General features: G+C 60.8%; 101 protein-coding genes, 2 tRNA genes and 1 riboswitch (2 of these 104 only partly in view). Of the genes, 37 read left to right on the top strand and 66 right to left on the bottom strand.

All coding sequences use genetic code 11. The features are described 5' to 3' along the window. Positions 1-894, bottom strand: partial view of a hypothetical protein gene (locus AB8B02_RS26335; RefSeq protein ID WP_439065571.1) — the 5' portion only. It extends 381 nt beyond the left edge of the window; the window shows 894 of its 1275 coding nt (coding positions 1-894); it begins with the start codon at positions 892-894; its stop codon lies beyond the left edge, outside the window. A gap of 626 nt (positions 895-1520) precedes the next feature. On the opposite strand from AB8B02_RS26335, the gene AB8B02_RS26330 reads away from it, so the two are divergent. Further along, on the top strand, positions 1521-2048 hold the full coding sequence (locus tag AB8B02_RS26330; RefSeq protein WP_439065570.1) for a DsrE family protein: 528 nt from the start codon (positions 1521-1523) through the stop codon (positions 2046-2048). Positions 2049-2111: 63 nt separating this feature from the next. Here the strand turns inward: AB8B02_RS26330 and AB8B02_RS26325 are convergent, their stop codons facing one another. The 14 genes from AB8B02_RS26325 to AB8B02_RS26260 all read right to left on the bottom strand — a co-directional run bounded on the left by AB8B02_RS26325 (position 2112) and on the right by AB8B02_RS26260 (position 22578). Then, entirely contained in the window at positions 2112-4841 is a 2730-nt protein-coding gene (locus tag AB8B02_RS26325) for an AMP-binding protein (protein WP_439065569.1), read from the bottom strand. Positions 4842-4953: 112 nt separating this feature from the next. Continuing rightward, positions 4954-7119: an oligosaccharide flippase family protein gene (locus AB8B02_RS26320; protein WP_439065568.1), complete on the bottom strand. Its 2166-nt coding sequence runs from the start codon at positions 7117-7119 to the stop codon at positions 4954-4956. Positions 7120-7126: 7 nt separating this feature from the next. Beyond that, positions 7127-9082: an AAA family ATPase gene (locus AB8B02_RS26315; RefSeq protein ID WP_439065567.1), complete on the bottom strand. Its 1956-nt coding sequence runs from the start codon at positions 9080-9082 to the stop codon at positions 7127-7129. A gap of 11 nt (positions 9083-9093) precedes the next feature. Further along, positions 9094-11079, bottom strand: coding sequence for an asparagine synthase (glutamine-hydrolyzing) (asnB, locus tag AB8B02_RS26310; RefSeq protein ID WP_439065566.1), 1986 nt, complete (start codon positions 11077-11079; stop codon positions 9094-9096). A 3-nt stretch (positions 11080-11082) separates the two neighbouring features. After that, positions 11083-12336, bottom strand: coding sequence for an O-antigen ligase family protein (locus AB8B02_RS26305; RefSeq protein WP_439065565.1), 1254 nt, complete (start codon positions 12334-12336; stop codon positions 11083-11085). After that, a complete protein-coding gene (locus AB8B02_RS26300) occupies positions 12333-13553 on the bottom strand; it encodes a glycosyltransferase (RefSeq protein ID WP_439065564.1) in 1221 nt (406 codons plus the stop codon). The genes AB8B02_RS26305 and AB8B02_RS26300 overlap by 4 nt, the downstream gene beginning before the upstream one ends. Before the next feature lie 369 nt (positions 13554-13922). Further along, positions 13923-14714 carry a helix-turn-helix transcriptional regulator gene (locus AB8B02_RS26295; RefSeq protein ID WP_439065563.1) on the bottom strand — a complete coding sequence of 264 codons (792 nt, stop codon included), beginning with the start codon at positions 14712-14714 and terminating at the stop codon, positions 13923-13925. A gap of 191 nt (positions 14715-14905) precedes the next feature. Further along, the gene (locus AB8B02_RS26290) at positions 14906-16180 is read right to left on the bottom strand and encodes a polysaccharide biosynthesis/export family protein (RefSeq protein ID WP_309941003.1); all 1275 of its coding nucleotides are present in this window, start codon (positions 16178-16180) and stop codon (positions 14906-14908) included. Next, entirely contained in the window at positions 16158-17327 is a 1170-nt protein-coding gene (locus AB8B02_RS26285; RefSeq protein WP_439065562.1) for a hypothetical protein, read from the bottom strand. The genes AB8B02_RS26290 and AB8B02_RS26285 overlap by 23 nt, the downstream gene beginning before the upstream one ends. A 119-nt stretch (positions 17328-17446) precedes the next feature. After that, positions 17447-18454, bottom strand: a complete 1008-nt coding sequence (locus AB8B02_RS26280; protein ID WP_439065561.1) for an SDR family NAD(P)-dependent oxidoreductase — start codon at positions 18452-18454, stop codon at positions 17447-17449. A 5-nt stretch (positions 18455-18459) separates the two neighbouring features. Next, positions 18460-19116, bottom strand: coding sequence for a sugar transferase (locus AB8B02_RS26275; protein WP_439065944.1), 657 nt, complete (start codon positions 19114-19116; stop codon positions 18460-18462). Between the two features lie 50 nt (positions 19117-19166). Beyond that, a complete protein-coding gene (locus AB8B02_RS26270) occupies positions 19167-20303 on the bottom strand; it encodes a DegT/DnrJ/EryC1/StrS family aminotransferase (RefSeq protein WP_089266610.1) in 1137 nt (378 codons plus the stop codon). Between the two features lie 76 nt (positions 20304-20379). Further along, entirely contained in the window at positions 20380-21102 is a 723-nt protein-coding gene (locus tag AB8B02_RS26265; RefSeq protein WP_089266608.1) for a sugar phosphate nucleotidyltransferase, read from the bottom strand. 558 nt (positions 21103-21660) lie between these two features. Continuing rightward, positions 21661-22578, bottom strand: a complete 918-nt coding sequence (locus AB8B02_RS26260; protein ID WP_439065560.1) for a LuxR C-terminal-related transcriptional regulator — start codon at positions 22576-22578, stop codon at positions 21661-21663. Positions 22579-23104: 526 nt separating this feature from the next. Between AB8B02_RS26260 and AB8B02_RS26255 the strand changes: the two genes are divergently transcribed. Then, complete coding sequence (locus AB8B02_RS26255) at positions 23105-23788, top strand: LuxR C-terminal-related transcriptional regulator (RefSeq protein ID WP_439065559.1); 684 nt, start codon at positions 23105-23107, stop codon at positions 23786-23788. A 128-nt stretch (positions 23789-23916) separates the two neighbouring features. Here AB8B02_RS26255 and AB8B02_RS26250 read toward each other — a convergent pair whose 3' ends face one another. The 12 genes from AB8B02_RS26250 to AB8B02_RS26195 all read right to left on the bottom strand — a co-directional run bounded on the left by AB8B02_RS26250 (position 23917) and on the right by AB8B02_RS26195 (position 34176). Beyond that, positions 23917-24135: a helix-turn-helix domain-containing protein gene (locus AB8B02_RS26250; RefSeq protein ID WP_256461314.1), complete on the bottom strand. Its 219-nt coding sequence runs from the start codon at positions 24133-24135 to the stop codon at positions 23917-23919. Between the two features lie 43 nt (positions 24136-24178). Further along, positions 24179-25090, bottom strand: coding sequence for a flagellin (locus AB8B02_RS26245; RefSeq protein WP_439065558.1), 912 nt, complete (start codon positions 25088-25090; stop codon positions 24179-24181). 14 nt (positions 25091-25104) lie between these two features. Further along, complete coding sequence (gene flgK, locus AB8B02_RS26240; RefSeq protein ID WP_439065557.1) at positions 25105-26874, bottom strand: flagellar hook-associated protein FlgK; 1770 nt, start codon at positions 26872-26874, stop codon at positions 25105-25107. A 27-nt stretch (positions 26875-26901) separates the two neighbouring features. Beyond that, complete coding sequence (locus AB8B02_RS26235; protein ID WP_439065556.1) at positions 26902-27360, bottom strand: flagellar protein FlgN; 459 nt, start codon at positions 27358-27360, stop codon at positions 26902-26904. A 4-nt stretch (positions 27361-27364) separates the two neighbouring features. Then, positions 27365-27649, bottom strand: a complete 285-nt coding sequence (locus AB8B02_RS26230) for a hypothetical protein (RefSeq protein ID WP_439065555.1) — start codon at positions 27647-27649, stop codon at positions 27365-27367. Continuing rightward, complete coding sequence (flgE, locus tag AB8B02_RS26225; RefSeq protein WP_439065554.1) at positions 27646-28914, bottom strand: flagellar hook protein FlgE; 1269 nt, start codon at positions 28912-28914, stop codon at positions 27646-27648. Before flgE ends, AB8B02_RS26230 begins: the two co-directional genes overlap by 4 nt. Before the next feature lie 21 nt (positions 28915-28935). Then, complete coding sequence (locus AB8B02_RS26220) at positions 28936-29598, bottom strand: flagellar hook assembly protein FlgD (RefSeq protein WP_439065553.1); 663 nt, start codon at positions 29596-29598, stop codon at positions 28936-28938. A gap of 346 nt (positions 29599-29944) precedes the next feature. After that, positions 29945-30211 (bottom strand): hypothetical protein, encoded by a 267-nt coding sequence (locus AB8B02_RS26215; protein WP_439065552.1) that lies wholly within the window; start codon positions 30209-30211, stop codon positions 29945-29947. Between the two features lie 193 nt (positions 30212-30404). Then, complete coding sequence (locus AB8B02_RS26210; RefSeq protein WP_439065551.1) at positions 30405-30800, bottom strand: flagellar protein FliS; 396 nt, start codon at positions 30798-30800, stop codon at positions 30405-30407. 2 nt (positions 30801-30802) lie between these two features. Beyond that, positions 30803-32488, bottom strand: a complete 1686-nt coding sequence (fliD, locus tag AB8B02_RS26205) for a flagellar filament capping protein FliD (protein WP_439065550.1) — start codon at positions 32486-32488, stop codon at positions 30803-30805. 64 nt (positions 32489-32552) lie between these two features. Next, positions 32553-33377: a flagellin gene (locus tag AB8B02_RS26200; protein ID WP_089266590.1), complete on the bottom strand. Its 825-nt coding sequence runs from the start codon at positions 33375-33377 to the stop codon at positions 32553-32555. Between the two features lie 136 nt (positions 33378-33513). Then, on the bottom strand, positions 33514-34176 hold the full coding sequence (locus tag AB8B02_RS26195; RefSeq protein WP_120287831.1) for an RNA polymerase sigma factor: 663 nt from the start codon (positions 34174-34176) through the stop codon (positions 33514-33516). Between the two features lie 303 nt (positions 34177-34479). On the opposite strand from AB8B02_RS26195, the gene AB8B02_RS26190 reads away from it, so the two are divergent. Then, a complete protein-coding gene (locus tag AB8B02_RS26190; protein WP_439065549.1) occupies positions 34480-36249 on the top strand; it encodes a hypothetical protein in 1770 nt (589 codons plus the stop codon). A 33-nt stretch (positions 36250-36282) separates the two neighbouring features. On the opposite strand, the gene AB8B02_RS26185 is transcribed toward AB8B02_RS26190, so the two are convergent. The 14 genes from AB8B02_RS26185 to AB8B02_RS26120 all read right to left on the bottom strand — a co-directional run bounded on the left by AB8B02_RS26185 (position 36283) and on the right by AB8B02_RS26120 (position 51879). Next, positions 36283-36810, bottom strand: coding sequence for a DUF5943 domain-containing protein (locus AB8B02_RS26185; RefSeq protein ID WP_320446282.1), 528 nt, complete (start codon positions 36808-36810; stop codon positions 36283-36285). 1 nt (position 36811) lies between these two features. Beyond that, complete coding sequence (locus AB8B02_RS26180; protein WP_439065548.1) at positions 36812-37789, bottom strand: dipeptidase; 978 nt, start codon at positions 37787-37789, stop codon at positions 36812-36814. 78 nt (positions 37790-37867) lie between these two features. After that, positions 37868-38587, bottom strand: a complete 720-nt coding sequence (locus AB8B02_RS26175; RefSeq protein ID WP_089266582.1) for an ABC transporter ATP-binding protein — start codon at positions 38585-38587, stop codon at positions 37868-37870. Beyond that, a complete protein-coding gene (locus tag AB8B02_RS26170) occupies positions 38584-39372 on the bottom strand; it encodes an ABC transporter ATP-binding protein (protein ID WP_439065547.1) in 789 nt (262 codons plus the stop codon). Before AB8B02_RS26170 ends, AB8B02_RS26175 begins: the two co-directional genes overlap by 4 nt. Then, positions 39369-40535, bottom strand: a complete 1167-nt coding sequence (locus AB8B02_RS26165) for a branched-chain amino acid ABC transporter permease (RefSeq protein ID WP_439065546.1) — start codon at positions 40533-40535, stop codon at positions 39369-39371. Before AB8B02_RS26165 ends, AB8B02_RS26170 begins: the two co-directional genes overlap by 4 nt. Continuing rightward, on the bottom strand, positions 40532-41443 hold the full coding sequence (locus AB8B02_RS26160) for a branched-chain amino acid ABC transporter permease (protein WP_068737795.1): 912 nt from the start codon (positions 41441-41443) through the stop codon (positions 40532-40534). Before AB8B02_RS26160 ends, AB8B02_RS26165 begins: the two co-directional genes overlap by 4 nt. 22 nt (positions 41444-41465) lie before the next feature. Further along, on the bottom strand, positions 41466-42650 hold the full coding sequence (locus AB8B02_RS26155) for a branched-chain amino acid ABC transporter substrate-binding protein (protein WP_120287824.1): 1185 nt from the start codon (positions 42648-42650) through the stop codon (positions 41466-41468). Positions 42651-42915: 265 nt separating this feature from the next. Then, the gene (gene purU, locus AB8B02_RS26150; RefSeq protein WP_184512758.1) at positions 42916-43767 is read right to left on the bottom strand and encodes a formyltetrahydrofolate deformylase; all 852 of its coding nucleotides are present in this window, start codon (positions 43765-43767) and stop codon (positions 42916-42918) included. Between the two features lie 297 nt (positions 43768-44064). Next, the gene (gene glyA / locus AB8B02_RS26145) at positions 44065-45354 is read right to left on the bottom strand and encodes a serine hydroxymethyltransferase (protein WP_184512757.1); all 1290 of its coding nucleotides are present in this window, start codon (positions 45352-45354) and stop codon (positions 44065-44067) included. Positions 45355-45363: 9 nt separating this feature from the next. Next, positions 45364-46737: an L-serine ammonia-lyase gene (locus AB8B02_RS26140; protein ID WP_439065545.1), complete on the bottom strand. Its 1374-nt coding sequence runs from the start codon at positions 46735-46737 to the stop codon at positions 45364-45366. A gap of 29 nt (positions 46738-46766) precedes the next feature. Beyond that, positions 46767-47336, bottom strand: a complete 570-nt coding sequence (locus AB8B02_RS26135) for a sarcosine oxidase subunit gamma (protein ID WP_439065544.1) — start codon at positions 47334-47336, stop codon at positions 46767-46769. Beyond that, positions 47329-50319, bottom strand: a complete 2991-nt coding sequence (locus AB8B02_RS26130; RefSeq protein ID WP_439065543.1) for a sarcosine oxidase subunit alpha — start codon at positions 50317-50319, stop codon at positions 47329-47331. Before AB8B02_RS26130 ends, AB8B02_RS26135 begins: the two co-directional genes overlap by 8 nt. After that, positions 50316-50609: a sarcosine oxidase subunit delta gene (locus AB8B02_RS26125; protein WP_068737808.1), complete on the bottom strand. Its 294-nt coding sequence runs from the start codon at positions 50607-50609 to the stop codon at positions 50316-50318. The genes AB8B02_RS26130 and AB8B02_RS26125 overlap by 4 nt, the downstream gene beginning before the upstream one ends. Before the next feature lie 16 nt (positions 50610-50625). Continuing rightward, positions 50626-51879: a sarcosine oxidase subunit beta family protein gene (locus AB8B02_RS26120; RefSeq protein ID WP_231078505.1), complete on the bottom strand. Its 1254-nt coding sequence runs from the start codon at positions 51877-51879 to the stop codon at positions 50626-50628. A 276-nt stretch (positions 51880-52155) separates the two neighbouring features. Between AB8B02_RS26120 and AB8B02_RS26115 the strand changes: the two genes are divergently transcribed. From AB8B02_RS26115 to AB8B02_RS26105, 3 genes are all read left to right on the top strand, one after another. Then, positions 52156-52671, top strand: a complete 516-nt coding sequence (locus tag AB8B02_RS26115; RefSeq protein WP_175369494.1) for a prolyl-tRNA synthetase associated domain-containing protein — start codon at positions 52156-52158, stop codon at positions 52669-52671. 191 nt (positions 52672-52862) lie between these two features. Then, positions 52863-53966 carry a GlxA family transcriptional regulator gene (locus AB8B02_RS26110; protein WP_115030417.1) on the top strand — a complete coding sequence of 368 codons (1104 nt, stop codon included), beginning with the start codon at positions 52863-52865 and terminating at the stop codon, positions 53964-53966. Between the two features lie 33 nt (positions 53967-53999). Further along, on the top strand, positions 54000-54491 hold the full coding sequence (locus tag AB8B02_RS26105) for a GNAT family N-acetyltransferase (protein WP_309943825.1): 492 nt from the start codon (positions 54000-54002) through the stop codon (positions 54489-54491). Positions 54492-54612: 121 nt separating this feature from the next. On the opposite strand, the gene AB8B02_RS26100 is transcribed toward AB8B02_RS26105, so the two are convergent. Both AB8B02_RS26100 and AB8B02_RS26095 read right to left on the bottom strand, forming a co-directional pair. Then, positions 54613-54702, bottom strand: a tRNA-Ser gene (locus tag AB8B02_RS26100). A gap of 301 nt (positions 54703-55003) precedes the next feature. Beyond that, the gene (locus AB8B02_RS26095) at positions 55004-56098 is read right to left on the bottom strand and encodes an ROK family protein (protein WP_439065542.1); all 1095 of its coding nucleotides are present in this window, start codon (positions 56096-56098) and stop codon (positions 55004-55006) included. Between the two features lie 245 nt (positions 56099-56343). Between AB8B02_RS26095 and AB8B02_RS26090 the strand changes: the two genes are divergently transcribed. Next, positions 56344-57684: a TadE/TadG family type IV pilus assembly protein gene (locus tag AB8B02_RS26090; protein ID WP_439065541.1), complete on the top strand. Its 1341-nt coding sequence runs from the start codon at positions 56344-56346 to the stop codon at positions 57682-57684. A 94-nt stretch (positions 57685-57778) separates the two neighbouring features. On the opposite strand, the gene AB8B02_RS26085 is transcribed toward AB8B02_RS26090, so the two are convergent. After that, on the bottom strand, positions 57779-58672 hold the full coding sequence (locus AB8B02_RS26085) for a LysR family transcriptional regulator (protein ID WP_439065540.1): 894 nt from the start codon (positions 58670-58672) through the stop codon (positions 57779-57781). A gap of 130 nt (positions 58673-58802) precedes the next feature. Here AB8B02_RS26085 and AB8B02_RS26080 point away from each other — a divergent pair, with 130 nt between their 5' ends. The 4 genes from AB8B02_RS26080 (at position 58803) to AB8B02_RS26065 (ending at position 62005) form a co-directional block, all read left to right on the top strand. Continuing rightward, positions 58803-59966, top strand: a complete 1164-nt coding sequence (locus AB8B02_RS26080) for a mandelate racemase/muconate lactonizing enzyme family protein (protein ID WP_439065539.1) — start codon at positions 58803-58805, stop codon at positions 59964-59966. Positions 59967-60433: 467 nt separating this feature from the next. After that, positions 60434-60928, top strand: coding sequence for a 50S ribosomal protein L21 (gene rplU, locus AB8B02_RS26075; RefSeq protein WP_068737819.1), 495 nt, complete (start codon positions 60434-60436; stop codon positions 60926-60928). 80 nt (positions 60929-61008) lie between these two features. Then, on the top strand, positions 61009-61281 hold the full coding sequence (rpmA, locus tag AB8B02_RS26070) for a 50S ribosomal protein L27 (protein WP_068737821.1): 273 nt from the start codon (positions 61009-61011) through the stop codon (positions 61279-61281). Between the two features lie 133 nt (positions 61282-61414). Beyond that, positions 61415-62005 (top strand): GNAT family N-acetyltransferase, encoded by a 591-nt coding sequence (locus AB8B02_RS26065; RefSeq protein WP_439065538.1) that lies wholly within the window; start codon positions 61415-61417, stop codon positions 62003-62005. Between the two features lie 168 nt (positions 62006-62173). On the opposite strand, the gene AB8B02_RS26060 is transcribed toward AB8B02_RS26065, so the two are convergent. Further along, positions 62174-63091, bottom strand: a complete 918-nt coding sequence (locus tag AB8B02_RS26060) for a DMT family transporter (protein WP_093758225.1) — start codon at positions 63089-63091, stop codon at positions 62174-62176. A gap of 164 nt (positions 63092-63255) precedes the next feature. Here AB8B02_RS26060 and obgE point away from each other — a divergent pair, with 164 nt between their 5' ends. The 3 genes from obgE (at position 63256) to AB8B02_RS26045 (ending at position 65845) form a co-directional block, all read left to right on the top strand. Next, positions 63256-64305, top strand: a complete 1050-nt coding sequence (gene obgE, locus AB8B02_RS26055) for a GTPase ObgE (protein ID WP_120287811.1) — start codon at positions 63256-63258, stop codon at positions 64303-64305. Between the two features lie 51 nt (positions 64306-64356). Next, on the top strand, positions 64357-65487 hold the full coding sequence (gene proB / locus AB8B02_RS26050; RefSeq protein ID WP_092140564.1) for a glutamate 5-kinase: 1131 nt from the start codon (positions 64357-64359) through the stop codon (positions 65485-65487). Positions 65488-65623: 136 nt separating this feature from the next. Further along, positions 65624-65845, top strand: coding sequence for a cysteine rich repeat-containing protein (locus AB8B02_RS26045; RefSeq protein WP_439065537.1), 222 nt, complete (start codon positions 65624-65626; stop codon positions 65843-65845). 68 nt (positions 65846-65913) lie between these two features. Here the strand turns inward: AB8B02_RS26045 and AB8B02_RS26040 are convergent, their stop codons facing one another. Continuing rightward, on the bottom strand, positions 65914-67599 hold the full coding sequence (locus tag AB8B02_RS26040; RefSeq protein WP_184520112.1) for an MFS transporter: 1686 nt from the start codon (positions 67597-67599) through the stop codon (positions 65914-65916). 163 nt (positions 67600-67762) lie between these two features. Between AB8B02_RS26040 and AB8B02_RS26035 the strand changes: the two genes are divergently transcribed. Then, the gene (locus AB8B02_RS26035) at positions 67763-69139 is read left to right on the top strand and encodes a hydrolase (protein ID WP_439065536.1); all 1377 of its coding nucleotides are present in this window, start codon (positions 67763-67765) and stop codon (positions 69137-69139) included. Positions 69140-69374: 235 nt separating this feature from the next. Here AB8B02_RS26035 and AB8B02_RS26030 read toward each other — a convergent pair whose 3' ends face one another. Continuing rightward, positions 69375-70205: a hypothetical protein gene (locus AB8B02_RS26030; RefSeq protein WP_439065535.1), complete on the bottom strand. Its 831-nt coding sequence runs from the start codon at positions 70203-70205 to the stop codon at positions 69375-69377. Between the two features lie 210 nt (positions 70206-70415). On the opposite strand from AB8B02_RS26030, the gene AB8B02_RS26025 reads away from it, so the two are divergent. From AB8B02_RS26025 to AB8B02_RS26010, 4 genes are all read left to right on the top strand, one after another. Continuing rightward, positions 70416-71801 (top strand): cytochrome P450, encoded by a 1386-nt coding sequence (locus AB8B02_RS26025; protein ID WP_439065534.1) that lies wholly within the window; start codon positions 70416-70418, stop codon positions 71799-71801. A gap of 137 nt (positions 71802-71938) precedes the next feature. Continuing rightward, positions 71939-73348, top strand: a complete 1410-nt coding sequence (locus tag AB8B02_RS26020) for an adenylate/guanylate cyclase domain-containing protein (RefSeq protein WP_089266543.1) — start codon at positions 71939-71941, stop codon at positions 73346-73348. A gap of 158 nt (positions 73349-73506) precedes the next feature. Beyond that, positions 73507-73986, top strand: coding sequence for a TerB family tellurite resistance protein (locus tag AB8B02_RS26015; RefSeq protein WP_093757953.1), 480 nt, complete (start codon positions 73507-73509; stop codon positions 73984-73986). 212 nt (positions 73987-74198) lie between these two features. Beyond that, the gene (locus AB8B02_RS26010; protein ID WP_089266539.1) at positions 74199-74978 is read left to right on the top strand and encodes an SDR family NAD(P)-dependent oxidoreductase; all 780 of its coding nucleotides are present in this window, start codon (positions 74199-74201) and stop codon (positions 74976-74978) included. Between the two features lie 111 nt (positions 74979-75089). On the opposite strand, the gene AB8B02_RS26005 is transcribed toward AB8B02_RS26010, so the two are convergent. Beyond that, positions 75090-75165: transfer RNA gene (locus AB8B02_RS26005), tRNA-Ala, on the bottom strand. A gap of 196 nt (positions 75166-75361) precedes the next feature. Here AB8B02_RS26005 and AB8B02_RS26000 point away from each other — a divergent pair. From AB8B02_RS26000 to folD, 3 genes are read left to right on the top strand one after another with little or no spacing between them, the layout of a single operon-like run. Further along, complete coding sequence (locus tag AB8B02_RS26000) at positions 75362-75652, top strand: YggT family protein (RefSeq protein WP_068737841.1); 291 nt, start codon at positions 75362-75364, stop codon at positions 75650-75652. Positions 75653-75667: 15 nt separating this feature from the next. Continuing rightward, a complete protein-coding gene (locus tag AB8B02_RS25995; RefSeq protein ID WP_089266538.1) occupies positions 75668-76015 on the top strand; it encodes a DUF167 domain-containing protein in 348 nt (115 codons plus the stop codon). After that, positions 76012-76896, top strand: a complete 885-nt coding sequence (gene folD / locus AB8B02_RS25990) for a bifunctional methylenetetrahydrofolate dehydrogenase/methenyltetrahydrofolate cyclohydrolase FolD (RefSeq protein ID WP_309941145.1) — start codon at positions 76012-76014, stop codon at positions 76894-76896. The genes AB8B02_RS25995 and folD overlap by 4 nt, the downstream gene beginning before the upstream one ends. Positions 76897-77018: 122 nt before the next feature. Here folD and AB8B02_RS25985 read toward each other — a convergent pair whose 3' ends face one another. The 3 genes from AB8B02_RS25985 to AB8B02_RS25975 form a co-directional block, all read right to left on the bottom strand. Continuing rightward, positions 77019-78500 (bottom strand): M20 family peptidase, encoded by a 1482-nt coding sequence (locus AB8B02_RS25985; protein ID WP_439065533.1) that lies wholly within the window; start codon positions 78498-78500, stop codon positions 77019-77021. Positions 78501-78531: 31 nt separating this feature from the next. Beyond that, on the bottom strand, positions 78532-79086 hold the full coding sequence (gene ppa / locus AB8B02_RS25980; protein ID WP_089266533.1) for an inorganic diphosphatase: 555 nt from the start codon (positions 79084-79086) through the stop codon (positions 78532-78534). Between the two features lie 103 nt (positions 79087-79189). Continuing rightward, positions 79190-79699 (bottom strand): GNAT family N-acetyltransferase, encoded by a 510-nt coding sequence (locus AB8B02_RS25975; protein ID WP_068737851.1) that lies wholly within the window; start codon positions 79697-79699, stop codon positions 79190-79192. A 280-nt stretch (positions 79700-79979) separates the two neighbouring features. On the opposite strand from AB8B02_RS25975, the gene AB8B02_RS25970 reads away from it, so the two are divergent. Beyond that, on the top strand, positions 79980-80864 hold the full coding sequence (locus AB8B02_RS25970) for an alpha/beta hydrolase family protein (protein ID WP_439065532.1): 885 nt from the start codon (positions 79980-79982) through the stop codon (positions 80862-80864). A 34-nt stretch (positions 80865-80898) separates the two neighbouring features. Beyond that, complete coding sequence (locus AB8B02_RS25965) at positions 80899-81309, top strand: thiol-disulfide oxidoreductase DCC family protein (RefSeq protein ID WP_244528098.1); 411 nt, start codon at positions 80899-80901, stop codon at positions 81307-81309. Positions 81310-81317: 8 nt separating this feature from the next. On the opposite strand, the gene AB8B02_RS25960 is transcribed toward AB8B02_RS25965, so the two are convergent. Beyond that, on the bottom strand, positions 81318-82571 hold the full coding sequence (locus AB8B02_RS25960; protein WP_439065531.1) for a flavin monoamine oxidase family protein: 1254 nt from the start codon (positions 82569-82571) through the stop codon (positions 81318-81320). A 93-nt stretch (positions 82572-82664) separates the two neighbouring features. On the opposite strand from AB8B02_RS25960, the gene maiA reads away from it, so the two are divergent. After that, positions 82665-83330: a maleylacetoacetate isomerase gene (gene maiA, locus AB8B02_RS25955; protein ID WP_175369476.1), complete on the top strand. Its 666-nt coding sequence runs from the start codon at positions 82665-82667 to the stop codon at positions 83328-83330. Between the two features lie 189 nt (positions 83331-83519). Here the strand turns inward: maiA and typA are convergent, their stop codons facing one another. Next, positions 83520-85343, bottom strand: a complete 1824-nt coding sequence (typA, locus tag AB8B02_RS25950) for a translational GTPase TypA (RefSeq protein WP_089266528.1) — start codon at positions 85341-85343, stop codon at positions 83520-83522. 232 nt (positions 85344-85575) lie between these two features. Beyond that, positions 85576-87129, bottom strand: a complete 1554-nt coding sequence (locus AB8B02_RS25945) for an alkaline phosphatase D family protein (RefSeq protein WP_439065530.1) — start codon at positions 87127-87129, stop codon at positions 85576-85578. A gap of 143 nt (positions 87130-87272) precedes the next feature. Beyond that, positions 87273-87464, top strand: a riboswitch (cobalamin riboswitch). Positions 87465-87570: 106 nt separating this feature from the next. Between AB8B02_RS25945 and AB8B02_RS25940 the strand changes: the two genes are divergently transcribed. Both AB8B02_RS25940 and AB8B02_RS25935 read left to right on the top strand, forming a co-directional pair. Beyond that, the gene (locus AB8B02_RS25940) at positions 87571-89847 is read left to right on the top strand and encodes a TonB-dependent receptor (RefSeq protein ID WP_439065529.1); all 2277 of its coding nucleotides are present in this window, start codon (positions 87571-87573) and stop codon (positions 89845-89847) included. Between the two features lie 2 nt (positions 89848-89849). Continuing rightward, on the top strand, positions 89850-91298 hold the full coding sequence (locus tag AB8B02_RS25935; protein WP_439065528.1) for a PepSY domain-containing protein: 1449 nt from the start codon (positions 89850-89852) through the stop codon (positions 91296-91298). Between the two features lie 60 nt (positions 91299-91358). On the opposite strand, the gene AB8B02_RS25930 is transcribed toward AB8B02_RS25935, so the two are convergent. Beyond that, on the bottom strand, positions 91359-92777 hold the full coding sequence (locus AB8B02_RS25930) for a TAXI family TRAP transporter solute-binding subunit (protein WP_439065527.1): 1419 nt from the start codon (positions 92775-92777) through the stop codon (positions 91359-91361). Between the two features lie 200 nt (positions 92778-92977). On the opposite strand from AB8B02_RS25930, the gene AB8B02_RS25925 reads away from it, so the two are divergent. Together AB8B02_RS25925 and AB8B02_RS25920 are read left to right on the top strand one after the other, a co-directional pair. Further along, positions 92978-93301 (top strand): 4a-hydroxytetrahydrobiopterin dehydratase, encoded by a 324-nt coding sequence (locus AB8B02_RS25925; RefSeq protein ID WP_256461208.1) that lies wholly within the window; start codon positions 92978-92980, stop codon positions 93299-93301. An 81-nt stretch (positions 93302-93382) separates the two neighbouring features. Further along, entirely contained in the window at positions 93383-93766 is a 384-nt protein-coding gene (locus AB8B02_RS25920; RefSeq protein WP_120287796.1) for a YkvA family protein, read from the top strand. 21 nt (positions 93767-93787) lie between these two features. Here the strand turns inward: AB8B02_RS25920 and AB8B02_RS25915 are convergent, their stop codons facing one another. Further along, the gene (locus AB8B02_RS25915; protein ID WP_439065526.1) at positions 93788-94762 is read right to left on the bottom strand and encodes an NADPH:quinone oxidoreductase family protein; all 975 of its coding nucleotides are present in this window, start codon (positions 94760-94762) and stop codon (positions 93788-93790) included. Positions 94763-94881: 119 nt separating this feature from the next. Here AB8B02_RS25915 and AB8B02_RS25910 point away from each other — a divergent pair, with 119 nt between their 5' ends. From AB8B02_RS25910 to AB8B02_RS25880, 7 genes are all read left to right on the top strand, one after another. Continuing rightward, complete coding sequence (locus AB8B02_RS25910; protein ID WP_439065525.1) at positions 94882-95721, top strand: SDR family oxidoreductase; 840 nt, start codon at positions 94882-94884, stop codon at positions 95719-95721. Between the two features lie 202 nt (positions 95722-95923). Continuing rightward, positions 95924-96541: an invasion associated locus B family protein gene (locus tag AB8B02_RS25905; RefSeq protein WP_176454685.1), complete on the top strand. Its 618-nt coding sequence runs from the start codon at positions 95924-95926 to the stop codon at positions 96539-96541. Positions 96542-96759: 218 nt separating this feature from the next. Further along, complete coding sequence (gene rlmN, locus AB8B02_RS25900) at positions 96760-97938, top strand: 23S rRNA (adenine(2503)-C(2))-methyltransferase RlmN (protein ID WP_439065943.1); 1179 nt, start codon at positions 96760-96762, stop codon at positions 97936-97938. Between the two features lie 2 nt (positions 97939-97940). After that, complete coding sequence (locus AB8B02_RS25895) at positions 97941-98417, top strand: hypothetical protein (protein ID WP_439065524.1); 477 nt, start codon at positions 97941-97943, stop codon at positions 98415-98417. A gap of 45 nt (positions 98418-98462) precedes the next feature. After that, positions 98463-99263, top strand: coding sequence for a phosphatase PAP2 family protein (locus tag AB8B02_RS25890; protein WP_439065523.1), 801 nt, complete (start codon positions 98463-98465; stop codon positions 99261-99263). Between the two features lie 84 nt (positions 99264-99347). Next, positions 99348-100685 carry an argininosuccinate synthase gene (gene argG, locus AB8B02_RS25885; RefSeq protein WP_439065522.1) on the top strand — a complete coding sequence of 446 codons (1338 nt, stop codon included), beginning with the start codon at positions 99348-99350 and terminating at the stop codon, positions 100683-100685. Between the two features lie 118 nt (positions 100686-100803). Continuing rightward, positions 100804-102561 carry an alkaline phosphatase gene (locus AB8B02_RS25880; protein ID WP_439065521.1) on the top strand — a complete coding sequence of 586 codons (1758 nt, stop codon included), beginning with the start codon at positions 100804-100806 and terminating at the stop codon, positions 102559-102561. 273 nt (positions 102562-102834) lie between these two features. Here AB8B02_RS25880 and AB8B02_RS25875 read toward each other — a convergent pair whose 3' ends face one another. The 3 genes from AB8B02_RS25875 to AB8B02_RS25865 all read right to left on the bottom strand — a co-directional run bounded on the left by AB8B02_RS25875 (position 102835) and on the right by AB8B02_RS25865 (position 105780). Next, positions 102835-104856: an OmpA family protein gene (locus tag AB8B02_RS25875; protein WP_439065520.1), complete on the bottom strand. Its 2022-nt coding sequence runs from the start codon at positions 104854-104856 to the stop codon at positions 102835-102837. Positions 104857-105054: 198 nt separating this feature from the next. After that, positions 105055-105294, bottom strand: a complete 240-nt coding sequence (locus tag AB8B02_RS25870; RefSeq protein ID WP_439065519.1) for a hypothetical protein — start codon at positions 105292-105294, stop codon at positions 105055-105057. Further along, positions 105295-105780 carry a pyridoxamine 5'-phosphate oxidase family protein gene (locus AB8B02_RS25865; RefSeq protein ID WP_439065518.1) on the bottom strand — a complete coding sequence of 162 codons (486 nt, stop codon included), beginning with the start codon at positions 105778-105780 and terminating at the stop codon, positions 105295-105297. It lies immediately after the preceding gene. 148 nt (positions 105781-105928) lie between these two features. On the opposite strand from AB8B02_RS25865, the gene AB8B02_RS25860 reads away from it, so the two are divergent. Next, positions 105929-106315 carry an MAPEG family protein gene (locus tag AB8B02_RS25860; protein WP_089266507.1) on the top strand — a complete coding sequence of 129 codons (387 nt, stop codon included), beginning with the start codon at positions 105929-105931 and terminating at the stop codon, positions 106313-106315. A 37-nt stretch (positions 106316-106352) separates the two neighbouring features. Here AB8B02_RS25860 and AB8B02_RS25855 read toward each other — a convergent pair whose 3' ends face one another. The 7 genes from AB8B02_RS25855 to AB8B02_RS25825 all read right to left on the bottom strand — a co-directional run. Beyond that, positions 106353-108326 (bottom strand): ABC transporter ATP-binding protein/permease, encoded by a 1974-nt coding sequence (locus AB8B02_RS25855; RefSeq protein WP_439065517.1) that lies wholly within the window; start codon positions 108324-108326, stop codon positions 106353-106355. 50 nt (positions 108327-108376) lie between these two features. Further along, positions 108377-110506 carry an ATP-binding protein gene (locus AB8B02_RS25850; protein WP_439065516.1) on the bottom strand — a complete coding sequence of 710 codons (2130 nt, stop codon included), beginning with the start codon at positions 110504-110506 and terminating at the stop codon, positions 108377-108379. Positions 110507-110604: 98 nt separating this feature from the next. Next, positions 110605-111378: an ABC transporter permease gene (locus AB8B02_RS25845; RefSeq protein ID WP_093757930.1), complete on the bottom strand. Its 774-nt coding sequence runs from the start codon at positions 111376-111378 to the stop codon at positions 110605-110607. Further along, positions 111375-112163 (bottom strand): ABC transporter ATP-binding protein, encoded by a 789-nt coding sequence (locus AB8B02_RS25840; protein WP_439065515.1) that lies wholly within the window; start codon positions 112161-112163, stop codon positions 111375-111377. Before AB8B02_RS25840 ends, AB8B02_RS25845 begins: the two co-directional genes overlap by 4 nt. A gap of 30 nt (positions 112164-112193) precedes the next feature. Beyond that, positions 112194-113210, bottom strand: a complete 1017-nt coding sequence (locus AB8B02_RS25835) for an ABC transporter substrate-binding protein (RefSeq protein ID WP_246297930.1) — start codon at positions 113208-113210, stop codon at positions 112194-112196. 644 nt (positions 113211-113854) lie between these two features. Beyond that, on the bottom strand, positions 113855-114904 hold the full coding sequence (locus AB8B02_RS25830; protein ID WP_439065514.1) for a serine hydrolase domain-containing protein: 1050 nt from the start codon (positions 114902-114904) through the stop codon (positions 113855-113857). Positions 114905-115260: 356 nt separating this feature from the next. Further along, positions 115261-115343, bottom strand: the 3' portion of a protein-coding gene (locus tag AB8B02_RS25825) for an AraC family transcriptional regulator N-terminal domain-containing protein (RefSeq protein ID WP_439065513.1). 817 nt of this gene lie beyond the right edge of the window; only the last 83 of its 900 coding nucleotides appear in the window; its start codon lies beyond the right edge, outside the window; it ends in the stop codon at positions 115261-115263.

Below are 115343 nucleotides of genomic sequence, written 5' to 3'. Positions count from 1 at the left end.
CAACACGGACGATCGTTCCGCATATGAAGCGACGGCCTGAGTGGAAGCCCACTGCGGCAAGGCGCTCTTTCCCTCGGTCGTCTTCGCACGGGGCTCCGCCGCGTCTTCGTTCCGGCCAGTAGGGGCGGGTTGGCGCGAAGCGAGAGTCTGAGAAGCACTCACGGCAGCAAGCTGCTGGTTTCGAGCCTCCAGTTGGTTCTTAACAAGAGCAAGCTCCTGTACAAGTGCGTCAGCACGCTCGCGCTCGCTGGCAAGAGCTCGCTTCTGCTCTGCTGCCGTGGTGTTGCTGGCCTCCGTCGCCCGAAGCACCTCAGCGTGTGCCGCCGCGAGACGGCTGGCATGCTCCTCGATCTGCTGACGCGCCGAGGAGAGCTCGCGGGCGACTGCCTCGGTCCGGCTGCGCTCCTTTGCAGATGCGCGCTCTTGTTCGACCTTCGCAGCCTCGACGATCCGCGCAGCCTCCGGCGTCGCGGCACGCGCCGCGTCGAGTTCGGTCCGGAGAGAGATCAATTCACGCTTGAGGGCTTCCGTCCCGTCTTGCTGCTGTTTGAGCTGCTGTTCGAGCGCCTGCTTTTGCTCGATCTCTGCCGCGGTGGCTTTTGCGGCGTCCGAAGCTGCGATCCGCACCGTATCGAGTTCCGCCCGAAGGGAAGCATGGTCATGGGCGGGCGCGTCTGCCTTCCACCGCTCCTGCTGTTCGAGCGCCTGCTCTTGCTCGATCTCTGCCTCGGTGGCTTGCACAGCTTTCGAAATTACGATCCGCGCCGCGTCGAGTTCGGTCCGAAGGAAGGCAAGCTCACGCATAAGGTCGATTGTTTTGTCTCGCTCGTGTTCGAGCGCTTGCGTTTGCCTGATCCCTACCTCGATGGCCTGGGCAGATTCCTTGCCTGCCACCCGCGCCGTCTCGAGTTCCGCCCGGAGGGTCGCAAGTTCACCCGCAAGGGCGTCTGCCCTAGCTCGCTCTTGATCAAGCGCCTGTCTTAGCGTGGTGCTGGTCGCTTCAGCCGTCGACTGGGCCGCATTGAGTTCTGCTCGGGGGGGCGCGACAAGCACAGGTGCAAGGGCTTCAGCCCTGTTCCGCTCCCGTGTTTGAGAAGATTCGGAGGCCTGCGCGCGGAATTGGCTTTCACCGCATAGCCCATCCTCCGCAGCCCCAATGAGGACCCACAGAATGCAAGCTCCTACTGCAGACGAGGCACGCGCAGCGGTTCTGCTTGTTGCGCGGGAGCCCTCAACAGCTTTGGATCGCGGTAGCCAATGCGATGCTACCTCAACTGCCTGTGACCACATCGTGACAACTCAACTGAGCTTTTATGTGTGTCCATTTTGATGACACAGCCTTCATCGGCCGTTTGTCGATGTAGCAATGGAAGTAGTCACAACGAGGTAGGCGCACCAATCGCGGCAATTAAGTAGATCACGCCTGCATTGTCTGAACCATTCTTGACCCGCCTGTTCGCGCGCGATTACGCTATCGCGCACACTTGAGCCCGCACTCCCAGCACACTCAAGGAAACAACATGAACAGATCACTCGTCGTCTTCGCCAGCATGGCCGCCGTTGGGAGTATCTTGATGCTGAGCACCCAAACCAGCGGCGCTGTAGAAATCAATACGTCTGCCAAGACTTCTGCCAAAATGAACGCCAACGCCAAGGTGACCACTGCCGCCATCCGAATGCAGCCCCATCGGCTCGTTGTACAGGTTGACGTCAATGACCCCGCGACAATCAATCTCGCTCTCAATAATGTCAGCAATGTAGCTCAGCACTACAGCGAGATCGGTCAAAAGGTGGGGATCGAAGTGGTCGTTTTTGGACCCGGACTGCATATGCTGCGAGATGACACTTCTCCCGTCAAAGCGCGCATCAAATCCATGAGCGAAACCATGCCACAGCTGACCTTTTCAGCATGCGGGAACACCCGCGAGAACATGGCAAAAGCTGAGGCGAAAGATATTCCTCTCATCCCGCTGGCCAAGGTCACCAAATCCGGAGTGGTACGGATCATGGAGCTGCAAGAGCGAGGCTGGAGCTACTTGCGACCTTGATCCAAAGGGGCCTTTGCGATCAGCATCGCCTCGTTCCAATCTGTTGGATCTGTTGGTCGAAGATCAGGAACAGGACGACGTGATCGCTCGTTCGATGACCGGTCGGTTGACGGTCAAATGCGGGTCGATCACGAGATCGAGATGGCCGCCAGCAATCGGAATTACCTCCAGTTTTGCAAACAGAGAGTCCCATCCGAGGTGTGCTGGTGACCCTCGCCGGTTGCAAAGGAATAGCGTTCCGGTAATTGGCAAGCGAGATTTGGCACTCGCCACCCAGCGGCCGAATTCCTGCATCCGGAGAATCTCCTCAAGCTCCAACTTGAGCATGAAGCGGGTGCCGGCCAAACGCGTCCAGATCCTCGCATCGAGAATTCGACAGAACTTCACCTCCCAGTGGAGTCGAGCAACACATTTTGCGATAGCGCGACACAGCATTCGGTACATCGTAACCCGGTGTGATCTAACTCGTTGCAGCGTACGTGACAGGGTCTCCCGATAGTCACTCCTGCGGGGGCCGATATTCGTATCCAGAATGCCCAAAAATTTCACCGACCGGCCTTCCGCAATCAGCCGGGCTGCCACTTCAAATGCGACGCCGCCACCCAGCGAATAGCCGATCAGACGTATGTCGCCGCGAGGATGAACGGCGTTAATCTGTTCCAGAGCCAACGTCGCCATGTGGTCGACCGAGCCGCATCCGGTCAGGGCAGACGTCAGATCCGGGTAGCGGATCGGGATCACATGAGCCGTCTTGCTCAGCTGCGCCCCGAACGCCGCCAGACTCGGACCGTAACCTATCGAGCCTGGCAACATCACCAGATGAGGCAGGAATTCCCCGGCGGCTTGTTGCCGCTGCGATCGGCCACCTGCAGCGACGATCTGAATCATATCGGCTGCGCTCATGTCCACCGTGAAAGCTTCCATGTTGAGCTCTTGGCCGACCAGCTCTTCCAGCTCCATCACGCATCGCAGAAGCTTGAGGGAATCGCCACCTGCCTCGTCCCAGCGGCTGGCAACGTCGGTCGTACCTAGGATCCGCGTCCATACCTGCGCCACTATTTTTTCGGCTTGCTTCACTTCACCCGCCCCTGGGGGCTGAGGTGAGGCTGGACCTCTTCGGCTCTCGGTATCCAGCACCTTGAGTTTCGCGACGTCTATCTTTCCGCCGGCGAGCCGCGGAAGCTCTGCGATTTCATGCAATCTGGTGGGATGCAATGCGGTCGGAAGCGTCTGCCTGATGACGTCCCGAACATCAGTCGTGAATGTTGCTTTGGCCTCGACACCTCGCGATGCAAAAATAACCAGCTCGCTTGAATCGGTGACGATGGCGACGGCGTCGCTCACATAGGGAATTCTGCGTACGACGACCTCGAGTTCAGCCGGTTCGACACGCCGTCCATTGATTTTGAGCTGACGCCCCTTTCGTCCCAGCATCTGCATCAATCCGTGCGCATCGACAGTAACAAGGTCGCCTGTCGGGAAGATGCGGCAACGGTCGTCATCTGGATCCGGTAATGCAGGGAGCACCTGACCGTTCTCCCAGTAACCAAGCAGCACATGCATGCTCTTGATGATCAGCTCTCCGACCTCGCCGGTGGGCACAGGCACTCCGTTGTCGTCGACGACGGCAAACGACATTCCGGGAAGCAAATAGCCAACCGGGGGTATGCTGAAATCACTTTCCTTGCAGTCGTCGGGAAGAAACCACTGCGTGCCGGTGGTTTCGGTCGACGAATAGCTGATCTGAATGAAGCAGGAGGGCTTCACGACCTTTCGGACGAGCGCGACATCCGTCCACAGCACCTTCTCGCCGCCGATACGGACAACCCGGAGCGACTCGAAATCACCGGTTTCGCTCGCGGTAATCACTGCCCGCAGAAGAGCGGGAACGATGTAGGTGATCGTTATCTGCTCCGATCGGATCTGACGCAACACGCCGCGAAGGCCAAGGGCCTCGACATCCGCCATATGCAATCTTGCGCCGGTCAGCAAGGCCGTGAGCATCTCTCTGGTGCCCGCAATGGTCGTAGGGCCGCTCAGAGGCATGAAGACGTCAGTGGCGTCTATGTGGCATGCATCCGCATATTGCTGGACGCGCTGGAGCAAGCTGCGCTGGCTATTCACAACACCCTTTGGCTGTCCGGTACTACCCGAGGTGTAGAGCACAAGGGCAGGTGCATCCACCGAGATCGGCTCAAGCGATGGGGCGTCATCGAAAAGTTCGTTCGCGTGCGTAATATCGATCCAACGCAGGCCGTCTTCGTCGATCCATTTGGTTGAGCTACTGTCCCCCTGGCCGATCAGTACAGAAATCTGTGCATTTGCAACGATGTGGGCAAGTCGCTGGTCCGGATCGCGCGGATTGAGCGGCACCAGGGGGCGCCCTGCGGCCATACATGCAAGCATGGCGATCGGATGCCAGATCGAGTGGCGCAACAACAGGCCGACGGCCCGCCCCTCGGGAGCCACCGCTGCAATCGCCTGGGCCAGCGTCAAAACTCTGATCAGAAAATCCGAATATGTGATTTGGCGGGTGTCATCGCTGATGGCTACGTTGTTCGGAAATCTCTTTGCCACCGCATCCAGATGCGTGATCGCGGGCACGCCGGCAAATTCGACGCCCATACGATTGAACGGGCGATCGACAGGCCCGCCCAGGTCGAGGGGCAATTCGGGAGGTTTCATCCAGAGGGCTTGTGCAGGCTCGCTTGAATCTCCGGAAAGTGCGCGCCCGCCAGCGAACGTTTTCGCGCGTTTCGCCAAGGATCCATCGGGAAATCTCTGAAGTTGCATGACGGTACTCACCGTTGCGGGATGGAGATCGTAGGCCACACGTCGGCTATTGACGTCCTTCGAGTGAATGATAGGGCTGCACCAATTTTCCGGCCTCTATCCAATTACCGCGCTATTCAGCGGCGGCGGGCCGACGAAACTCTACAAAGGCAAAGAGCAGGCCGGCCGTCATGTTCACGCGTTTGTAGATGTAGATCGCCATTGCCATGTTCCAGGCTACATTCGTCACGGCCGTCGCAACGGCGGCACCCATCACGCCAAAGAAAGCAATGCCGATCGCACAAGCGACGACGTTCATGACGGCTCCGATCGCCGTGATTGCGGCTGCTGCCCGCTCGTGCCCTGTCATGGTCAGAAGATTTTGCTGGGGACCAGTGGCAGCGGCAAAGATCTGTCCAACGACGAGAATTTGGGCGACCGGAGCTGTCGCAACGAATTCCTCGCCAAAGAAGCGGAGTAACGGTACCGTCAGCAACAAAAGTGGAAGTGCCAGCACGACTGTCCCCGCCAGCGACAGAACAGTCGCTCGGGCAAACAGACTCTGAAGCGCTGCCTCATTCCGATGCGCGTGAAGCTTCGAGACGTTTGGTGAAAAGAAAGTCCCTACTGCCATCCGGGGGAGAACAAGAAAAAGAGCTAAATTCAACCCCAGTGCAAAGATGCCGGCCTCGTGGGCATCGCCGGTCCAGCCGAGGATAATCACGCCGGCGCGGCTCATGAGAACCTCAACTCCAATCAGGATCATGACAGGACAGGCGAGATGCCACCAGTCGCGAGGTGCATAAGCCGGCACCGCCGAGCGTAGTTGTGGCGGCCAAAGCTTCCGCATGCTCAGTCCGACGATGGCCGCTGTGACGGCAGAGCTTGCCATCAAAGCGATCAAAACCGTTGTCGCATCGATTGGCGTGACGTTGAGTGCCACGGCAAGCAGAAGCAGCGCGACCATAAGGCCATCCCGAACGAAGCGTTCGGGCGCAATTGCCGAAATGACGCCACCCAGCGCGCGTACCGTAGCGGAACCGAGAACGTAAAGCGCGACCAATGGGACGGTCGCCATGCCAACCGCCAGACTGATAGTCAGCTCCCGATGAAGCGTCTCCGACAGGAATAGTGCGGTGGCGACTCCGCAGATCGCAATCAACATCCCAACCAACAATGATCGTCCGAATGCAAATTGAATGACCCCGCGCGCCAATGGCCACTTTCCGGTCGCGCTATAGGCCGGCACATATCGTAGCAGAACCGTGTTGAACCCGAGTCCCGCGATGTAAGAGAGAAGGGTCGTCCAGGCCAAGACGTATGAATAGATACCGTAACTCGTCGCTCCTATCGTACGGGCAATGACAAGTTGAGCCACGCACGTCAGCCCGGCGCCGCCAACATAGATAACGAACGCCCACAGACTTGCGCTGGCCATGCGCCGAGCGAGCTCGGGTTGAGCCGGAGCTGTGAAAGCTCCGATTGTCTCGGGCGTCGGCAGGGGTGGCGTGAACTTCTCGGCATAAGGTTCAAAACTTTCCTCCCCTGGGTCGGGTGACGAGCTGACCGCTCCGTTGGGCCTGAACTTACTCGAGACCTCTTCTTCGATACGGTCGAGAGCCCTGGACATCAGGCCGGGATCAAGCGAGTTGATGCAGATCACCCGTTGATGCTCGGCCGCGAGTAATGAGCCAACGTAGTCAGTAATCGGCTTTGCCTTGAGAAAGGTCGCTACGTCAGGCTCGAACCATTTCTCCATGTAGGTTTTTTGGTGTACTCGCTCATGGAGGCGCTTTTCCAACAGCTCCTTCGGAGCATCAAACCGGATCAGCAGATCGGATTGTGTCCTCATGCCGATTGCACGAGCGATCGTCTTCTCGTCTGCTCGGCTAAACAGGGCCAAGGTGCAAACGATCTGCACAAAGCCCTGGTCGAACAAGACGATGCGATCTGACTTGTGCGAATCTCTCCACACGCAGGAGAATCGGACGACGTATTGGCTAAGCCTGATCCTCCAAACGGGATTATTGGGTGGCATTAGTCGGAGCAACTCTTTCGCTAGACGCAACCCTCGGGCATTTGCGATAGGACGGCACAAGATTGCGATGGTGGCGAAGATCGCGAGAGTGACGCGCTGCAGCGCTGGAAGAAATCCACCAAAGTTCAGAAGATGATTGGATAGATGCGGCAACGTAAGTACGAGGTCGACCTCATACCCGCGGTCACGCAGGCGTTGAGCGAGTGCCCGACTAAAGGTTGTTTTGCCAGCGCCTGGTGGACCGAAGGTCTCGATAATCATGCTGCCCTCAATCGCTTCTCAACCAATTGCGGGGGTTCAGTTTGGGTGATCCGGAGCGTTTCAGCTCGATTGCGTCTCCGCGCCACGTTCGCCACGTGATTGCTCTCTTCGACCGCCGGCAGAGTGCGCCCCAAGTCCTCTTGACCAGCTGCTGTGCGCGCTCACCGAACTGGTCCTGCTGTAGCGGCTCGACACGAGTTAAGACCGACGAGAATCTCGTGTTCTGGGCAGGGTTGAGATGTTCTGTCCGAACAAGTTGATGCAGCGCAGTCTGCGCCGCCTCACGATCGGTGCTTCCAGAGTGAATGGCGAGCAAAACGTGGTCAGCCCAACTCGCCAGAAGTCTTGCTTCCGGGGCTTCCAGCAGCGAAGGTCCGTCGATGATCACGAAATCATAGGTGTCGCTCAGCTGTCGGAGCAACGAAGGAATCTTGGGGTCGGCGAGAATCCGAAGCCGATGTCCCCCAAACGATGTGGCGGGCAGGTAGTCAATTCCGGACTCATGGATATGTTCGATCGCGTCTGCAAGTGGACGGCCATACGCCAGTACACTGAGTAAGTTGGCGCTCTCGCCACTCGGTCGACGAGTGAATTGGCCAAAGTCAAGGAGTAGAGTGCGCCACCCGAGCCGGGCAGCGTAAAGACCAAGGCTCCATGCAAGTGTGGTCTTGCCTTCCCCACCGATGCTGGAGCTGACGAGGACAACACGCTGCGATCGTGGGGTTGCCGGGTCGGAGGCCAGTATGGATACCAGAATGGAGCGGATTGCTCTGGCATAGTGGCTCGCAGGCTCCTCCAAAACATAATGCGGCTGCTTGCCTGGCTCCAGTGGAATCGAAGGTATCAGTCCGGCGCATGGAATACGCAGAGCTTCAGCGGCGTCGGCTTCCGTGTGCAGGGTCCGATCGAAGTGATTCAATACGACTGCGAGAACACAAGCCAGCAGAGCGAAGATAATTGCCGCAGGAGGAATCATAAGTAGCGGGTGTAATGAGGTCGGTCGTTCTGGCGGTGTGGCCGTGGCGAGAATACTGACGTCTGATTGCGCGGTCAGACCTTTTGCGGTGAGCTCCTGCCGCCGCCGCAGAAGCGTTTCAAACTGTTGCGCCAGCGTGGTGACCTGCCACTCCAGCGCGGCGTCCCGTGAGGGAGAGGGCAGGCCAAGACGGGAGGCTTTTAGTTCCTCCTCCGCCTTTGCAAGGTCACGCTGAACTTTGGATGATTGTGTCGCAAGGGAGCTCAAAGCATACTCCACATCGCTTTGCTTCTGACGCGCGACCTCGTCGACATACGATTGTGCCACCGTATTGGCGATTTCCGCCGCTCGTTGCGGATTGGCGGCCATAGAAGTAACGGCGATGATTCTGGAGCGCCGCTCCTGACCAACCTTCAAGCTGCGCTTTAGAGCAGCGAGAGCCGACCCGTCATCGGGCTCGTGGTTCTTGCCAAGTAGCAGCTCCTTGGTTGCTGACCATGTACGACCAAAGAGCGTGCGCAAGCTTTGCATCCACGTTCGTGACCCCGTTTCAGCACCGTGCCTCGCATCTTCGAGAGCGCGGAGCGTTGGAAGGAGTCTCCGCAGATAGGCGTCGGAAAGCAGCACCGTGACATGTGTGTCGATGGTGGATTCCTCGGCGGCCGGTGTAGGTGCTGCGGATGCGCCACCGGCATTCAAGGCATCGACTGCGCCGGACTGTCGGACGTCAACAGCAAGTTGTGCCGTCGCCAGATAAGAAGGAGACATAAGAAGGCCGGCTACTCCAGCTAGCAAGGCGCCGACGACAATCATCCTGACGACAAGCCGCCTGTACTTCCGCACGCTATCCAGCACGCGATTCAAAGACTGGAGACCGTCATTTGAAGCCAGGGATTGTTCCGTCAGGCGCCGCCCAAGTTCGTCCTCTGCCATATCCGGCGAAAGAGCCTGCAGGGATCGAATACGTCTTCCTACTAACGCTTCCATAGCTCGCTCCTCTACTGTGCGGGCTCGAGGGTATCTGTCGATCGGCACGTACTCTGTTCAACCATCATTCCTAGCCATGATTGCAACATCAGGACGGCCCATAGCATTCGCGAGTGATCGCGATTGCCACTCAGATGATCCTGCCAGCAGCTCTGGACTCGTTGTACGTCCAGCAAATTCTGGCGGTTAAGGCGTGATTCGGAGAGCAGGTCTGCAGCCCATGAGCGCAGGGGGCCTTTCAACCAGGCGCCGACAGGCACGTCGAAGCCCTGCTTGGGTCGATCTATCAAGTGGCGCGGCAAGTAACGGCTGAGAACCTGCCGCAAGATCCACTTGCCCTGTCCGTCGCGCACCTTGGCCGTGTTCGGCAGCCGCCAGGAGAATTCCACGACGCGATGGTCGAGAATTGGACAGCGCGCTTCCAGGCCTGTCGCCATGCTGGCGCGATCGAGCTTCACCAGAATGTCGCCGGGGAGATAACCGATCATGTCCCGTACAATGAAGTCGGATAGAAGATCGTTCAGCGGCGGCACCTTAGCCGAATCGGTTACCTGCTCCGGGGTCAATTGCAGCTCGGAAAGCCGCATAACTTTCCGGTACATGTCGTCGGCGTCATTGCCTGCAAACAGTTGCGCAAGGCGGTTAATCCGGTCGCTTCCGATCATCCGTCGCAGGCGGCCTGGAAGAGGCAACGCGTCAGCGATGTCTTCCCGCAAACCGCGGGCGAGCAATGACACACCCATTGCCGCCGTTCGCCGAAGTGCTCGATTGGAGTTAAGAAGGGGAGCCAGACGGGCGGTCAAAAGATGCCTGGAATATCCAGCAAAACATTCGTCTCCGCCGTCACCGGAGAGGACAACAGTTACATCCCGGCGGGCGAGGCGAGATAGCAGCAGCGTCGGAATCTGCGATTCGTCGGCGAACGGCTCGTCCCAAATACGGGGCAGTTCGGGAATGACATCCATGGCCTCCGAGGGAGTGAGACGTAGCTCCGTGTGGTCCGTGCCGAGGTGACGAGCCACAGCCGCGGCACTGGCCGCTTCGTCGAAGGCGGGCTCGCCGAAACCGATAGTGAACGTGCGGACGGGCCGGGCGGATTGGGATTGCATCAGGGCGACGACAGTTGAACTGTCGATGCCACCGGACAGGAACAGCCCGATTGGCACGTCGGCAACCATGCGCTCACCGACAGCCTCGCGAAGCAGGCCATCAAGATGCGACACGAGCTCGCCATCGTCCGCGGAAACGGGGTTTCTTCGGCCGTGCTTTGCGATGTCGGTCAGCGACCACCAAGTGCGCGCCTTTGCCCGAAGCGCTGCAGCATCCCGAGATGCCAGAAGTTCATCGGCGCCGAAAGATAGAATGTTGCCGGGCGGAAGTTTGAAGACGTCTTTCCATATACAATGTTCATCCGGTAGCCAGCCGCGAGCGAGAAATTCAGCGACCCCGCGCGGATTGACCTCCGCAACGAAATCGGGGAACGCGTCGATCGCCTTCAACTCTGAAGCAAAGACAACGGCATTTCTCGTTCTGGCGACGTATAGGGGCTTCTTTCCCATTCGATCGCGGGCCAGATGGAGCGTACGGGTCTGCCGATCCCAGAGGCCGATTGCGAACATGCCGTTGCAGCGCGCCAGGGCAGCCTCGAATCCCCATCTCTCGATCATCGCGAGCAAGACCTCGGTATCGCTGCTGCCGATGAAGTTCTGGCCGAGGCGTTGAAGCTCCTGTCGCAACGACGGATGATTGTAGATCTCACCATTGAATGTGATGACGAATCGGCCGCTCTCGGAAAGCATCGGTTGTCGCCCCGCGTCGGTGAGGTCAACGATGGAGAGCCGGCGATGCCCGAATGCAATCCCGGCGTCACGATCGCACCATGAACCGTGGGCATCGGGTCCGCGATGGTGCAAACGATTCGTCATTCGGCCGATCGCATCCAGATCGGCGGATCGGGAAGCTTTTGGCATCTGAAGAATTCCGGCGATTCCACACATGATCTAGCTTCCGATACGCGTGTGCGGCGACGGCGGGCGCGCCGATCCAAGGATCAGGCTGAGAGCAAACGCGAACCACACGATGGGATGACGCAAGATGAAATGGCTGATGCTGAAAATGGCCAGCGCAGCGAACAATGCTGCCAGGGCATCGAGCTTCGCGCGGAACATGAGCATGAACGTGCCTGCGAAGAGGCCGCAAACGGCAATCACAGCGAGCAGGCCACCTTGCGTAAATATATCCAGCAGTGTGCTATGGGCTTCGAAAGGAGTTGGAAGCGCCTTGTTATTGGCGACGTTCGGCTTCTCGAGATGCGGGCCTGGCCCCAGCCCGAGCGATCCGGTTTCCAGCCCTCGACGGAGTGCATCTTCCCAGAGTTGCAGTCGCAGGGACGCGGTGCGCTTCGTTGCCTCGCCGCCACGGTCCTTGGCCAGACTGATTGCCAGACCTTCAAACTCATCGGCGGTCGCAACGGCATACGGTGCTAATGCGAGCGCCAGAGGGACGGCGGCGGCGATGACCAGAACCGCGACCACCGACCGGAAATTTAGTCTGTGCTGTGGCGAGGTCAGCCAACTGCGCAAACGCAGCAAAGAAAAGATCGCGGTGGCAATCACCATCGCAACAAGAAATGTATCGCTTTTGGTCAGGCGCCCGACGGCGAAGGTTAGCAGGCAACTGAATGATGCCGCGATGCGGCCAAACCCTTTGGCCGATAGGGCAAGGCTGAGAGACAGCGGCGTCAAAACGGCGCAATAGAGAGCGATCTGATTGGGATTCTCCGCCCAGCCTCGAAATCGATCCCAATACCATGGATCGACCGACGGCAGGCTGATGATGGACCAGCCCGCAGCGATCTGAAGGACCAGTGCGATGTTCCAGAAAGCGAGCAGGAACCATTGGGTTTGACGTAGGGCAGCGTTGGCTTCCATCGTTGCGACGATGAGGCAGGTCAAAGCTGCCACCAACAGATACGCGAAGGTGTCGTGCAACATCGTAGGAAGGTCCAGCTCCTCGCTCAGATAGGCCACGCATGTCCCTATGCTCAGGGCGAGTGCAAGACAGGCCCAAAACGCACCGATTCGGAGCAAAGCTGTCGCGTTGTAAATCTGGCCGGTAACGATGACTCGCAATGAGACGAAGGCTAGCCACAGGACAAGACAGACCTCGCCAACACCCAGCGGAATTCCGGGAAGGCGCAGCTGTGAAGCTGTCGTAAGCACGATGCCAAAAGAAAGAAGCGCATTGGCGATCATGATGATTTCCCGCTGTGCTGGCTAACCCTTCGATCTTCATGGGCGTCGCGAGACAAAGCAGCCGGATCTTCGCTTCGCCTCCCGGTGAAAATCAGCTTCCTGTAAAGATCGGCGTAGCGGTCAGCCACGACGTTCAGGTCGAACTCACGGCGCACGAGCGCGATCGAGCGCTGTCCCATGCTCTTTGCGCGGGCAGGATCCTGGAGAAGATCGAGAATGGCTGCGGCGAGCGCACGCGGGTCCCGGGGCGGCACCAAATGGCCATTGCAGTTCTCCACCACAACATCGCCGCAGCCTGGCATACGCGTGGCGACAATAGGCACACCCGCCAATCCTGCTTCCAGCAGAACACGGGGGATTCCTTCCCGATACTCCGTCGGGAAGGCAAAGACATTCGCGATTCCGAGAAGCGCAGGAACGTCGGATCGCGCACCGAGAGCGATTACGTGTGGTGCGTATCGATCAATCAAAGCCTGATCCACGGCAAAAGGACCTTCGCTCTCCCTTGGACCGACAAGCAAGAAACGAACGCGGTGCCGCGCTTCGCGGACAATCGCCGCCGCATCCAGAAGCGTGGGTATGCCCTTTTGTACGGTCAGTCGGCTCACAGTCATGACGACTTCGTCGTCACCGAGTCCGAGTTCTGTACGAAGTTGTGCGGTGGACGGCGCCTGAGCCCGCGCTGTGTCGAAAGCATCGACATCGATTCCCGAACTTCCGATCAGTACAGCGGGGCTGCTGCCAAGCAGACGATAGCGGCGGAAAAAGTCGCCATCCTCCTTGTTTTGAAATACCGTTGCCGAGGTCCAGCAGGCGGCCAACCGCTGCAGCGCTAGGTAAGCTGGCCTGAATGCAAGAGCTTTCAGCTGTGCCGAGGAGAATACCCAACCCATTCCGTTGATGGTGCGCACAATGGGGACTGCGCCTCTCACCGCAAGAGGAGCAAGCAGATTTGGTTTGGTATCGAACGTTTGAACAACGTCCGGTCGAATGCCACGCACAAGCTGTGAGAGCTGGCCGACAGCTAGGCGGTCAGCAACCCGTGCACCGAATCTATTGAAGTCATAGCGATGATACTCGATGCCGCTATTTGAGAACGGGAGTGCGGCGCCAGTACCGGCAGCGCTCACCCGAAAGCCACGACTGCGCAAAGCTGCCAGAAATGGGATCCGTAGGGCATGATCCTCGCCTCCCACACAAAGCACATGCAACGTCATGCTAATCCTTTCGGTCGCAATCGGAATGCAGCCCAGTCGATCCGGAGAATCGGCTACAGATGAATTTCGATGTCCTCGCGTATGAGCGGACGATGTGAGCTTACGAGGCGATCACAAAGTGTCTTCATTCGTTCGAATGACGGCCGCGTCGGAAGTATTCGGCGATCCTGAAGAATTGAGACATCGACACCAAGAGGATTACTCCGAAGCGCGTTTGGCATCATGCACGCAAGCTGAAGCGTCGTGTCGTCAGATCCAGAATCAGTTCAAACGTCGGAGCAAAGCAGGCCTGTCGGCGACCCGTTTCACTTGCCGCTGTGTTTGTGCCCGGATGAACAAGGAGGCTCGCCTGGGTGCCTATCGTCAGACTCAATTACCGGGAGAAGGCAGGACGGCGACACGCCCGAGTAATGCAACCAGCTCCGCCTGCCGCCGTGTCTGTGTCTTGACGAACAGGGAGGCCAGATGTGAGCGGATCGTCGTCCGGCTCAGCCGTCGGGCGCGAGCAATATCAAGCAAATTATGGCCGCGCGCCAATTCGACTGCAAGCTGGGTTTCCGCGGCTGTGAAGCCGAACAAACACCGGAGCGCTTGGGGCGTCGGCTCCGGATGAGCGTCGAGATCGAGCAGAATGATGGTGCTGGTTTCATCCGTCCAAACATTGGCCATCTGGCTTACAAGGCTGGTGACGCCCTCCTTGAAGGAAGTCGCGAGCCATGATGTCGAGCCAACGGGAATTTGGGCTCCCGCGCGGTTCACCAGCTGCTTGACGGCGCTGTAGAGCGTTTCAGGGCTGGTGGTGAGGTTGCATTCGCGTTCCAATATCGCACGTCCGATTGCACTCACGTCAAGCACACAGCCACGCTTGAGCAGAACTTGCCCGCAGCCAATACGCGCCAAAACCGCGTGTAGGACGTCACGTTGCTCGCCAAGGTCGGGCTTCTTGCCTGGGTCAGCGTCTGGCCGGATAGCGGGAGCACGATTCGAAATGTTGAAGATGGATTCCCTGCAGGGATGAAGCGATGCAATTGCGCCGGGCAATGTGGCACTCTGGTTCAAATTCAACATGTCGTCATTCCCTTCGCCTACTACTTCAATCGAATGACAAGGATTGATCGGAGGGAAAGCATTCCAATTTCGATGAGCCATGTAAATGTTCAAGTTGGGGTAATCCGACTGCACATTTGGCTGAGGCAGTCTACTATTCGTGGGGCCTCTAGCGGTCTGAATGACATGGAGGAAATGTCGGCTGAAAAAGCGATGCGCGCCTCAGCGCGCAGTTTTGTGCAGGCGTCCGGCCAGAGGTCGTAAGCGCGGTATCCTTTGTGGGTACCCCCGCTTGTGCCAATGGCTCAGTTAGATGCGCTGGCTACTCCCGAAGGGCGCAGCGCAACTTCGACCACATCTCCCGGCTCTACATCGAAATCAACTGATGCGACGATCCTGTTCCACTGCTGGCCGACCTTTCGTGCGATCGTTACCTCTGCTCGGAGATCGCTGGTTCCGACAGGTAGTGCTCCCGCACCGCCGACAGGCTGCAATTTTTGACTCAACGCCTGCAATTTAACCCGCAAGTCCGCCATGCGAACGGTTGAATCCTTCAACTCGCGCAACAGATTGATGGTTCGCAGATTGGCGACCCGCTCGATCTGGCGCACGAAGTCGTCGCGCTGACGTTGCAGCCGCATGACTTCGACCATCGTCTGAAGACGCCTTGTCGACGACAACAGAAGAGCGCGTCGGCTTTCCGTAACACGGGGGCTTGGCAATGATCCTGCGCCAAACAACTTGGCTACCCGATCCAGCTCATCCTCATCGGCCTGAACACCCTTTTCCTCACCGTCCTGCTGCTTCCTGAGGGTTACGAGCTGAGCCTCCGATTGTTTGACTGCATCCTCTAGAAAGCTTCGTTCCTTACGATAGTCGATTTGCGCGGTCTTTAGCGACGCCGACTCGGATTGCATGATCGACTCGATGACGGAGACCGGCAAAGATACTTCGCTGGGTATCTTCTGATCGAAGCTGTCATTGCCCTGGAGTTCCGCATTGGTGCGGATCACGTGGATATACTCTTTGATGTACTCGGTCGACAAAGATTGGTAATCGCGCAACAGATCCGCCGGATCGATAGCACCGACCTGACCGCGAGAACGCAACAGGCTAAAGCCACCGGCGACTGCAACGGCTTGGCGTACAGTCATGGACGCGCGATACACCAGCTGTCCGGGCGTGAGAACGTCGCCTGTGACGTAGATCGGTCGATATTCCACGACGCTCGTGATCACGTCCCCAGGCTTGATGACGAGCGCCTGCTCGCGCCCATCCGGTGAGCGCTGACGCAGAATCCTGGACTGCAGCAGCGTCTCCATGCGGGTCTGAAGTTCCGACGGGGTCAGACCTGCAACCGGCACCGTACCGACCCCGGGAAGAGCAATGGTGCCGTCAATCTGGATCTGAGCTCTATTGCGCTGTTCAGGCGCTCCACCGACCGACACCTCGACAGTATCGCCCGGCGCGAGGCTGTATTGAGCTCCGAGGCAAGCGTCGCTGCCCGCCAAGACAACGATTCCTGCCCAGAAGCCGATGGAGACATAGCCGAAAGTCTTACTGCGCCTGTTGCCCTTCATGACGATCTCCTTGCGCTAAGTCGTTTCCGCTGTCTCGATCAGCCCAGTCGATGCGGGAAACAAAATCAAATACCGGCCCGCCTCGTTGCCCCCAGTTGCTCGACCAGATGACTTGCGATCCATCAGGAGAAGGTGAGCCATGCGTTTCGCTCCAATAGTCATACGGAGCATTGCGCGTATGCGCGATACGTCGAAATTCGCCACTGCCATCGATTTTAAGTGCGATAACTTCCTGAGCGAACGGTGCCACTTTCTTGCCGCCGGCGGGAGCGAGCGCGGCGCCGGCATAACTCATGAAGACCCAGCCGGGACGGCGTATCGCTCGCATCGATGCATGCTGAGCTTCTCCATAGGGAGCGAGCGCCGTGACCTGTCCGTCTTGGAGTCTCCGTTTGATGACCTGATACTTGTCGGGCGCCGACTTACTGATGCCGACATAAACTTCATCACCGCCGGCATCGACGGTCATGTCGCCGTGGCCGGGCCGGTGATGCTCTGTCCAGCTCTGCAGGAGATCACCCTCAATGCTGAAGACAAATGCTTGATCTGTGAAGTCAATGAGAGACTGCTGGCAGAATATGTACTTGCCCAGCGGCGAGATTCCGCAATAGCTGTTTTTGCCGGGAATTCGCGCCAGCTCAATATCAGGAAATTTCCGGCGATCCGAAAGATCCATCGCAAATGCGACAAGCGTGCCCTGCTGGCCGATGGCGCGCACCACGATACGGTTGCCGTCCCATGAGGGATTGCCTTTGTACGGGCCGAATTGAAGCTCCCGATATACTTCCGTCTCAAGAATTACATCTTCGGCGTTGCTTCGCGGCGACCATCGCGAAATGCGGCGCCCGGCGACACAAATCATGAGCTCTGGATCTTGCGGATGCCATTCGCATTCACCCCCGCGCTGTCGCCGGAACAGTGGAGCATAGGTGTGCCCATCAAGAAAGCACAGTCCATTGCATCCGTTGACAATCAAAAGCAGGCTCTGGTCGGCGTTCCACGCCTGCGCACTCGAATAGCGATGGGTGCAATAGGAACGCTTGCAAACCATGCCGTTTCCCATCGGACTTTCAGGCGTGGTCACACGAACCAAGGTCGTACCTAGGGACGCATCGACGACTGGCGCGAGATAGCCAGGCAAATCCATGGCCGGCGCCGGGAGGAATTGGGCGTTTCCGAGCGATTCCGTTGAGGCGGGTCTTGAGGAAGCGAGCAAGACAAGGGCGCCACAGCACAGGAGAGCTCGGGCATAACTTAGCCGGGCCATCATGTGATGAAATCCCTTTGCCGCCGGACTTGCTTTCCCGATAGGCGATGACGCCACCAGTCAACTGTCCGCTCCAACCCTTCCCGCAGCGTGACCCGCGGTGACCATCCCGTTGCATGGACGAAGCGGGTGCAGTCAGCGAGCAACGCGCGCACTTCCGAATTTGTCGGTCGCAGACGCTTCTCATCCTGAAGCACAGGCTTTTCGCTGGAAGTAAGATCGACGATGACATCAATCAGGTCGCGGATCATGATCGCCCGCTGACTACCTGCGTTATATGGCTGGCCGTATTCGATGCCCTCGGCCAGTCCGGCAGCCATGAACGCGGCCGCGGTATCTGCAACGAATGTAAGGTCACGTACGGTTGTTGCATCTCCGATCATGATCGCGGGGCAGGAAGGATCTAGCGCTTGCCGTATGATGGCAGCGATGATCGCCCTTTCGCTCTGTCGTGGCCCAAACGTATTGAATGGCCTGAGGATGACGACTGGTACGCCGAACGATTTCGCAAAAGCCCCTGCCATCATGTCCGCGGCTATTTTGGAAGCGGAATACGGCGATTGTCCCTGCAGCGGATGAGTTTCATCGATCGGCATTGTTATGGCTGTGCCGTAGACCTCGCTGGTCGACGTGTGAATGACCCGCTCGGTGCCGCACTGCCGCGCGGCCTCGAGCACATTCAAGGTGCCGAGCACGTTTGTTTCGACATAGGATTGCGCAGCGACGTAGGAATAGGGGATCGCGATCAGTGCCGCGAGATGAAAGACGATTTCGTGGCCGGGTACGAGACGACCGACGAAAGCCGCATCGCGGATGTCGCCGCGAACCAGGTTGACTTTCTTTCGGGTCGAATCCGGAAGGTCATCCAGCCAACCATGGCTATCGAAGGAATTGTACTGGGCAAGAGCGGTAACGTTGGCCCCTGCCGAAACAAGCGCTTCGGTCAGGTGCGAGCCAATGAAACCGTCGGCTCCCGTGACGAGAATTCTGGCACCAAGGTAATTCATGGCCGTCAATGTCCGGTTTGTTGTTTAGATTCTTTCGATTGATTCTTCCGCGTGTATTCGGTCCACGATCCCACCGCGATTGCCCAGGCCGCACGAACAATCCAGCCGAGATCAGAAGCCAGTGTTCGGCGCGGGAAATAAGCGAGATCGATTTTCGCTTTGGTCGGGAACAGAACTTGTCGATAGAAATCCACAGCCGCAACGTCAGCGGGATAGAGCTTGCTTTCATGTCGAAACATGACCTGGCACGGACCAACAAGACCGGGCTTGTGGTCGAGAAGCTTCTCGAACCCACCGTGAAAGCAGTCGAAGAATGCAAGCGATTCAGGCCGCGGTCCCACGAGCGCCATGTCGCCACGCAAAACGTTCCAGAGTTGCGGTAACTCGTCCAGCTTGCTCGCGGCAAGGATGCGGCCAATCCTAGTCAGGCGGCCGTCTCCCTCCATTGTGAGCGGACATCCATACCGGTCGCAATCCGGCCTGAACTTGCGAAATTTGTACATACGGAATGGTCGTCCATTTTGCCCGAGACGAAGTTGCGAGAACAAAATCGGCCTTCCGCCTTCGATCCAGATAGCAAGTGCTACGATCAGGAAGAGAGGAGCGAGAGAGGCTGTCGCAGCACCGGCAAACAGAATATCAAGGGCGCGCCGCAAGCCCACCTGCGTAACAGGAGTTGACGCCAGGAGCTGGTTCGCTGCCCCGCGCATGGCTACGCGATTGCCCCTAATGGAAACTCCGTGCCAAGTGCGGCGGCAAGAGAATTCACTACCTGTTCCACGTCGGCCGGGTTCATCCGGGGGTGCAGCGGCAGCGTGAGCTCCCGTTGGGCAAACTCCTCGGTGCGCGGCAAGAATGTATCGGGATAGAGTTCTCTGTAGAATGTCAGGTGGTGGACGGCGGGATAGTGAATCGTAGTCTGTATGCCGCGCTTGCGTAGCCGATCGATCACAGGCTGCCGATCGGTTGCCGTCGGCAGGACGACCGGCATCAGATGGTGCGCCGATGGCCAAGGATTCGCGAAGGGTATCATCACCGCTGGGCAATGCTCCGCCATCAACTGACGATAGCACAGTGACAGGCGTCGCCTGGTGTCATTCCATTCCGGAAGTTTCTTGAGTTGGGCAAGGCCAACGGCAGCGCGCAAATCGTCCATACGATAGTTGAATCCGAGGATCGTAACGTCGTAGTCGGGACGACGACTGGTGAGGCGCTGTCGCGTGCTGCTTGTCATGCCATGGGACCGTGCTCGCTTGATGGTTTCCCTCAAAGCGCGGCTGCGGGCGATAATGGCGCCGCCCTCGGCGGTCGTCATGTTCTTGTTGCCGTAAAAGCTGAATGCTGCCGCCTCGCCATAGGTCCCAACTGCGGGCAGTCCGGGCGCATGAGCTGCATCCTCGATCAGGAGCAGGCCCTTGCGACGAGCGAAAGACTGCCAAGTGTCGCGATGCGCGAGGTAACCGGCGAAATGGACGAGAATAATCGCTTTTGTTCTCGATGTGCATTTGGCTTCAGCATCATCCAGCGACATCAACGGAATCTCGGCCGAATCGATATCGACGAAAACGGGGCGCGCTCCCACATAGAGAACGCTATTGGCCGTGGCGACGAAGGTCAGCGATGGAACGAGAACTTCGTCGCCCGGCCCAATGCCGAGCGCGTGCAGGATGAGGTGGAGGGCTGCCGTGCACGAGCCGACGGCGATTGAATCCTCGGCCTCATGAAGATGAGCAAACGCTTGTTCGAATTCCCGGACCCGGTCTCCCATCGTAACCCAGCCGCTCTCGATGACAGAGGCTAGGGCTGTTTGCTCGTCCGGACCCAGGACTGGCTCTGATACCAATAACATGTGTTCATCTCCAATCCCGGATTCGACGATACGTTTGAGATTGCACGAGCAGCAGCCGTGACATGCAGCGTCTTCGTCAGGCCGCGACGGTTGCCACGAATGCCGGGGGCGACTGCTCGTCCCATGCAATATCCTGAGCCTTGAGGAAGTCGTCCACCCGCCCGATGTCGAGCCACATGCCGTTGTGCTTGAATACGTTCACGGGTATTTCCTCTTCCAGCATCTGGGCCATCAGATCGTCGAAGCCGAATGGAACACCTGACGGAATGCGGTCCAGCACCGAGGGATCCATGCAGTAGATGCCCATACTCACCAGATGCGACAGTTCGGGCTTCTCACGGAATCCGGTGACGCAACCGCCCGTCTCGTCGATCACGCCAAAGTCCATCTTGGTAGGACGTGTGGCGGTGGCGATGGTGAGGGGACCTTGGTGTCGGCGATGACAGCTCACGAACTGACTGAGATTCAGGTCCGTGAGCACGTCGCCGTTGAGGACCAGAAACGGCGTGTCGAGTTGTTCTCGCAAAAGCGACAGCGGGCCCATCGTTCCAAGCGGTTCCACTTCCTGCGTGTAAACGATCTGCATGTTCCACTGATTGCCGTCGCCGCAAACACTGCGAATAAGGTGGCCCAGATATCCAGTCGTGATGAAGACTTCTCTGATGCCATTTCGCCTGAGCCATTTGAGCAGGAGCTCGAGGACGGGCCGCGATCCGATCGGCATAAGCGGTTTCGGCAAGATGGATGTATGCGGACGCAAGCGCATTCCCTTTCCGCCGCATTGAATGACAGCCTTCATATTATCCTCCTGTGTTACTGAAGCGCGCAATCGTTCATCATATCAACGCGACAGCCCGGCCTGGTGCTGATGGCCAAACCGGAATGCCATTGACGAGAAAACTAGACGCTGACTATCCGCGCGTCTTCGTGCGTTTGCATGAGATGTCGGAATGATAGTTGGATTGCACGCGAGCACTGTATTGCAGCGGCAAAGCTGCAGCTCGCAGTGGTGCATGATGGGACGAGACAGACCGAACCGGACTTCGGCTGCATCGCTGGCGCACGATATCGCGAGGCCCGATTGACATCGCTACGCTTGGAATGACGACAACAGCGCAACGAGCCGGCTTTTCAGAAAGCCTGTTAGAAACTGACGCCCGGCATCCCTCACGCGCGCGAGCGACATCGCACTAACCGTTGCCCAAGATCGGTGGAGTGATTTATTGAAGCGCGTCGCAAGAACACGCGCGATCGTCAGCGCCTCACGTATCCATGTTCGATCGTTCACCGGCGCGAGCGCCACGCTCCGACGACCACCGGTCGGCGCGACTTGCTCGCCTACGCCAACAATCGCTGACTATTTGCCGACTCGTGCCGCGCCACAGATCTTTCCGTTGATGCCCTTACGGATCAGACCGTCGATGCGCGAGACCTCAATATGATTTGGCTCGTGGTTGATCACACCCAGTGGCACTGGCGTCTCGTTTTTCTTGATCTCGGAGATCATCGCAACGGGATTTGAAAGCCGACCATTCGAATCGCCAGCTAAAGGCGGAGAGTTGCTGTTTGCCGGTTCTGCCAGTGATCCGTTGTTCATCCCCCAAATCGCTGCCTGTGTCCGATTCTGGACACGGAGCTTGCGAAGGATCGCCTTGACGTGGACTTTTACAGTTGCTTCGGCGATATGGATCGTCCGCGCGATGCTTTTGTTGGAGGCGCCTTCAATCAGGCAGTGCAAAATTGATTTTTCCCGCGGAGAAAGCTGCGGCGTGGTCATATCTTCTGTAGCGATAAGAATCGCCTGCGTCTTGTTTTGGTCACGCGACCCCGTCTCGCCTGGGTGACTGCCTTCGGGAGCAAGAACAGATGATAGAAATGCTGGAGGAAAGATCGTTTCACCCATCATTATCAGTTCGATGGACTTTATGAATACATCGCAGGTCATAACGTTGACAAAGTAGCCGTTGGCACCTGCCCGAAACGCAGAAGCCAGTTCGTCCATTCGATAATGATCGGCCACGATCGCAATGCGCCCGCCCGGATGGTAGTCCCTGAAAAGTTCGATTTGTTCAATCGCGGCGTCAAAATCATCGCCGGTGTGAGCAATAAGAAGCAGAGGCTGGTGTGCTTGCGGTTGACCCGGGAGCAAATCATCCACGCTTGATACTGAGGCTAGGATACGAAAATTTGCTGAGCGTAAAATCCTGGCAAGACCTTCTCTGAGTAAAGTATTTTTCCCAACGAGAATTGTAAAAAAAGATTGTTGCCTCCGCATCGCGACCCTCCCAACCATACGCAACTGATTTAAAAAAAACTGAGCGCTTGAAATTCAGCTCATTCTTGGTGATCTGTCGGCGGTTAAGCCCCGCTTCTTCGGCAGAAATTTTGGCATTGGAATATTTTCAGTCGGCAAGAAACTCTGTCTTTTTAGAAGCATTTCGTCGTCGAATTGAAGACGCCTCCCTTCTCGTTTGCGACGATTTTATGAATGTTAGATGCGAATTCTCGATCTCCCTATATACCTTTAGTTATAGGCGATGGGCCGGTACTGAGGGATGTCGTTCATAATAGTAAACGGGGGATTCACCGCAAACTTCGCAGAGGGAGTGCGTGCTTCGTCATACGGGACGTCTATCCTTGAGTGACAATTTCAGATACGTCCACCCAAAGTTGTTACGTGTTTTCTTTGTTGCGTTGCGATGTAGCGTAACGAATTTGAGCCTCCAGAAAATTAGGCTAAGAAGGGAATATCCGGGGTCGCGTGGAGTTTAAGTTTTGGGGGGCTAGGCTGAGGACCGCCCATGCGTTGCACCAGTGTCGTGATCGCAGACCGCCATCCTGTGGTTCTGCAAGGTTTGACGAGCGTGCTTGAAGCGCAAAACGGCTTCAAGATTGTCGCGTGCTGCAGCACTGGCCCGAGCTGTATCGAAGCGATTCGAAATTTAACGCCGGACATCGCCATTATAGACATCGAAATGCCGGGCCTAACCGGGCTGGAAATCGTTGCCATCGCCAACTCCGAGGGGCTTTCAACGCGGATCGTCTTTTTCACCGCTGTCGTTGAAGATCGCCAACTGGCTTTATCGGCCGCTGCTGGCGCCTACGGTGTCATCCTGAAGGACATGCCGCTCGAAACCCTGATGCAGTCCCTGCGTGAGATCGCGACTGGCCAAAGGCTATTGCCGCTTCCCGCGGTCAATCACGTTATACCTTCCGAACAGAAGAGTATCGCGATCACGGAGAGTGTTCTGGCGGTGCTGACAGAGCGCGAGCGTCAGATCATGCGCCTGGTCTCTGAAGGGTTGTCGAACAAGGAAATTGGGCGGCGGCTGAATATTGCTGACGGCACCATCAAGCAACATCTCCATCACATCTATCAGAAGCTTGAAATCAACAACCGGACAGTGCTTGCGGCGCTTGCCATATCGCACAACGAACGTGGGGGCTTTCTTGAGGATCGGGCTCTGTCGGTTCATTGTGATTGAGCGTCTGCAGTCGCTGCTGACCCGTGCACCACTTCCCGCTGATACGGGCACTGATTGGCGCACAAGCCTCGTCGGCGACATCCACCTCGCCGCCATCGCGGAGGCCGAAAGGACCCTGATGCGTGGCTTCACCACCCTGCCCGACATCGGTGGGCCTTCTTCAGCAAATCGCTGAGGAACCTGCATTGCCAGTCGCGCGGCGCCAAGCCCCGCGGCAATCCGGTCGCAGCGGAAAAGATGCGGGTGAAGTGGCTTTGATCGGCAAAGCCACAAGCCTGTGCAACATCGGCCAACGGCATATCGGTCTTCATCAGAAGATTTCGGGCCAACTCGACGCGCTGGGACAGGATAACTTAGAAAGACGCATTTAGGGTCGCGCTCGCGTCCAAATCATCGCAGATAGCTCGCCAGGTTCAGGCTCTGAACCTTGGCAATCGCGGCATAGGATGCCGTAAGCTGGGCCTGATAGGTCGACAGTTTGGCGGTGACCGCTGCAACGTCGACACTGGTGAGATCGCTGCCGAGCGTCTTGGCATAGGATTGATACTCGGTCTGGTAGGCACTGGCCCGCTCGATTGAGGCCGATGCGTTGGATATCCGCGTCTGCACCACACCAAGCTTGTCGATGGAATCGACCGCCAGATCGAGCGCCTCATTGAGCGTGTCGGTCGAAAGCGGCGAATTGCTCGCTACCAGATTCATGGCCCGCATGATCTGCTCGAAAGCGGTATTGTCCGCCGTGACGCCGTAAGAGACCGTCTGGTTGTCCGAGACGCGTACAGCGCCGAGCTGACTGTCGCCCTGATAATAGCTCGTGTCTGCGGTGGACGGCGACGATGCCGCGGCATAGGTCGCACTCGATATATCCACCGGCGCGGTTTTGGTGGCAGAACCGCCGAACAGATAGCCGCCATTATATTGCGTGTTGAGTAGTGACGCCATCTGCTCCAGCATGTTCTTGGCGCTCTCCGTGACGCTGGCCGCATCCGTGCTCGAAGCGCTCGATGCACCCGTCAGCAGAGTGCGGAACTGTGTCACCAGATCGGACACCGAATTGACGGCCGAGTACATCACCTGGATCTTGCTGTTGGTCTGTGTGGCGGCATCGATATAGGACTGCGCCCGGGTGACTGAGACCTGAAGATTGAGCACCTGCTGCGCCGATGACCCCAACCCGCCAAAATCCGACGAGATCAGCCCCGAAGCCTCCTGGATCTGCTGATTGGCCATGGTGCTTTGCGTGCGCAAAGCAGACGCGATCATCTGGTCGTTGATCGCAAAGGTGGCAACGCGCATCTGCATCAAGTCGGCTCCCGTCAGCTCGCGCTCTGCACGGCGGTCAGCAGCGATGAGAACATCTCGTTGATGACCTGCATGAGCTGCGACGCGGCCGTATACTGATTCTGCAATGTGCTGATCTTTGCGGTTTCTTCGTCGAGATTGACGCCCGACTGCGACGCCAGCGCATTGGCAAATGACGATTGTGCCGTCGACTTTGATGTATAGGTCGTGGCCGCGAGCGTTGCCTTCGACGCGACATTGGCGATGACCGTGGCCGCGTAGTCCGCAAACGAACCGGTCGATGACCCGAGCCCACCTGACGCGCCAAAGGTACGGGAATCCGTGAGTGCCGCGTAGATCGCATCGACCACGTCGGTCACGCCGGCGGTGATTACCTTGGTGCCCGTCGTCAGCGTTGCCGATGCATCGAGGATCGAGACGGCGAACAAACCTGAATTGGCCAGGATGTCGCTGCGCACGGCGATGTTGGATGCCCCGGTTCCGGTCACGAGGTCATTGAGGCCGAGATAGTCGGACAGGCCGATTCCGCTGCTGCCGACGGCGCTCGTCATCTCATTGATGGCGACCCCGTTGCTGCTGCTGGAACTGGCGATCACCACCTTCCCGCTGGCATTGATCGATGCGCTGAGGCCGGAAATGCCGTTGATGGCCGAGACCAGGTCGCCCACCGTCGCATAGGTCGACAGATCGAGATCGGCATAGGCCACCAGACTTCCCGACTGGTCGGCAACAGCAATGCGGACCGTACCGGTCGCATCCAGCGCAGTCGCCGCCGTGACCGTCGTGGTGCCGGTCAGCGTTGTTGGCGGCGGCAACGACGTGCCCTGATTGCTTGCGGCATTCAGGGTGTCTGCCAGCGTATTGGCAAGCTGGTCGAGCTGCGACTGCGCTGCGGGCAAGACGCTATCGCGCAGGCTGAGCAAAGAGCCGATTTCGCCAGATGTGATCTGCGTAGTGACATCGACGCCGTTGACGGAAATGCCGCTGAGCCCGCTGGACGAACCGGCCGAGTAGCTGGCATTGGCCGTCACGGATGATGCCGCCGTGAAGCTAAGCAGATGCGCACTGTTGTCCACGAGCGTCTGGCCTGACGCCGTATAAACCTGCATATCCCCCGTCGATGAAATGAAATAGCTGACATTCATCTTCGACGCGACGGTCTGCAGCGCGACATTGCGCTGATCCTCGAGATCGCCCGTCGATTGGCCAGCGGCCGCCGCCTGTTTGATCTGGGCGTTCAAACTGGCGATGGCCTGCAGGCTGGCATTGACCTGATCGACATCGGAGGAAATCGCGGCATCGGCAGTGCCGCGCAGTTGCTGAATTCCCGAGGACGTCTCGCGCAGTTGCGATGCGAGGCTATCAAGCGTACTCACCACATTGGCTTGCAGCGAGGCACTGCTGGTCGTGCCGGCGAGCGACGATATGGCGGATTCCAGCGATGCCAGCGTGTTCGCGATCGAAGTTCCGGTGTCTTCTGCACTGGTCGTGCTGCCATACAGTGCCTGCAGCCGGTTGAGATAGTCGTTGTTGGTGTTGGCTGCGCCGACTTCCGAGGTTGCGGAGATCAGGGACTTGAACAGCAATTTGTCGACGCTGCTGGTGATCCCGGTGATCGACACGCCGGTCCCGGCGCCGCCACTGGTGGTCGCGACCTGATTGGCGGTCTTGACCGTGTAGCCGGTGGTGTCAGCATTCGAAATATTCGACGAGGCGACGCTGATCTGGACCTGACTGGCCATCAGGCTACTGACGGCGATGCTGCGGGCTATCTCCAGCGACACGATGGCGACCTCATATTATGGCTTGGTTTAGATTCGCACGTTGCGTGCGTAGGATGCCGACTGCGCACTGATGCGACCATTGGCGCCGTAGGGCGCGCTGTCGGATATCTGCTCCCGAATCGCGGCCATCACGGCGTCGATGCGGCGCTGGCTGGCCTCGATCGCGGCGCGCAGGCGGGTAACATTCTCGTCCATCGCGACGCTGAGCTGTTCGAGCCGGGTGAGTACCCGCCCCTGCAACTGGCGATCGGAAGTGCCAAGCAACATGTTCTTGCGACCTACTTCCTTGACCCAGGCCTCGAACAGCTCCGAAAGCTCCAACTTGATCGCCGTGTACTGCGACTGCGAGGCCGGCAGCCCCATCGCCAGAGCGATATTCTCTTCGGCGACGACGTCGATCAGGCGTTCGATCAGCTCGACCAGATCCTCGAGGCGGGATCCGTCATCGGCGCTCGCGGGCTGCAGCGGCGGGCTTCGGGTCATCATATGGTCACTCCGTGATCGATGGATGGGGCGCGGCTGCCGTGGCGTGCCGCCCGAGCGAGGCTATCCGGGAATATGCCGTCGCCGCTTTGCTACGCGCGCCGGCGATGTTGAGTTTCTGCGCCAACGCGTCACGGCGCTGCTGCAAAGTGGTACGCAGCGTCCTGAGATCGCCTTGCAGCGCCAGGATCATGCGCCGATCGCCACGATCGATCCGCTGCGCGGCGGCCAGCAACCGGTCAAGTCGCCGCATTAGCGCGTCATCGTCTGCCTCGGCCACCATCGCGGTCATCTCATGCTCGAGATCAGGGTATCGAACATCTTGTTGACGGCGGTGATCACCTGCGACGCGGCCGAATAGGCCTGCTGCGCGGAGATCATGCTGCTGAACTGCTCGTTGGTATCGGTGGTGCTGGATTCCAGCTCACTGCCAAAAATGGTGCCGGCGCCGTTGGTGCCGGATTCCTGCAACGCAGCCGTTCCCGATTCTGCCGTTGCCGAATACAGCCCGTTGCTCTGGGCTTCCAACTGATCGGCAGCGGCAAATGTCGCCACCGGGATCTTGTAGATCGCAATGGTCTGACCGTTCGAGTAGGTGGCATTGACGATGCCGTTTTCGCCAACCGAGATGTTGCTCAGTTTACCGAATGCGAGACCGTCGGACTCGATGCGGGTGATGTTCACAGCAGGAGTAGATAGGCCGGAGGCATATTGCGTCAGCCCATCGGTGCCGCCTACGGTGCCGAGGTTGAGCGTAATGTTGCTGTCCGCCGCCCCTGTGGTCCAACCAGTGATCGCCAGCGTTGCCGGACTGGGATTGGTGCTGGCCAGCGAACCGTCGGTATTGAAAGAAACCGACACGGTGCTGGTCGGGGTTGCCGCGGTTGTCGTCGTCGAATCCGACGACAATGTCGGCTGGCCGAAGCTCGCACTCCAGGTATTGTCCGCAGTCTTAGCCCAGGTGACCTGGATCGAGCTCGACGTTCCCAGCGAATCGTAGACCGACATCGACGTGGTGAACGTATCGCCGACCGCGGCGTCCGCCGGCAAATTGGCCGAGAAGGTGGTGGTCGCCGTCGCGCTGCCGCTGGTCTGCGCCACACTCGTATCGATTGTCGTGAGATTTCCGCTGCTGGCGCTGCCAATCACATTGCCGGCCGCATCGGTGCGCCAACCCAGAAGATAGGCACCGTTATTGACGAGATAGCCGTCGGAATCCGTCGTAAACCCGCCGTTGCGCGTGTAGAGCGTCGAGCCGCCGGTCAGCGACGTCGTTACCGGAAAGAAGCCGTTGCCCTGGATCGCGATATTGGTAGAGGTCGATGTTGTCGTCAGCAGGCCCTGCGTCGTGATATTGGACTTCGAGAGCGTCGTCACGCCGCCGGACGAATAGGCCGATGCGCTGGACGAACCCGTCACCAGCGACTCGAACGATGCCGAGTTTGTCTTGTAGCCGACCGTCGATGAGTTTGCGATATTGTCGGAAATCATCGCCAGAGCCGAGCTCTGGGCGTTAAGAGCGGAGATGGCTGAAGACAGCGCGCCGGATAGACTCATAATCAGTACTCCAAAGTAAACTCAGGAAGTGACGCCGATGACGTTGCTGGTGCTCACGGACGTGCTCCCGATATTGAGCATCGGGGTGCCGGACGAGTTGTTGATCGAGGTCACCTTTCCGGTGACGGTCGTGTAGCCGTAGACAGACTGACCAGTGCTATCGGTGGCCGAGACGTTGAGCGTGTACTGGCCGCCGTCGGTCAGCTGGGTGCCGTCCGTCGCCGTGCCGTCCCAGGTGAAGCTGTTGGTGCCCGAGGTCGTCGTTCCACTGCCGGTCCACACCGTGTTGCCGGATGAATCCTTGACGCTCAGCGTGACATCGGAGGTGGCGGACTCGAGCGAATAGCCAAACGAGATCTGGCCATCTTTCAGCGTGCCGGTGTCGGTTTTCGCGGTAACAGTCTGGCCGATATAGTTCGACGAATTCAGTGTGAGCAGGCTGTTGAGCGACGACACCAGCGTGCCCATATTGCTGTTCAGCGTCTGCTGCTGATCGAAATTGGCGTAGGACGTGAGCTGATTGATGAAGTCGGTCGAATTGGTTGGGTCGAGCGGATTCTGGTTCTGCAACTCGGTCACCAGCAGGTTCAGAAATTGCTGCGACGTAATGGCAGAGGTCACCGACGAAGACGACGCCGTCGAGGCTGTCGTGGTCGTGGTTGACGTCGTTGCAGCTACAGTCATGGCGCGCTCCGGCGATATCCGCGCGCGCAGCGCTGCGGAATTGCGTCAGTGAGAAGAGTGCTCGTGAAGTCCGTTCCTTATTGAAACGGGTGGTCTCGGCCGTTCAGGCAAAGATTCTTTGCAGGCCGCTCCTGCCCGCGAGCCATCGCGCCCCGTTACAAGAAAGCGCTGTGCCGCGGGGGTTTTCTGAAATTTTTTGGCGCGAGCTATTGGCGCTCAGGCGCGGCAAAAATTGCCCGCTGGGACGGCCGAGGGAGGTTTTGTAGAAGGCCGAAACGGGAGGCAGTCGCGCACGGGATTGTCCGCGGCACTGGCGGGATTAGAGCGACCGTAACGGAAGCGTCAGCTACTTGCTGTCAGGCTTGCTTGCCGGCTTCGCGGGAACCACATCGGATTGCCGGGCCTTCTGCATGATCCGGTCTACCAGGCCATCCGGCGCGCGCACGACGCCCGACGGCAGGGCACGGCGCAGCAATTGCGCCTCGGCCATCGCCGCACGCGCCTGTTCCGACGTCCGCAGCAGTGCGAGCGCGGCGTCCCGCCGGTTATCTGGCCAGGTTGACACGTCTTCACCGTGCCGACCCAACAGGTCTTCAAACTCGGGAATGTCCATTCTGGAAACTCGCCCGGCACGCACCTGATCGTACGCTGCATGTCAGCCCTCGCTCGGACTGGCACGCCAGCGTCCTAAGGCAGACCGGGCCGCGAGGCAATGCTGCCCCGACTTTTCAACCACAAAAAGACATCGAACGATCCTAAACTCTGCAGGTGCAATGAATTCACCGTGCCCGCCGGTGTCGATCTGATCAGGCGGGCTTCGCGGCACTCCGGGCGACGACAATCCAGGCGTCACGAAGCTCGGTCAGGCTCGCAATGATCCGGCCATAGCACTGCGCCGCGTTCGGCTGCCCGAACGACCGCAGGCAGGCCATGATCAGCGTATGATAAGTGGTGTGCAGGCCCTCCGCGACCTCGCCTCCGCGATCGAAATTCAGGTTATGGCTCAGCCCGCGCAGGATGGCAGTCGCCCGGATCATCAGATCGTGGCTCTCCTCGAATTTCTTCTCCTCGGACGCCGTCACCGATTTCTGCAATGCCGTAATCGCCCCATCGATCATCATGACCACCGCCCGCAACGGCGGCACCGCGACCGCCGCCTGTCGATAGGCCTGGGCGGCCTGAAAATTCGCTTGATGATGCATGACTAATCACTCGACGCGTTGAGAAGGGCGGACAGATAATCCAAGGTGGAATTGGCCGACGAGATCGCCGACTGATATTTGGCGTATTGGGTGGTCAGCATTGTACGATAGATCGCGGCGCGCTCGTTGATGTCATCGATCTGCTGCTGCATCCGGTCGTCCTGGGATTGCAAATTGGTAATCAGATCCTGCAGTGAACCGCTGGTCTTGTTCGATGAGGCACTCGCGATCGCGTTGATCTGCGCCGCAATCCCGATGGTCGACGTGATGGTCACCGATGCCGATGACGTACTGCTGTAGCTGAAGGCCATGCCGGAATAGATCGTGCCGGCCTTTCCGATGATCGTTCGGCCAGACACGGTAAACAGCGAACTGTCTCCCCCCACCGAGACCGACAATGCACCGGAGCTATCGACCGCAATATCCATCACAAAGGACGATGGCGGCGATGAACTTGTATTGACAACCGCGAGCGCCGCCGACGAACTCGTGGTCTTGGTGGCGAGGAGCGCGATGACACCGTCAATATTGTCGGCCAGGGTTGTGGCGAGCGTGCTCGTATCGAGCACAAGATCGTTCGTGTCCGAGAACGACAGGCCGAGATCGCTCATCGACAGATCGCCCACGATGGAGTTCAGGACCTGCTCCATCTGCGTCGTGACGCTACGCATGGTGCCGTCGCCAAACAGCACCGCACTCGTGTCTGCGGTTCCACTCGACGACAGCGTCTGCTGCGTGGTTACGTAGTCGCGCACAGCGTTGTAGGACGTGACGAATTGCTGCAATGCAGTCTGGATCGAACTTGTATCGACATCGATGCTGATCTTGACTGTCGATCCCGATGGCGTGCTTTGCAGCAGACCAAAGGAGACGCCGCTCAGTACGTCGGTGATGTTATTGGTGTCGCGCGTCAGCGTAATGCCGTCGACGCTGAAAATTGCGGGTTGCGATTCCTGCAGCACGTCGGTGAACGCGCCGGAACTATCTGTCACGCCCAGGGTCGTGAGCACATCGTCACCCGACATGACACTGGTGATGATATCCGCATTGTCCTTGGTTGCAGACAGGATCATCTCGTACTGATTGCTCGAGATCTGGATGATCGAGGCCTGGACGTTCGTCGTGGACGTCTGTGCGTTGATCGTATCGACGAGATCCTCCAGCGTCATCCCGCTGGTGGCCGAGATATCGGCACTTGTGCCGCCTTCCAGGCCGATCGAGAAAGTGCCGGCCAGACCGAGATCGGCACTCTTGTCTGCAACTGCGGTGCCGATCACCTTGTGGGCTGTGGCGATCTGGGTCACCGTGAGCGTGTGATCGCCGGTCGCCGCGCCGTTGCTGATGGCCATCGAGACGGCAGAACTGGCGCTGACGTCGCCAGTGGATGTAATGGTCGCCGATCGCGCTCCATAAGCACTCGACGACAGTGAATTGACGATCGACTTGGAGAGCGAGGTCGTGTCGGTCGTCAGCGTCGTAAGCAGCGTCTGCAACTGCTGATAGGCCGAGATCTTGGCCTCATTCGCGGTGATACTGGTCTGGATCGTGGTCGCGGCTGCCGTCTTGGTGGCAACCTGCGCCTCGATCAAGGCGTCCCAATCGACGCTGGTCGTCGTCTTCGTGCCGGAGGTGGTCGTCGCCAAGGCCGCGGTTGCTGCCGCGGAAGTCGAACTCGTCACCGTCGCCATGCCACCTTACTTTCCTGCACGAGAGTGCGAGCCGGCGTTGCCGCCGGCTCGCGATTGCTGCGGCTTAGCCGAGCAGCTTCAGCAGATATTGCGGCATCTGGTTCGCCGACGATTCTGCGGCGACCGCAGCCTGTACCTTGACCTGCGAAGACGACAGCTTGGCCTGCTCGGCTGCGATGTCGACGTCGGTGATCGCGGAATTAGCGGCCTGCAGGTTCTGGGACTGCGTCGAGATCGAGCTGGCGCTGAAATTGAAGCGCGATTCCTGCGCACCGATCGTCGCGCGGGCGGCGGAGACCGTATCGATGGCAGTGTCGAGCGCGTCGATGGCTGCAGTGGCGCCGGCCTGCGTGCTGACATCGAGCGTATCGACACCCAACGTGGCAGAGGTGAGATCGTCGAGTTTCACGGTGATCGTATCGGCCGACGTCGAGCCAACCAGAACGGAAGCGCCCGCGGCGAATGCGCTGGTACCATCCAGCAGGCTCTGCCCGCTATAGCGCGTGCCGGTCGCGATACTGTCAATCTGATCGCTCAATGCGGTAAATTCCGAATTGAGATAGGCGCGACTACTGTCGGTCACCGTCGCCGAGGAGGACTGCGATGCCAGCGACTTCATACGCGAGAGAATGTCGCTGATGTTCGAGGCGCCGCCATCCGCTGTCTGCAGGATCGAGGTCGCCTGTGAGGCGTTGGTTGCGGCCTGCTGCAGCGTGGTGACGTCGGATGAAATGCGCGTCGAAATCGCGAGACCGGCGGCGTCGTCGGATGCCTGGGTGATCTTCGAGCCGCTCGACAGCTTTGAGAGTGAGCTCGACATCTGCGACGAGTTGATATTCAGGTAACGGACTGCAGAATTGGCCGCGGTGTTGGTTGAAATAACGGGCATTAAATTGCTCCTTGAATGTGGCCGCGGATGCGGACCGATCGGGGACCTCTGGACGCAGGCCAGCCCCCGTCCATTCGCTAAACGGAATGGCCCTCACAATTCAGGCGCCGTTTATTTCGGGGCTGATAATTTATAGTTAGCAATCGCTTAACGAGTGCAGGATGTCTGGCTCATGGCGGCGCAGAATTTCGCGCAGCTGCTGCCGCCCGCGCTTGAGCAGCGACTCGACCGCGGACACAGTCGTGTTCATGACTTCGGCGATGTCGCCGTTGCTCATGTTTTCATGGTAGGACAGGATCACCGCGACACGTTGCTGCTCAGGCAGACGCTGCATCGCCGTCTCCAGCAATTTCGCCACTTCATCACGCTGCATCGTGCTGAACGCATCGGGCTTGACGTCGGCTGGCTCCGGCACGGCATCGACATTGTCGGTGCGCGGCCGACGATGCAGGTCGATGCAGCGATTGGTGACAACCCGGTAGAGCCACGTCGAGAATTTTGCGCGGCCCTGCTCCCATTGCCCGCGATGCGTCCAGACCTTCAGCATCGTGTCCTGCACCACATCCTCGGCATCGGCGCGACTGCCCAGAAGCCGAAGCGCAACGCCAAACGCACGATCGATATGACGCTCGACAAGACATCTGAATGCCATCTCGTCATTTGCGGCTAATCTGTCCAGCAGCTCTTCGTCACTATCGCCCGCTGGCTCGCACGCGTCGAGCATCAGAGAATCCTCCGCAGCTTCAAGCTGCACCGGCATTGTTTCGACAGCGTCTGCAATCTGGAGCGCGTACGTCATGCCCTTCTCCCATTTCTCCGCCGACAAACGGCCGTTCTGGTCGACCTCTCACTCTTGAACGGGTGACGCGCGACGATCAGGCGATGAATTTTGCTTATTTTACAAACACTTGATGGGAAAAAGCTGCCTGGAACTAGGCAGAAATTTCTACACTGGCTGTTGCGGCCACGTCGGGCCTGATGGGAACGACTCATCAAAGCATCTCGAGAAATCGCATCGACTGCGGCGAGTGATGCAAAGAATTCTTACGCACACAACGACAACACCTGCAGCGATACGACATCACTCAGCAATCGAAGACCGATGCCGGCAACTTTGCAGCGATGGATCCGGCAGTGGGCAACGTCACACCTTCACTGGGAAATTCTTGCCGAATCGCAATTTGAAAATAGCGGACTGCGTCGTCGGAAAAAGAAAAAACGCTTGCATGCGGCGCTCATCTGCGGCGCATCGCGATCTTTTTTGTTTCAGAACATTGACCGCGTGCATTCAATGCGCACGCGCAATGAAGATACACACAGTAGAAACAAATCGCACCGACCTGAAACATATAGAAGCATATTGCGCTACGCATCGCAGAGATATCCGCCTGACGACGTCGACTCGTTCGTATCAGTCAAAGCATTCAAACGAACGAGACAGGCGGCGATGAACGACAGCTTGGACGATATCCTCCGGCAGCATGCGCGCCCGCCGCGACTGGGCGCGCTTCAACTTGCACGCTTGCGTCAGGTAACGAGCCGGTGCCATGGCATTGTCGACTGGGATGGCGTTAGTGCCGTATCTCAGCCTGGCGCTGCGGTCATTGTGTTCGAAGCGACGCACGCTGTGCGCGTTCAGGCGCTGATCGAATCCCTGCACGAGAATGCAATCGTCATTTTGCTCGTTGGCGAGAGCCCAGCCTTCGACGGCCTGAAGTCGAAATTACACGCACACGGGTCACTCGGCGCCGAGGGCGCGGACGCGCCGCATCAGGTGTGGTGGGGCGGCGTCAAGCCGCTCACGGTGCCGACCGGATTATATCGAAAGCAGGATACGCTTTTCATTTCGTCATTCGAGAGTTCAGACATTCAGGGCGAGGATGCCGGCCTTACTGCAGATCTGAAGCGGTTGGGCCTCGATCACGTCGTAACGCAGATATCACCGAACTGCAGCAAGGCCTGGCAAGGCACGTCGAAAGTCGATTTCATCATCGAGCAGTGGAGCCAGGCATGCCGCCCGGTGTTCTGGATCGACGCTCAGGCGCGGCTCGCCAATCTTCCACTGCTCCCGCAGGCGCTGGGCTGTGACTTCGCAGTCAACCGTCGCCCGAATGGGGTAATGAATACTGGCGCGCTGTTCTTCCATCAGACCGAGCGCGCCGAAGCGCTGCTCGACATCTGGCGGCGCCTCACCTGCAGCCACCCCAATCTGCCGGAGTCCTTCCTGCTGGATCAGGCATGGGCGCTCACAAATGCGCAGCGGGAAATCGAAACCGCCTGGCTGCCGGACACCTACTGGCGAAAAGATGATGTGAAGCCGCGCATCGACAGCACGATCCTCGCTCATGCCTGTAACAATGATGATCATCCATTGGAAAAATTCGCTGAACAAATGCAGTTGGGGCGCAGGTTCGAACGCCATCAGGCTCCGGAAGCTCACCTCGTCATGAAAGGCGTCGCCGGCGGCCGCGGGCTAATCACAGTCGTGATCAGGGACATCCTTGCAGGCAGCACGACGGACGTCGCCGAGTCGGTGGAAGCAGCAGCAGCAGCGTTTGCCGCCGACGATGGCGGATTTTCGCAGATGGAGATTGTGCTCTGCGGCTGGGACGACGAAGTCAGGTCCGTTCTCCAGATCGAGGACTATGCGTGGACACTGATGACCGACGTATCGGAACGTCTGCGGCCGAACTGCTTCAGCACGCTCAAGCGCCGACGCGCCAGGCACGATTTACATGCGCTGGAATACACGTCAGAGGATGAGACAGAGGGCAAGATTGCTTCTGCCATTCAGTTGGTCGATCCGTCACTCGGCGCCAAGCTGAAGCGAAGTGGCACGGCCGACCACATCTTTATTCGGAAACCTGTCTAGGCGCGTCCTATCGTTAGAGGTCCCCAGCGTAAATTAAGCCGGCTCGACCTTGAACAGACAATGATCGTGAGCGCCTTCAGCCTCGCAGTAGACCTCCTGCGCCCGCAACCTGACCTCACGACCGGCACTTGCGGCAACATATTCGAGCGAGCCTTCGAGCCAAGACGCAAACATGTAACACACCTTGCGGCCACTGTTGCGGCGCTCGCCATCAACCATTGCCGAATTTCGCAAGCGCACTGTCGCCGTCCCTGCTTCCGGCGACACGTCGAGCACATCAAATTGGCCCCATCCGCGCTGCGTGATGCGGCGCATATAGTGACGGAACACATCGACGCCGGACATGCCGTGGAATTCGGCTTCCTTCTCGCACCAGTAATAGGCCGAGCGATGGCCGGCCGGCCGCAGAATGCGCTCCAGCTCCGCAGCTCCCACCGCCGCCTCGATGGCGAAGTGGTTGTTCATATAGAAATGCTGCGGCACCAAGATCATATTGGTCGCATCGACCGACCAGCGCCCGGTCTGGTCATCGACATTGATGTCAACCTGCGGCTTCCCCATCTCAGGCCCCCCAGACGGTCTTCAGGAGATTGACCCAATTCTTGCCAATGACGGCCTCGATGCGTGAGGCTTTCCAGCCGCGCTTTTCCATGGCGGCGGTAAGGTTCGGCCATTCGCCTATGGTCTTGATGCCTTCGGGATTGATGACGTCGCCGAAATTGGTGAGGCGGCGGCCATATCCCTTGTCATGGGTGATCCAGTCGAAGAATTCCTGGCCATAGCCCTGCGTGAAGTCGGTGCCGATACCGACGCTGTTTTCGCCGCAGATATCGATGACGTATTCTATTGCCTCGACATAATCGTCCACAGTCGATGCCGGACCGCGCTTCAGGAAAGGCGGGAACATGGTGACGCCCACAAAGCCGCCGTGATCGACGATGAAGCGCAGCTGCTCGTCGGACTTGTTGCGCGGATGCTCCTTCAAACCGGCTGGCAGGCAGTGCGAATAGGCAACCGGCTGCTTGGAGGCGAGGATGACGTCTTCGCTGGTCTTCGATCCGACATGCGACAGGTCGCAGAGGATGCCGAGACGGTTCATCTCGGCGACAACCTCGCGGCCGAAGTCGGACAGGCCACCGTCCTTGGACTCGTAGCAGCCGGTGCCGACCAGGTTCTGCGTGTTATAGGCCATCTGGATGATGCCGACGCCGAGCTCCTTGAACAGGCCGAGATAGCCGATCTGATCCTCGATACCGGTGACGTTCTGCCAACCCAGGATGATGCCGGTCTTGCCTTCCTCTTTGGCCTTCAGGATGTCAGCGGTGGTGTAAACTTGCTTGAGGATGTCGTCGTTGTCTGCGAACCAGCGCTTCCACTTGACCACATTGCGCATGGTGGCTTCGAAGCCTTCCCAGACGCAGCAGGTGCAGTTGGCGGCTGTCAATCCGCCCTTGCGCATGTCCTCGAAGACCGGGCGCCCGAAATCCGAGATGATCAATCCATCGACGACGATGGCGCTTTCATGGATGGTTGAGGACATGACGTTTCCTTTCAGATGATAGTCTGACTTTTCGTTATGATGCGGCAGCCATATCAGCTAGCGCGACGTTCTTTCTGATCAGTGCGCCCCACCGAAGTAGGCGCTTTGGACTTCCTCGTTCTTTGCCAGCATCTCGGAGTCGCCCTGGACGATGATCTTGCCTTGCGACAGCACATAGCCGTAGTGGGCGATGGCGAGGGTCTGGTTGACGTTCTGCTCGACCAGGAGGACCGTCACACCGGTTTCGTTCAACCGGCGCACGATGTTGAAGTTCTCCTGCACGAATAGCGGAGACAGGCCCAGCGATGGCTCGTCGATGATCAGAAGCTTGGGATCCGTCATCATTCCGCGGCCGATCGACACCATCGCCTGTTCGCCGCCGGACATGGTGCCGGCAAGCTGCTTGGCGCGCTCTTTCAGGCGCGGGAACACCTCATACACCTTGCCAAGGCGCGCTTTGACCGTCTTCTCCGCATTGACGAGATAGGCGCCAACCCGAAGATTCTCTTCGACCGTCATCTTCGCGAAGATCCGGCGCCCTTCGGGAATGCAGGCAATCCCGAGACCGACGATCTCGTGGGTCGCCATCTGATCGAGCGTCTTGCCTTCGAAAGCGATCGAGCCGGCGCGCGGCGGCGTCAGTCGCAGGATTGAGCGGATCAGCGTCGACTTGCCGGCACCATTGGAACCGAGGATACAGGTGATCTTGCCCGGCTGCACGTCGATGGAAATGCCGGACAGCACGTCGGCCCGATCATAGGCGGTGAAGATGTTCTCGACTGTGAGATGACCGCTCATGCTTGCCCCAGATAGGCTTCGCGGACCACAGGATCAGCCGCGACATCACGGAATTTGCCTTCGCAGATCTTCTTGCCGTAGTTCAGCACGACACAGCGATCGGTGACGCGTTCGATCAAGCCCATCTCGTGCTCAACAATGATGATCGTGAGCCCGCCAAGCGATTTGCGGATGCCGAGGATTTCATCCACCACCTGATCCGTCTCGTCATGGGTCATGCCGGCAGACGGTTCATCGAGCAGCACAAGCTTTGGCTTGCCTATCAATGCGCGGCAGATCTCAACCCTGCGCCGATCGATCATGCCGAGCGAGATCGCCGGATCGAACAGCTTGTCCGGCAGCGCGGGATTGAAGACATGCAGCAGCTCGCGGGCTTCATCCGCGATTTTCTGCGCTTCCGCGGCGAATGATTTCCGCTGCACGATATTGTGCCAAAGGCCATTGTTCAGCGTTCGCTGCGCACCCAGCGCAATATTGTCGAACACCGACAGCGACAGGCATAGGCGCGATCGTTGGAACGTGCGCGACAGGCCATAAGACGAGATGTTGTGAGCCTTCTCGCGGGTGATGTCGATGTCACCCAGCAAGATCTTGCCTGCACTTGCGGAATAGACGCCGCTGATCACATTGAGGAACGTGGTCTTACCGGAGCCGTTCGGCCCGATCAGTCCGAGCACTTCGCCATTGCGGACGTCGATGTTCAGCTCATTAAGTGCGAACAGGCCGCCGAAACGGACCGTCAAGCCGCGGCTCTCGAGCAGCACGTCGTTAGACAAGCTCGTCATGCGCTTGCCTCTGTATGCAGTTTCCGGACCCGGCGCGCCACGAGGCCGTCCGGACGCATGGTCAGAATCGCGATGACCAGGACGGCGTAGAAGATGAGCCGGTATTCCTGGATGAATTGAAGCTTCTCGGGCAGCAGGACGACGATCAACGCCGCTGGCAGAACGCCCCAACGATTGCCGATGCCGCCCAGGATCACGATGGACACCATCACCAGCGAGTCGCCGAATGTGAAATTCGCCGGCGCGATGAACCCCGTCATTTTCGCATAGACCGCCCCCATCAGGCCGGCCAGGAAGTTGCCTATCGTGAATGCCAGCACTTTCCAGTAAGCTATCTTTAGTCCGAAAACGGATGCTGCGGTCTCATCGAGGCGCACCACATCGAACCAGACACCGACCCATGAGCGGTCCAGCAGTCCGACAAAGATCATCGCCAGCGCCGTCAGAATACCGGTCAGGATCACATAGTTCACATAGGACGACAGCACGAGGCCGAAGATGTGGATGTCATTGGTGAAGTCCCAGCCGAACAGATTGATGCCGGGAAGCTTCAGGCCCTGCGGACCGCCAAAGAAGTCATTCGCATCGAGAAAGACGTTGAACATCACGCCGAACGCCATGGTCGTCAGTGCGCCGTAATGTCCGCGGGTGCGCAGCACCGGGAGGATGAGCAGCGAGCCGATGAAGACCGCGACCAAGCCGCCGCAGACCAAAACCAGCGCATCGGGTAGACCGCCCTGCTGTCCCAGCATCGCTGCGGTATATCCGCCGGTGCCGGCGAAAGCTGCGGCTGCAAAGTTGGTCAGGCCAGCATAGCCCATCTGCACAGTGAGGCCGAGGCAGATCGTCGCGTAGATCAGCACCGTTGCCAGCATCAGCAGGCCGAAATTGTCGTCGCGCAGCACGAAGATGACAGCGAGCGAGGCCACCGTTATCAGGCCACGCAGCAGCCAGGGATTTTCCGAAGCGGCGACTTCCGTCGCGGCGACGCCTCCGAACCGAGCGGCGCAGAAGCAGACCGCAGCCGTGATCGCCAATGCGACGCCCAGCAATTTCTGGTTTTCGATCAGGACCAGCGCCGTGAGCGCCACTGCAGCGAAGGCCACAGCAACAAACAGCGGCCACACCGGCACCCGTACAAGCGTCCGAGAGGTCGGCGTCATACCCGCTCGCTCCCGCGTTCGGCGAGAAGCCCGGTCGGTCGCCAGGTGATGAGGACGATGATCAGCACGAAAGCGAACACGTTCTTGTAGTCGCTCATCGACGGCATCGCGGCAACGACGAAAGTCTGCAGCCCTGCGAACAGATAGCCGCCGATGATCGCGCCCCAGATATTGCCGAGACCGCCCACGATCGCAGCCGTGAAGCCGATTACGGCCAACAGCAGGCCCATGCTGTAATTGATCTCGCTGTAATACAGCGCATAGATCATGCCGGCGAAGCCTGCGGTGATGGAGCCCAATGCAAAGGTCAGCGGGATGATGCGACCGAAATTGATCCCCATCACACGTGCCGTTTCGGTATCTTCGGCCACCGCCCGCATCGCGAGGCCGAATTTGGAGTGGTTGATAATCCAGTAAACGGCGCCGATCGAGGCGGCGCCGGCAATGATCAGAATAATCGCGTCGGTGCGAAAGAACGACGGACCGATATTGAAACCACCGGCCGGCAGCAGTTCCGGAAAGCGCTGCGGATTGGTGCCGTTCGGAAAGAACAGCCGGATGGCTTCACGGATGGCCGTACCGACCATCATCGTCATCAGCAGCATATTAAGCGGCGGCGCATTGCGCAGCGGCATGATGAGGAAATGCGAGATGCCGGCGCCGACCACCGCGGTCAGTGCCATTGCCACGCACAGCGCGACAATGAACTGCAGCGGCACCGACAGTCCCAGCGCATTCGCCGCCCAGACGGCGACGAGGCCTCCGAAGGCGCCGAGCGTGAGCACGTCCCCGTGCGAGAACTTGATCACGTTCATGACGCCGAAGAAGATGGTGAACCCCATGGCGACGAGGCCATAGATCGTTCCTTGCATCAAGCCGTTCAGCAGGTGTTGACCGATCATACCCATGGGATGTCCCGACGATCCGCGCTTACGGCAGGTTCTTGAGCTTGCGCTTGCCGGACACGTATTCGCTTTCTTCCCAGACCACCCACTTGCCGTCCTGGACGACATAACTCGTGGTCAGCGGCGTGATGTTCTGACCATGGTCGTCGAAGGTGACCGGACCGACGATGGATGGACGGTCCTTCACATCGCCAAGGTCGGTGGTGACCTTGGCGCGATCCGGCCCGACCTTCTCGATGGTCTCCATGACCAGACGGGTGGCGACATAGGCGAACGGTCCATAAGCTTCCGGCGGTTCGGAATAGCCGGCAGCCTTGTAGGCATCCGAGAACATCTTGCCGCCCGGCATCTTGGACAGCGGCGGGCTGTCGAAGAAGGTCAGCGTGCCTTCGGCGAGCTCCGGACCAGCGGCGTTGACGAAGGCATCGCCCATGATGCCGGAATTGCCCTCCAACTGCGCGTTGATGCCGAACTTGGCCATCTGCGTGCGGAGGCGTGCGCCGAGCGGTGTCAGGCCACCAAAATAGATGACCTCCGGATTGAGCTCCTTGATCTTGGTCAGCTCGGCCGACAGATCCTGCTGATCCGGCGGGACCGAGAAGCTGCCCAGGATTTCATTACCGTTCTCGAGCGTGAACTGGGTGAAGTACTTGTTCATCGACTTGCCGTAGTCGGTGGAGTCGGCGAAGGACACGAACTTCTTGTAACCGCGTGCCTTCATGAACTGCGCGCCGATGCGGTTCTGGCCGATCAGGATGCCGCTGACGCGGTGCACTTCGGGATATTTCTTGGCATAGGTAATTTCGGGCAGCACTGCCGCCCACACGACCATCGGCATCTTGAAGCGATTGAAGATATCGACGGTGGCAATCGCGGTGGCGGAACAGTAATGCGGGATCGCGGCAATGATCGAACGATCGGACGCGATCTTGGTGACGACCTGCACGCCCACGTTGGGCTTGCATTCGTCGTCAAGCACGACGAGCTCGTACTCATATTTGGTGTTGGGCTCGGCATTCATCAGCTTCACGGCCAGTTCGGCCGAGTTGCGTCCGCCAATACCGTGAGGCGAAATAGCGCCGGTCAGCGGACCCACGAAGGCGATCTTCACCTTGTCCTTGGCGAAGGCCGCGCTGAAGCTACCAAAGGCCAGTGGCAACACACTCGCAACGGCCAATGCGGCCAAACCACGCTTGCTAATCGTCCCCATCGCTGATCCTTCCAGGTTGATCCAGCCTGCAACGCTAGTGGTCCGGGAATACGGCAGATAGGATGCACGCGCGCTGTTGCTTGTAGAATTGCGTCATAACTACCGAATATCGACTGCCTGTACTTGGTTGGCGCGCCGACTGCTCGTCGGGGCTATTTTGCGCAGCAAACACAATGATTTCGCTGCGCTGCAAAATTCATCGCGAAGATTAAATCTTGGCCTGTCGATGCTTTTCAAACGAGCATTCGTCGTCGCATTGCCGGCGCTAGAACACCACCGTCTTGCGTCCATTCAAAAGGACACGACGCTCGAGATGAAGCCGCACCGCGCGCGCCAAAACTCGCGACTCGATGTCGCGCCCAACGGCGACAAGATCGTCCGAGGACGACGCGTGCGTCACCCGTTCGGTCTCCTGTTCGATGATCGGGCCCTCATCGAGATCCGGCGTCGCGTAATGCGCGGTAGCGCCGATGATCTTGACACCCCTGTCGTGGGCTTGGTGATAGGGCCGCGCGCCCTTGAAGCTCGGCAGGAAGGAATGGTGGATGTTGATGACATGACCATAGAGCTTGCTAGACAGATCGTCCGACAGTATCTGCATGTAACGTGCAAGAATGACCAGATCGGCGCCTTCTCTCAGATACAGCTCGTAGAGTTGCCGCTCCTGCTCCGGCTTGGTCTCGTTGCTGACGAGCCAGTGATAGTACGGGATCCCTGCCTTCACAGCGATCGCTTCGCAATCGCGGTGGTTTGACACGATCGCGACGACCTCGGCTTTCAGCCAGCCGACTTTGACCTGATACAGCAGCTGCTCGAGACAATGGTCCGACTTGGAGACCATGATGATCACCCGGGGACGAGACGCTGCATCGACCAGAACGGCGTTCATCTCGAATCGAGACAATACCGGATTGAGCACCGATTCCAGTGTCTTTCGACTGATCACATCCGGCGTCTCGAAAGCAATACGCATGAACAGGCGGTTGGTCGTCCTGTCCCAGAATTGCGCGCTTTCCAGGATGTTGCTATCGACATCGGAAATCGCCGTCGTGACGGTCGACACGATGCGCGGGCGATCCTGGCAATAGAAGGTCAAGATCCAGTTCTTCTTCACCATCTTGCTTGTCTCGGTGGTGGATCGATCGCGCGGCTGCGATCGCCATGGGCTGAAAACATGTTGGTGTGACTGCCGCGCAACGGGATCCGCAGACGCCCGCATCACGCGATCCGACGATGCCTGTCGGCGCAGTGTCGCGTCAGCCTTTTGCCGACACCTTCGAAGATCGCCGTGATCGGCGCCTGCGGCTTGTGGACGGTGACACGCACGGCGCTGGCGCGCGTGAACATTCAGCCCTTGGATGAATATCCCGTCCGCCAGCAGCCCCTCTCCGACACGCTCCATCAAGCGGCCTGATCAGGACCGATAGATCGGGAACGACGCAACCAGCTCGGCGACGCGGCCACGTACCTTTGCCTCGACCTCCGGCGCTCCCTGGTCCGGCGCGCTGGAATTCGCATCCAGGACGGCGGCAATGAGCTTGCCGACTTCTTCGAATTCACCGACGCCAAAACCGCGCGACGTCGCGGCCGGCGAGCCGAGCCGGATGCCCGACGTGATGGTCGGCTTCTCCGGATCGAACGGGATACCGTTCTTGTTGCAGGTGATGTTCGCCCGCCCAAGCGCCGCCTCGGCGAGCTTGCCGTTCAGGTTCTTTGGCCGGACATCGACCAGCATCAGGTGATTGTCGGTGCCACCGGTGACGATCGGATAGCCGGCCTTTGAGAGCGTGTCCGCCAACGCGCGCGCATTGGCGACGACGTCAGCCGCATATTGACCGAACGAGGGTTGCAGCGCTTCGCCGAACGACACGGCCTTGGCGGCGATGACATGCATCAGCGGCCCGCCCTGCAGTCCCGGAAAAATCGCCGAATTGATCTTCTTGGCGATGTCCTCGTCATTGGTCAGGATCAGTCCGCCGCGCGGTCCGCGTAGCGTCTTGTGGGTGGTCGAGGTCACCACATGCGCATGCGGGAACGGCGACGGATGAGCGCCGCCGGCGACGAGACCAGCGAAATGCGCCATATCGACGAACAGATAGGCTCCGACCGCATCCGCGATGCGGCGGAACGCGGCAAAATCCCAGAACCGCGAATAGGCCGAGCCGCCGGCGACGATCACCTTCGGCTTGTGCTCCACTGCCAGTTTCTCGAGCTGCTCCATATCGATGATGCAGTCGTCGCGGCGAACGCCATAGCTGACGACGTTGAACCACTTGCCCGACATGTTCGGTTTGGCGCCATGGGTGAGATGACCGCCCGCCGCAAGATCGAGGCCCATGAAGGTGTCGCCGGGCTTCATCAGCGCCATGAACACCGCTTGGTTGGCCTGGCTCCCGGAATTCGGCTGCACATTGGCATAGCCGCAGCCGAACAGCGTCTTGGCGCGCTCGATCGCCACCTCCTCGACTTCGTCGGCGAAGCGACAGCCGCCATAGTAGCGCCGGCCGGGATAGCCTTCGGCATATTTGTTGGTCAGCACCGAGCCCTGCGCCTGCAGCACTGCACGCGATACGATGTTCTCGGATGCGATCAGTTCGATCTCGTCACGCTGCCTGCCGAGTTCTCCGGCCAGCGACGACGAGATGGTCGGATCTGCTTGGGCGAGATCGGCTGTGAAGAATGCCTCGCGTTCGGCTTGGGTCATGGTCTTCCCTCAACATTCTGCCAGATTGACAGCGAGACCTCCCAGTGAAGTCTCCTTGTATTTCGATTGCATGTCGCGCCCGGTCTCGCGCATCGTCGCGATCACCTTGTCGAGCGGCACCACATGGGTGCCGTCGCCCTGCAACGCGAGCGAGGCCGCATTGATCGCCTTCACGGCACCAAAGGCGTTGCGCTCAATGCATGGCACCTGCACCAACCCGCCGATCGGATCGCAGGTCATGCCGAGGTGATGCTCCATGCCGATCTCGGCCGCGTTCTCGATCTGCTCATTGGTGCCGCCGAGCACCGCCGCCAGCCCCGCCGCTGCCATCGAGCAGGCCGAGCCGACCTCGCCCTGGCAGCCGACTTCCGCGCCGGAAATCGACGCATTCATTTTAAACAGCGCGCCGATAGCCGCGGCAGTCAGTAGGAACACGCGCATGTTTTCCGGTGACGCCTCGCGGCAATGGTCGCGGAAATAGCGAAGCGTGGCCGGGATGATGCCCGCCGCGCCGTTGGTCGGTGCCGTCACCACCTTACTGCCGGCCGCATTCTCCTCGTTGACCGCGATCGCATACAGGCTGACCCAATCCATCACCTCATGCTGGGTGCGGCTGTTCGAACTTGCAGCGGCGACAAGGCGCCGATGCAGTGAGGGCGCGCGGCGCTTGACGTTCAGTCCGCCCGGCAGCTGCCCCTCTTTGGTCATGCCGCGATCGATGCAGTCCATCATCACCTGGATGATGCGATCGAGCCGTTGCTCGATCTCGTCCGCCGGGAGCGACGACATCTCGTTGGCCATGACAATCTGCGCAATCGACAGACCGGTTTTCGCACCGATCTCAAGCAGCTGCCTGCCCGACCTGAAAAGATGCGGGACGGGAACGTCCTCGACAATGCCGACGACGCCGACCTGCGCTTCCGGAACGACAAAGCCGCCGCCGACGGAGCACCAGCGTTCATCGTGAAGGACATGACCGGCCGCATCGAAGGCGGAGAGCGCCAGCGTATTCGGATGGTTTGGCGGCTCGGTCACACCGTCGAAGATGATGTCATTGGCGAAGTCGAACGGAATGTTGCGCCGCTCGGCAACCCGCAGCGTGCCCGCCGCGCGGGCGCCATCGACCAGCGTCTCCGCTTCTTCTGGATCGATCGTTTCCGGAAACTTGCCGGCAAGCCCGAGAACGACCGCCTTGTCGGTGCCATGACCGCGGCCGGTCCAGGCCAGCGAGCCGAACAGCTCGACCTTCACGCGCGCGAGATCCTTCAGCAGACCACGCTCCGCAAGCTGGCTGGCAAACAGCGCCGCGGCCTTCATCGGTCCCATCGTATGCGACGACGACGGCCCGATGCCTATCTTGAAGAGATCGAACGTTCCAATCATCGCGCGGTCTCCAGGGCGCAGCCGGGCTGCTAGGACAGGCTTCGCGCTTCGTCGAGGAATTGCCAGACATAGGGCGCAAACGAACGCCATACATCCACGTGGAACACGTGCTCTTCAGAACGTGACAGCAGAAGTGATGTCTTGCCCAGCACCGTGCGCGTGCACATCCCGACCGGGAACGCCTTGAGGGACAGATCCAGCGGACAGCCATGGTTCAGCACCAGCGCCGCCGTCGGACCTGCAACCGCGATGCCATCCGAACGATGACTGACATCGACCAGCGAGCAGGCCTGCGCCTGCAGCGCTACCGACATCCCGCCGAAGACTTCGATCGGATCCTCGTTCACCGCCTGGAACAGCCATTCGTCCGGCCCCAACCAATAGACCGACCGGCCGCCGACCGCCGCGAAGCGGCAAGCCTCAAGGCTCGGTTTGACGCCAAAATGCGCCCCGGCAGCCTCGATCGCCTCGGTCTTGCCGCGAAACACCAGCTTCGCCGCATCGGGAAGAATCGAGAGCGTCGTGGCGAACGCAGCAGTGGTGCCGGATGACTGCATTGGGGACAACGCGTTCGAACGCATGATCGCAGGACTAAGCATTCAAACGTTCCCCCTTCGGATCGAACAATATCGAGTCGACGACTTTCGCTTTGATCACGCCGTCCGGCATCGGGATCGAGAGCTCCTCACCCATCCGCGAGCGACCGCCGCGAACGAGTGCCAGCGCGATCGAGCGGTTCAGCGTCGCGCTCCAGTAGGCGGAGGTGACATGTCCGATCATCGGCACCGGGATCGGATGGGTCGGATCAAGCACGATCTGGGCGCCCTCTTCGAGAACCACCTTGGGATCCGTCGTCAGCAACCCGACCAGTTGCTTGCGGTCTTCCCTGACCAGCGCCGGCCGCGACAGCGAGCGCTTGCCGACGAAATCCCGCTTCGCCTTGCCGACAGCCCAGCCGAGGCCGGCGTCATCGGGCGTCACCGTGCCGTCGGTTTCCTGACCGACAATAATGTAGCCCTTCTCCGCGCGCAGCACGTGCATGGTCTCGGTACCGTAGGGCGTGATCCCGTAAGGCTTGCCCGCCGCGAAAATCGCTTCCCAGACCGCCCGGCCATAGCCGGCGGGGACGTTGACCTCGAAGCCCAGTTCGCCAGTGAACGACACCCGGAATAGCCGCGTCGGCACGCCGCAGATACGTCCTTCCCGGACGCTCATATGCGGCATGGCATCGGCCGACAAATCGATGCCCTCGACCAGCGGCTCCAGCACCTTGCGCGCATTCGGTCCCTGCAAGGCAATGACCGACCACTGCTCGGTAGTCGAGGTGAGCCACACTTCGAGGTCCGGCCATTCGGTCTGGAGGTAGTCCTCCATCATGGACAGCACGCGGGCCGCACCGCCGGTCGTCGTGGTAACGTGGAAACGATCCGTCGCCATGCGGCCGACGACGCCGTCATCCATGATGAAGCCGTCTTCGCGCAGCATCACGCCATAGCGCAGCCGACCGGGCTCGAGCTTGGTCCAGGCATTGGTGTACATGCGATTCATGAATTCGGCAGCGTCCTTGCCGACGATCTCAATCTTGCCAAGCGTTGAGGCATCGAAGATGCCGACCGACTCGCGCGTCGCCTTGCATTCGCGCGCGACGGCGGCATTCATGTCCTCGCCCACCTGCGGGAAATACCAGGCGCGCTTCCAGACGCCGACATCCTCGAACCGTGCGCCCTGGGCTTCGGCCCATGGATGGATGCTGGTCTTGCGCACGGGATCGAACAGATCACCACGCGATTGGCCGGCAAAGGATCCGAAGGTCGTCGGCGTATAAGGCGGCCGGAACGTGGTCAGGCCGACCTTCGGCACCGCGACATCGATCTGCTTCGACACGACACCGAGGGCGTTCATGTTGGACAGCTTGCCCTGGTCGGTGGCCATGCCGGTGGTCGTATAGCGCTTGACGTGTTCGATCGACCGAAACCCTTCGCGGGTCGCGAGCCGGACATCCTTGGCCGTCACGTCGTTCTGGGAATCGACCCAGGCGCGTTTCTCCGCCTGATGATCGGCCATCACGGAGCCGATGAACGCATCGGCACCCACCGACTGCGTGGAGACCGTATAGCTGCGCTCGCCGCGCGGGGAGAAGCCGGCCTTGGCCGCAGCGTCCCGACCACCCTTGGCACCGCTTTCGATGGCGCTTTCGAGCGCGAACAGTCCCTTGCACGCCCCGACCGACCGCTCACGCTCGACAGACTCGCCAGGCACATAGGCCCGCAGCTCTTCGCTGTAGCTGAGCTTGCCGCGGCTCTGCGAGAACAGATGCACCGACGGCGTGAACCCGCCGGACATCAGGATAAGATCGCAAGCCACCGTCTCGGCATCGCCGCCTTGCGCGTTGGAGATCTGCGCCGACTTTACCCGCAGCCAGCCCGACGTGCCGCGAACGATGCTGTCGGAGCGAACCTTGATGCCTTCGGCGCGTGCCTTGTCGACCCAATAGCCCGACACGCTCTTGCGCAGATCCACGATCACCTGGATCCTGGCACCGGCTGCCTTGAGGTCCAGCGCCGCGCGATAGGCGCTGTCGCAGGCGGTGAATACGACCACCTGCTTGCCCGGCACCACGCCGTACCGATTCACATAGGTCCGGGCAGCACCGGCCAGCATGATGCCCGGCCGGTCATTGTCGGTGAAGACGAGCGGCCGCTCGATCGCGCCGGCGGCCAGCACGACTTCCTTAGCCCTGACCTGCCAGAGCCGCTCACGCGGCTGGTTCGTCGCGGGATTGCTGAGGTGGTCGGTGACGCGCTCGTTGAGACCGACAAAATTGTGCGGGTACCAGCCGAACGCCGTCGTACGCGACATCAGCTTCACGTTGGGGCGCTTGCGCAATTCATCGAGCGCCGCACGCGCCCAGTCGGCGGCCTGCATGCCGTCGATCGATGCCGAACGATCAGACAGCAGCGAGCCGCCCATCTCTGCCTGCTCGTCGCACAGGATCACGGTGGCATCGCTGTTGCTGGCTTCGAGCGCTGCGGCAAGACCCGCAGGTCCGGCGCCGACGATCAGCACGTCGCAATGCGCAAACACCTGCGTATAGCGATCGGCATCCGGCTCGGCTGGCGCTTTGCCGAGACCCGCCATCCGCCGGATTACCGGCTCATAGAGCTTCTTCCAGGCCGTGCGCGGCCACATGAAGGTCTTGTAGTAGAAACCCGCCGGCAGGAAGGCCGAGAAATATTCGTTGAGGAAGCCGGCATCGGTCTCGAGCGACGGCCAGCGATTCTGGCTTTCGGCCACCAGCCCGTCATAGATCTCGACCTGGGTCGCGAGCAGGTTCGGTGTATAGCGCGACTGGGTCGCGCCGACACCGACCAGCGCATTCGGCTCTTCCGAGCCCGCCGAGACGAAGCCGCGCGGCCGATGATACTTGAACGAACGCCCGACCAAATGCACGCCATTGGCGATCAACGCGGAGGCGAGCGTGTCGCCGGTCAAACCCTGATACGACTTTCCGTCGAACGTGAAATGAACTGCGTTGCGGCTTTCAGCGACGTCACCGCGCCGCACGCGATACGTACCCGTCATGGCTTGGCACCCTGATGTTCGGCTTCGGGGCGCTCGCCCATGCGATAGGTGCGCTTGATGACGTCCGTGGTCGTGTCGCGGCTGGCATTGAAGAAACGGCCGCAGCCATTGGCGTGCCGCCAACGCTCGTGATGCAGCCCCTTGGTATTGTCGCGCATATAGAGATAGGCGGCCCACTCGTCGTCAGTGAGGCTCATCGGGTCGGCCGGGCGGGCGATATGCGCCTGCCCGCCATTGGCGAATTCGGCCTCCGGGCGCGGCCCGCAATAGGGGCAATTGATCAAGAGCATCTCGTTTTCCCCGCTATCAATGCGCCACGGCGGCCGCAGCCGCTTCGTCGATCACGGCACCATCGCGGAATCGCTCGATGGTGAACGGCGCATTGATCTTGTTCGGCTCATCCTTGGCGATCGTACTGGCGAACACCTCGCCCGATCCCGGCGTCGCCTTGAAGCCGCCGGTACCCCAGCCGCAATTGACGTACAGCCCGGATACCGGCGTCTTCGCCACGATCGGCGAGCGATCCGGCGTGACGTCGACGATGCCGCCCCAGTTGCGCAGCATGCGCAGGCGCCGGAACGCCGGCACCAGTTCGCAGATCGCATCCAGCGTATGATTGACGATGTGCAGGCCGCCACGCTGCGTATAGGACGTGTAGACGTCCGTTCCCGCCCCAATCACCATCTCGCCTTTGTCCGACTGCGAGATATAGGCGTGGATCGTGTTCGACATCACCACGCAGGGGAAGATCGGCTTGACCGGCTCGCTGACCAGCGCCTGCAGCGGGAAGCTTTCCAGCGGCAGACGCACGCCGGCCATGTTCATCACCGTGCTGGTATTGCCGGCCGCGACGACGCCGATGCGCTTCGCATTGATGCTGCCGCGCGTTGTATCGACGCCCACCACCTCGCCGGTCGGCGCGCGGCGGATGCCAGTGACTTCGCAATTCTCGATGATATCCACGCCGAGCGCGTCGGCAGCGCGGGCATAGCCCCAGGCCACAGCGTCGTGCCGCGCCGTGCCACCGCGGCGCTGCAGCGCGCCGCCGAGGATCGGATAGCGCATGGACCCACCGACGTTCAGCGGCGGACAGAATTCTTTGCATTCCTCCGGCGACAGCCATTCATTGTCGATGCCGTTGAGACGGTTGGCATGAACGTGTCGCTTGAAGCTCTGCACATCGTGAATGTTGTGCGCCAGCATCAAGACGCCGCGTGGTGAATACATCACATTGTAGTTCAGTTCCTGCGATAGCCCTTCCCACAGTTTGAGGGCGTGCTCGTAGATCCCGGCGCTTTCGTCGAACAGATAGTTCGAGCGAATGATCGTGGTGTTCCGGCCGGTATTGCCGCCGCCGATCCAGCCCTTTTCGAGAACGGCAACGTTTTTGACGCCGTAGCGGCTGGCCAGGTAGTAGGCCGTTGCAAGTCCGTGGCCACCACCACCGACGATGATGACGTCATAGCCCGGTTTCGGTTCAGGCGAACGCCACTGTCGCTGCCAACCGGCATGACCGGTCAGCCCTGCCCGTAGTAATGAAAGCGCTGAAAATTTCTGCATGGCTGTCCACGTTGTGATTGGATGGAGCCTACAACTCGCTGCCGCTTCGCTGCCAGCATCAGCCCGCCAATCATGTTGGATCAGAGCGACATCGGAACGCCGCAGGTTTGCAAAGCCCCGACACGAAACACGTAGATTTGCGACAAGCCGCCCGGCTTCGCTCGCCAGGGTCTCGAATTCGCGACGTATCCATGCGACACGGATCGCTGCCATGTAGACAGGACGGCATGCCCCGGGCGCACGCAGTCCCGCCCTCGACGATCAAGGACACGCAGGATGAGCATCGAACGCAGCGACGAGATTCTTCAGTATCTCAAAGACAAGTCGATCGTGGTGGAGACGTTCGAACACCCGCCCGTGCATACGGTGGAAGAGTCGCGTGCGCTACGCGGCGACATTCCCGGCATTCACACCAAGAACCTGTTCCTCCGCGACGGCAAGAAGCGGTTCTTCCTGTTCGTCACCGACGAAGCCGCGACCGTTCACCTGAAGTCGCTGGCAAAGACGATCGGCGCCAAGGGCGGGCTGTCATTTGGAAGCGCGGAAGCCCTGAAGGAATTGCTTGGGATCGAACCGGGATCGGTCTCGATCCTGGCGCTCTACAACGATGCCAATCAGGCGGTCACTCCCGTCATCGATGCGCGCTTACGATCGGCGGAGCGCATCAATTGCCACCCCGTCATCAACAGCCGCACGACATCGCTGTCGGTCGGTGCACTCGACGCATTTCTTGCTGCGATCGGCCGCGAAGCGCAGTTCGCGACGCCAGAAGAGCCGCCGTCCGCCGGCTGACCCTCCTGCGCCGCACCGGCCGACCTGATCTGGCCGCAACAATCTGGGGCTTCTCGGTTCCCAGCCGACGCCCCGAACGTCGCGCACCAGGCGAGACGCTTCGCCGCCCTTGCGCGCGCGGCAATGTATTTTTAGGATCAGTCCGTCGCAAATGCCTGCCCCGGCGCGCTGGAGGTATGTAATGATGCGACATGGGTCCGTTTTGGAGCATCGTCTCGCGGCGATCACCCGGATTGCCATTCGACCATATGGTGAATGCGAAGGCAGGGGTGATGCAACCAAAGGTCCGTCCGCTGCGCGTTGGCTTCATTCTGACCAAGAATTTCACGCTGACTGCGTTGGCCAGCTTCGTGGACGTGCTGCGTCTCGCCGCCGACGAAGGCGACAACAGTCGGCCGATCCGCTGCCAGTGGCACATCATGGCCGACACCGACGAGCCGATCCGTTCGAGTTGCGGTCTGCTGATGTATCCGAATTCCCGGTTCCTCGATCCGCGCGAGCTCGATTATGTCGTCGTCGTGGGTGGCCTGCTGCATCAGGGCCCGCAGATCGATGACAAGATCAAGCGCTATCTGCTGGAGGCTGCGAACACCAAGGTCGATCTGATCGGCGTCTGCACCGGCAGTTTCGTGCTGTGGCGTCTAGGCCTTCTCAACCAGAAAAAGTGCTGCATCAGTTGGTACCACTATCGCGATTTCCTGGAGGAATTCGGCGAGACACTCCCGGTGGCCGACCAGCTCTTCGTCATCGACGGCAACCGCATCACCTGTTCGGGCGGCATGGGCGTTGCCTACCTCGCCGCCCATATCGTGGAACAACGCATGGGCCTGTCGAGCGCGCAGAAGGCGCTCCACATCATGTTGATCGATCGCATGAAACCCGGATCTTCGGCTCAATCGGCGCCGCCGACCGAATTTGCCGAGACCGACGGACGGATTTCGCGCGCGCTGCTAATGATGGAGCAGAACCTATCAGCGCCGCTGTCTGTCGCGCGACTGGCCGGCAAGGTCAGTCTGAGCACGCGGCAACTGGAGCGCCTTTTCAAAGAGGAAACTGGACAGTCGCCGCAGGCGACATATCTGCGGCTGCGCCTGAAACATGCACGGTGGATGTTGAAGACCGACCTATCGCTGGCCGCAATCGCCGCCGAAACCGGCTTCGTCGACGGTTCGCATCTCAGCAAGGCGTTCAAGGCCGCCTTCAATACCAACCCGTCCGAGGAACGCCGCAGAATAATCGGTCAATCCCACGGGCAAGATGCCGGCGAAGGTCGGCGTATATTCAGTCTGGCTTAGGCGGCACTTGTTATGGTCATGCACTCCGACGACCTGATCATTCGCCCGGCTGAGCCGGCAGACCGGGCAGACATCTGGTCGGTCATCGAGCCGACCATTCGTGCAGGCACGACCTACGCCCTGGACCCCCTGATGACGAAGGACGATGCTTTGTCCTACTGGCACGGTCCGGATAAACGAACCTTCGTTGCCGTGCGCCAAGGTCAGATCGTGGGATCTTATTATGTGCGCGCCAACCAGGACGGTGGTGGCAGCCACGTGGCCAATTGCGGCTACATGACGCTGGCGAGCGCGCAAGGCGGCGGTGTGGCGCGCAATATGTGCCTACACTCGCTCGACTATGCCAGAAGCTCCGGATTTCGCGCGATGCAATTCAACTGTGTCGTCAGCAACAATATACGTGCGGTGAAACTCTGGACCACGCTCGGCTTCGCGATTGTCGGGCGGCTGCCTGAGGCTTTTCGGCTTCCGACTGGCGAATATGTTGATGCCCTTGTGATGTTTCGTAAGCTTGACGCTCAATAACGGCATTGCGAGGCGCACAAGACATAGATAGAGCCATGCGTACTACCCGTGTGCACCAAACGGGAAGCAAAAGCCTCTTACTTCCAATGACCCATTGATTTCATTGCGATTTTTATCTGGTTGGCGGAGAGGGGGGGATTCGAACCCCCGATGGGCTTGCACCCATGCCGCATTTCGAGTGCGGTACAATCAACCACTCTGCCACCTCTCCAAGGCGCCAAGACCCACGGTCGCCCGTGGGTGGTTGCGCGGAGTTCTAGGCGAGGATGGCGGGCCAGACAAGACGGGCAGAGCGGAAAATCCGCACCCAATTGCCCGCAGAGCCGCAAAAGCTGGCTCTAGCTAGCGCGTAGACTAGGAAGCCAGCCTTTTCGTTGCAGATTCGCAGCGGCAACGCACGCTATGGTTGGACGCGCGGCATGACGAGCCATGGCGGCGCCAGGATGATTCGCCGACGGATGCATGCACTCGGCCATTGGCCGAGGCGGCAACGGGACGCTCAACGGTCCTGCTCAATCCTTGTCTTTCTTCGCTTTCTTGTCGTCCTTCTCTTTCTTGCGGTTGGTGAAGCGAGCATTGCCCAGCCCCGTTCCGATCGTCAGCACGCCCCATCGTTCGAAGTCCTGCATAAAAGGGACTTCACTGAGGCCTTGGACAACGCCGTCGTTGTGCATGAGCACCGCAGTATCGTGATCCCCGATTGTGGGAATGCCTTCGGCGAGCAAGGCCGGCAGGTTGAACTTGCTGCTTTCCCAATTACCCGGAAGATTCTGCGCTCCCTTCGCGATGGTGCCGTCTTCGTTGATCACCCCCGGGCACGAGATGCCGATGAACGGCGCCAGCTTGAGGCCTTCGTTGTCGGCGGCGGAGATCAGATCCTTCAGCATCTTCACCAGCCGTTTGACGGCGCCTTCACGCGTCGGCTCGTCATCGGCATGTCTCCAGAGATCGGATTTCCACACCGAGGCCTTGGAGAGATCCTTCGATTTCTTCCATGCGGTTTCGACCACACCGCAACGGATGTTGGAGCCGCCGATGTCGACCGCAAGAATGCTGTCGTAACCTTCGAAAATCCATGACGGCGCCAGATGCAGGCAACCGATCAGGCCGGCTTCATCTGGATGAAACCGGATCGGCACCAACGCAACCTTGAGATCCTCGGCCTTGAGGATGATGTCCGTGCGCGCAATAACAAGTTCCCCGACACGACTCTGGCGGAAACCGCCGCCGACCACGATGCATTCCGTATCTGCCCAGGCCTTCGTCTTGAAGAAGCGCTGCGTGACATAAGCCAGCTCCCGCGCGAATTCTTCGATCGCACCATGGACGAGTGCAGCCGCGGCCACATCGTCGCCAAGCAGGATTTCGTCGAGGCTGGATTTACTGATCTCGTTGGCAGCCTTTTTGCCGAGCGGATCGTCGCCGTTTTTCTTCAATGGCTTTCTGAGATCATCCAGTATGCGCTGAAAAGCGCCCTTGCTGGCGCGGTCACCGAGAAAGCCGTTGTCGTCCTTCAGCTCGATGTTGAACGTGTCCACATCAACGGACGGCAGCCGCTTGGCACCGTGATTGCCGATGCCTACGGTCGTCATTGTGTCTTCAGCCATATTGCCCCTGCCAGACTAGAACCGCATGACAATGCCCCGGGAGCCGGTTTGTTTCATCGCCCCGCCGGGATGATCGTACCGCTCCCCTTTTGCGTCGGTCCCGCGAGCCGGTTTCAATGAAACCGGTAGAACATCCTTAACTAACCAACAGGGCAGCAACCCAAGCCACTACCTTTCTGCGATCGACCTAACAGTAAATTTATCAGCTCAGGTAATTATCTCCGCATTCATACGGGTGCGTATTCATGCTGAAGTCATTCCTCGGGCTATCGTTCCTCAGGCTAATTGATCGTTTTCGCTGCGACCGACGCGGCAATGTCGCGATCATATTCGCGATCACATGCATCCCCCTTATTTCCATGGTGGGCGCCGCGGTCGATTATACGCGTGCACTACAGATCAGATCCCAACTGCAAGCCGCCCTTGATACTGCGAGCGTCGGCTCCATCGTGCAGAAGTCTGCTGCATTCATTACCGCAGGTTCGATGGCAGCGGACGGCCCCGTCCCCGGGGGCGACGTCGACGCAATCAATATTTTCAAGGGCAACACATCAGGCAGGACCGGCTTCACGCTGACCAGCACGACAGCGACCGTCAATCGCGCCAACGGCGTCGTGACGGCCACTATGCAATTCTCGGCGGATGTGTCGACCAGTCTCACATCCGTCATGGGCTTTTCCAAAATGACCGTTACCGGCAGTTCTGTCGCGACGGCGACGATGCCGAATTACATCGATTTCTATCTGCTGCTCGACAATTCGCCATCCATGGGCGTCGGCGCAACACCGGCCGACGTGGCTCTGATGGTCAAGAATACGTCGGACAGCTGCGCCTTTGCCTGCCACGACCTCAACAACAGCAACAACTACTACAAACTCGCCAAGACACTTGGCGTGATCACGCGCATCGACGTGCTGCGTACGGCCACCCAGAAGTTGATGGATACCGCGGCCAGTACGCAGACCTATTCCAACCAGTTCCGCATGGCGATCTACGACTTCGGCGCGGCCGCCTCGACGTCCGGTTTGAGAGCCCTGTTCACATTGTCGTCCGGCCTCTCAAGTGCGAAGACGGCGGCCGGAAACATCGACTTGATGACGGTGAACGGCCAGAACGACAACAACGATCAGGACACCGGCTACAGCGCTATATTCCCGGCGATCAACACCGCCATCAGCGCCCCCGGAGCCGGTACAGCCGGTGCACCGCTCAAATATCTCTTCTTCGTATCCGATGGCGTGGCTGACGAATACAATCCCGGCAACTGCCTGAAACCGACGACTGGTGGACGATGCCAGTCGCCGATCAATCCAGCGCTTTGCACCACGTTGAAGAATCGCGGCATCAAGATTGCCGTGCTTTACACGACCTACCTCGCACTTCCGACCAATGCCTGGTACAATAGCTGGATCGCACCATTCAACGCTGGTCCTTACGGACCTTCACCCAACAGCCAGATCGCCAGCAATATGCAGAGCTGCGCTTCGCCAGGCTTCTATTTTGAGGTCAGCCCGACCCAGGGCATCTCGGACGCGATGACAGCGTTGTTTCAGCGTGCCGTTGCCGATGCCCGCGTGAGCCGCTAGCCGGCGCAACGACCGAGCAAGTCGGCTAGCTCCGCGAGATCGACTGCGTGATTCATCTTCAAGATCACGCACGACACTGCACTGTGGCGAATGCTCATTCGCTCGCGCTTTCCTTCAGGCTTTCCAGCAGCAATTGCGCCGGCCGACTCAGGCCCTTGTCGCGCACGGCGACGACGAATTGCCGCTTCGCCCAGTCATTGCTGAGCGGGATGACCTTCAGCCCCAGCGTCTGCTGGATCGTGGACGCTTCTTCCTGCGGAATGATCGCGACGGCCAGTTGCGCCGCGACAATGCGATAGGCGGCATCCACGGTGGAAACCTGAATGCGGTAGCGCATCTGCTTGCCGGCCGCAGCCGCGACGCTTCGCTGCATGGTTTGCATGATGCTCCGCGCGACGATATCGACATGCTCGAAGTCGATCGTATCCTCGAACGACACTGACGTGCGTTTCGCAAGCGGATGATCGGGGTGCACCACCACCGCGAGATGATCGCGGTGATAGGGAAACGTCTTGAGGCCGCGCAGGTCAACCGCATCCCAGCAGACGCCGATATCGGCGCGCCCTTCCTCGACTCCGCGGACGACCTCCCAGATCTCGCGCTCTTCCAGACTGACGCGCACGTCGCGATAGCGCTTGGCGAACAGGCTGATATCTTCCGGCAGCACCTGGGCCACCGCCGATTTCGAGGCGAACACCCGCACATGGCCCTGCACACCATCGGCGAAAGCGCCGAGTTCGGCCTGCATCCGGTCGAGCAGTTGCAGCGACTCGCGTGCGTAACGCCACAGCGCTTCACCGGCCGCCGTCACCGTGACACCGCGTCGGCCGCGCTCAAGCAACTGGACGCCAGCTTCTTGCTCCATCTGACTGATACGCTTGCTCACCGCTGAGGGCACGATGGCCTCGCGCTTTGCGGCATTGGCGATATTGCGCTCCTCGCAGACAGCGATGAACAGGCGGAGTGAAATTGGATCGAAGCTTTGCATGGGACGTCCGGGATGGCACCAGCCATCTTATCTCGGAACTGCTCTGATGAAAAATGACCATTTCAGAGATGGCTAAGAGAGGCGTATGCCTCTCCGCAAGCCCGTCTCACCCCAGCCGCAGGAGCGCCTCATGCGCATCATCGACATCCGGGAGCGCACCGCTCCGATCGCCTCCCCCATCGCTAACGCCTTCATCGACTTCAGTAAAATGACCCTGAGCCTGGTCGCCGTGGTCACCGACGTGATCCGCGACGGCAAACCCGTGATCGGCTACGGCTTCAACTCCAACGGCCGCTACGGTCAGGGCGGCCTGATCCGCGAGCGCTTCGCGCCGCGCATTTTAGAAGCCAAGCCCGACAGCCTGATCGACGCCTCGGGCAACAATATCGACCCGCACAAGGTGTGGGCCACCATGTTTACCAACGAGAAGCCGGGCGGCCACGGCGAGCGCTCAGTCGCGATCGGCACCATCGACATGGCGGTGTGGGATGCGGTCGCCAAGATCGCGGGCAAGCCACTGTTCCGTTTGCTCGCCGAACGCTATGGCACCACCGCTGACCCGAAGGTCTTCGTCTATGCCGCGGGCGGTTACTATTATCCCGGCAAGGGTCTCGAAGGCCTCGCCTCGGAAATGAAGGGCTATCTCGATCGCGGCTACAATGTCGTGAAGATGAAGATCGGCGGCGCGCCGCTGGCCGATGACTGCAAGCGCATCGAGCATGTGCTGAAACTGCTTCCAGCAGGGGCTAAACTCGCTGTCGACGCCAATGGCCGCTTCGATCTCGACACGGCCGTCGCCTACGCCAAGGCACTGCGCGAATACGACCTGTTCTGGTACGAGGAAGCCGGCGATCCGCTCGATTACGAGCTGCAGGCAAAGCTCGCCGAGCATTATCCCGGCCCGATGGCCACCGGCGAAAACCTGTTCTCGATGCAGGATGCGCGCAACCTGATCCGCTATGGCGGCATGCGCTCGGACCGCGACTGGCTGCAATTCGACTGCGCGCTGTCTTACGGCCTCGTCGAATATCTCCGCACGCTCGAAATGCTGAAGAGCTACGGCTGGTCCTGGCGCCGCTGCATCCCCCATGGCGGCCACCAGATGTCGCTGAACATCGCGGCCGGTCTCGGCCTCGGCGGCAACGAGTCCTATCCGGACCTGTTCCAGCCCTATGGCGGGTTCCCGGATGGCGTGAAGGTGATTGATGGCCACATCACCATGCCGGAACTCCCGGGCATCGGCTTTGAGGGCAAGTCCGACCTGATCAAGGAAATGCACAGCCTGGCGTCGTGAGGGCGACCGAGAGGCTAAGCCTCTGATTTGGAGAACAAAACTCAGTCATGGCCGGACCTGACCCGGCCATCAACCTTTCCGCCATTCCGTCCGAAGATGGATGCCCGGGTCATCTAGCGAAGCTCGCTTCGCGCTGCCCGGGCATGACGACTAAAGGCAGGTGCCCGAAAAACGGGGCGGCAGGTTAAATGGTACGCTCGATCGCAGGCACCGAACCATTCGCCAAGACTCTGTTTTTGGCTCGCTTTTCGCCCGTCTTTCCTTGACTCTCCGCCTTCACCCTCTATAAAGCACGCTTCGGCGCAAGCTTTGCTTGGCGCCGATTGTTTTTGCGTGGGGTCGCAACGTCGGCCAGAAAACGCAGAAATTCGCGATTTCCTAGAAGTCGCGGTGAACCCTTATCGACTGAACAAGAAGCCGTCCCGGATCTGATCCGAGGATGGGATCGAACACGAAGGAATATAACGATGTTCGCAGTCATCAAAACCGGCGGCCGGCAATACCGCGTCGTTCCGGATGATGTGCTCGAGATTGGCAAGATCGCCGGCGATGTCGGAACGATCGTGCAGCTTGGTGAAGTTCTCGTGCTGGGCGGTGATACGCCTGTGCTCGGCCTCCCCCTAGTGGCTGGTGCGTCGGTTGCGGCCGAAGTGCTCGACCACAAGCGCGGCCCCAAGGTCATCTCTTTCAAGAAGCGCCGCCGCAAGAATTCGAAGCGCAAGCGTGGCTACCGTGACGAACTCACGATGATCCGCATCACCGAGATCCTGGCCGACGGCAAGGCGCCGACGATCGGACCTCGCCCGAAGCGTGAGAAGCCGGTCGTGGCCGCTCCGGTTGATGGCGACGAAGCTCCTGCCAAGAAGGCGCCGGCGAAGAAGGCCGCTGCTCCGAAGGCAGCCGCCGCCAAGCCTGCTGCAGCCAAGAAGCCGGCTGCGAAGAAAAAGCCCGCCGCGGAATAAGCCGCTGCGAAAAGTTGACAATCTGTGAGACAATTCCTTCAAGGAATTGATCTAGAACTTATCGAGATCGGAGACGGGCTATGGCTCATAAAAAAGCAGGCGGTTCATCGCGCAACGGCCGCGATTCGGCTGGCAAGCGCCTCGGCGTGAAGGCGTTCGGCGGCGAACGCGTGATTCCCGGCAACATCATTGCGCGTCAGCGCGGCACGACTTGGCACCCCGGCCTTAATGTCGGCATGGGCACAGACCATACCCTGTTCGCCAAAGTCGAAGGCCACGTGGAGTTTCGCGCCAAATCGAACGGCCGCACTTTCGTATCGGTACTCCCGATTACTGAAGCCGCGGCCGAATAAACGGTGGACACATTGGAGTCCGCCGGGTCCTGTTGAACCGGCGGAGCGCCAAAATTGGGCTCCAGGGGAGGCGGGAAACCGGCCTCCCCTTTTCGTTTGGTGCGTCGCTTCGGGGCGCACACAGGAGCCCGAGATGTTGCAGGATATTCCGACGCCGACGTTGAGAGAAACCAGAGGCTGCGTCCTCGAGACCGAACGGCTGGCCTTGCGCAAGCCGACACTCGCGGACGTAAAAGCCATCGCGCTTCTCGCCAATGATCGCCGCATCGCCGAGATGACGCGTCGCCTGCCCTTCCCGTATCAGCAGGATCACGCAGTCGATTTCGTCAATTCGCTGAGCGGCACGGCAAGCGACAGCGTGTTCCTGATCGAACTCGATCGTCGTCCCATCGGCGTGGTCGGAATCGACTGGCGCGAAGCCGAATCGCCCGAGCTCGGCTACTGGCTCGGCGTCGATCACTGGGGCCAGGGTTTTGCGACCGAGGCCGCACGTGCCGCGATCGATTACGCATTCGACGAATTCGATATCGATCACCTGATCTCCGGTGCGCGCGTCGCCAATCCGTCGTCGCGCAACATCCTGGAGAAGTGCGGCTTCCAGTGGAGCGGTGTTCAACTGCACCGCTTCGAAGCGATCGGCTCGTCAACACCGGTCGACTGCTTCAAGCTGACAAGGGGCGTGTGGAGTTCGCTGAAGAACTGGGGAACGTCGACGCGACGGTGAACGACTCTTACTTCCCCTCTCCCCTGCGCGAAGCGAAGCTTCGCTAGGCGGGAGAGGGGACAGGCTCTCGTTCCATGGCTCTCCCTCTCGCGTCTCGAACCCGCTTCGCGTGTTCGATCCACCCTCTCCCACGGCGCGCAGCTTCGCTGCGCTGGGGGAAAAGAAGCATCACACCGCTGGCGGTACTTCGTCGGCGATCTTTCCGAGCTGCTGCTCGCGCAGGAAGATATAGAGCCCTGCTGCGATGATGACCGCTGCACCGATCAGCGTGGCCCACGACGGCAATTCGCCGAACACGAGATAGCCGAAGATCACCGCCCAGATGATCATCGAATACTGATACGGCACCACAGTGCTCGCCGGCGCCAGCTTCAACGAGCGATTGACGCAGAGCAGCGCGCAGACCGAGACAACGCCCGCCAGAAAGAACAGGCCGAGATCGCGCAGATCGGGCGTCACCCATCCGAACGCCGTGAAGACCGCGCCGAAAGTAAACGTGCCGATAAACTGGGTCGTCGCGAGCACGACGTCCGGCGCGGAACGCAACGAGCGGGTGATGAGCATCAGCGCGGCGAAGGACAGGCTGCCGCCGAGCGCGATCAGCGCCGGCCATGTCACCGTCTGCGCCGACGGCTGCAGCGCGATCAGTACACCGCAGAAGCCGACGAAGATCGCGCTCCAACGCCGCCAGCCGACAGATTCGCGGAGAAATATCGCGGAGCCCGCGGTGACGAAGATCGGACAGGCCAAATAATAGGTGATGACATCCGCCAGCGGCAGATAGGCCGCCGCCCAGAAGAACGCCGCGACTTCCAGTGTCGACAGCACCACGCGAATGAGCTGCAGACCCGGCCGATCGAGCTGCAGGAAGTCCGCACGATGCCGCCAGATCGACGGCGCCAGCAGCGCCAGCGCTGCGCAGGCCCGCAGCAGCATCAATTGCCCGACCGAATAGGTGCCGACGAGGAATTTGCCGATCGCATCGCCGCAGGAGAACATGCTGATGCCCAGGAGCATCAGGCCGATACCGGCCAGCCGGGCGGCACGATTGTCGGCTGCGGTCGAAATGGTCGCAAACATGCCTATATGAGCCTGTAGGAAAGTCGCGGAATGCGCACGCTTGGTTAACGGCAAGATGAGTCGTTTAGGACGTCACCTGATGCGCAGCAAGGCCCCCAAATAAGGGCTTTTCACGATGCTCCGGCGACGAAGTGGTTGCCGCGACCACCCCCCTGCGATACGGATACGCTATGAAATTCCTCGATGAAGCCAAGGTTTACATTCGCTCCGGCGACGGCGGAAACGGCTGCGTGGCCTTTCGCCGCGAGAAGTATATCGAGTTCGGCGGTCCCTCCGGCGGCAATGGCGGCCGCGGCGGCGATGTCATCATCGAAGTGGTCGACGGCCTCAACACGCTGATCGACTATCGCTACCAGCAGCACTTCAAGGCGCCGCGCGGCACCAATGGTATGGGCAAGGACCGCCATGGCGCCAATGGCAAGCCGATCACGCTCAAAGTTCCGGTCGGCACGCAGATCATCGATGAGGATCGCGAGACGCTGATCCACGACTTCACCAAGCTCGGCGAGACCTATGTGCTGGCCGAAGGCGGCAATGGCGGCTTCGGCAATGCGCATTTCAAGTCATCGACCAATCGCGCCCCGCGCAATGCCAATCCCGGCCAGCCCGGCGAAGAGCGCTGGATCTGGCTGCGGCTGAAACTGATCGCGGATGCGGGCCTCGTCGGATTGCCCAATGCCGGCAAGTCCACTTTCCTGTCCAAGGTCAGCGCTGCGCGGCCGAAGATCGCGGACTATCCGTTCACGACGCTGCATCCGCAGCTCGGCGTCGTTGATGTCGATGCGCGCGAATTCGTGCTGGCCGACATTCCCGGCCTGATTGAGGGCGCGCATGAAGGCGCCGGCCTCGGCGATCGCTTCCTCGGCCACGTCGAGCGTTGCCGCGTGCTGTTGCATCTGATCGATGCGACCTGCGAACATGCGGGCAAGGCCTACAAAACCGTCCGCGCCGAACTCGATGCCTATGAGGGCGATCTTGCCAACAAGGTCGAGATCGTCGCGCTCAACAAGATCGATGCGGTCGAGCCGGACGAGTTGAAGAAGCAGAAGGACCGGTTGAAGCGCGCTGCGAAGCAGACGCCGCTGCTGATCTCGGGCGCAACGGGCGAAGGCGTGCCGGACGCATTGCGTGCGCTCGTTGCAGTGATCGGCGAGGCGCCGGTGTCGGACAAGGCCAAGAGCGCAGCGCAGTCTGCGCCATGGGCGCCGGCGACGAGCTGATCTGCCTCTCACGTCCGTCCAAGCATCACACGTCCTGCCAAAGCCCACATCATGTCGCGCCCCGAGCTGAAGAACTTTCGCCGTATCGTCGTCAAGGTTGGCTCGTCGCTGCTGATCGATTCCGCGGCCGGCGAAGTCAGGGCCAAATGGCTTGCGGCGTTGGCCGCCGATATCGCCAAGCTGCATGCGGACGGTCGCGACGTCCTCGTGGTCTCATCAGGCTCGATCGCGCTCGGCCGCAGCCGCCTCAAATTGCCACGCGGTCCGCTGAAGCTCGAAGAGAGCCAGGCCGCCGCTGCCGTCGGGCAGATCGCGCTGGCGCGCATCTGGTCGGAAGTACTGGGCCATCACGGCATCGGTGCCGGACAGATTCTCGTGACGCTGCAGGACACCGAGGAACGTCGTCGTTACCTCAATGCGCGCTCGACCATCGGCAAACTGCTGGAATGGCGCGCGGTGCCGGTCATCAACGAGAACGACACGGTGGCGACCAACGAGATCCGCTATGGCGACAATGATCGCCTCGCGGCGCGCGTCGCGACCATGGCATCCGCCGATCTGCTGGTGCTGCTGTCGGATATCGACGGGCTCTACACCGCACCACCCGGCGCCAATCCCGATGCGAAGCTGATTCCCATCGTCGACAGCGTCACTGCCGAGATCGAAGGCATGGCGGGCGCTGCCGAGAGCGAATTGTCGCGCGGCGGCATGTACACCAAGATCGAAGCTGCCAAGATCGCGACCACCGCGGGCACGCATATGATCATCGCGTCCGGCAAGGTCGAGCATCCACTGCAGAAGATCGCCGATGGCGGCCTGTGTACCTGGTTCCTGACTCCTGCAAATCCCGTCACTGCGCGCAAACGCTGGATTGCGGGATCGCTGGAACCGAAGGGCACGCTGACCATTGATGCAGGTGCGGTCGCCGCGCTCCGTGCCGGCAAGAGTCTTCTGCCTGCCGGCGTCATCAAGGTGGAAGGTGACTTCGCACGCGGCGACGCCGTTATCGTGCGTGGACCGGACACGCACGAAATTGGCCGCGGCCTCGTGGCTTATGACGCAGACAATGCTGAGAAGATCAAAGGCCGCTCATCTCCGGACGTGATGATTATTCTTGGGATCAGCGGCCGCGCCGAAATGATCCATCGCGACGATCTCGTGATTTCGGGATCACGAAGTTAAGCAGCGACGCTCGCCTGAATGACATAACGCGCAATCCGTAAACTTGGCGCCGGACGCTCGCCATCATTGCGCCATTCCCGCGTACTTCGTTGCGCGCCATAGAATCAGATAGCCAATTTTTAGGGAGGCCCATTTCATGACCCGACTTTTGATCGTCCCGTTCCTGCTGATCGCAACGTCCGCTTTCGCGCAGGGCGGTAACACATCAGCCAATCAGTCGGCCTGCTCACGCGACGTCTCGCGCTTCTGCCGCGCCAAGATGAACGATGGTGACATGGTCGTGCTCAGCTGCCTCAAGGAAAACCGTTCGAAGCTCAGCAAGGCCTGCGCGAAAGTTCTCGCCGAGAATAATCAATAGCGCGACTAGCGTTTTCGAGCGAAGTGAGCACCGGTTCGCGTCAGGAAAACGCGTCAAGATAAGAAGCTCTAACCGCTGCTGCCGGCCGGCGTCGCGACAGGAAGCACCTCGGTCGCCGCGCGATCGGGCGTATCATCCTTCCAGCGCACCGAACCGAACGGCCGCTCCAGCATGCGACGCACGCGAACCGGATCCGGCCCCAGATGATAGTCCGCCGCGCGCTGATACAAAGCGCGCTCGGATTGCGTCGAACGATTACGCTGGCGCAGGAAATCGAGCCAGGTCGGGCAGTGGTAGCGCTCGGTCCACAATTCGGGATCGGCGATATCGCGCGCGATGGACCACCCATAGGCGCCGTTGCGCTGGCGCGAGAGCTGCACGTCCTGCATCACGCCGTGGAACGCCCGCGCGCTTTCCTGATCCACGCGATATTCGATCTCCACCACCAGCGGACCACTGCGCGCGGTCAATTGCAGCTGCACTTCCGGATCTTCAAGACGCTCCGCATCCTCGTCGCGCGCGCCGGTCGGCGGCATCCGTAGGAACAGGCCAAACAGCGGCGAAAGAAACATCGCTCCGCCCGACACCAGCAATGCCGCTTCGACGCCGACCGTGTCTGTGAGATGCCCCCAGCCCCAACTACCAATCGCGATGCCGCCGGCAATCGCAGCCTGAAATGCCGCGAGCGAACGTCCGGCGACCCAGCGCGGCGCCGAGAGCTGTACGCCGATATTGAACAGCGCGACCGCCAGCATCCAGACCGAGCCGGCCACCACCAGCGCCGCCGCCGTGATGACCGGCTCGCTGCTGACCGCCACGACGGCAATCGCGACGCCCATGATCAGCGCACAGGCCCGGATCGAACTTTCGCCGCTCAGATGCTTGCGAACATGCCCAATATTCATTGCGCCGATCACCGCACCCATGCCGAAAGCTCCGAGCATGATTCCGTAGGTCTGCGCGCCGCCATGCAGCAGGTCGCGCGCAACCAGCGGCATCAGCGCCGAGACCGAACCACCGCAGATGCCGGTGATCAGCGTGCGCGTCAGCACGATCTTGATCGACGGCGAATTAGCAATGTAACGCACGCCGGACACGATGGCCCGGCTCAGCCGCTCACGCGGCAGCCTGGAAACATCGACCTTGCGACGCCACAGGAACAGCACCACCAGCAACGGGATGTAGAGCACCGCATTGGCCGCGAAGGCTGCGACGGCACCGGCGGTGGCGACCACGATGCCGCCGATCGCCGGGCCGAAACTGCGCGCGATATTGTAACTGATGCCGTTCAGTGCCACGGCGGATGGCAGCACCTCCGGCGGCACCTGCTCGCCGACCGAGGATTGCCAGGCCGGTCCGAACAGCGCCATGCCGCTGCCGATGATGAAGCAGAAGGCGAGCAGGATGTTCGGCGTGATGTGACCGGTCCAGTCCAGCATGGTCAGTACGCAGGCGCCGACCAGCGACAGCACCAGCGAAGCCAGCGACACGACACGGCGGTCATACATGTCGGCCACGGCGCCCGCCGGCATCGAGATCAGCATGATCGGCAGCATCAAGGCGGTCTGCACCAGCGCCACCTTGTCGGCCGACGCGGTCATCTGCGTCATGGCCCAGGCAGCGCCCACGCTCTGGATCATCAGGCCCAGATTGGACAGCAGGCTGGCGAGCCAGATCCGCCGGAACACCGCAAACCGCAGCGGGGCGGCAATGCCGTCGGAGGGAAGAACCACTGGTTTCGCTGCTTCGGCCATCATCGTCCCGTCGTCTGCTGCAGATAGCGACTGCAGGGCCATGCGGGTCTGATTCCCCGCGGGCACATCAAGTTGATGCCTGCGAAACGCGCTGTCTGTCCAGTGCCTGCTCCGCTATCACAGCGGCAAGCACCGGACGTGTGCAGATAGAGGGAGACCAGCCATGGCGCTGTCGCGACGGACCATCCTCACGAGCGCAGCCATGCTGCCGCTGGCTGCCCATGCGCTCCGTTTCGAAGCCGCAGCACAGACGGGCCCCGGCGCAGCGGCTGGTTCCGACATTCCCCCGATCCTGTTCGTCCACGGCAATGGCGACCACGCGGCGCTCTGGATGACGCAGATCTGGCGCATGGAAACCAATGGCATCCCGCGCAACCGGCTGATGGCGCTCAATTTCACCGATCCGCTGGCGCGTTCCGACGATGCTGTGGCGCAGCAGGGCCGCTCCTCCACCGAAGACCAGCGCCGCGAACTCGGCGAAGCCATCGCGGAACTGAAAAAGCGCACTGGTGCTGCGAAAGTGGCGCTGGTCGCCAATTCGCGCGGCGGCAATGCGGTGCGCAATTACATCAAGAATGGCGGCAGCGCCGATGTCAGCCACGCCGTCCTATGCGGCACCCCCAATCACGGCGTGTTCGACGGGACCGATAGTCCCGGCAGCGAATTCAATGGCCGCAGCCCGTTCCTCAAGAGCCTCAATCCCGACGAAGGCCCTGAGGTGACTGAAGGTACCGCCTTCCTCACCCTCCGCAGCGATGGCATCGACAAATATGCGCAGGCCGACGGTCGCCTGCTCGGCAAGCCGGGCGTGGCCACCGGCGTCACCGCCGATGGTCCGGCGCTGCGCGGCGCCACCAATCTCGTCCTCGGCGCCATCGATCATCGCGAGACGGGCTTTCACCCTCGCGCCTTCCGCGAGATCTACAAATTCATCGTCGGCCGCGAGCCCGTGCGGATCGATATCGCGCCGGAAGCTGAGGTGAAAATCAGCGGTCTCGTCACCGGCACGCCCGGCGGCGTGCCCACCAACCGGCCGGTCGCGGATGCCCTGGTCGAGGTGTACCGCGTGGCGCCGGACACTGGCGAGCGGATCGGGGCAGCGCTCCATTCGGCCCGCACATCCGCCGATGGCCGCTGGGGTCCGGTTCGGGTCGATCCGGCCTGGCCTGTTGAGATCGTGCTGACATCGGCCGGAGCGCCGATCACGCATTCCTATCGCTCGCCATTCCCCCGCTCGTCCGAGGTCGTGCATCTACGCGCCGGCCGGCCGCTGGGACCCACCGATGCCAATGCCGGTGCAGTGGTGTCGATGTCGCGCGTCCGTGGCTATTTTGGATTACCGCGCGATGTCGTGCTGCTCGACGGCAAGGAGCCGACCGACGTGAAAGCAGGCGTGCCCACGGATTCGCTCTCGACTATCCGCCTTCCGGCCACGGACATCGGACGTCCGGTGGCAGCGCTGTTCAATCAGGAGCGGATCGTGGCGCGCGCCTGGCCGGCGTCGGAAAACCGGATCACGGTGGCGGAATTCACCGAATAGATCACGCCAACTCGCGCGCCTCAGCGGTCTGGCTTTCTATATAACCGCTTTGCTGACTTCCCTGCGCGTCTCCGGTCAGATCGCATGAGGCATTGTTCGAAATCGCAAAGAGCCCCGCCATGTGCGGGGCTCCTTCGTTATTCTGTTATCGCAGCAACAGTACCAGGATGATGAGGGGAAGCGGGATTCCGAGTAGCCACAGAAGAATGGGCATGGTTGTCTCCTTTGATTGGGGTTAACGACGCTTCTTCCAGGTCCCGTCACGAAGCCCGCCACCTTCCGTCGCGGCAAGGCTGGCGGAGAAGGCGCCGATCAGCAGCGACGCCGTGAGCCAGAATGCGAGCTGCATCGCGGCCTTGCGTGCGGCATCCACCGCGGTCTTCGCATCGTTGATGACTTCAGTGACGCGCTTGTCGGCATCTGCCTCGCTCAGACCGGTGCGGCTGGCGACAACCTTGTTGACGTAGCTGCGGTCGGCAGGCTTGAGCTCTCCACCACGGAAACTGGCAGCCATCACACGTGACAGTTCACCACGCGCTTCCGCGCTGGTGCCATCGGCCGACGGCGTCGTCGGACGCAGCAGCGAATCCAGGTAGCCATCGCTCGGACCTGACTGGGCTGCAGCAGCGGTTGCACCGGCAGCAACACCCGACGCGGCTCCGCTCAGCAAAGTGGTTGCTGGAGATGCCAGCAGGATCGCTCCCAAAACCGTCGCGAACGACCAGGCCAGGAATCCATGCGCGGTGTCACGAAAGTAGACTTCGTCCGAATGCACGCCGATCCAGCGCGACCGCAGACGGCCGGCAATATAACCACCGAGCGATGACGAGATCATCGCGATGACGATCAGGTAGATACCGGTCGTGACCTTGAACGTGGTCGCGGAGGCGCCGGCACTTGCCCACGGAGACACGACAGACAGACCGAGACCTGTGCCAACGGCAATCAGGACGAGCGTCAGTGCGAGCGAAACCACGGCACCGGCTGCAACCGCAGCCCACGATACGCCGGAGGTTTGCGGTTCGTCGACGCTTACATTGGGTTGGACGACAACGGTATCGATCATTTTAAATCCTCAGGCCGGTCCGATATGGAGCCACTGCCTCCCTAATGTGCATGCGTGAGTATCGTTCCGAGGGATGCGCCCGCTGGACCGCAATATTGGTCGATGCGTGCGTTGCGGCCACGCTTTCCATCGACGCCTCCATGGCGCGCGGATGGACGCCTGCTATAATGACGAGACGCTCCGGTCCCTGGATCAATTGCGAGGCCCATCGTGAGCATTGCCGAGGTCTACGATTTCTCCGCTGCGCGAGCGCCCCTGGTGCCGCCGAGCCCGCCACGTGCGCCCGAGAACATGGGTGCGCTGGGGCGTATGTCGGCGATGCGCCGCAGCGCTATCGAGACCTGGGGCCAGCGCGCCTATGAAGATGACATCATCAACGGCCGTTTTTTCGGCCATGCCAGCTTCATCCTCAACGACCCCGATGCGATCCGCCATGTTCTGGTGGACAATTATGAGAACTATACCCGCACGCCCGCTGCATTCCGCGTGCTGCGGCCGATGCTCGGCGAGGGCCTGCTGCTCGCCGAAGGCCGCACCTGGAAACACCAGCGCCGCACCCTGGCGCCGGCTTTCACGCCGCGCGCGGTGACGACTTTGGTGCCGCACATGATCTCGGCCGTCGACGATACGCTCGCCGATTTACAGTGCGCCGAGGGCAAGCCGGTGGATCTTCGCGCGATCATGCAGCGGATGACGCTGGAGATCGCAGGCCGCACCATGTTCTCCTTCGGCATGGCCGAGCATGGCGCGAAGCTGCGCGACTTCGTGATGGAATACGGCATGAACCTGGCACGGCCGCATTTCCTCGATCTGCTGCTGCCGCTGGGCTGGCCGACGCCGCAGGATATCTCGCGCGCCTTCTTCCGCAGACGCTGGACGAGATTCGTCGGCGAGCTGATGACCGCACGTCGCGCCGCCGGCAAGAACGACGACGCGCCGCGCGATCTGTTCGACCTGATGGTGGCCGCGCGCGATCCGGAAACCGGCGCATCCTTCACCGATGGGCAGCTCGGCGATCAGGTGGCGACGATGATCCTCGCCGGACATGAGACGACGGCAACGGCGCTGTTCTGGGCGCTGTATATGCTGACGCTCGATCCGGCGACCCAGGAGCAGGTCGCGGCCGAAGCCCGTGCCGCCAGCGCGAGCGGCACATTCGACATCGAGCATCTGAAGTTCACCCGCGCGGTGATCGATGAGACCATGCGGCTCTATCCGCCCGCCTTCCTGATCGCACGCGCCGCCGCGGGCCCTGATCGTCTGGCTGGCCAGTCCGTCGCCAGCAAGGACGTGATCCTGATCGCGCCCTGGCTACTGCATCGGCACGAGAAATTGTGGCACGAGCCCAACGCCTTCATGCCGTCCCGTTTCATGCCCGGCGCGACACCGCCGGACCGCTTCGCCTATCTGCCTTTCGGCGTCGGTGCCCGGGTCTGCATCGGCGCGCATTTCGCGCTTGTCGAGGCCACATTAGCGCTGGCGAAAATCATCGGCGCGATCCGCGTCGAGCTACCGGATAAAGCACCCGTCATGCCTATCGGCGTGGTGACGACACAACCGGATCGCTCGCCAATGTTCCGCATTGAGCGGCGCTGACGTTATTTCAGCACGCCCTCTCCTCACGCCTTCCCCGTTACCCCGCGCGCTCATGGCACGCGGGCGGAACGACAAGTTGAAGCGCTGCGGCAAAGCCCTGTCTTGGACGTAGCGACTATTTGGCCTAAACTGATGCCATGAGTGATGTTCAGGCACTATTCGCGACATTGAACCAGGCGACCGATCCGGCCGTAGCCGATGCCATTGCACAACTGATCCGCGACGGCGCGGACCACGAACTCAATCGTATCAACGTGCTGGATTTTGCGGCACGCCGCGGCCTGAACGAAGAGCGCGTCATTTCCGGCTTCCTGCATGCCTCCCGCCTCGGCCTATTCGACCTGACCTGGAATGTGTTGTGCCCGGGCTGCAGCGGCGTCCTCGATGCCCACAGCACGCTGAAATCGCTGCGCCATGACGACTACCATTGCGGGCTCTGCGCCTGCGGCTATGAAGCGTCGGTTGACGAGCAGGTCGAAGTGGCGTTCACGGTCGCACCGCGCGTCAGGCACATCGCTGCACACGACCCCAATACGCTGCCGCTCTGGGAATACTTCAAGCAGGTGTTCTGGAGCTCCGGCGTCGATCTCAATCAGGAATCGTTTGCGTCACTCACCGATGAAGTGACACTGGACGCAATGGAATTGCCGGCGCATGAAAAAGCGGTGATGTCGCTGCACCTGCCGTCGGAATTCGTCATCGTGTTCGAGCCGGTAACCCATGCCGCGCAGTTCATTGACGTGCAGGGCGAGCCGACCAAGGAACGACAGCATTTGTCGCTGATCTACAACCGGCAGCATACACCGACCGGCACTATCACGCTGCAACCCGGACCGTTGCGATTGTCCCTCGAGAACCAGACCGAGGTGCGCGTGCTGCCATCGGTATTTGTCGCGGCCGAGGGCCTCCATCACCTGATCGGCAAGCGCAAGCCGTTCCTCACGGCCAAGCGGATACTCACCAACCAGACCTTTCGCGATGTCTACAAGGCCGACAACCTCAATATCGATCAGCGGCTGAAGATTACCTCGCTGACCTTCCTGTTCACCGACCTCAAGGGCTCGACCGCCTTGTATGAGCGCGTCGGCGATCTCGCAGCCTTTGATCTGGTGCGTGCGCATTTCCACGCACTGCTGGAGATCATTGCGTCGGAAGCCGGTGCCGTCGTGAAGACCATCGGGGATGCCGTCATGGCGACCTTTACGCGGCCCGAACAGGCGCTGGCCGCGGGTCTGCGCATGCGCGCCGCGATGGAGCGACTGAACGAGGAGCGCGGCACCAAGGACCTCGTGGTCAAAATCGGTATCCATGAGGGACCCTGCCTCGCTGTGATGCTGAACGAGCGGCAGGATTACTTTGGCCAGACCGTCAATATCGCTGCCAGGGTGCAGGGCCTATCAACCTCGCAGGCGATCCATGTCACCAGCCCGGTGATATCGGCGCTGGCCGTGGAAGCTATTCTGCGGAAGGCCGAAATCACGCCGATCCAGAAGCACGCCGCCTTGCGCGGCATCGCCGACAAGATCGTGGTCTATGAGATTCCGTGACACGAGATCCCATAAAACCTCCGATCGTCTCAATTGTTACTTAACTGTCATCAGTGCTTCGGGAACCCGGCCGCATTGCATGCGTTCCATTTTCGCGCCACAAAGCACGAGCGCTTTCGCCGCATGGCAGCCCGCTCGATCATCTGGTTCAAGGAATAATGCTGGAAAAACTGCGCCAATTCATTGCCGACGTGGTGTCTCCCGATGCGCACGAAAATCAGGCATTCGACGATACCGGCTTCCGTCTTGCCGCCACGGCGCTGATGCTTCACGTCATCTCGCTGGACGGTGAGCCCTCAGCTATCGAGAGAGCCAAGTTGCACAGCCTGATCGAGTCGCGTTTCGAGCTCGATCCCGGCACGGCTGACAGGCTCATCTCGGCTGCCACCCTCGTCGAAGGCGAGGCCGTCGATCTCTATCACTTTACGAGCGTCATTATGCGCGTGGTCGACGAGCCCGGTCGTGTCCGTCTCGTCGAGATGATGTGGCAGCTGGTCTATGCTGACGGCCGCGTCAGTGAGTTCGAGGAAAATGTGGTCTGGCGCGCAGCCGACTTGCTTGCAGTTTCATCACGTGACCGGATGGAGCTCAAACGACGCGTGGCGGGCGGTACGGCCACAACGGATACGACTGTCTGAGCAGGCGCAGCCCCGACCGGCAAATGACGGCACCACGACGCATAACCAAAGTTTAATGCGCGGTCCCCGATAATTCATGCCACTGCTACACGCTCGGGAACTGGAGGTCCTACGGTACTCCGGTGGTCATTCCGACTTGCACATCACGGGTATCCCTATTACGCCTGTAGATGCATGCAAATCGTCCTCACGTATTTTAAGAGTACCTTATTGTGACTGAGCGCGTGACGTTAATAACCGGAGCCTCGGCCGGAATTGGCGCCGAGTTCGCGCGCATCTTCGCCGCGAACAAGCATCGCGTCGCTCTGGTTGCACGCCGTGCCGAGCGTCTGAATGCACTGGCAGCTGAAATCACTGCTGCCGGTGGTGCTGCGCCCATCATCATTCCCTGCGATCTCGAACAGCGCGACGCCTGCGCCCAGATCGCGGCTGCCCTCGCTGCTGCCGATGTCGAGGTGGAGTACGTCGTGAACAATGCCGGCTTCGGCATGTTCGGTCGCGCGATCGACATGGACCGCGATCGGCAACTCGGCATGCTTGAGGTCAATGTGCGCGCACTGACGGATCTGTCGCTGCGCTTTTCCGAGAGCCTGATCCGCAACAAGGGCGGCATTCTCAATCTCAGCTCGATCGCGGGTTTTTTGCCGGGTCCCGGAATGGCCGTGTACTACGCCAGCAAGGCCTATGTGCTGTCCTTCACCGAAGCGCTGCGCCAGGAGCTCGGCTCAAAGGGTGTGCGCGTCACCGCATTGTGCCCCGGACCGGTGCCGTCGGAATTCCAGGCGCGCGCCGGATTCACGCCGGGCCTCGACTCGGCGATCCTCAATGTCTCGGCGGCTGACGTCGCCCTGCTGGGCTATCAGGGCCTGATGGCCAATAAGCGCACAGTTTTCCCCGGCCTCGGCATCAAGATCGTGCCGCTGCTGCTGCGGCTTTTTCCGCGCGGCTTCATCGCGGGGGCGGTGGCAAGGTTGCAGTTGAGACGGGTGTGAATCCGGTCCGCCTACGCCCTGCGGGCTTCGGCGAGACATCCTTCGTTTGCTTCGCTTTTTATGGTCGGGAGGGTGGCTTGCCGAGCCGGAGCTTGCGAAGCAAGCGAAGGATGGTGGAGCCAGGCGGGATCGAACCGCCGACCTCGTCATTGCGAACGACGCGCTCTCCCAGCTGAGCTATGGCCCCGATACGAACCGGGTCGCCCATGCGATCCGATCAGCAATCGGCGCCATTTACAATCCCCGTTAACGGCAAGTCAAGAACGTCGCAAAAGCGCGGTTTTCCGGCACTTTTCGCCCGGAACTTCCCTTGTTTGAGGGGGGCTGAACCGATATTTAGCGGACAGTCGAATCCGCGACCTAACCCGCGAGCCATCCCCGCCATGCGCGCCGTTCTCGATATCGTGCTGATCATTCTCGATCTCTATGTCTGGCTGCTGATCGCCTCGGCGATCCTGTCCTGGCTGATCGCCTTCAACGTCGTCAACACCCGCAACCAGTTCGTCTCCGCGATCGCCGAATTCCTGTTCCGGATCACCGAGCCCGTGCTGGCGCCGATCCGCAGGATGCTGCCGAGCCTCGGCGGCCTCGATATCTCGCCGATCATCCTGATCCTGATCATCATGTTCCTGCAGCGGGTGATCACCTACTACATCTATCCCAGCGTCTTCTGATCGGCCGCCGGGTTCGTGGCAGATCCCTGGCGCTACGCGACTGACGGTGTCAGCATCGCCGTTCGCGTGACGCCGCGGGGCGGCCGGGACGATATCGACGGGATCGAGACCATGGCCAATGGCCGTTCGGTAGTGAAGGTGCGGGTTCGTGCCATCGCCGAGGGCGGCGAAGCCAACCGCGCCGTGACCGAACTGCTTGCCAAGCGGCTTGGCGTGCCCAAGCGCGATGTGCGCGTGCTGTCCGGCACCACGTCGCGCGTGAAGCAGATCGCGGTCGACGGCGACCCGACGAAACTGGGCGCGATGCTGCGCAGGATCACTGCAGCAACGCCCGACGATACAGACGACAGGACCGACACATGACCGCCAGCATCATCGATGGAAAGATCATTGCCGCCGAATTGCGCGGCCGCGTCGCCGCCGAAGTCGCGCGCGTCAAAGCCGAGCATGGCGTGACGCCTGGCCTCGCCGTAGTGCTGGTCGGCAGCGATCCTGCCAGCGAGGTCTATGTGCGCAGCAAGCACAAGCAGACCCAGGAAGCCGGCATGGCCTCCTTCGAACACAAGCTGCCGGCTGATGTCGCACAGGCCGATCTGATCGCGCTGGTGCAGAAGCTGAATGCCGATCCCACCGTCCACGGCATTCTCGTGCAGCTGCCCCTGCCCAAGGGTCTCGATACCGACGCCGTCGTCAATGCCATCGATCCCGCCAAGGACGTCGACGGCCTGCACCCGACCAATGCCGGACGCCTCGCCAGCGGCATGCCCGCACTGTCCCCCTGCACGCCGCTCGGCTGCATCATCCTGACCAAGAGCGTGCACAAATCACTCGAAGGCATGAATGCCATCGTGATCGGGCGCTCCAATCTGGTCGGCCGTCCCTTGGTGCAATTGCTGCTCAACGAAAACGCCACCGTGACCATCGCGCATTCGAAGTCGCGCGATCTCGCCAAGCTCTGCGCGCAGGCGGATCTGGTCTATGCGGCTGTCGGCCGCCCTGAAATGGTGCGCGGCGACTGGATCAAGCCCGGCGCGACCGTGATCGATGTCGGCATCAATCGCCTGCCCGGCGCAGAGGGCAAGACGCGCCTCGTCGGCGACGTCGCCTATCAGGAAGCGCTGAAGACCGCCGGCGCGATTACGCCGGTGCCCGGCGGCGTAGGTCAGATGACAGTCGCCTGCCTGCTGGTGAACACGCTGCGCGCGGCATGTGCGATCCACAAGCTGGCGGCGCCCGCGGTTTAAAGCGCTCGCTCCGGCCCATCCACGTCATTGCGAGGAGCCTTGCGACGAAGCAATCCAGTTCTTGGCTTTCTGGATTGCTTCGCTGCGCTCGCAATGACGGCTGAGGGGTCGACGCAGAACTCTTACTTCGCCGTATTCTCGATCAACCGTCGATAGAACCGGATCATGTCTGCGTAATTCGCGACGCTCAGCCGTTCGTTGGTGCCGTGAAAACGCTTGAGGTCTTCCGACGTCGCGCGCACCGGCGAGAAGCGGAAGATGTTGTCCGTCACATTCGTATAGTGCCGCGAATCCGTTGCCGCGACCATCAGGCCCGGTGCCACCAGCGCATCCGGGAAAATCTCGCGAATGGTCTGATTGAGCGCGCGATAAGAAGGACTCGCGGTCCCGGTCACCGGGGGCGGATCGGTATTGCCGGGGAACGGCGCGATGGAAATCCTGTCGTTGCTGACCGCGCTGCGCACGTGTTCGGTGACGCTAGCTTGCGTATCGCCGGGCAACAGCCGGAAATTCACCGTGGCCTCCGCATTGCCCGGCAGCACATTGTCCTGCTCGCCGGCCTTGAAGATCGTCAGCGCCGTGGTCGTGCGCACCGTTGCCTCGGTCGGACCGCTCTTCTCGAATTCGCGCAGCAACAGCGGCTTGAACAGCCACAGATTGGACAGTACCACGCGGTTGAAGCCGCTCATTTCCGGCGCGATGGTGTCGAACATCTCGCCGACGGTGCCACGGATCTGCATCGGCAGGCGCTTGTTTTCGAGCTGCGTCAGCGCCGCGCTCATCATGCCGATGGCAGTCTCGCGCGGCGGCATCGACGAGTGACCGGGCGTGCCATGCGCGGTCAGCACCAGCGTCGCATAGCCTTTCTCGGCGACGCCGATCAGCGCCATCGGCTTGTCGAGCCCCTTGAGAATGCCCTCGGTGATCAAAAGGCCTTCATCGAGCACGAAGTCGAGCTTGACGCCACGCGACGTCAGCAGCGCCGCGATCGCCCTTGCGCCGCGGGTGCCGGAGACTTCCTCGTCATGGCCGAAGGCGAAATAGATGGTGCGCTTGGGGCGGAAACCCTGCTTCGCCATCACCTCGGCGGCCTCGAGGATTGAATACAGATTACCCTTGTCGTCCCAGGAGCCACGGCCCCAGATGAAGCCATCGGCGACGACGCCCTTGAACGGCGGTTGCTGCCAGTCTTTCTCGGTGCCCGGTGCGACGGGCACGACATCCTGATGCGCCAGCAGCGCAATCGGCTTCAAGGCAGGATCGCTGCCTTCCCATGTGTAGAGCAGACTGTAGTTGCCGACGAGTTCGCGCTTCGCCACGGCATGGAAGGCCGGAAAGCTCGCCACCAGATGCGCCTGCATCGCGCGCAGCGGTTCGGCGGCCTGATCGGGATTGAGGAAATTGGAGATGGTCGGGAAGCGTATTGCTTCCGCAAGTCGCTCTGCCGCCGCCTGCTCGTTGACCGGCGCTTTCGCCGCCGCGGTCACCTGAAGCTGCCGCGATCCTCCACTGAATGTCTTGACGAGCACGATGCCCGCGAGCAGCAAAACGGCCGCGATGACGATCAGCGCGGCCGTTCGGAGCAGTTTGATCCATCGGCGCATCGGAAGTCCCCTTCTGCTACGCCGGTCTCTGTTACTTGGTCTTGGCGGCCGACTCTTTTGCAGATTTGGCGCGCTCGATCCCTTCGAGGATCAAGCGCTGCGCATCGGCGGCGTCGCCCCAGCGCACCACCTTCACCCACTTGCCGGGCTCGAGATCCTTGTAGTGCTCGAAGAAGTGCTGGATCTGCTGCAGCGTGATTTCGGGCAGGTCGCTGTAGTTCTTCACCTTGTCGTAGCGCTGGGTCAGCTTCGAGGTCGGCACGGCGATGATCTTCTCATCGAGGCCGCCTTCGTCTTCCATCAACAGCACGCCGACGGGACGCACGCTCATCACGGCGCCCGGCACGATGGCGCGGGTGTTGGCGATCAGCACGTCGCAGGGATCGCCGTCGCCGGACAGAGTGTGGGGGATGAAGCCGTAATTGCCCGGGTAACGCATCGGGGTGTAGAGGAAGCGATCGACGAACAGGGCGCCGGATTCCTTGTCCATCTCATATTTGATGGGCTCGCCGCCCACCTGGACCTCGATGACGACGTTCACTTCATGCGGCGCCTTGGCGCCGAGCGGGATTGCGTCAAGACGCATCAAACACTCCAGATTTCATAGGACAGGTTGCGACAGGCGTAGCCGAGCGGGAGCCCGGATTCAACGCCTGCGGGACCAGAAAATCATGAACCGGCTTAATGGCTTAATTCGTCCAGGCGAATGCCACTTTATCGAGCGATTTTGCGCCGAAACGCTCCGAGGAGCGGGCCACCATGCGGCCACCCAGAGCGCGGTAGAACTCCGTGGCGCCCTCATTGTCCGACAGCGCCCAGATCACCATGCTCTTCAGCCCGCTCTGCACGAGGTCGCGCTTGGCGGAGGCGAACAGCCGGCGGCCGAAGCCGAGGCCCTGGAATTCCGGACGCAGGTAAAGTTCGTAGATCTCGCCTTCGAACTGCAGGCTGCGGGCGCGGTTGCGACCGTAATTGGCGTAGCCAGCGACCTTGTCACCGAAGCACAAAACGCTGACGCGGCTGCCCTTGCGGATCGCGGAATCCCACCAGCCGGGACCGCGGCGGTTGATCAGCTTTTCCAATTCGGGGCCCGGGATGAGACCTTGATAGGCCGCGCGCCAGGCTTCGTCATGGGTGGACGCCACCGCGGCTGCATCCGCAGCTTTGGCCGGCCGAACCTCGATCAGGGTTGTGCTCATGGAGGGGATCAAAGCAAGTCGGCGGGCGCTCTTCAAGGTCCATCGTTAATTATCGGTTAACGTGTGGATTTTCAGCATCAGTTTACCGAAAGAGTTGTATCGAAAAAGGACAGAGCTGCATCCAATGCGCGCCGAACGCCATGTTTTCCACTGCTGGCACGTATCGCGCGAGTCGTGTCGCAGTTGCACACGCGTATCGATGTGCACAACTGCATCAATGTGATTCGCGGCGTGTAGAGTTCGACAGGCATTGCGTCCGCACGAAAGTCCCTGAGCGCTCATGAAACACGTCCAAGCGCTTTGCCTGCTGGCTGCATTGCTCGGAAGCGCCGCTACTGCCACAGCCCAGACATCAGGCGCGCAGGCCCCGGAAGAAGCGCCGCATCGCCGGCAGGTCTGGACGGTAGCGTCGCCCGATCCAAATACCAGTTCCCGCGCGGTGCTATTCCGCCCACCCGGCAATGGCCCGTTCCCGCTCGCTGTCATCGCGCATGCCACCACACAGAATGCGCTGCGCCGCGCGCAGATGCCGCAACCGGAATATCGCGCACTGGCCTCCTGGTTCGTTGGGCGTGGCTACGCCGTGCTGGTGCCCGAGCGCCCCGGCCATGGCTTAACCGGCGGGCGTTATCTCGAAGACCAGGGCGGCTGCGACAATGCCGACTATCTCGGCGCCGGCCGCGCCACGGCGGATAGTATCGCCGCAGCGATGACTGACATTCGCAAACAACCCTTCATTCGCAGCGACGGCACGATCGTCGTCGGCCATTCCGCGGGCGGCTGGGGCGCGCTCGCCATGGCCGGCGCCAATCCGCAAGGCGTCAGAGCGATCATTGCCTTTGCCCCCGGACGCGGCGGCCATGCCAATGACCGGCCGAATGACGTCTGCGCGCCGCAGCGCCTGATCGCCGCTGCCGCAACCTTCGGCAAGACGGCGCACGTTCCTGTGATCTGGCTCGTCGCGCGCAATGACAGCTATTTTTCGCCGGCCTTGTCACGCCAACTGGCGGATGCATTCCGCAAGGGCGGCGACAAGGTCGATGCCTACGAACTGCCCAATTTTCGAAGCGAGGGCCACTGGCTTGCGGAAAGCGACGGCGGTGACGACATCTATGGTGCTGCGCTGGACAAGGCTTTGAAGGCCATCACGGCGAGGAAGCGATGACGCGAAAACCTGCGCAACCGGAATGGACACCGCAGTGACCGAGCCCTGGCCCGACGACGACGTCATCCTCTATGACGGCGTCTGTATCTTCTGCTCGCGCTGGATCCAGTTCGTCGCCAAACGCGACACTGATCATCGCTTCCACTTCACCCCGATCCAGTCCGACTATGGCAGCCGCCTCGCCCGCCATTTCGGCATCGATCCCGCCGATCCCGACACCAATGCGGTGATCCATGGCGGCGTGGCTTATGTCAGATCCGATGCGGCGCTGACGGTGCTGTCGACCCTGCCCGGCTGGCAATGGGTGCGCGTGCTGTTCGCCGTGCCGAAGGCGCTGCGCAATCCGGTCTACAGCCTGATCGCAACGAACCGCTATCGCATCTTCGGAAAGACCGAGGCGTGTATCGTGCCGGATGCGGCGATGAGGGCGAGGGTGATGGAGTAAGCGAGCGCCTACGCTTTGCTCTGGTTGCCTGTGGCCAGCACTTCCTTCGCCGCCCGCTCTCCACTCTCCCGCGCCCCATGCGCCGTCGAGAAGAAATTCGGCGATGTCGCTTCGCCGGCAAAGAACAGCCTGCCATCCACCGGCGCCGCGAGGACCGCGCGGGCATCGGCATGGCCGGGCTTCGCCGCCGAATAGGCGCCTTGCGCGAAGCGATCATGTCCCCAGCGGGATTCCGCGAGCGGCGTGAGCTTGCTGCGGATGTCTGAGCCGAGCAGCGCCACGATCTCGTCGATGCTTTGCGCAGCGAGCGCGCCCTCACCGGCGTCTTCCAGTTCGCGTGCGAAACTGCCCCCGAAGAAGCCGGCGATGCAGGGGCGGCCGGACGGGCGCAGATGAAAGCTGCCGACACCGGTGCGCATGGCGGCGCCGCGCAACCCGATATCGGACGGCCACTTCTCCGCATCGGCGAGCGCCAGCATCACCTTGTTGTCCGCGCCGAGCGGCAGGCCGGCGGCGGCCTCGACCTTGCCGGGCAACGGCGGCGTGAAGCGGATATTTTCATTGGCGATGAGATTGGTCGGCACGCAGACGATCACTTTCGCCGCGCCGAGCGTGCCGCGCGACGTCTCGATGCGGATACGCGCACCGGAATGATCGATGAGGGTCACTTCGGTATTCAGCGCCACCGAACATGGCGCGCCATAGGCTGCGATCAGCGCGCCGTAGCCATCGGGCAGGCGCCAGTTGATGTCCGTGTCCTCATAGGCATCCATGTCGTGCAGCGACACATCCTTGAGCTCGAAACCGTTGATATAGGTCGAGACCGCATCGATCATCGGATTCCACGGATTGCCGGGTTCGAGGCAAGTCGCAGCAGGCGCATCGATCTCGTTTTCCGCGGCCTCCTCGGCGCGCTCATAGAACGCGTCGATCGCGGCGAAGAACTCATCGCGCTTCGCCTTCGAGAAGGCGGCATCATAGGCCTGATCGCGCCACGGCGGGCGCGACTGGTCGACGGCGAAGCCGAGCTCTTTCGCGATGCTGACGAAGTCATTCTTGTCGGCGGAGTGCAGCCATTCACAGCCCAGATCGAACGGAATGCCGGGGGTCGCCATGATCGTATGGGCGCGGCCGCCGATCCGGTCGCGCGCTTCCAGCACGATCACGGAGAGCCCGGAACCTTCCAGCATACGCGCGGCGCCGAGGCCGGCAGCGCCGGCTCCGATGATGGCGACATCTACTTCGGAAGGCAGTCTGGTCATCGCGTCGGTATTCACAGCGGATGGGAAACGGGTGACAACGGGATAAAGGCTTGCTTGAATTATTCAAGCCACCGCTGCCCTCGGAGAAGATGCATGACAGCCCCACACGATTTCGAACTCTACGGCTTCTGGCGGACGTCCGCGACCTATCGCGTCCGCGTGGCGCTCAACCTGAAGGGATTGGAAGCGCACGAGCGCGTGATCGACCTCGACAAGGGCGAGCAGCGCGGCGACGCGTTCCTCAAGATCAATCCGCTCGGCGCGATTCCGGCCCTGATCGAGCCCGGCCACCTGCCGCTAACGCAGTCGCTGGCGATCCTGGAATTCCTCGACGAGATCCATCCGACCCCGCCGCTGCTGCCGAGCGATCCACACGGCCGCGCCCGGGTGCGTTCGATCGCCGCGATGCTGGCCGCCGACACCCACCCGCTCATTACGCCGCGTGTGCGGAAATATCTCGCCATCACCGCCGGCTTTGACGATGCCGCAGTTCGCGCCTGGCTGGTGCACTGGTTCACCACGGGCCTCGTCGCCGTGGAGAAGCGCCTCGCCAGCGAGCCCGCCACCGGCCGCTTCTGTCATGGCGACGAGGTGACCATCGCCGACATCTGTCTGCTCAGCATCACCGCAACCATGAAGGTGCTGAAGATCGAGATTGCAGGTATTCCAACCATCAATCGCATCGTCGCCACCTGCGAGGCGATGGAGGCGTTTGCGAAGGCGGATCCGTTGAAGCAGGTGGGAGCGCCGGCAAATTGACTCCGCCCTCATCCTGAGGAGCCGCGCAGCGGCGTCTCGAAGGATGGCCACAAGCGTCGGCGCGACACCAACTCATGGTTCGAGACGGCGCTGCGCGCCTCCTCACCACGAGGGGCGGAGTGAAGGCATCGCACCAAACAAAAATGCCCGGCTCTCGCCGGGCATTTCGTAATCCACTAAAGAATGCGCTTACGCGATCACTTCCTTGGTCTTTTCGGCGCGCTTGCGGTCGTTGGCATCGAGATGCTTCTTGCGCAGGCGGATCGACTTCGGGGTGATCTCGACCAGCTCGTCGCTCTCGATATAGGCCAGCGCCTTTTCAAGGGTCATGCGGATCGGCGGCGTCAAACGCACCGCTTCATCCTTCGAGGTAGTGCGGATGTTGGAGAGCTGCTTGCCCTTGAGAACGTTGAGTTCGAGATCGTTCTCACGGGTGTGCTCGCCGATGATCATGCCCTTGTAGACCTTCCAACCGGGCTCGATCATCATCGGGCCGCGATCTTCCAGCTTGAACATGGCGTAGGCAACCGCTTCGCCCTGGTCGTTGGAGATCAGCACGCCATTACGGCGGCCGGCGATCTCGCCCTTATAGGGCAGGTAGTCGTGGAACAGGCGGTTCATGATCGCGGTACCCTTGGTATCGGTCATGAGTTCGCCCTGATAGCCAATCAGGCCGCGGGTCGGCGCGTAGAACACCAGACGCAGACGGTTGCCGCCCGACGGACGCATCTCGATCATCTCGGCCTTGCGTTCGCTCATCTTCTGAACGACCACGCCGGAGAATTCCTCATCCACGTCGATGACGACTTCCTCGACCGGCTCCAGCGTGTTGCCGTTCTCGTCCTTGGTGAGAACCACGCGCGGACGCGACACCGACAGTTCGAAGCCTTCGCGGCGCATGTTCTCGATCAGGATCGCGAGCTGCAATTCGCCGCGGCCCGACACTTCCATCGCGTCACGGTCGGCGGATTCGACGACCTTGAGCGCGACATTGCCTTCGGCTTCGCGCAACAGGCGATCGCGGATCAGGCGGCTGGTGACCTTGTCGCCTTCGGTGCCGGCGAGCGGCGAGTTGTTGACGATGAAGGACATCGACACGGTCGGCGGATCGATCGGCTGCGCCTGGATCGGAATTTCAACCGACGGATCGCAGAAGGTATCGGCAACAGTGCCCTTCGGCAGGCCGGCGATGGCAACGATGTCGCCAGCTTCGGCGAGTTCCACCGGCTGGCGCTCAAGGCCGCGGAAGGCCAGGATCTTGGTGATACGGCCGGTTTCGACGACCTTGCCGTCACGCGACAGCACCTTGACGGCCTGGTTCGGCTTCACCGAACCAGCCGAGATGCGACCGGTGATGATGCGACCGAGATAGGGGTTGGCTTCCAGGATGGTTCCGAGCATGCGGAACGCACCTTCTTCAACCACCGGCGGCGCGACATGCTTGATGACGAGATCGAACAGCGGCTTCATGCCGACATCATGCGACGCGTCCGGGCTGTCGGCCATCCAGCCGTTGCGGCCCGATCCGTACAGAATCGGGAAATCGAGCTGGTCGTCGGTGGCGTCGAGCGCTGCGAACAGGTCGAACACTTCGTTGACGACTTCGGTGATGCGGGCGTCCTGACGGTCGACCTTGTTGATCGCGACGATCGGCTTGAGGCCGAGCTTCAGCGCCTTGCCGACCACGAACTTGGTCTGCGGCATCGGGCCTTCAGCAGCGTCGACGAGCACGATCACGCCATCGACCATCGACAGGATGCGTTCGACTTCGCCGCCGAAGTCAGCGTGGCCCGGGGTGTCGACGATGTTGATTTGGACTTCATCCCACAGCACCGAGGTGCACTTGGCGAGAATGGTGATGCCGCGCTCTTTTTCGATGTCGTTCGAATCCATCGCGCGTTCCTGGACGCGCTGATTGTCGCGATACGTGCCCGACTGCTGCAGCAGCTTGTCCACGAGAGTGGTTTTGCCGTGGTCAACGTGGGCGATGATAGCAATGTTGCGAAGGTTCATAGGTCTTCTTCTGGTTACGGTCTGGGTGCCCTTGAGCGGGTTCAACAAGACATGCTCGACAACAAAAGGCTTATGCCTTGCGCTCGAGCGCGTTCGATAACTGCCTCGTCTGAAAACGCGCTGGGGCAATCCCTCCAAAAGCAAACCCGGCCAGAAGGGGCCGGGTACTCGGACGCGTTGCGGCGCAATATAGGGGGAAATCGCCGAAAAACAATGCGAATCTGCCAAATGGTTAGCCCAATTTCGGGTCCAGAACCGTGGCCCAAAGGGCCATATCGGCCCGATCCCGCAGGGTAACGGTCATTTGGCCGCTTTGGCCGTCGATTTTGACGTGACCGAAGAACTGCATGCCGGCCGACGGGGGCAAATTCTGCTTATCGGGCCCCGGCGCCTTCACGAAACGGACCTCGGGACCGAAGGTATTGTCGAGCGCCGCCGGCCCGAAAGTTCCGGCGTGAAACGGGCCCGAAACGAACTCCCAGAACGGCTCGAAATCCTGAAACTGCGCCTTTTCCGGATTGTAGTAATGCGCCGCCGTGTAATGCACGTCGGCGGTCAGCCAGACCGTGTTGCGGATACCGGCCGATTTGATGAAGCGCAGAATATCGGCAATTTCCAGCTCGCGGCCCCGCACTGGCCCGTCGCCCTGCGCAAGGGCCTCAGACCCGGTTTTGTCGGCAGCGTTGTCATAGACGACGAGGCCGATCGGCATGTCGGAGGCGATGACCTTCCAGGTCGCCTTCGACGCCATCAGGGCGCGCTTCAGCCAGGCCATCTGCTCCGGGCCGATGAAATACGCATCCGGACCATAGCTCTCCTGCAGATTCGGGCCGTTGGGCCCGCGATAGCTGCGCTCGTCCAGCATGAAGACATCGAGATGCGGGCCGTAATTGAGCGTGCGATAGACGCGGCCAGGCTCCTTCGGATTGACCGAGATCGGATACATCTCGTGAAAGGCACACGCGCCGCGCGCAGCCAGTAGCGTGATGTCGCGCTCCTTGTAAGACGACGGCAACTGCTTCGAGAGCGACCAGTTGTTGGTGACCTCGTGATCGTCCCACTGGCCGAAGATCGGCACCTGCGCATTGAATGCGCGGACATTGTCGTCGAGTAGATTGTATTTGTGCGCGGCGCGGAATTCATCGAGCGTTTCGGCGACCTTCGCCTTCTCCGGCACCGTGATGGTGTTCTTCCAGATCGCGCCGTCAGGCAGTTTCGTTTCAGGCAGGATCGGACCATCGGCGTAGATCGTATCGCCGGAATGGATCAGGAAATCCGGGTTGTGCTTTCGCATGGTGGCATAGGTGACCATGCCGCCATCCTCGGCGTTGATGCCCCAGCCTTGGCCTGCGACATCGCCGCCCCAAACGAAAGACACATCGCGGCGATCCGCTGGCGCGGTGCGGAAGCGACCGATGACCGGCTCGCCGACGATGTCGGTATGCGAGAGATCGCGGAATTTGACGCGATAGAAGATGTCCTGTCCCGCGGGCAGATTGTCGAGCAGCAGCTTCGCCGTGAAATCGGTTTCGGGCAGCGCCGCCATCGGCGGCAACATGCGCGCATTGCTGAAGGATTCGGTGGTGGCGACTTCCACCATCATCTGCGCCGGCCGATCCGCGCGCGACCAGATCATGCCGCTGTTGATCCCGACATCGCCGGACTGAATGCCATGTGACACCACCGGGCGATCGGCGGCGCGGCTGAGATAGGGCATCGCAAGGAAGCTTGCGCCTGCTGCGGCTGAGTGCGCGAGGAAGCGACGACGGGATAAACGTAGTGCCATGGCGAACTCCTGATCCTGGCTCTGGCACCAGTGGCTCTAGGCAGATCGCTTGACGCTGCGATGACAGGTGATGCGCAATATCAACACCTGTCAGCGCACGTTGCGAGTGACTAGCAACTTGATTGACACATTTGGAAATTTCACCTTAACGTGAACGTGACGGTTCCCTTCGGGGATCAAAAGGGAATGCGGTGAGGGGGATCCCCCGATTCCGCGGCTGCCCCCGCAACTGTAAGCGGCGAGCCTGCGCCAAGAGCCACTGGGTGTTCACCTGGGAAGGCGGCGACAGGCAGTGACCCGCGAGCCAGGAGACCTGCCGCCAGTCGTGGTCACACGCGAGCACATTGGGCGGGGTGTCCTGGTGGAAGTCACACTGCCTGTTTGAAAGCGGCGGCGAGACTTGGTTTGCGGTGACGTGCCACGTAACCGCGAGTCCTGTTCATGACCTCCGTTTCTCCCGTCGCGTTGAAGCGACATGCTCCCTTACTTTATTCTGTTGCTCTCTCCTGCTTGTTGTGTCCGAGCGAAAGCTGGTCGCAAACCACACAGTCGAGCCAGACGCTCGATCCTGTCGTCGTTCAGCCGTCGGCGACGCCTCAGCGGGCACGCCGCGCCACGAACGGCAATGCATCGCGCGCTGCGCGCTCGCGGCAACAGCGCAATGTCGCCGCCAATACCGGCGCGCCGGTCGCCACGCCGACAGGCCCCGTCTTCGCGGCACCGACACTCAACCTCACCGGCACGACGTCGACGGGCAGCCGCCTTGGCCTGACGCGCCTGCAGACGCCGGCCAGCGTCGAGGTGATCTCTGCCGAGACCATGGCCGAGCGTGGCCAGCAGAATCTGATTGACGCCGTGACACAGAACGCCACCGGCTTCACCGCAAGCCCGGCGCCGGGCAATGGCAGCATCGCCTTCAACACCCGCGGCTTCACCGGCAACGGCACCGTGATGACTCTGTATGACGGCACACGGCTCTATGTCGGCTCGGGCACGCTGACCTTCCCCTATGATACCTGGTCAGCTGAGCGCGTTGAGGTGCTACGCGGCCCGGCATCGGTGATGTATGGCGAAGGTGCCGTCGGCGGCGCCATCAACGTCATCTCGAAACTGCCGCTTTGGGTGCCGCGCAATCAGGCCGAAATCTCGCTCGACAGCAACATGACCCGGCGCATTGCAGTGGATAGCGGTGGACCGATCAACAAGGATGTCGCCTATCGCATCACCGCGACCGGCAACATGTCGGACGGCTGGGTCGATCGTGACAACACCTCCAATGTCGAAGTGCATGCCGCCGTCCAGATCAAGCAGACCGAAGACATCACCTGGACGATCTCCACGGATTACGGCGATCGCAGCCCGTCGCGCTATTTCGGCACACCGCTGATCAACGGCAAGCTCGATGAATCCCTGCGCTTCAGGAACTACAATGTCGGCGACAGCAGCATCCGCTATCAGGACAGCTGGAACCAGGTAAAGACCGAGTGGCAGGTGACAGACAGCATTACGCTGCGCAACACCCTGTACTACCTGAACAGCCAGCGGCACTGGAAAGACGTCGAGACCTACAACTTCAGCGCCGCAACGGGCCGCATCAATCGCAGCGACTATATCGAGATCTTCCACGACCAGCAGCAGATCGGCGACCGCTTCGACGCGACGTTCCGCGGCCATATCTTTGGCATGACTAACGAATTCGTCGCCGGCTTCGACGTCAACCAGATCGACTTCAAACACACCAACAACTCGCCCTATGGCGGCACGTCGTCGGTGTCGCTCACCGATTTTTTCCCTGGCTCCTTCGCTGCGACAACGACCCAGACGGTTCCAGGCTTCAGCACCACGACCAACCAGTATGGCCTATTCGCCGAGAACCGTCTGTCGATCACGGAACAACTCGCTCTGATCGCTGGGATCCGGCAGGACGAGCCGACTATCAATCGCACCGACTACGTCACCCCCGGTAACAGTTTCGAGAAATCCTTCTCAGCGACCAGCTGGCGCGCCGGAGCGGTCTATACGCCCATCAAGGACCTGGCCTTCTACGGCCAATATTCTACAGCCGTAGATCCGGTTGGCGGACTAGTCTCGCTGGCGGCGACAAACAAGAACTTCGAACTAGCGACAGGTAAGCAGGTCGAGATCGGCGTCAAACAATCGTTCTGGGGTGGCCGCGGCGAGTGGACCTTAGCCGGCTATCAGATCGTCAAAAACAACCTGTTGGCGCGCGATCCGAACTTGCCGTCAATGGTCGTCCAGGTCGGCCAGCAGTCGTCGCGCGGCGTCGAGGCTTCGGTCGGCCTCGCCCTCGACCACGGCTGGCGCATCGATGCCAATACCGCTTTCCTGCGCGCGAAATATGATGACTTCGTGCAGTCAGTTGGCGGCGTTGCGGTGAACTACGCCGGCAACGTGCCGGCCAATGTGCCGCAGAACGTCTCCAACATCTGGGCGACCTGGGCCTTTGCACCGGACTGGTCGGCAAATGTGGGCGTCCAATTCGTCGGCCGCATCTATGCAGATAACGCCAACACGCTCGTGCGTCCTGCCTATCAGGTTGTCAATGCCGGCGTGCAGTGGAAGGCCGACCGCAATACGACGGTGTCGTTCCGAGTCTACAATCTGCTCGACGAGGTCTATGCAACATCGGGCGGCACCAATCAGTGGCTGCTCGGCCTACCGCGCACCGCTCAACTCGCCGTCAATGTAAAGTTCTGAGCGTGCCACGCACACTGACACGAACACTCCGGCGGTGGCTGTATATCGGTCACCGCTGGGTCGGCATCGTCACCTGTCTCTTCTTCGCGATGTGGTTCATCTCGGGCGTGGTGATGATGTATGTCGCGTTTCCCGGCCTCTCCGATAAAGAGCGGCTGGCGGCATTGCCCGATATCGTCTGGGAGAAAGTGGCGCTCTCTCCCGACGAGGCGATGAAGGCTGCCGGTGCCACGCGCTATCCGCGCGAACTGCGATTGAACATGGTTGCCGACGAGCCGGTGTATCGGTTGACTGGCTGGGACGGCAAACGGCAGGCGATCTCCGCCGCCGATGGCCGCGCCATCGCCGAGATCAACGAACAGCAGGCGCTCGCGGTTGCGCGGCACCATCCCGCCAGCAAGTCGCCTCAGCTCGAAGAGATCGTCGATCGCGACCAGTGGAGCGTGACCGCACGCTACGATCCGCTACGCCCATTGTATCTGATCACACTCGGCGACGGCGCCGGTACAAAACTCTACGTCTCCTCACGCTCTGGCGAGATCGCACTCGATACCAACCGCACGGAGCGCGTCTGGAACTGGCTCGGCTCGATCCCGCACTGGATCTATCCGACCGTGTTGCGCAAGGACGGCCCGCTGTGGCGGCTCGTGGTGCTTTGGATCTCCGGCATCTGTTTGATCGTCGGCGTTACCGGAATCTGGATCGGTATTCTGCGCGTTCGCCTGAAGCGACGCTATGCGAACGGCAACATCACGCCCTATCGCGGCTGGATGGCGTGGCATCACGTCACCGGACTGATCGCCGGGCTGTTCGTGCTGACCTGGATGTTCTCGGGCTGGCTATCGCTCGATCCCGGCCGCGTTTTTGCCGACCGCAATACGCCACGTGAGGTATTGCAGCGCTATGCCGGCCACGACGCGCCTAATATCGCTGCGGCCATTCGCGCACCGGCTCATAAGCCCGCGGTCGAAGCGCGCTTCGTATGGATCGACGGCATGCCGCTGATGATCGTCGCGAAGCGCGACGGCACGAAGATGGCGATCAATCCGACAAGCGGCGAAATCGCAATACTGCCGCAAGACCGCCTCTGGAACGCCGCAACAAAGCTGCTTCCAGATTCGCGGATCGAAAACCGGCTAAGCCTCAGAGAATACGACGCTTATTGGTACGCGCATCACAATGACCGCGAGCTGCCGGTGTTGCGCGCCAAATTCGATGACGACGCGCAAACCTGGTTTCACATCAGCCCGGTCACCGGCGACATCCTCGGCCGTATAGACTCAAGCCGGCGCACCTATCGCTGGCTATTCAACGCGCTGCACAGCTTCGATTTTCAGTTGCTGCTGATGTATCGCCCGGCCTGGGACATCGTGGTGTGGCTGCTGTCGATTCTCGGCACCATGGTCTCGGTGAGCGGCGTCGTGATCGGCTGGCGCTATCTCAAGCGCTAAAGCGTTTTCGAGCGAAGTGGTCCCGGTTCGCGTGAAGAAAACGCGTCAAAACGAAAGACTCTAGACCGCGAGCGGCCGCGGCGGCTGACGCAATTGCTCCGGCGGCTTCATCGGCTCCGGCGGGATCATGCCGATCAGCGCCTTGCGATCGGCGACGGCGTTGTGGAATTGCTCGAGCGCAATGTTGAAGGCTGTCAGCGTGCCTTCCTCGATGGCGCCGTGCTCGTAGCAATTCAGCGTATGACGCAGAATATCGTCGGCCTCCGCCTGCATCGTATCGAGCTCTTCGAGGGACTCGCTCTTGCGCGCGGCGGCAATCATGTCGAGCAGACGATCGCGCTCCGACACATTCACGTTGCGCTCATCCTTCTTCAGATAGCTCGCGAACCAGGCGCCGATCGAGCCCATCGCCGAGAGCCCCATCAGGCTCCACCAGATGTAGTCGCTGTAGCGATCGAGGAAGGTCTTTTCTTCGCCATCCACATAGGCGGCCGCGCCGGGATGCACGGGAATAACTGCATCCTTGTCGGTATCAGGCGTCTCGATCTTCGCCGCCAGCGGGAAGTCGTTGATGATCTGCTGACGGATCGCAAACAGCTGCCGCGTGAAGGCGGCGATGGTCACATCCGACAGGCTCTGCCGTGCCACGATGTGATGCGAGAAGCTGATGGTCTTGACGTCATCGTCCGGCCGCGCCGGCGCGCCGCCGAATGCGCCGGCAGGAATTTCCGATGATTCATACATCGGGAAATTCTGCGCGATGGCTTCTGCGGAATCGATCCCGAGGAAAGTCGGCGTGCCATCGCGGCTCGAAGCCTGGATCGCATCATTGGTGATCTTGCTGTTCACCGGACCTGCCGCGATGAACGCATCGACCTTCTGGTCCTTCACGGCCTCAGCCACTTCGGTGGTCGAGAACTGCACGATGGTAACCTTGGCGGGATCGACGCCGTATTGCCGCAGGATAATGTTGAGCAGGTTGACGTTGGCCTGCGTCTTGCCGATCACACCGACGCGGCGGCCGGCGAGCTGCGAGAATTTGGTGATCTTCGGGCCGGACTTCTTGCCCTTGGCGGCCGGCGGCACCCAGATCACGGCGACGTTCTTGCGCAGCGTGGCGACCGCGCGCGCATTCTTCGGCACTTCCAGATCGCCGCGGATGATCGCGAGATCGGCCTTGCCATCAGCAAGCGCCTTGGCGCTGGCCGTGGCGCCTTCGGTGAGGATCGGCCGCAAACGAACCGTATAGTGATCGCGCGAGAACGACTGCACCAGCGCCTGCACGACCTTCACGTCGTCGCTGTTCGGCGGACCGACGGCGATCCGCAGCGGCACCGGCTTCATGGCGAAGTAGTAAGCGCCTGCCACGGCTGCGACGATCGCCAACGTCCCGGCCAGCGTGATCAGCGTCATCTTGCGCCGGATCGACCGCGGTGACGGCGGCCCTATCGGCCCGATAACATCGGGACCGTCTGCCATGGATCTGGAAAACAATCGCTTCAAATTCATCTGCGCCAAATGGGTTCGAGCGACAATGTAGCAAAGTTTCGGGTCGACGCGCCGTTCCACCGGCAGCATGGTTACCGACGGGCTTGGTTACTTTCCTGCATGCGCGGCATTTGCTGCCTTATTGTGGCATGGATCCCAACTGTGTCACCGGGCGTTAGAGTAAAGTTCAAGTGAAGCAGGAGGTTGGCATGGTGGAACGACTCTCGGCCGAGGCCCGCAAGGCGGCGCTCAAGGAGCTCTCGGGCTGGAGCGAGGTTTCCGGGCGCGATGCCATCGCCCGGACCTTTACGTTCAAGGATTTCAACGAGGCCTTCGGTTTCATGGCGCGGGTCGCTCTGGTCGCCGAGAAGAGCGACCACCATCCGGAATGGCGCAATGTTTACAAGACAGTGGAGGTAGTACTGTCCACCCACGACGCCGATGGCGTCACCAAGCGCGACGTCGATCTGGCCAGGGCCATGAATACCATCGCCGGGCAACTCGGCCACTCCTGAGCGTTGCTGAATGTTGCGACGCCGGAGCCGGATCACCATTTACCGGAAAGGCTGCAAACTGCAGCCGTGAGGACATTGCCGATGGCAACCGACCACAGCGTGGGCTTCGAGCCAGCCGATGAACTGGCCAAAGACCGCGAAAGCGTACGCAAGCAGTTCTGGCACAAGCTCAAGCGACTGGCGGTCAAGCTGCCTTTCGCCGAAGACTTGCTGGCGGCTTACTACTGCGCCTTCGACCGGCAGACACCGCGCCATGTCCAGGCGGCGCTGCTCGGCGCCATCGCGTATTTCGTGCTGCCATTCGATTTCGTGCCGGACATGCTGCCCGTTCTGGGATTCACTGATGATGCCGCGGTGCTGGCCACCGCCTTGCGCATGGTGGCGAGCCACATCAACGAAGACCATCGCGCGGCTGCCAGAGCGGCGATCGCACGTGGATTGGCGAAGGGTGAAACGGACGCGTAATCCGCGTCCGCCTCATTCAGTTTATGGATGAAGGATCACTTTGCCCATGGCCTGACGGCCTGCCAGTACCTTCAACGCATCGGCTGTCTTGGCCAACGGGAAAGTCCTGTCGACATGGGATGAGATCTTCCCTTCGGCGGCCCACTTCACCAGCTTTTCCAGATTGGCGCGGTTCTTCGCGGGATTCTGCCGTACCCAGGCGCCCCAGAACACGCCGCGGATGTCGCAGCCTTTCAGCAGCGCGAGATTAAGCGGCATCTTCGGAATGTCGCCGGCGGCGAAGCCGATCACCAGGAAGCGGCCTTCCCAAGCGATAGCGCGCAGCGAGGCTTCGGCATATTTGCCGCCCACCGGATCGAAGATGATGTCGACACCCTTGCCGTCCGTCAGCTTCTTCAGACCTTCCTTCAGATCTTCGGTCGCGTAGTTCAGCCCAATATCCGCGCCGTGCTTCTTGGCGAATTCCAGCTTCTCGTCCGACGATGCGCAGGCGATGACCTTGAGACCCAAGAGCTTGCCGAGTTCGCAGGCCGCGAGCCCAGTGCCGCCCGCGGCGCCGAGCACGGCCAGCGTCTCGCCGGGCTTCGGGCTGGCGCGGTCTTCCAGCGCATGCAGCGCCGTGCCGTAAGTGATGATCACGCCGGCGGCGCGATCGAAATCGAGATTGTCGGGAATCTTCACGGCGGATGCCGCAGGCACCGCGATCTTTTCACGGGCGCCATTGTGGCCCACAGATGCAACCACACGGTCACCAACCTTGAAGCCGGTCACGCCGCTGCCGATGCTCTCGATCACACCAGCGACTTCCGCAGCCGGCGAGAACGGGAACGGCGGCTTGATCTGGTATTTGCCCTGGATCATCAGAATGTCGAAGAAATTCAGCGCCGCCGCCTTGATGGCGATAACGACCTGACCGTCACCGGCAACGGGATCATCGATATCGGCGAGAACGAGATCATCGGGTTCGCAGAATTGCGAGCAGAGAATGGCTTTCATCTGATCATCTGACCTTCGGCTTGAGACAGTTGAAGGGAGTCATGCCGGATTTGACGGCGCGCTACAATCTGATTCGAGAAAAGGTAATTCCGCCACGCGGCCAACCGAGGAACCGTCCCATGTTCGAAACAACGCTGCTCGCCAACAGGCGCATTCTGGTCACCGGCGGCGGTTCCGGCCTCGGTGCGTCCATGAGTCGCCGCTTTGCGGAGCTGGGTGCCGAGCTCATCATCTGCGGTCGCCGACTTGAACAGCTCGAACAAACTGCAGCACAACTGCGTACCGACTTCAGCGCCAAGGTCAGCACCTTCACCTGCGACATTCGTGACGCAGCGGCGGTCGAGGCGATGATGGAGACAATCTGGCGCGACGGGCCACTCGACGTCCTCGTCAACAATGCCGCGGCCACCTTCATCGCACAGAGCGAGCACCTCTCTGCCCGCGCCGCCGATGCGATCCTCGCACCGACGCTGCACGGCGCCATGTATTGCACCCTTGAAGCCGGACGGCGCTGGATCGCAGGACACCACAAGGGCGTCGTGCTGAGCATCCTCTCGACATCCACGATCACCGGGCGCGCCTTCACGGTGCCATCGGCGATGGCCAAATCTGGAATCCTTGCAATGACGAAGTCGCTCGCGGTGGAGTGGGGACCCAGAGGCATCCGCACCGTCGCGATCGCGCCCGGCCCGTTCCCCACCACGGGTGCGACCGGGCAGCTGCGGCCCGAGGGACGCGACAGCGGCCCTGCGGCGCAGAACCCGCTCGGCCGCGTCGGCGAACACAGCGAGCTCGCAAATCTCGCAAGCTTCCTGATTTCCGATCAGGCCGGCTATATCAATGGCGAGATGGTGGTGCAGGATGGGGGCGCACACCTGCGCGCATCTGGCGCAGAGGATCTGCTGCAGTGGAGCGATGCGCAGTGGGCAGCGCAGCGTGCGGCGCGTGCAAAAAACTGAGCAGAAAACTGAGGATGACTCCTGCGCCGTCAGCGCGCAGCAAGGCAAGGACTGCTATCCTTGCGGGAGTCGCGTCTGCCTTTTCAAGAAAGCGATTTGCGGATATGGCAGACATCGTGACGTCAGCGATTCCAGATCGTCTTGGTAAAGCCGTCTTGTTGCGAGCCATCTTCCAGTCACAATGATAGAGGATCGAGACTTGATGTCCGTGCGGCGATTCCTGACAGTTGTGTCGATGAGTATAGCGATGGTCGGTATCTCCGATCTTGCGCAGGCGCAGAGCGCTGCATCGAAGGGCAAGGCCGCCGCACCGAAGGCAGCGCCCACACCGGCAAAGCCAGCAGCCGCGGCGCCTGCTGCAGCGGGTGGCGCCGAGCCCACGCTGGTCGGACAGTTCGGCTCGTGGGGCGCCTACACCGCGACACCGAACGGCAAGAAAGTCTGCTTTGCGCTGGCCAAGCCGGCGTCGTCAAAGACCAATCCGGCGAACCGCCCGCGCGATCCCGCTTACGCCTTCGTCTCGACCCGCCCGGCCGAGAAGGTGACCAACGAAGTCTCGATCATGATCGGCTATCAGTTGAAGCCGGGCTCCGAGTCCACGCTGGAAGTCGGCGGCGCGCGCTATGCGATGTATACGCAGGGCGACGGGCTCTGGATCAAGAATGCCGCCGAAGAAGAGCGCATGGTGGAAGCCCTGCGCAAGGCGGCCGACGTGACCGTGAAGGGCGTCTCCGCCAAGGGCACCGAGACCACCGACACGTTTTCGCTGAAGGGCTTGGCCCAGGCGCTGGACCGGCTGGCGCAGGATTGCCGGCGGTAATTGCCGCCAAACACCGGCTAAATCCTTGTCGCCGTTAATATTGCCGCATTTCGCGCCTTTTCATTCGGGCGCGAAAAGCTTATTTGAGATCGGCCTGTTTAAGGCCAGATTTCCCGCGACATCATAGATCGAACGCCATGACCCCCGTTTCAGCCGAGGCAAGTGCTTCCGTATCAAGCTCCGCCATCGACGCTTCCCGCGCATTGCCCGCGGGCGAGATGCCGCTGGAGAAGATCGCCACCGAGACCTATGTGCCGCTGGCCAAGCCGTCCCTCATCGGCCTGTCGCGCACGGAAATCGCGGAAAAGCTCGGTTCCATCGGCGTGGCGCCGGCCCAGCGCAAGATGCGGACGCAGCAGATCTGGCACTGGATGTATGTCCGGGGCGTCCAGACCTTCGCCGAAATGTCCAGTATTTCCAAAGGCATGCGCGAAGACCTCGAGAAGCATTTCACGGTGGCACGGCCCGAGATCGTGGTCGAGCAGATCTCCAATGACGGCACCCGGAAATGGCTGCTGCGGCTGCCTTCAGGTACCGCCGGCGAGAAGGCCCATGAGGTCGAGTGCGTCTATATCCCCGAAACCGACCGCGGCACGCTCTGCGTCTCCTCCCAGGTCGGCTGCACCCTGAACTGCTCGTTCTGCCACACCGGTACCCAGCGACTGGTCCGCAACCTGACGGCCGGCGAAATCGTCGGCCAGATCATGGTTGCCCGCGACCGCCTCAACGACTGGGCCGACAGGGAAACGCCAGACGGCAACCGCCGCGTCACCAATATCGTGATGATGGGCATGGGCGAGCCGCTCTACAATTTCGATGCGGTGCGCGACGCGCTGCTGATCGTGTCGGACAATGAAGGCATCGGCATTTCGCGACGGCGTATCACTTTGTCGACCTCCGGCGTGGTGCCGAACATCAAGCGCACCGGCGACGAGATCGGCGTCATGCTGGCGATCTCGCTGCATGCAGTACGCGATGAGCTGCGCAACGAGCTGGTGCCGCTCAACAAAAAATATCCCCTCGAACAGCTGATGCAGGCCTGCCGCGATTATCCCGGCGCGTCCAACGCACGGCGCATCACTTTCGAATATGTGATGCTGAAAGGCGTCAACGACTCGCTCGAGGACGCCAAGCTGCTGGTCAAGATGCTCAAGGGCATCCATGCCAAGATCAATCTGATCCCGTTCAATCCGTGGCCCGGCACGCGCTACGAATGTTCCGACTGGGACCAGATCGAGAAGTTCTCCGAATATATCTTCAATGCCGGCTATTCCTCGCCGGTGCGCACGCCGCGCGGCCGCGACATTCTCGCTGCCTGCGGCCAGTTGAAGTCGGAGACCGAGAAACTGTCGGCGCGTGAGCGTCAGGCTTTGCGCGCGATGGCGATGACGGACTGACGATGGCGCTGATCGGCCGCCTGTTCGTTATCTTTCTCGGCTTCTGCGCAGCCTGTCTCATTGGCGGCGCCATCGTGGTGTTCTCGATCCTGTTTCCGGAACTCAGCGCGCTCGATACCGGCGTCATCGACCCGAACACGATCAACATCCTGCTCGGCTTCGGCTTTATCTTCATCAGCGGCTTTGCGCTGATCCCGGCGATGCTCGTCGTCCTCATCACCGAGGCTTTCTATATTCGCAGCGTCATCGTCTATGCACTCGGCGGCGCGGCAGTCGGTCTCGCCTGTTATCTCGGCCTGATCCCCTATGACCCTGCCACGATGAGTTTCGACGGCATTGTACGTCGGCATCTCGAAGTCATGACCGGCGCGGGTATCGTTGCCGGACTGATCTACTGGGTGATCGCGGGCCGCAATGCCGGCGCCTGGCGGCAGCCACGGCGCGCACCACCGCAGCCCGATGTCGCGGCCGGCCCCTAGTGCACTGCCTTTCCTTCAACTCCTGCCTCGGTTAAACCGCCCGCCATGAACCGGACCGGACTCCTCGTCGCGCTTGGGCTGTTTGCCGCCATTGCCATTATGTTCGGAGTCTGGCCCGACCTCGACCTCAAGCTCGCGGCACTGTTTTACGATCCCGAGACCAGACGCTTCCCCACGACGTCGCTGCCCTATGCGCAATTCGCCCGCGATGCGGCGATGTGGATCGCATGGGCCTTTGTCGCGCCCTCGATCCTCGCGCTGATCGTGAAGCTGATCTGGCCCAACCGGCCGCTGCTCGTGAAGGGCCGCACCATGGCCTTCCTGATCCTCACCATGCTGATGTCGGCCGGAGTCCTGACCAATTTCACCTTCAAGACCTTCTGGAGCCGGCCGCGGCCGGTGATGGTGACGGAATTCAACGGGCCCTGGGAGTTCAAGGCGTGGTGGGATCCAACCGGCCAATGCGGGCGCAACTGCTCGTTCTTCTCGGGCGAGGGCGCCACGGCGTTCTGGACCTATGCTCCGGCCGCGCTCGCGCCGCCCTCGGTGCGGCCCTACGCCTATGTGGCAGCGACGGTCTTCGGAATCGCCACCTCGGGCTGGCGGATGGCTTTCGGCGGCCATTTCTTTACCGACGTGACCATCGCCGGCCTCGTGTCGTTCCTGGTTATCTGGTTGATTCACGGATGGATTTACCGCTGGCCCTCGACCCGGATGACGGATGAGGACGTCGATCGCTGGCTGACCAGGATCGCCTGGCCCGGCTATCGCTGGCGGCTGCGCATGATCGGGCGGCAGCCAAAGCCGTCTTTCGTCAACCGGATCACCGAGCAGCACCACGATTGAGCGGCCTCAAGCGGATGCCGCGTTGACGTGCTTTGCCCGGCCGGGCTATCGCTGGCCGCAGAAACTGCCCCGATTGGACGTTCCATGACCACGATCTTGAAGAGCCTGCCCAAGGGCAAAAACGTCGGCATCGCTTTCTCCGGCGGCCTCGACACGTCAGCGGCGCTGCTCTGGATGAAGCAGAAGGGCGCCAAGGTCTTCGCCTACACCGCCAATCTCGGTCAGCCCGACGAAGCTGACTACGACGAGATTCCACGCAAGGCGATGGAGTTCGGCGCCGAGAAGGCGCGCCTCGTCGATTGCCGCGCGCAACTCGTTCACGAAGGCATTGCCGCGATTCAATCCGGCGCGTTCCATGTCTCGACCGGCGGCATCGCCTATTTCAACACCACGCCGCTCGGGCGCGCCGTCACCGGCACGATGCTGGTCTCGGCCATGAAGGAAGACGGCGTCAATATCTGGGGCGACGGCTCGACCTATAAGGGCAACGATATCGAGCGGTTCTACCGCTACGGACTGCTGACCAATCCGGACCTGAAGATCTACAAGCCCTGGCTCGACGATCAGTTCATCGACGAACTGGGCGGCCGCGCCGAAATGTCGGCCTTCATGACCGCCCACGGCTTCGCTTACAAGATGAGCGCCGAGAAGGCGTATTCGACGGACAGCAATCTGCTCGGCGCCACGCATGAGGCCAAGGATCTCGAACAGCTCGACAGCGGCATCAAGATCGTCAACCCGATCATGGGCGTGCCGTTCTGGCGCGACGACTGCGCCGTCAAGGCTGAGAAGGTCGTGGTGCGGTTTGTGGATGGCCAGCCCGTTGCGCTGAACGGCCAGACCTTCACCGATCCTGTCGCGCTGTTCCTCGAGGCCAATGTCATCGGCGGCCGCCATGGCCTCGGCATGAGTGACCAGATCGAGAACCGGATCATCGAGGCCAAGAGCCGCGGCATCTATGAAGCGCCGGGCATGGCGCTGCTGCACATCGCCTATGAGCGTCTTGTCACCGGCATCCACAACGAAGATACCATCGAGCAGTATCGCATCAGCGGCATGCGGCTCGGGCGGCTGCTTTATCAGGGACGCTGGTTCGATTCCCAGGCCTTGATGCTGCGCGAGACGGCGCAGCGCTGGGTCGCGCGTGCGATCACCGGCGAGGTGACGCTCGAACTGCGCCGCGGCAATGACTACTCGATCCTGAACACCGAGAGCCCCAACCTGACCTACGCGCCGGAGCGGCTGAGCATGGAGAAGGTCGAGGATGCGCCGTTTACGCCAGCCGACCGGATTGGCCAGCTCACCATGCGCAACCTCGACATCACCGATACTCGCGCCAAGCTGGATCTCTATGCGAAGACGGGCCTGCTGAGCGCTGGCGAAGGCTCAAACATTCCGAAGCTCGACAACGACAAGAGCTGAGGGCGCGGCGGAGACGCTCGAACTATAAGATCAAACGGCCGGATGTCGTCGTCACGTCATCCGGCCGTTATATTGGAAGGACATCGCCTCACGCAGGCTCTCGCTCGGGACGTCCACCATGAGAAACACGTCGTTGCTGGCCGCGTTTGCGGCTTTTTTCATGAGCGCGCCAATCTGCGCGCAGACGATCTATCCGCTCGACCGCGCTGATATCCTCGCGGGCGCGAAATTCGACTTCAAGGTCGAGTTTCCCGAACTCGTTCAGGCCGCCGACATCAAGGTGACGATCAACGGCGCCGATCAGACCGCAGCGTTCGGCAAATCCCCGGACTACATCGCGAAGGAAGACGGCAAGGATCAGTCCGCCTTGCTGCTGCGCGACGTGACGCTCGACAAAGCCGGGACTTACAAGATCGAAGTCAGCGACGGCGTGCGCAGCCGCGCGGTGACGTGGAACGTCTACGATACCGGTCCGCGCAAGGCGAAGAATGTGATCCTGTTTATCGGCGACGGTATGTCGCTGGCGCACCGCGTCGGCGCCAGAATTCTTTCGAAGGGCATCACCGAAGGCAAGAGCCGCGGCAAGCTCGCGATGGACGACATGCCACATATGGCGATGGTGGCAACGGCGGGCTCCGATTCCATCATCACCGATTCCGCCAATTCGGCCAGCGCCTATGCCACCGGCCACAAGACCGCAACCAATGCGATGGGCGTCTATGCGGATCGCACCGCGAATGTGTTCGACGATCCGCAGGTCGAAACCATCACCAGCCTCGCGAAGCGCAAGCTCGATCTGGCGATCGGCATTGTCACCAATACCGAGGTCGAGGACGCGACGCCCGCCGCGATGATCGCGCATACCCGCCGCCGCGCGGCCTATGACGAGATCGTCGCGCAGTTCCTTGCGGCCAAACCGGACGTATTGATGGGCGGCGGCGCAGCGAATTTCCTGCCGCAGGCGGCCGCGACATCGAAGCGCAAGGATGACGTCGACTATGTCGCACGCTTCCGTGATGCCGGTTATTCGGTGGCGACCACGGCGCCCGAACTGAACGGCCTCGCCAAGAAGCCGGAGACGCGCAAGCTGCTTGGACTTTTCACGCCCGGCAATATGGACGGCGTGCTGGACCGCAAGTTTCTCGGCGGCGGCGGCGTGAAGAAATATCCGCAACAGCCTGATTTGACCGAGCAGGTGCATGGCGCGCTCAAGATCCTGTCGCGCAACGACAACGGCTTCTTCCTGATGGTCGAGTCGGGCCTGATCGACAAATACGCCCATCTGCTCGACATGGACCGCGCCGTCTATGACGTCATCATGCTCGACAATGCCGTGAAGCTGGCGCGCGACTGGGCGGCCAAGCGCGGCGACGACACGCTCATCCTCGTCGTCTCCGACCACAGCCATCCCAACAGCCTCGTCGGCACCGTCAATGACGACATGAGCAAGGAGTCAAACCTGCCCCTGCGCGAACGGCTTGGCGTCTATGAGAAGGCCGGCTTCCCGAACTACCCCGCGCCGGATGCCGAAGGCTATCCATCGCGCATCGATGTCAGCCGGCGGCTCGCTATCATGTCGGCCAGCCTGCCCGACCACTATGAGACGCTGCGGCCGAAGCTCGACAACCCCAACGATCCGACCGAGAAGGGCGACGAGCCCGGTACCTTCAAGGCCAACGAGAAATACAAGAATGCGCCCGGCAGCATGCTGCGGCTCGGCAACCTGCCGGCAATGATGGGCGCCAGCGTGCATTCCGGCGAGGACGTGATCCTCACCGCCACCGGTCCCGGCAGCGACCGCGTGAAGGGCGCGATGGATAATACGGAAGTGTTTCGCGTGATGGCGGATGCGTTGGGATTGGGTGTGAAGAAGTAACGGAGCTCCGCTTATCCCTCCCCCTAGCGTGGCGTAGCCACGCTAGGGGGAGGGTGGCACGACTGCGAGCGTTCAGCGAGCATCGTGACGGGTGGGGTGTTGCCACACACTCCGTCCTTCCGTGGGAGAGACCCCACCCCGGCCTATCGGCCGACCCTCCCAACTACGCGCAGCTACGCTGCGCTTGAGGGATGGAAGCCATTGGCAGCAGCGTACTATCAAAACAAAAATGGCCGGGATCACTCCCGGCCATTTTCTTTCATATCAAACCGCTCAGCGACGCGGCGGCGCGGTGCCTGGAGGCGGTGGCGGCAGCGAGGCCTGACCGCCGTTCAACAGCGGCGTGATGTTGCGAATCGTGACGCGGCGGTTCTGGCGCTCCGGACCGTCGGTCTGGATCTTCAGATACTGCTCGCCATAACCCTGCGACGTCAGGTTTTCTGCCGGCACCTGGAATTGCTGGGTGAGCAATTCTGCCGCGGACTGCGCACGGCGATCCGACAGCGACAGATTGTCGACGTCCGATCCGACCGCATCGGTGTGACCCTCGATGAGGAACACCGCTCGTGGGTTGCGCGAGATCGCCCGGTTGAGACCATCTGCGATCACCTGCAGCTTCGAGGCCTGATCCGGCGGGATATCCCACGAGCCTAGCTCAAAGTTGATCGAGTCCAGATCGATCGACGGCATGCGCTGGCGCACCATCGGGCTGTAGCGGATTTCATCGAGCGTATAGCGGCGCTCGATGCGATCCACCGGAGGCGCGATCAGCGTGTCGTAGACCAGATCGGGCGAGGCCTGATCGTAGTCGACGATGTAACGGTTCTGCGGAATCCGGATCATCGGCGGCGGCAAATCGACATAGAAGCCGAGTCCACCCGGACCGCCGGGGCCACGCGGACCGCGGAACGAGTTATCGATGATGATGATCTCGCGTCCCTCACGATCCCTGCGGATACGTCGCAGCAGCTGGCCGTCGCGGCCGACCACCGTGATGATCTGCGAGCCGTCGGGACGGATCACGATGGTCCGATCCTCACCGCCGACCCGATCCGTACGGATGTCACGCGCGCCGTAGCGGAAGCGATCGACTTCGTTGTGGCGGATGAACGATTGACCGCTCGGATCCTGCACGATGATGCGTCCAGGCTCGGTGATGATCGTGCGGCCGCCTTCCTGGCGCTCGCTGCGCTGGCCGCGGAAATCGCCCATGTTGCGCGGCCCTTGGGGGGCAGCGCCCGGTGCGATCGGCGTCAGCGCTACTGCTGGCGGCGGCGCCTGAGGGATCGGTGCCGTCACGGTCGGGGCGGGCGGCTGCACGACCTTGATGTTGCCGCCACCGGGCGCGACCACGAGAGGTGCAGCAGTGCTCGTGGGAGGCGCAGCGGCGGGTGCCGTAGCGTTCGGCGCGACACCGGGCGCAGCAGCGTTGGGCGGCGTGCCGGGTGCACCGGGCGCGCCTGCGCCCGGACCACCAGGAGGACCACGGCGGCCATCCGAACCTCGTCCGTCAGGACCACGGCCATCAGGGCCACCGGGGCGACCAGACGGAGGCGCACCCGCAGCAGGCGGTGTGCCCGGCGCAGCCGGAGCTGCCGACGGCGCCGGTGCTGCAGGAGGCGTTGCCGCAGGGGGAGTCGCAGCCGCTGGCGGCGTCGCCGGTGTTGGAGCCGGTGTCGGCGCAGCAGCAGGTGCCGGACGCGCGGCAGGCGGTGTCGCCGGCGCCGCGGCTGGTGGCGTTGCAGGCGTGGGACGTGCGCCGGCCGGCGGCGTTGCACCGGGTTCACGGCGCTCAGGACGTCCTTCGCCGGGCTCGCGACGTTCGGGACGCGCAGCGGGCGGCGTTGGCGCTGACGGAGCTACAGGCGCAGCGGTGGGCGCTGGAGGTGCGGCGCGCGGGGCCGGAGGCGCGACGGGAGCCGGCGGCGGAGCTGGGCGCGGCGGCGGAGCGGCCGCAGGTGGTGGGGGTGGCGGCGGTACCGGGCGCGGAGGTGCAGCCGCAGGCGGCGGCGCAGCAGGAGGTGCCGGAGGCGCGGGACGCGCAGCAGGGGGAGCCGGTGGCGGCGGCGGCGGCGCAGGGCGTGCGGCCGGCGGCGCAGCGGCGGGAGGCGCAGCAGCTGGCGGAGCCTTGGGTGGTGCCTTCGGGGGAGCCTTGGGCTCACCTTCAGGCGCAGCAGGTGCGGCCTGCGCGAGCACGATCGGCGCATCGACACTCGACGCATAAGCAGCGGTCGCTGCGATATGCGCAACGCCGAGCGTCGTCGTGGCCAGTAATACGAGACGAAGTTTTGTCATGATAGACCTTGGGCCCCCGGATAAGGATCTTCAACAAACTGATTTTTGTCGGCCGAACAAATCGGCATATTGATCAACTGATATGCATTGGGCCGGAATGTGGCGACAGGCAAATGCAAATTCGTTTTTATTTTCGACACGACAATGGCCCAAACGCGCTTTGTTCATTGCGCGTTCAGGCCATCGATCTGTAGTTCGCTACATCACTGCAGGCGGCTGCTGACCCGGATTGATATCAGGATTTGGCACCGGCATCTCATCAGGCACATCTCCAGGTAACTCTTCGGGTCGCGACGGCTCACCGGGATCGCGCACCGGCGGCGGTACCTCGGGCCGCGGATTGCCCGGCGGGCTCTCCTGCGGCGGTTCGGAGGGTTGACCGGGCTTGATCGGCGGATCCTCGACGGGATTGATGCCGGGTGAATCGTCTTTAGGCATCTAGATTGCGACCTTACGGTTGGTGCCGATGTCCGGACGCGTACCAGTCACAGCCGCAGCGGCCATCTTGACATAGCTGATCACAGTGCCCGGCGAGTCCCAGAACTCGGCATCGTCAGGCGTGAACTTCAGCACACGAATATTCGGATCTTCCGCGCTGTCCCACCACGCCTTTGCGGAGGTGGTGAACAACTCCTTGATCTTGGCGCGATCGTTCGAGACGGCAGCAGTACCGCTCACCGAGACATACTTCTGATCGCCCGCATCCGCGAAAGAGAGATTCACGTTCGGATTGCGCTTGATCTCATCATCCTTGTGTCTGCGCGCATCGCTGAGGAAGTAGACCGCATCCGCATCGCGATCCACATAGGCGGCCATCGGGCGCGCTCGCAGCTTGTCGCCATCATGCGTCACCAGCATGGCGAAACCGATCTTCTTCATCAATTCCCAGGCGCGTTCGATATCACGGGTATTGTCATTGGCCATCATCTGTCTCCCTTGGGGCTGAACTAACAACGGCGCGATCGATGCGATGTTCCGCGACAACGGGCCGGATGAAGGCGGGTTTGACAGCGGAACAGGAACCGCCCATCAAGACGCAGTTTGGCCATACTATTTGACCTGGGGGATTTCGATGCCGTTCGCCTATTGGAGCATTCTGATTGCTGCACTGCTGCCGCTGATCATTATTGGTTATGCCAAAGCGGGATCGCGCGATAACAGCGCACCGCGCGACAGCGCCGAGAACCTCTCAGGTGCCAAACGCCGCGCCTATGCTGCGCACCAGAATGCCTTCGAGAGCTTCCCGTTCTACGCAGTCTCGGTCGTTGCAGCGTTGAATTTTGGCGCATCGGCGACGACCGTAAGCGTGCTGGCCGCTCTCTATCTTGCGTTTCGGATTGCGCACGCGCTGCTGTACATCGCGGATAAATCGTCGCTGCGCTCAGCCGCCTATGCCGGCGGCCTCTTCGCCAATATCGCGATCTTCCTGTCGCCGGCGCTGAAGATCAACTTCTTCTAAGTTGAAACACGCAGCAAGCGCCTCATAGCGCCTGGTGTCACGCCGCGCTCCTGGCCGGCTTGCGCTGGCGCAGGAAGCGGCCGAGCAGACGGCGCTTACCCTTGCGCGGGATGAGATCGATGTCGCTGACCAGCTTGGCGCCGCCCTTGCGGCGCTCCAGTACGATCTTGCGGCTGTGGAAGGCTTCAAGCTCGACGCGATGCGCGACAGATACCACCGTGGCGTTGGGCAGCTCCTTGGTGAGCAGCTCCATCATCTTGTCCTGGCTCTTCGCGTCCAGCGCCGAGGTCGCTTCGTCCAGCACAATGATATCAGGGCGGTGCAAAAACAGCCGTGCGAAAGCGAGACGCTGCTTCTCGCCGCCGGACAGCGTCTGGTCCCACGGCGCATCCTCCTCGATCTTCTCCTTGAGATGACCGAGCCCGACCTTGTCGAGAGCGTCGCCGATCTGCTCGACGGTCCAGTCCTCCGACGCCGCGGGATAGGCGGCTGCGCGGCGCAAGGTGCCTGACGGCACATAGGGCTTCTGCGGCAGCATGAAGAGCCGCCGGTCCGGATGGAAATTGACGCTGCCGCCACCCCATGGCCACAGGCCCGCAATGGCGCGCACCAGCGTGCTTTTGCCGGTGCCGGACTCGCCCGCGACAAGCAGACGTTCACCAGACTCGATCTTCACTTCGGCATCGCCGACGACGGCAGTGCCGTCGTCGAGCGTCACGGAGAGATCATGCAGGCTCAGCATCGTCTCATCCGTCGTTTCGCCACGCTTGATACGGCCGATACCGTCACCGAGCTCGGCGCGTTCGAGGCCGTCCAGCGACATCATCAGCGAGGCGATGCGGCGCGCGCAGGCGTTCCAGTCAGCAAGGCGCGGATAGTTGTCGACCAGCCAGCCGAATGCGCTTTGCACGATGGTGAAGGCCGACGCCGCCTGCATCACCTGACCGAGCGACATGCTGCCGTCGAGAAACTTCGGCGCGCACAGCAACAGCGGTACGACGGGCGCGATCAGGCTCGAGCCCTGCGACACCAACGTGGTACGCATATGCTGTCCGGCGAGACGCGCCCATTGCCTGAGGACGTTGCCGAAGGTCTTGTCGATCCCGTCGCGCTCTTCTTCCTCGCCGCCGAGCAGCGCGATGCTCTCGCCGTTCTCGCGCACGCGAGTGAGCGCATAACGATACTCGGCCTCGGCCTGGTTTTTGTCCTCGGAAATCTGCACGAAGCGGCGGCCGATCACCATGATCGAGCCGGACGCAATGGCCGCATAGATGATCGCGGCAATGACGAGGAAGCCGGGAATGGTGATGAGACTGCCGCCTACAGTCAGCGTCAGCGCACCACCGATCGTCCACAGCACGACGATGAAAGTGGTGGCGGAGAGAAATGCCGCGATGACGCCGGAGACGAAGTCGACAGGCGAGTCGGTCGCGATGCGCAGATCCTCGGCGATCCGATATTCGGGATTCTGGTGATCGCCGCCGACGAGATTGAGCTGATAATAGCGGCCGCTGGTGAGCCAGCGCGACACCACAGAATTGGTCAGCCATGCGCGCCAGCGACGCTGGATGCCCATGCGGCCATAGACCTGCGCGACGCCAAGGAGCACGCTGCCGATGGCGAGCGGAAAGAACACGCCGGTGAGATGAAACACGCTGGCCGCATCGCGTTTCTCGATGGCGTCGAAGATCGCGCGGTTCCAGACATTGATGCCGTATTGAAACGCCACATTGGCGACGATGAGCAGCAGCAGCCCGACCGAGAACACCCAGGCTAGTCTGTCGCCCGACTTGCCCCAGAAGCCACGCGCGCTGATCCAGAATCGCGTCAGCAGATAGTCCTTGCGTGCCTGCTCGGCCTCTTCCGGCGTCAGGTCCGGATCGGGCTCCACGACTTCAGGCGGCGGCGGCTCGATATGCTTGCCGTCCTCGCCAACGACCCCGACAATCGGCCCCTTCAGATCGGACGCGTCGGATGCAGGCTTGGCTTCGTTAACTGAATGTTTGCTCATGGCGCGATAACGCCAAGGAAATCAAAAGGTTCCTTGGAGTTCCCAGCGGCTCAGACAGTCTCGCGCTGAGCCTTGCGCCAAGTGCCGGCCTTGGTGAGCACCCGCGACAATTGCTCGATCGAATAGGGCTTATGCAGCAGCTCGAACCCGAAGGTACCGTTCTGCGCCAGCACATGACTGTAGCCGGAGGTCAGCACCACCGGCAGATCCGGATAGAGTTTTCGAATCTCCTGCGCCAGTTCGATGCCGGTCATTCCAGGCATCACGACATCGGAGAACACGACGTCATAGTGCGTGGCATGACGGGCGAGTTCGACGAGCGCTTCCTGAGCGTTCGGCCGCAACACCGTGGTGTAGCCAAGCTCGCTCAGCGCATCGGTCGCAAAAGTCCCGACGTCGCGATTGTCTTCCACCACCAGCACCGACATGCCATGGCCATCGACGACGGGCGCTTCGCTCGCCGACAGCGCCGGCGCGATGCTGTCGCCGGAGACGCGCGGCAGATAAAGCGTGAAAGTGCTGCCCTTGCCGACTTCGCTGGCGACCACGACCTCACCGCCGGATTGTTTGGCAAAGCCGAACACCTGCGAAAGTCCGAGGCCTGTGCCCTGCCCGACTTCCTTGGTCGTATAGAATGGCTCGAAGATGTGCTCGAACTGATCGGCAGGAATACCGCTGCCGGTGTCGGATACTGAGATCGCCACATAGCCGTCAGACCTCAGGGCAAGCGCAACGGGGACTTGCTCTGCCGCGCTGACGGCGATCGTCAGCCGCCCCTCGCCCGCCATGGCATCGCGCGCGTTAACCGCAATGTTGATCAACGCGGTTTCGAACTGGCCGATATCGGCATCCACAAACAACGCCTCATCGGGCACATGGGTCATAATTTCGATGGGCGCCCCCGTCAGCGTGCCGATAATCTCGCTCACCGAACGCACGCATTGGCCGACGTCGAATACTTCAGGCTTCAGCGTCTGGCGCCGCGCAAAGGCCAGCAATTGCGCTGTCAGCTTGGCGGCGCGATTCACTGTTTCGGAGATCGCTGCAATGTAGCGGGCACGACGATCCGGCGAGAGATCGGGCCGTTGCAGCAAGTCGACTGACGAGCGGATCACGGTCAGCAAATTGTTGAAGTCATGGGCGACGCCGCCAGTCAACTGGCCGAGTGCTTCGAGTCGCTGGCCATGTTTCAGCGCTTCTTCGGCCTCACGCCGTTTCATCGCTTCGAAATTGAGCCGGCGGGTGCGACGGATCGCGAATGCCAGCAACAGGAACAGCAATGCCGTCGCAGGAACGCCGAAGATCAGATGATAGCTGATGGTGCGCAGCCAGCGCGCACGGATCGCTGACGTCTCAAGACCTGCCGCGACATAGACCGGATAGCCGGCGAGCTGCTGATAGCCGATACGGCGCTCGACATTGTCGCCGGGCGAGACAAGCGTGACCAGTCCTCCAGCAGGATGGGCCGACAGGGTGCGGCCCACGGGCCCCTTGGGATCGAGACGCACCTCACGATCGAGCTGCGGATAACGTGCCAGTATCGAACCATCGGTGAGACCAAGCGCAAAGAAGCTCCCGGCATCGTGGCCGATGCGCGCATAGAAACGATCGAAATATTCCGGAAAGACAGAGGCCTGCACCACGCCGGTGAAGCTGCCATCGGCCGAGACCCGCCTGCGGCTCACACCAAAGAACGGCGCCCCCTGATAGGGCGGCCGCGGCAACAATGATTGACCGATGAACGTGCCGGCATCACCTGCGATATGGACCCTGTAATAATCGCGATCAGAGAAATCGAGATCCGGCAGCGTCAGATCCAGACTGTTGACCAGCGCGCGGCCTTTATTGTCGAACACCCAGACCGACTTCAACTGCGGCAGCGCATCGGTGAGTTGCTTTAGCCGGCCCGCCATCCGGTCCGATTGCGCACGCAGCTCGTCGTCGGATTTACCGCGTAAGATCTCGTTCATTTCGGACAGGCTGCGGTCGATCGTCTCAAACACCTTTAAAGCGTGTTCGTGCGCCACATCGAGCGCGCGCTCGATCTCGCGGTCGGCGATCTCGCGGGTCGACACCCACGACGTCGCCGCCGCGAACAGAAACAGTGCAAGCGGAAGGGCCAGCGATGCAGCCATCATCCATTGCAGCGTTCTCAACGAATTTTGGTGTTCGGTCTTCACAGCACCTGCCCGACTCCCTGCAGTCTAGCGCAAGGGCGGTGTCTCACCAACCGCTCCGCGGGCGGGAACCCGCCGTGGGCGGAGGAGGTCCTGTGGCGTTAGCCGGCCGCGCTCATTTGCGACCGGAAGGCCCATTTGGTGAAATGTTGCTCGATCCCCGCGAAGACCGCGTACATGAGCACGCCTTCAAAAGCGAGCAGCAGCAAGGCGGCGTAGACATTCGCCATACGGAAGCTGGCGCCCTCCAGCGCGATCAGGTAGCCGAGCCCGGCATTGGCGCCGAGCGTCTCCGACACAACAGTGCCGACGAATGCCAGGGTGATAGCAATCTTCAGCGAGCCAAAGAAATATGGCAGCGCACGCGGAATGCCGACCTTGAGCATAATGTCGAGCTTGCCAGCGCCGAGGGCCCGCAACACGTCCTCGAGTTCCGGCTCGGTTGTCGCCAGACCCGTGGCGATATTGACCACGATAGGGAAGAACGAGATCAGGAAGGCGGTGACGATTGCCGGCACTTCGCCGATGCCGAACCACAGGATCAACAGCGGGACGATGGCGACCTTCGGGATCGTATTGAAGCCGATCATCACCGGATAGAGCCCGCGATAGATCGCCCGCGACCAGCCGACAACGAGCCCGAGAATGATGCCGAAGCCGACGGCCAGAGCAAATCCGACCATGGTCACCCAGAGCGTGACCCAGGAATGATAGAGAAACACACGCCAAAGTTTGAACATCGCCGCAAAGGCGGCCGATGGCGGCTGCAGCACCGACGTGTTGACCTTGAAGACGATGCAGGCCAGCTCCCAGACCAGGAAGATGGCAATGGTGAAGAGCCAGGGCGAAAGCTTTTCGAGAGTCCGCGGGTTCATGACTGGCGCACCTGTGCGATCTTCATGCGCAGCTCCATCACAATATCGCCGAACTCCTTCTCATACGTGACCTGCAGATCGCGCGGACGGGCGAACGGGACCGGCTTGATCTGGACGATGTGACCGGGGCGCGCACTCATGACGTAGATATTATCGGCGAGGAACGCCGCTTCGCGCAGGTCGTGCGTCACCAGAATCACCGTGAAGCCCAGCCGTTGCCAGAGATCGCGCAGCACGCACCACAGTTCCTCACGCGTGAACGCATCGAGGGCGGCGAAGGGCTCGTCGAGCATCAGCAGCGCCGGCTCGTGGATCAGCGAGCGGCACAGCGACACGCGCTGCTGCATGCCGCCGGACAATTCCCAGGGATAGCGGTCGCCGAAGCCGGCGAGACCGACGGTAGCCAGAAGCTGCTCGGCCTTGGCGCGGAACTCCACTTTCTTGGAACGAAACTGCGAGCGATGCGGCTCAACGATTTCGAGCGGCAGCAGGACATTGTCGATCACCTTGCGCCACGGCAGCATATTGGCGTTTTGAAACGCCATGCCGGCCATCTTGACCGGTCCCGTCACCTGTTTGCCGTCGACGGCGATAGTGCCGGCCGTTGGCTTGTGCAGGCCCGTGACGAGCCGCATCAAGGTGGACTTGCCGCAGCCGGAGGGGCCGACCACCGCGGCGAATTCGCCGCGCTGGACTTTGAGCGTCGCATCCTGAAGCGCGACAATGTCACCCGAGGCGCCACGGTATTTCAGCGTGACGCCGTCGATATCTACGAACGCTTCCATGCGCGACGACCTGGCCTTCTGTCGTGACGCTTAGAACTTGCGTGCGTCGGCCGGGGGCAGATATTCCGACGTGAACAGATCCCCCGCCTTCGGCTTCGGATTCTTGAACTCGTAGGTCACGGCGATCTGATCGATAGCGTCCGTCATGCGCTTCTCGTCGATGCCGCCGACGCCATTGGCCTTCACCCACGGTGTCACGAAGTTATCCTTCAACGACATCTTGAGGCGAGCGAGCTCGATCTTCTCGTCGGCGGTCTCGTTACGCTTCATCACCGACTTGATGGCCGTGTCGGGGTCCTTGATGGTGTCGATGATGCCTTTGACAGTTGCGCGCACGAAGCCAGCGACGAGTTTCGGATTGGCCTTTGCGAATTCGGGGTTCACCATGATGGCGTTGCCATAAAGCACGATGCCGTAGTCCGACATCAGCATCACCTTGATGTCCTTCTCGGCGATGCCCTTGGACATCAGGTTGAAGTAGGACGAGAACGAGAAGCCGGTGATCGCATCGACTTTGCCGTCGGCGAGCATCGGCTCGCGTACCGGGAAGCCGACATTCTCGATCTTCACCTTGCTGTCGTCGATCTTGTTTTCTTTGACGAAGGCCTTCCACTGCGCGAAGGCGCCGTCCGGCGCCGGTGCGCCGAGGATCTTGCCTTCGAGGTCCTTCGGCCCATTGATGCCGGACTTCGCGATGCTGACAATCGAGAAGGGCGGCTTGTCATAAACCATGAGGACGCCCTTGACGTCCTTGTCCGGATTCTGGTCGCGGAAGCGCGCCAGCGAATTGATGTCGAAGAAGCCGATCGGATAGGTGCCCGCCGCGACCCGCGCGATGCCGGCGACCGAGCCTGGACCGGAGTCGATGGTCACGTTGAGGCCTTCGGCCTTGTAGTAGCCCTTGTCGAGCGCAACGAAATACGGCGCGGACGGACCTTCGAATTTCCAGTCGAGCGCGAATTTGACATCGGTGTCGGCGCTCGCAGATAGCGCAGACGCCAGCAGCGCTGCACCCGCCATGACGCTCAAACCCAGCTGACGAAACATGAAAAACTCCCCCTGATCAATTATCAGGCACAGGCTAGCACAGCCCGTGCCAACCTTGGCGAGTCCCCTTTTCAACGAGAAATAGCGCCGCGGCTCCGAGGGATCGGGTTCGAGGAGGCAATATGCTTAAATCGTGAGCAAAAAAGAACACCGGCCTGCTTGCGCAGACCGGTGTCCTGATCGGTGTCTGAGGACAGCCCACTCAAAGTCCGTGAGTTCATATCTCATGATTCGAGGCCCCGGTTCGGGAGCTTGAATCATGCCTATCTTAGTATTTGCAACGCCGACTTGAAGGTCCGAAATGAGTCGGATAGCGGACATTCCGCAGACATGTCAAAAGCGACGCGAATAACCAACAGCGGTCGATGCCGGGTCTGCCGCGAGCTATTGTCAGCCTAGCTGATCGACCAGTGCCGACCATAGGGCCCATGGCTCGGCTCGATGTACCGGGTCCTCAATTGCAGTGTGCACCATGACAATCTTAGAGGGCGGATCAACGCAAATATACTGGCCCTTGTATCCTAACAACGCGAACTGTCGCCTCTCGCCGGGAAACAGCCACAAGAGATAACCGTAGCCAAATCCTTTCGTCGCCGCGCCCGGCAGCAAATAGCGATCCGAGGCTCGGACTGTTGTTGCATCAATCATCCATTGCGCCGGAGCGATTTGCTTGCCATCCCATGCGCCAGCAAGCGCCCAAGCCGGGCGTAATCGCGCAGAACGGCATTGAAGCCAAAGTGCCCTAGTTCAAATCCTTCTGCGTCTATCAACCAATTAGCATCGGCTTCCGCGCCGATAGGCTCCCACACTTTCTCGCGCAGATAATCGGAGGCTGACTTGTTGACAGCACCTTGAAGCACCATGCCGAGCACGTCGGCTTCGATGCTGGCGTAGTAAAATCTCGTTCCCGATGGGGCGATACGATGATTGAATTGCACGATGCTCTTAACAGTGCCCAACTTCCATTCCGGGAACGCGATCCCCATGCCGTTCCACAGGCGATTAAGGTCGCGTCCTCCATCTCTCGTTTCACCGAAATCGACGCCGGAAGACATGTGCAACAGATCGCGGATTGGTGTCCTGCCGTACTCGGTACCTACAAAGCCCGGCACATAGATTTCAGGGGTATCATCGACCGACTTAATCGCACCCTCTGAGATAGCGATGCCGATCAACAGTCCGGTTATTGACTTGACCATCGACTGGGACACGAACCGATCTTGATCAGTTCGCGCGTACTGATAGCGCTCGAAGATAATCTGATCGTCCTTGGCGATCAGCAGCCCAGTAACCGGATTGCGCGACATGTAGTCGAGGGGAGAAAACTTGCTTCCCTGAAAATTGTAGTAAACTTCCGCCTTTGAGCACTTGAACTTCCAAGGCATCATAGATCGCTTGATGAGCCGTGTAGGATAGATTCGGTCGATGTGGGTAAATGCACCGACACGGTGTCTTGGCTCCCAAGGGCCGCCTTGCCTCCGCGCTTCCCCAATGTCGGGAAGGGGATAGCCATCTTTTGCGCCGTAAAGCTCGGCGTTTGGACCTGTTGTGGAGAAAATCGGACCAGTGCAGTCTTGCGACGCGTCGGGGAATGTTGGTTCTGCGGTTGCGAAGATGGGGCCGCCCATCGCACAGGCGAGTGTAGCAACCAGGGATGAAACGGCCCTACGACGAGAATATTGCTGCGCCGACATGCAGTCCTCCAAATGTCCTGCAAGTAGACACCGAATTGCGCGGAAACTCCAAGGGAGCATGTCTCTTATTGGCACCAAAGGGACCTGAGGCGATGTCAGGTTTGAGTCTGCAATCCGCCGGATAGCGAAATGTGTTGAGCTTGCTCACGATCCTCGATTTATGAGTACACGCCCTAGTAGGCGGCCGTCTTCGTCCGTCCCGATCATTGGGTCCTGTGCCATCGGCATGACGTTGCGCCTCACGCTTTCCGGAGAGGATGGTGACTTGGGAAGTCCAGCGCGACGGCTCGCATTGGGCGATGCCCCCCGGATCCCTTGAACAGCCTGGCGTCAACAGCATCGAAGTTGACAGCCGTCTAATTGATCATTTGATTGTCGATTGACTGCCTGAGCTTGCGCACGTCGCGGACGGGCGGAGCCCCGAACTGCCGAAGATACT

It is taken from the genome of Tardiphaga sp. 862_B3_N4_1, assembly GCF_051811085.1.
Taxonomy (GTDB): domain Bacteria; phylum Pseudomonadota; class Alphaproteobacteria; order Rhizobiales; family Xanthobacteraceae; genus Tardiphaga; species Tardiphaga robiniae.
This window is presented reverse-complemented; position numbering and strand designations above follow the sequence as displayed.

Excerpts from the sequence above, each read along its gene's own strand:
- AB8B02_RS25875 (WP_439065520.1), bottom strand. The coding sequence starts at position 104,856 with ATGACAAAACTTCGTCTCGTATTACTGGCCACGACGACGCTCGGCGTT.
- AB8B02_RS25960 (WP_439065531.1), bottom strand. The coding sequence starts at position 82,571 with ATGACCAGACTGCCTTCCGAAGTAGATGTCGCCATCATCGGAGCCGGC.
- AB8B02_RS26220 (WP_439065553.1), bottom strand. The coding sequence starts at position 29,598 with ATGACTGTAGCTGCAACGACGTCAACCACGACCACGACAGCCTCGACG.
- AB8B02_RS26120 (WP_231078505.1), bottom strand. The coding sequence starts at position 51,879 with ATGCAGAAATTTTCAGCGCTTTCATTACTACGGGCAGGGCTGACCGGT.
- AB8B02_RS25905 (WP_176454685.1), top strand. The coding sequence starts at position 95,924 with ATGTCCGTGCGGCGATTCCTGACAGTTGTGTCGATGAGTATAGCGATG.
- AB8B02_RS26040 (WP_184520112.1), bottom strand. The coding sequence starts at position 67,599 with ATGGCCGAAGCAGCGAAACCAGTGGTTCTTCCCTCCGACGGCATTGCC.
- AB8B02_RS25870 (WP_439065519.1), bottom strand. The coding sequence starts at position 105,294 with ATGCCTAAAGACGATTCACCCGGCATCAATCCCGTCGAGGATCCGCCG.
- purU (WP_184512758.1), bottom strand. The coding sequence starts at position 43,767 with ATGGTGAAGAAGAACTGGATCTTGACCTTCTATTGCCAGGATCGCCCG.
- AB8B02_RS25940 (WP_439065529.1), top strand. The coding sequence starts at position 87,571 with ATGACCTCCGTTTCTCCCGTCGCGTTGAAGCGACATGCTCCCTTACTT.
- AB8B02_RS26035 (WP_439065536.1), top strand. The coding sequence starts at position 67,763 with ATGGCGCTGTCGCGACGGACCATCCTCACGAGCGCAGCCATGCTGCCG.
- AB8B02_RS26175 (WP_089266582.1), bottom strand. The coding sequence starts at position 38,587 with ATGAGCGGTCATCTCACAGTCGAGAACATCTTCACCGCCTATGATCGG.
- AB8B02_RS26215 (WP_439065552.1), bottom strand. The coding sequence starts at position 30,211 with ATGGACATTCCCGAGTTTGAAGACCTGTTGGGTCGGCACGGTGAAGAC.
- AB8B02_RS26090 (WP_439065541.1), top strand. The coding sequence starts at position 56,344 with ATGCTGAAGTCATTCCTCGGGCTATCGTTCCTCAGGCTAATTGATCGT.
- fliD (WP_439065550.1), bottom strand. The coding sequence starts at position 32,488 with ATGGCGACGGTGACGAGTTCGACTTCCGCGGCAGCAACCGCGGCCTTG.
- AB8B02_RS26265 (WP_089266608.1), bottom strand. The coding sequence starts at position 21,102 with ATGAAGGCTGTCATTCAATGCGGCGGAAAGGGAATGCGCTTGCGTCCG.
- AB8B02_RS26165 (WP_439065546.1), bottom strand. The coding sequence starts at position 40,535 with ATGACGCCGACCTCTCGGACGCTTGTACGGGTGCCGGTGTGGCCGCTG.
- AB8B02_RS25910 (WP_439065525.1), top strand. The coding sequence starts at position 94,882 with ATGTTCGAAACAACGCTGCTCGCCAACAGGCGCATTCTGGTCACCGGC.
- AB8B02_RS26000 (WP_068737841.1), top strand. The coding sequence starts at position 75,362 with ATGCGCGCCGTTCTCGATATCGTGCTGATCATTCTCGATCTCTATGTC.
- AB8B02_RS26300 (WP_439065564.1), bottom strand. The coding sequence starts at position 13,553 with ATGACGTTGCATGTGCTTTGTGTGGGAGGCGAGGATCATGCCCTACGG.
- AB8B02_RS26135 (WP_439065544.1), bottom strand. The coding sequence starts at position 47,336 with ATGCTTAGTCCTGCGATCATGCGTTCGAACGCGTTGTCCCCAATGCAG.
- AB8B02_RS26030 (WP_439065535.1), bottom strand. The coding sequence starts at position 70,205 with ATGATCGATACCGTTGTCGTCCAACCCAATGTAAGCGTCGACGAACCG.
- AB8B02_RS26330 (WP_439065570.1), top strand. The coding sequence starts at position 1,521 with ATGAACAGATCACTCGTCGTCTTCGCCAGCATGGCCGCCGTTGGGAGT.
- AB8B02_RS26065 (WP_439065538.1), top strand. The coding sequence starts at position 61,415 with ATGTTGCAGGATATTCCGACGCCGACGTTGAGAGAAACCAGAGGCTGC.
- AB8B02_RS26125 (WP_068737808.1), bottom strand. The coding sequence starts at position 50,609 with ATGCTCTTGATCAATTGCCCCTATTGCGGGCCGCGCCCGGAGGCCGAA.
- AB8B02_RS26235 (WP_439065556.1), bottom strand. The coding sequence starts at position 27,360 with ATGATGACCCGAAGCCCGCCGCTGCAGCCCGCGAGCGCCGATGACGGA.
- AB8B02_RS26085 (WP_439065540.1), bottom strand. The coding sequence starts at position 58,672 with ATGCAAAGCTTCGATCCAATTTCACTCCGCCTGTTCATCGCTGTCTGC.
- AB8B02_RS25865 (WP_439065518.1), bottom strand. The coding sequence starts at position 105,780 with ATGGCCAATGACAATACCCGTGATATCGAACGCGCCTGGGAATTGATG.
- AB8B02_RS26280 (WP_439065561.1), bottom strand. The coding sequence starts at position 18,454 with ATGAATTACCTTGGTGCCAGAATTCTCGTCACGGGAGCCGACGGTTTC.
- rpmA (WP_068737821.1), top strand. The coding sequence starts at position 61,009 with ATGGCTCATAAAAAAGCAGGCGGTTCATCGCGCAACGGCCGCGATTCG.
- AB8B02_RS25845 (WP_093757930.1), bottom strand. The coding sequence starts at position 111,378 with ATGAACCCGCGGACTCTCGAAAAGCTTTCGCCCTGGCTCTTCACCATT.
- ppa (WP_089266533.1), bottom strand. The coding sequence starts at position 79,086 with ATGCGTCTTGACGCAATCCCGCTCGGCGCCAAGGCGCCGCATGAAGTG.
- asnB (WP_439065566.1), bottom strand. The coding sequence starts at position 11,079 with ATGTGTGGAATCGCCGGAATTCTTCAGATGCCAAAAGCTTCCCGATCC.
- AB8B02_RS26185 (WP_320446282.1), bottom strand. The coding sequence starts at position 36,810 with ATGGGGAAGCCGCAGGTTGACATCAATGTCGATGACCAGACCGGGCGC.
- AB8B02_RS26305 (WP_439065565.1), bottom strand. The coding sequence starts at position 12,336 with ATGATCGCCAATGCGCTTCTTTCTTTTGGCATCGTGCTTACGACAGCT.
- AB8B02_RS26170 (WP_439065547.1), bottom strand. The coding sequence starts at position 39,372 with ATGACGAGCTTGTCTAACGACGTGCTGCTCGAGAGCCGCGGCTTGACG.
- AB8B02_RS26110 (WP_115030417.1), top strand. The coding sequence starts at position 52,863 with ATGGGTCCGTTTTGGAGCATCGTCTCGCGGCGATCACCCGGATTGCCA.
- AB8B02_RS26080 (WP_439065539.1), top strand. The coding sequence starts at position 58,803 with ATGCGCATCATCGACATCCGGGAGCGCACCGCTCCGATCGCCTCCCCC.
- AB8B02_RS26230 (WP_439065555.1), bottom strand. The coding sequence starts at position 27,649 with ATGACCGCGATGGTGGCCGAGGCAGACGATGACGCGCTAATGCGGCGA.
- AB8B02_RS26160 (WP_068737795.1), bottom strand. The coding sequence starts at position 41,443 with ATGGGTATGATCGGTCAACACCTGCTGAACGGCTTGATGCAAGGAACG.
- AB8B02_RS26020 (WP_089266543.1), top strand. The coding sequence starts at position 71,939 with ATGAGTGATGTTCAGGCACTATTCGCGACATTGAACCAGGCGACCGAT.
- AB8B02_RS25835 (WP_246297930.1), bottom strand. The coding sequence starts at position 113,210 with ATGTTTCGTCAGCTGGGTTTGAGCGTCATGGCGGGTGCAGCGCTGCTG.
- AB8B02_RS26270 (WP_089266610.1), bottom strand. The coding sequence starts at position 20,303 with ATGTTATTGGTATCAGAGCCAGTCCTGGGTCCGGACGAGCAAACAGCC.
- AB8B02_RS25970 (WP_439065532.1), top strand. The coding sequence starts at position 79,980 with ATGAAACACGTCCAAGCGCTTTGCCTGCTGGCTGCATTGCTCGGAAGC.
- AB8B02_RS25840 (WP_439065515.1), bottom strand. The coding sequence starts at position 112,163 with ATGGAAGCGTTCGTAGATATCGACGGCGTCACGCTGAAATACCGTGGC.
- AB8B02_RS25880 (WP_439065521.1), top strand. The coding sequence starts at position 100,804 with ATGAGAAACACGTCGTTGCTGGCCGCGTTTGCGGCTTTTTTCATGAGC.
- AB8B02_RS25920 (WP_120287796.1), top strand. The coding sequence starts at position 93,383 with ATGGCAACCGACCACAGCGTGGGCTTCGAGCCAGCCGATGAACTGGCC.
- AB8B02_RS26210 (WP_439065551.1), bottom strand. The coding sequence starts at position 30,800 with ATGCATCATCAAGCGAATTTTCAGGCCGCCCAGGCCTATCGACAGGCG.
- AB8B02_RS25860 (WP_089266507.1), top strand. The coding sequence starts at position 105,929 with ATGCCGTTCGCCTATTGGAGCATTCTGATTGCTGCACTGCTGCCGCTG.
- AB8B02_RS26290 (WP_309941003.1), bottom strand. The coding sequence starts at position 16,180 with ATGAAGGGCAACAGGCGCAGTAAGACTTTCGGCTATGTCTCCATCGGC.
- rplU (WP_068737819.1), top strand. The coding sequence starts at position 60,434 with ATGTTCGCAGTCATCAAAACCGGCGGCCGGCAATACCGCGTCGTTCCG.
- AB8B02_RS26180 (WP_439065548.1), bottom strand. The coding sequence starts at position 37,789 with ATGTCCTCAACCATCCATGAAAGCGCCATCGTCGTCGATGGATTGATC.
- AB8B02_RS26245 (WP_439065558.1), bottom strand. The coding sequence starts at position 25,090 with ATGCAGATGCGCGTTGCCACCTTTGCGATCAACGACCAGATGATCGCG.
- glyA (WP_184512757.1), bottom strand. The coding sequence starts at position 45,354 with ATGACCCAAGCCGAACGCGAGGCATTCTTCACAGCCGATCTCGCCCAA.
- AB8B02_RS26200 (WP_089266590.1), bottom strand. The coding sequence starts at position 33,377 with ATGCCCGTTATTTCAACCAACACCGCGGCCAATTCTGCAGTCCGTTAC.
- AB8B02_RS25895 (WP_439065524.1), top strand. The coding sequence starts at position 97,941 with ATGGCGCTGATCGGCCGCCTGTTCGTTATCTTTCTCGGCTTCTGCGCA.
- AB8B02_RS26320 (WP_439065568.1), bottom strand. The coding sequence starts at position 7,119 with ATGATTATCGAGACCTTCGGTCCACCAGGCGCTGGCAAAACAACCTTT.
- AB8B02_RS26325 (WP_439065569.1), bottom strand. The coding sequence starts at position 4,841 with ATGCAACTTCAGAGATTTCCCGATGGATCCTTGGCGAAACGCGCGAAA.
- AB8B02_RS26260 (WP_439065560.1), bottom strand. The coding sequence starts at position 22,578 with ATGCGGAGGCAACAATCTTTTTTTACAATTCTCGTTGGGAAAAATACT.
- AB8B02_RS26140 (WP_439065545.1), bottom strand. The coding sequence starts at position 46,737 with ATGATTGGAACGTTCGATCTCTTCAAGATAGGCATCGGGCCGTCGTCG.
- AB8B02_RS26095 (WP_439065542.1), bottom strand. The coding sequence starts at position 56,098 with ATGGCTGAAGACACAATGACGACCGTAGGCATCGGCAATCACGGTGCC.
- AB8B02_RS25915 (WP_439065526.1), bottom strand. The coding sequence starts at position 94,762 with ATGAAAGCCATTCTCTGCTCGCAATTCTGCGAACCCGATGATCTCGTT.
- AB8B02_RS25985 (WP_439065533.1), bottom strand. The coding sequence starts at position 78,500 with ATGCGCCGATGGATCAAACTGCTCCGAACGGCCGCGCTGATCGTCATC.
- AB8B02_RS26130 (WP_439065543.1), bottom strand. The coding sequence starts at position 50,319 with ATGACGGGTACGTATCGCGTGCGGCGCGGTGACGTCGCTGAAAGCCGC.
- AB8B02_RS26315 (WP_439065567.1), bottom strand. The coding sequence starts at position 9,082 with ATGGAAGCGTTAGTAGGAAGACGTATTCGATCCCTGCAGGCTCTTTCG.
- AB8B02_RS26195 (WP_120287831.1), bottom strand. The coding sequence starts at position 34,176 with ATGACGTACGCGCTCCAGATTGCAGACGCTGTCGAAACAATGCCGGTG.
- argG (WP_439065522.1), top strand. The coding sequence starts at position 99,348 with ATGACCACGATCTTGAAGAGCCTGCCCAAGGGCAAAAACGTCGGCATC.
- AB8B02_RS26115 (WP_175369494.1), top strand. The coding sequence starts at position 52,156 with ATGAGCATCGAACGCAGCGACGAGATTCTTCAGTATCTCAAAGACAAG.
- typA (WP_089266528.1), bottom strand. The coding sequence starts at position 85,343 with ATGAACCTTCGCAACATTGCTATCATCGCCCACGTTGACCACGGCAAA.
- obgE (WP_120287811.1), top strand. The coding sequence starts at position 63,256 with ATGAAATTCCTCGATGAAGCCAAGGTTTACATTCGCTCCGGCGACGGC.
- AB8B02_RS25945 (WP_439065530.1), bottom strand. The coding sequence starts at position 87,129 with ATGGCACTACGTTTATCCCGTCGTCGCTTCCTCGCGCACTCAGCCGCA.
- AB8B02_RS26190 (WP_439065549.1), top strand. The coding sequence starts at position 34,480 with ATGCCGGCAACTTTGCAGCGATGGATCCGGCAGTGGGCAACGTCACAC.
- AB8B02_RS25975 (WP_068737851.1), bottom strand. The coding sequence starts at position 79,699 with ATGAGCACAACCCTGATCGAGGTTCGGCCGGCCAAAGCTGCGGATGCA.
- AB8B02_RS25855 (WP_439065517.1), bottom strand. The coding sequence starts at position 108,326 with ATGAGCAAACATTCAGTTAACGAAGCCAAGCCTGCATCCGACGCGTCC.
- AB8B02_RS25930 (WP_439065527.1), bottom strand. The coding sequence starts at position 92,777 with ATGGCAGACGGTCCCGATGTTATCGGGCCGATAGGGCCGCCGTCACCG.
- AB8B02_RS26255 (WP_439065559.1), top strand. The coding sequence starts at position 23,105 with ATGCGTTGCACCAGTGTCGTGATCGCAGACCGCCATCCTGTGGTTCTG.
- proB (WP_092140564.1), top strand. The coding sequence starts at position 64,357 with ATGTCGCGCCCCGAGCTGAAGAACTTTCGCCGTATCGTCGTCAAGGTT.
- AB8B02_RS25830 (WP_439065514.1), bottom strand. The coding sequence starts at position 114,904 with ATGTCGGCGCAGCAATATTCTCGTCGTAGGGCCGTTTCATCCCTGGTT.
- AB8B02_RS26045 (WP_439065537.1), top strand. The coding sequence starts at position 65,624 with ATGACCCGACTTTTGATCGTCCCGTTCCTGCTGATCGCAACGTCCGCT.
- maiA (WP_175369476.1), top strand. The coding sequence starts at position 82,665 with ATGACAGCCCCACACGATTTCGAACTCTACGGCTTCTGGCGGACGTCC.
- AB8B02_RS26155 (WP_120287824.1), bottom strand. The coding sequence starts at position 42,650 with ATGGGGACGATTAGCAAGCGTGGTTTGGCCGCATTGGCCGTTGCGAGT.
- AB8B02_RS26285 (WP_439065562.1), bottom strand. The coding sequence starts at position 17,327 with ATGGATTTGCCTGGCTATCTCGCGCCAGTCGTCGATGCGTCCCTAGGT.
- flgE (WP_439065554.1), bottom strand. The coding sequence starts at position 28,914 with ATGAGTCTATCCGGCGCGCTGTCTTCAGCCATCTCCGCTCTTAACGCC.
- AB8B02_RS26015 (WP_093757953.1), top strand. The coding sequence starts at position 73,507 with ATGCTGGAAAAACTGCGCCAATTCATTGCCGACGTGGTGTCTCCCGAT.
- rlmN (WP_439065943.1), top strand. The coding sequence starts at position 96,760 with ATGCCGCTGGAGAAGATCGCCACCGAGACCTATGTGCCGCTGGCCAAG.
- AB8B02_RS25890 (WP_439065523.1), top strand. The coding sequence starts at position 98,463 with ATGAACCGGACCGGACTCCTCGTCGCGCTTGGGCTGTTTGCCGCCATT.
- folD (WP_309941145.1), top strand. The coding sequence starts at position 76,012 with ATGACCGCCAGCATCATCGATGGAAAGATCATTGCCGCCGAATTGCGC.